At 72.3% G+C, this 115,343-nt stretch carries 105 protein-coding genes, 1 pseudogene and 1 riboswitch (2 of these 107 cut by a window edge); of the genes and pseudogenes, 14 read left to right on the top strand and 92 right to left on the bottom strand.

The features are described from left to right. Positions 1–491: the 3' end of a sodium:solute symporter gene (locus ACFY3L_RS14005; RefSeq protein ID WP_389322533.1), read on the top strand. It extends 1,195 nt beyond the left edge of the window; only the last 491 of its 1,686 coding nucleotides appear in the window; its start codon lies beyond the left edge, outside the window; it ends in the stop codon at positions 489–491. Between the two features lie 10 nt (positions 492–501). Here ACFY3L_RS14005 and ACFY3L_RS14000 read toward each other — a convergent pair whose 3' ends face one another. The 8 genes from ACFY3L_RS14000 to ACFY3L_RS13965 all read right to left on the bottom strand — a co-directional run bounded on the left by ACFY3L_RS14000 (position 502) and on the right by ACFY3L_RS13965 (position 7,476). After that, positions 502–1,113, bottom strand: coding sequence for a DNA-3-methyladenine glycosylase (locus tag ACFY3L_RS14000; protein ID WP_389322657.1), 612 nt, complete (start codon positions 1,111–1,113; stop codon positions 502–504). Beyond that, positions 1,095–1,742 (bottom strand): TetR/AcrR family transcriptional regulator, encoded by a 648-nt coding sequence (locus tag ACFY3L_RS13995; RefSeq protein ID WP_389322532.1) that lies wholly within the window; start codon positions 1,740–1,742, stop codon positions 1,095–1,097. The genes ACFY3L_RS14000 and ACFY3L_RS13995 overlap by 19 nt, the downstream gene beginning before the upstream one ends. Positions 1,743–1,749: 7 nt before the next feature. Next, positions 1,750–3,252 carry an MFS transporter gene (locus tag ACFY3L_RS13990; protein ID WP_389322530.1) on the bottom strand — a complete coding sequence of 501 codons (1,503 nt, stop codon included), beginning with the start codon at positions 3,250–3,252 and terminating at the stop codon, positions 1,750–1,752. A gap of 98 nt (positions 3,253–3,350) precedes the next feature. Next, the gene (locus tag ACFY3L_RS13985; protein ID WP_389322528.1) at positions 3,351–4,262 is read right to left on the bottom strand and encodes a GNAT family N-acetyltransferase; all 912 of its coding nucleotides are present in this window, start codon (positions 4,260–4,262) and stop codon (positions 3,351–3,353) included. After that, positions 4,259–5,374: a M20 family metallopeptidase gene (locus tag ACFY3L_RS13980; protein ID WP_389322526.1), complete on the bottom strand. Its 1,116-nt coding sequence runs from the start codon at positions 5,372–5,374 to the stop codon at positions 4,259–4,261. The genes ACFY3L_RS13985 and ACFY3L_RS13980 overlap by 4 nt, the downstream gene beginning before the upstream one ends. 178 nt (positions 5,375–5,552) lie before the next feature. Further along, on the bottom strand, positions 5,553–6,248 hold the full coding sequence (locus ACFY3L_RS13975) for a hypothetical protein (RefSeq protein WP_389322524.1): 696 nt from the start codon (positions 6,246–6,248) through the stop codon (positions 5,553–5,555). Further along, positions 6,245–7,120 carry an ABC transporter ATP-binding protein gene (locus tag ACFY3L_RS13970; protein WP_389322522.1) on the bottom strand — a complete coding sequence of 292 codons (876 nt, stop codon included), beginning with the start codon at positions 7,118–7,120 and terminating at the stop codon, positions 6,245–6,247. Before ACFY3L_RS13970 ends, ACFY3L_RS13975 begins: the two co-directional genes overlap by 4 nt. Next, positions 7,117–7,476 (bottom strand): GntR family transcriptional regulator, encoded by a 360-nt coding sequence (locus tag ACFY3L_RS13965; RefSeq protein WP_389322520.1) that lies wholly within the window; start codon positions 7,474–7,476, stop codon positions 7,117–7,119. Before ACFY3L_RS13965 ends, ACFY3L_RS13970 begins: the two co-directional genes overlap by 4 nt. A 103-nt stretch (positions 7,477–7,579) precedes the next feature. On the opposite strand from ACFY3L_RS13965, the gene ACFY3L_RS13960 reads away from it, so the two are divergent. Beyond that, entirely contained in the window at positions 7,580–8,044 is a 465-nt protein-coding gene (locus tag ACFY3L_RS13960; RefSeq protein ID WP_389322655.1) for a hypothetical protein, read from the top strand. Between the two features lie 28 nt (positions 8,045–8,072). On the opposite strand, the gene ACFY3L_RS13955 is transcribed toward ACFY3L_RS13960, so the two are convergent. After that, positions 8,073–8,258: a DUF4236 domain-containing protein gene (locus tag ACFY3L_RS13955; RefSeq protein WP_389322518.1), complete on the bottom strand. Its 186-nt coding sequence runs from the start codon at positions 8,256–8,258 to the stop codon at positions 8,073–8,075. 83 nt (positions 8,259–8,341) lie between these two features. On the opposite strand from ACFY3L_RS13955, the gene ACFY3L_RS13950 reads away from it, so the two are divergent. Next, a complete protein-coding gene (locus ACFY3L_RS13950) occupies positions 8,342–8,713 on the top strand; it encodes a PH domain-containing protein (RefSeq protein WP_344503609.1) in 372 nt (123 codons plus the stop codon). A 41-nt stretch (positions 8,714–8,754) separates the two neighbouring features. Here ACFY3L_RS13950 and ACFY3L_RS13945 read toward each other — a convergent pair whose 3' ends face one another. The 24 genes and pseudogenes from ACFY3L_RS13945 to ACFY3L_RS13830 all read right to left on the bottom strand — a co-directional run bounded on the left by ACFY3L_RS13945 (position 8,755) and on the right by ACFY3L_RS13830 (position 35,185). Then, positions 8,755–9,660 (bottom strand): NADP-dependent oxidoreductase, encoded by a 906-nt coding sequence (locus ACFY3L_RS13945; protein ID WP_389322515.1) that lies wholly within the window; start codon positions 9,658–9,660, stop codon positions 8,755–8,757. A 25-nt stretch (positions 9,661–9,685) separates the two neighbouring features. Beyond that, positions 9,686–11,125, bottom strand: a complete 1,440-nt coding sequence (gene argH, locus ACFY3L_RS13940) for an argininosuccinate lyase (RefSeq protein WP_389322513.1) — start codon at positions 11,123–11,125, stop codon at positions 9,686–9,688. A 29-nt stretch (positions 11,126–11,154) separates the two neighbouring features. Continuing rightward, on the bottom strand, positions 11,155–11,661 hold the full coding sequence (gene argR, locus ACFY3L_RS13935; RefSeq protein WP_389322511.1) for an arginine repressor: 507 nt from the start codon (positions 11,659–11,661) through the stop codon (positions 11,155–11,157). Next, positions 11,658–12,566, bottom strand: coding sequence for an ornithine carbamoyltransferase (gene argF, locus ACFY3L_RS13930; protein WP_389322509.1), 909 nt, complete (start codon positions 12,564–12,566; stop codon positions 11,658–11,660). The genes argR and argF overlap by 4 nt, the downstream gene beginning before the upstream one ends. After that, positions 12,566–13,732 carry an acetylornithine transaminase gene (locus ACFY3L_RS13925; RefSeq protein WP_389322507.1) on the bottom strand — a complete coding sequence of 389 codons (1,167 nt, stop codon included), beginning with the start codon at positions 13,730–13,732 and terminating at the stop codon, positions 12,566–12,568. The genes argF and ACFY3L_RS13925 overlap by 1 nt, the downstream gene beginning before the upstream one ends. After that, a complete protein-coding gene (gene argB, locus ACFY3L_RS13920) occupies positions 13,729–14,613 on the bottom strand; it encodes an acetylglutamate kinase (RefSeq protein ID WP_389322505.1) in 885 nt (294 codons plus the stop codon). The genes ACFY3L_RS13925 and argB overlap by 4 nt, the downstream gene beginning before the upstream one ends. Before the next feature lie 64 nt (positions 14,614–14,677). Next, a complete protein-coding gene (gene argJ / locus ACFY3L_RS13915; RefSeq protein ID WP_389322503.1) occupies positions 14,678–15,853 on the bottom strand; it encodes a bifunctional glutamate N-acetyltransferase/amino-acid acetyltransferase ArgJ in 1,176 nt (391 codons plus the stop codon). After that, positions 15,850–16,860, bottom strand: a complete 1,011-nt coding sequence (gene argC, locus ACFY3L_RS13910; protein WP_389322501.1) for an N-acetyl-gamma-glutamyl-phosphate reductase — start codon at positions 16,858–16,860, stop codon at positions 15,850–15,852. Before argC ends, argJ begins: the two co-directional genes overlap by 4 nt. A gap of 1,147 nt (positions 16,861–18,007) precedes the next feature. After that, complete coding sequence (locus ACFY3L_RS13905) at positions 18,008–20,725, bottom strand: AAA family ATPase (protein WP_389322499.1); 2,718 nt, start codon at positions 20,723–20,725, stop codon at positions 18,008–18,010. A gap of 102 nt (positions 20,726–20,827) precedes the next feature. After that, positions 20,828–22,036: a hypothetical protein gene (locus ACFY3L_RS13900; protein WP_389322497.1), complete on the bottom strand. Its 1,209-nt coding sequence runs from the start codon at positions 22,034–22,036 to the stop codon at positions 20,828–20,830. Positions 22,037–22,111: 75 nt separating this feature from the next. After that, complete coding sequence (locus ACFY3L_RS13895) at positions 22,112–23,137, bottom strand: NAD-dependent epimerase/dehydratase family protein (protein WP_389322495.1); 1,026 nt, start codon at positions 23,135–23,137, stop codon at positions 22,112–22,114. 9 nt (positions 23,138–23,146) lie between these two features. Then, the gene (locus tag ACFY3L_RS13890) at positions 23,147–23,998 is read right to left on the bottom strand and encodes a glycosyltransferase family 2 protein (protein WP_389322493.1); all 852 of its coding nucleotides are present in this window, start codon (positions 23,996–23,998) and stop codon (positions 23,147–23,149) included. Between the two features lie 52 nt (positions 23,999–24,050). Further along, positions 24,051–25,220, bottom strand: a complete 1,170-nt coding sequence (locus tag ACFY3L_RS13885; RefSeq protein ID WP_389322491.1) for a nucleotide sugar dehydrogenase — start codon at positions 25,218–25,220, stop codon at positions 24,051–24,053. Between the two features lie 469 nt (positions 25,221–25,689). After that, a complete protein-coding gene (gene pheT / locus ACFY3L_RS13880) occupies positions 25,690–28,188 on the bottom strand; it encodes a phenylalanine--tRNA ligase subunit beta (protein ID WP_389322489.1) in 2,499 nt (832 codons plus the stop codon). A 1-nt stretch (position 28,189) separates the two neighbouring features. Then, positions 28,190–29,299, bottom strand: coding sequence for a phenylalanine--tRNA ligase subunit alpha (gene pheS, locus ACFY3L_RS13875; protein ID WP_389322487.1), 1,110 nt, complete (start codon positions 29,297–29,299; stop codon positions 28,190–28,192). 143 nt (positions 29,300–29,442) lie between these two features. Next, the gene (locus tag ACFY3L_RS13870) at positions 29,443–30,252 is read right to left on the bottom strand and encodes a TrmH family RNA methyltransferase (RefSeq protein WP_389322485.1); all 810 of its coding nucleotides are present in this window, start codon (positions 30,250–30,252) and stop codon (positions 29,443–29,445) included. Between the two features lie 4 nt (positions 30,253–30,256). Then, entirely contained in the window at positions 30,257–30,619 is a 363-nt protein-coding gene (rplT, locus tag ACFY3L_RS13865) for a 50S ribosomal protein L20 (protein WP_363399298.1), read from the bottom strand. Positions 30,620–30,702: 83 nt separating this feature from the next. Further along, complete coding sequence (gene rpmI, locus ACFY3L_RS13860; RefSeq protein WP_360569506.1) at positions 30,703–30,897, bottom strand: 50S ribosomal protein L35; 195 nt, start codon at positions 30,895–30,897, stop codon at positions 30,703–30,705. Between the two features lie 144 nt (positions 30,898–31,041). Beyond that, positions 31,042–31,681, bottom strand: a pseudogene (gene infC / locus ACFY3L_RS13855) (translation initiation factor IF-3); the annotation flags it as partial. Positions 31,682–31,900: 219 nt separating this feature from the next. Continuing rightward, positions 31,901–32,362, bottom strand: coding sequence for a PH domain-containing protein (locus ACFY3L_RS13850; RefSeq protein WP_389322653.1), 462 nt, complete (start codon positions 32,360–32,362; stop codon positions 31,901–31,903). Between the two features lie 4 nt (positions 32,363–32,366). After that, positions 32,367–33,221 (bottom strand): ATP phosphoribosyltransferase, encoded by an 855-nt coding sequence (gene hisG / locus ACFY3L_RS13845; RefSeq protein ID WP_389322482.1) that lies wholly within the window; start codon positions 33,219–33,221, stop codon positions 32,367–32,369. 45 nt (positions 33,222–33,266) lie between these two features. Beyond that, a complete protein-coding gene (locus ACFY3L_RS13840; protein ID WP_203850014.1) occupies positions 33,267–33,530 on the bottom strand; it encodes a phosphoribosyl-ATP diphosphatase in 264 nt (87 codons plus the stop codon). Positions 33,531–33,617: 87 nt separating this feature from the next. Then, positions 33,618–34,649 carry a GerMN domain-containing protein gene (locus ACFY3L_RS13835; protein ID WP_389322480.1) on the bottom strand — a complete coding sequence of 344 codons (1,032 nt, stop codon included), beginning with the start codon at positions 34,647–34,649 and terminating at the stop codon, positions 33,618–33,620. Further along, entirely contained in the window at positions 34,646–35,185 is a 540-nt protein-coding gene (locus tag ACFY3L_RS13830; RefSeq protein ID WP_389322478.1) for a SigE family RNA polymerase sigma factor, read from the bottom strand. Before ACFY3L_RS13830 ends, ACFY3L_RS13835 begins: the two co-directional genes overlap by 4 nt. Positions 35,186–35,312: 127 nt before the next feature. Between ACFY3L_RS13830 and ACFY3L_RS13825 the strand changes: the two genes are divergently transcribed. Further along, complete coding sequence (locus ACFY3L_RS13825; protein ID WP_389322476.1) at positions 35,313–35,825, top strand: hypothetical protein; 513 nt, start codon at positions 35,313–35,315, stop codon at positions 35,823–35,825. Between the two features lie 146 nt (positions 35,826–35,971). Here ACFY3L_RS13825 and ribH read toward each other — a convergent pair whose 3' ends face one another. The 6 genes from ribH to rpe form a co-directional block, all read right to left on the bottom strand. Continuing rightward, positions 35,972–36,448 carry a 6,7-dimethyl-8-ribityllumazine synthase gene (ribH, locus tag ACFY3L_RS13820; RefSeq protein WP_389322474.1) on the bottom strand — a complete coding sequence of 159 codons (477 nt, stop codon included), beginning with the start codon at positions 36,446–36,448 and terminating at the stop codon, positions 35,972–35,974. Next, complete coding sequence (locus ACFY3L_RS13815; RefSeq protein ID WP_389322472.1) at positions 36,448–37,788, bottom strand: bifunctional 3,4-dihydroxy-2-butanone-4-phosphate synthase/GTP cyclohydrolase II; 1,341 nt, start codon at positions 37,786–37,788, stop codon at positions 36,448–36,450. The genes ribH and ACFY3L_RS13815 overlap by 1 nt, the downstream gene beginning before the upstream one ends. Beyond that, entirely contained in the window at positions 37,785–38,384 is a 600-nt protein-coding gene (locus ACFY3L_RS13810; RefSeq protein ID WP_389322651.1) for a riboflavin synthase, read from the bottom strand. The genes ACFY3L_RS13815 and ACFY3L_RS13810 overlap by 4 nt, the downstream gene beginning before the upstream one ends. 4 nt (positions 38,385–38,388) lie before the next feature. Then, a complete protein-coding gene (gene ribD, locus ACFY3L_RS13805; protein ID WP_389322470.1) occupies positions 38,389–39,423 on the bottom strand; it encodes a bifunctional diaminohydroxyphosphoribosylaminopyrimidine deaminase/5-amino-6-(5-phosphoribosylamino)uracil reductase RibD in 1,035 nt (344 codons plus the stop codon). A 125-nt stretch (positions 39,424–39,548) separates the two neighbouring features. Beyond that, positions 39,549–39,693: riboswitch (FMN riboswitch) on the bottom strand. A 69-nt stretch (positions 39,694–39,762) separates the two neighbouring features. After that, entirely contained in the window at positions 39,763–40,716 is a 954-nt protein-coding gene (locus tag ACFY3L_RS13800) for a response regulator (RefSeq protein WP_389322468.1), read from the bottom strand. 123 nt (positions 40,717–40,839) lie between these two features. Continuing rightward, entirely contained in the window at positions 40,840–41,499 is a 660-nt protein-coding gene (gene rpe, locus ACFY3L_RS13795; protein ID WP_389322466.1) for a ribulose-phosphate 3-epimerase, read from the bottom strand. A gap of 55 nt (positions 41,500–41,554) precedes the next feature. On the opposite strand from rpe, the gene ACFY3L_RS13790 reads away from it, so the two are divergent. Next, positions 41,555–42,046 carry a hemerythrin domain-containing protein gene (locus ACFY3L_RS13790; RefSeq protein ID WP_389322464.1) on the top strand — a complete coding sequence of 164 codons (492 nt, stop codon included), beginning with the start codon at positions 41,555–41,557 and terminating at the stop codon, positions 42,044–42,046. Between the two features lie 584 nt (positions 42,047–42,630). Here the strand turns inward: ACFY3L_RS13790 and ACFY3L_RS13785 are convergent. Genes ACFY3L_RS13785 through def form a run of 3 tightly spaced genes read right to left on the bottom strand, consistent with a single transcriptional unit; the run spans position 42,631 to position 45,577 of the window. Then, positions 42,631–44,136 carry an RsmB/NOP family class I SAM-dependent RNA methyltransferase gene (locus tag ACFY3L_RS13785; protein WP_389322649.1) on the bottom strand — a complete coding sequence of 502 codons (1,506 nt, stop codon included), beginning with the start codon at positions 44,134–44,136 and terminating at the stop codon, positions 42,631–42,633. Further along, positions 44,067–45,035 (bottom strand): methionyl-tRNA formyltransferase, encoded by a 969-nt coding sequence (fmt, locus tag ACFY3L_RS13780; RefSeq protein WP_389322461.1) that lies wholly within the window; start codon positions 45,033–45,035, stop codon positions 44,067–44,069. The genes ACFY3L_RS13785 and fmt overlap by 70 nt, the downstream gene beginning before the upstream one ends. Further along, a complete protein-coding gene (gene def, locus ACFY3L_RS13775; RefSeq protein WP_389322459.1) occupies positions 45,032–45,577 on the bottom strand; it encodes a peptide deformylase in 546 nt (181 codons plus the stop codon). Before def ends, fmt begins: the two co-directional genes overlap by 4 nt. Positions 45,578–45,626: 49 nt before the next feature. On the opposite strand from def, the gene ACFY3L_RS13770 reads away from it, so the two are divergent. The 3 genes from ACFY3L_RS13770 to ACFY3L_RS13760 are packed head-to-tail and all read left to right on the top strand — an operon-like array spanning position 45,627 to position 48,986. Then, positions 45,627–46,682 carry an amidohydrolase family protein gene (locus ACFY3L_RS13770; RefSeq protein ID WP_389322457.1) on the top strand — a complete coding sequence of 352 codons (1,056 nt, stop codon included), beginning with the start codon at positions 45,627–45,629 and terminating at the stop codon, positions 46,680–46,682. A gap of 10 nt (positions 46,683–46,692) precedes the next feature. Continuing rightward, positions 46,693–48,414, top strand: coding sequence for an ABC transporter ATP-binding protein (locus tag ACFY3L_RS13765; RefSeq protein ID WP_389322455.1), 1,722 nt, complete (start codon positions 46,693–46,695; stop codon positions 48,412–48,414). After that, positions 48,411–48,986: an AAA family ATPase gene (locus ACFY3L_RS13760; protein WP_389322453.1), complete on the top strand. Its 576-nt coding sequence runs from the start codon at positions 48,411–48,413 to the stop codon at positions 48,984–48,986. Before ACFY3L_RS13765 ends, ACFY3L_RS13760 begins: the two co-directional genes overlap by 4 nt. Before the next feature lies 1 nt (position 48,987). Here the strand turns inward: ACFY3L_RS13760 and ACFY3L_RS13755 are convergent, their stop codons facing one another. The 13 genes from ACFY3L_RS13755 to pyrR all read right to left on the bottom strand — a co-directional run bounded on the left by ACFY3L_RS13755 (position 48,988) and on the right by pyrR (position 65,077). Then, on the bottom strand, positions 48,988–50,067 hold the full coding sequence (locus ACFY3L_RS13755) for a class I SAM-dependent methyltransferase (RefSeq protein ID WP_389322451.1): 1,080 nt from the start codon (positions 50,065–50,067) through the stop codon (positions 48,988–48,990). A gap of 81 nt (positions 50,068–50,148) precedes the next feature. Further along, entirely contained in the window at positions 50,149–52,191 is a 2,043-nt protein-coding gene (locus tag ACFY3L_RS13750) for a primosomal protein N' (protein WP_389322449.1), read from the bottom strand. Positions 52,192–52,385: 194 nt separating this feature from the next. Then, positions 52,386–53,579, bottom strand: coding sequence for a methionine adenosyltransferase (gene metK, locus ACFY3L_RS13745; RefSeq protein ID WP_389322447.1), 1,194 nt, complete (start codon positions 53,577–53,579; stop codon positions 52,386–52,388). Between the two features lie 123 nt (positions 53,580–53,702). Further along, complete coding sequence (gene coaBC, locus ACFY3L_RS13740; RefSeq protein ID WP_389322445.1) at positions 53,703–54,932, bottom strand: bifunctional phosphopantothenoylcysteine decarboxylase/phosphopantothenate--cysteine ligase CoaBC; 1,230 nt, start codon at positions 54,930–54,932, stop codon at positions 53,703–53,705. 6 nt (positions 54,933–54,938) lie between these two features. Next, positions 54,939–55,205: a DNA-directed RNA polymerase subunit omega gene (gene rpoZ / locus ACFY3L_RS13735; RefSeq protein WP_033356843.1), complete on the bottom strand. Its 267-nt coding sequence runs from the start codon at positions 55,203–55,205 to the stop codon at positions 54,939–54,941. A 199-nt stretch (positions 55,206–55,404) separates the two neighbouring features. Further along, a complete protein-coding gene (gene mihF, locus ACFY3L_RS13730; protein WP_033356842.1) occupies positions 55,405–55,725 on the bottom strand; it encodes an integration host factor, actinobacterial type in 321 nt (106 codons plus the stop codon). Positions 55,726–55,845: 120 nt separating this feature from the next. After that, positions 55,846–56,688, bottom strand: coding sequence for an orotidine-5'-phosphate decarboxylase (gene pyrF / locus ACFY3L_RS13725; RefSeq protein WP_389322443.1), 843 nt, complete (start codon positions 56,686–56,688; stop codon positions 55,846–55,848). Next, positions 56,685–57,671: a quinone-dependent dihydroorotate dehydrogenase gene (locus tag ACFY3L_RS13720; protein WP_389322441.1), complete on the bottom strand. Its 987-nt coding sequence runs from the start codon at positions 57,669–57,671 to the stop codon at positions 56,685–56,687. The genes pyrF and ACFY3L_RS13720 overlap by 4 nt, the downstream gene beginning before the upstream one ends. 304 nt (positions 57,672–57,975) lie before the next feature. Further along, on the bottom strand, positions 57,976–61,275 hold the full coding sequence (gene carB, locus ACFY3L_RS13715; RefSeq protein ID WP_389322439.1) for a carbamoyl-phosphate synthase large subunit: 3,300 nt from the start codon (positions 61,273–61,275) through the stop codon (positions 57,976–57,978). Then, positions 61,268–62,380, bottom strand: coding sequence for a glutamine-hydrolyzing carbamoyl-phosphate synthase small subunit (gene carA / locus ACFY3L_RS13710; RefSeq protein ID WP_389322437.1), 1,113 nt, complete (start codon positions 62,378–62,380; stop codon positions 61,268–61,270). Before carA ends, carB begins: the two co-directional genes overlap by 8 nt. Then, positions 62,377–63,573 carry a dihydroorotase gene (locus ACFY3L_RS13705; protein ID WP_389322647.1) on the bottom strand — a complete coding sequence of 399 codons (1,197 nt, stop codon included), beginning with the start codon at positions 63,571–63,573 and terminating at the stop codon, positions 62,377–62,379. The genes carA and ACFY3L_RS13705 overlap by 4 nt, the downstream gene beginning before the upstream one ends. A gap of 26 nt (positions 63,574–63,599) precedes the next feature. Then, on the bottom strand, positions 63,600–64,511 hold the full coding sequence (locus ACFY3L_RS13700; protein ID WP_389322435.1) for an aspartate carbamoyltransferase catalytic subunit: 912 nt from the start codon (positions 64,509–64,511) through the stop codon (positions 63,600–63,602). Continuing rightward, positions 64,508–65,077, bottom strand: a complete 570-nt coding sequence (gene pyrR, locus ACFY3L_RS13695; RefSeq protein WP_389322433.1) for a bifunctional pyr operon transcriptional regulator/uracil phosphoribosyltransferase PyrR — start codon at positions 65,075–65,077, stop codon at positions 64,508–64,510. Before pyrR ends, ACFY3L_RS13700 begins: the two co-directional genes overlap by 4 nt. Positions 65,078–65,267: 190 nt before the next feature. Here pyrR and ACFY3L_RS13690 point away from each other — a divergent pair, with 190 nt between their 5' ends. Beyond that, entirely contained in the window at positions 65,268–65,756 is a 489-nt protein-coding gene (locus ACFY3L_RS13690; RefSeq protein ID WP_033356835.1) for a transcriptional regulator, read from the top strand. Positions 65,757–66,065: 309 nt separating this feature from the next. Here ACFY3L_RS13690 and nusB read toward each other — a convergent pair whose 3' ends face one another. After that, positions 66,066–66,473: a transcription antitermination factor NusB gene (gene nusB / locus ACFY3L_RS13685; protein ID WP_389322645.1), complete on the bottom strand. Its 408-nt coding sequence runs from the start codon at positions 66,471–66,473 to the stop codon at positions 66,066–66,068. A 50-nt stretch (positions 66,474–66,523) separates the two neighbouring features. Continuing rightward, positions 66,524–67,081, bottom strand: a complete 558-nt coding sequence (gene efp / locus ACFY3L_RS13680) for an elongation factor P (protein WP_344503560.1) — start codon at positions 67,079–67,081, stop codon at positions 66,524–66,526. Positions 67,082–67,219: 138 nt separating this feature from the next. On the opposite strand from efp, the gene mptB reads away from it, so the two are divergent. After that, on the top strand, positions 67,220–68,590 hold the full coding sequence (mptB, locus tag ACFY3L_RS13675; protein WP_389322431.1) for a polyprenol phosphomannose-dependent alpha 1,6 mannosyltransferase MptB: 1,371 nt from the start codon (positions 67,220–67,222) through the stop codon (positions 68,588–68,590). A 479-nt stretch (positions 68,591–69,069) separates the two neighbouring features. Here the strand turns inward: mptB and aroB are convergent, their stop codons facing one another. The 15 genes from aroB to ACFY3L_RS13600 form a co-directional block, all read right to left on the bottom strand. Continuing rightward, a complete protein-coding gene (aroB, locus tag ACFY3L_RS13670) occupies positions 69,070–70,131 on the bottom strand; it encodes a 3-dehydroquinate synthase (RefSeq protein WP_389322429.1) in 1,062 nt (353 codons plus the stop codon). Beyond that, the gene (locus ACFY3L_RS13665) at positions 70,128–70,625 is read right to left on the bottom strand and encodes a shikimate kinase (protein WP_389322427.1); all 498 of its coding nucleotides are present in this window, start codon (positions 70,623–70,625) and stop codon (positions 70,128–70,130) included. Before ACFY3L_RS13665 ends, aroB begins: the two co-directional genes overlap by 4 nt. Next, positions 70,622–71,800 (bottom strand): chorismate synthase, encoded by a 1,179-nt coding sequence (gene aroC, locus ACFY3L_RS13660; protein ID WP_389322425.1) that lies wholly within the window; start codon positions 71,798–71,800, stop codon positions 70,622–70,624. Before aroC ends, ACFY3L_RS13665 begins: the two co-directional genes overlap by 4 nt. A gap of 228 nt (positions 71,801–72,028) precedes the next feature. Further along, a complete protein-coding gene (locus tag ACFY3L_RS13655; protein ID WP_389322423.1) occupies positions 72,029–72,823 on the bottom strand; it encodes a shikimate dehydrogenase in 795 nt (264 codons plus the stop codon). Continuing rightward, positions 72,824–74,020 carry an endolytic transglycosylase MltG gene (gene mltG, locus ACFY3L_RS13650; RefSeq protein ID WP_389322421.1) on the bottom strand — a complete coding sequence of 399 codons (1,197 nt, stop codon included), beginning with the start codon at positions 74,018–74,020 and terminating at the stop codon, positions 72,824–72,826. 21 nt (positions 74,021–74,041) lie between these two features. Beyond that, complete coding sequence (gene ruvX, locus ACFY3L_RS13645) at positions 74,042–74,509, bottom strand: Holliday junction resolvase RuvX (RefSeq protein ID WP_389322419.1); 468 nt, start codon at positions 74,507–74,509, stop codon at positions 74,042–74,044. Positions 74,510–74,595: 86 nt separating this feature from the next. After that, complete coding sequence (gene alaS / locus ACFY3L_RS13640) at positions 74,596–77,256, bottom strand: alanine--tRNA ligase (RefSeq protein WP_389322417.1); 2,661 nt, start codon at positions 77,254–77,256, stop codon at positions 74,596–74,598. Next, complete coding sequence (locus ACFY3L_RS13635; protein ID WP_389322415.1) at positions 77,253–77,519, bottom strand: hypothetical protein; 267 nt, start codon at positions 77,517–77,519, stop codon at positions 77,253–77,255. Before ACFY3L_RS13635 ends, alaS begins: the two co-directional genes overlap by 4 nt. Before the next feature lie 55 nt (positions 77,520–77,574). Then, positions 77,575–78,024: a DUF948 domain-containing protein gene (locus ACFY3L_RS13630; RefSeq protein WP_389322643.1), complete on the bottom strand. Its 450-nt coding sequence runs from the start codon at positions 78,022–78,024 to the stop codon at positions 77,575–77,577. 103 nt (positions 78,025–78,127) lie between these two features. After that, complete coding sequence (locus ACFY3L_RS13625; RefSeq protein WP_389322413.1) at positions 78,128–81,094, bottom strand: hypothetical protein; 2,967 nt, start codon at positions 81,092–81,094, stop codon at positions 78,128–78,130. Next, positions 81,091–82,491 carry a replication-associated recombination protein A gene (locus ACFY3L_RS13620; protein WP_389322641.1) on the bottom strand — a complete coding sequence of 467 codons (1,401 nt, stop codon included), beginning with the start codon at positions 82,489–82,491 and terminating at the stop codon, positions 81,091–81,093. The genes ACFY3L_RS13625 and ACFY3L_RS13620 overlap by 4 nt, the downstream gene beginning before the upstream one ends. A gap of 154 nt (positions 82,492–82,645) precedes the next feature. Next, entirely contained in the window at positions 82,646–83,422 is a 777-nt protein-coding gene (locus ACFY3L_RS13615; protein WP_389322639.1) for a sugar nucleotide-binding protein, read from the bottom strand. A gap of 2 nt (positions 83,423–83,424) precedes the next feature. Next, entirely contained in the window at positions 83,425–85,254 is a 1,830-nt protein-coding gene (gene aspS / locus ACFY3L_RS13610; RefSeq protein WP_389322411.1) for an aspartate--tRNA ligase, read from the bottom strand. Positions 85,255–85,299: 45 nt separating this feature from the next. Then, positions 85,300–86,610, bottom strand: a complete 1,311-nt coding sequence (gene hisS, locus ACFY3L_RS13605) for a histidine--tRNA ligase (protein WP_389322409.1) — start codon at positions 86,608–86,610, stop codon at positions 85,300–85,302. Positions 86,611–86,616: 6 nt separating this feature from the next. Next, a complete protein-coding gene (locus ACFY3L_RS13600; protein ID WP_389322407.1) occupies positions 86,617–87,291 on the bottom strand; it encodes an MBL fold metallo-hydrolase in 675 nt (224 codons plus the stop codon). Between the two features lie 166 nt (positions 87,292–87,457). On the opposite strand from ACFY3L_RS13600, the gene ACFY3L_RS13595 reads away from it, so the two are divergent. Further along, positions 87,458–88,357, top strand: coding sequence for a peptidylprolyl isomerase (locus ACFY3L_RS13595; protein WP_389322405.1), 900 nt, complete (start codon positions 87,458–87,460; stop codon positions 88,355–88,357). A 37-nt stretch (positions 88,358–88,394) separates the two neighbouring features. Next, positions 88,395–89,267: a peptidylprolyl isomerase gene (locus tag ACFY3L_RS13590; protein WP_389322403.1), complete on the top strand. Its 873-nt coding sequence runs from the start codon at positions 88,395–88,397 to the stop codon at positions 89,265–89,267. A gap of 1,689 nt (positions 89,268–90,956) precedes the next feature. Here ACFY3L_RS13590 and ACFY3L_RS13585 read toward each other — a convergent pair. From ACFY3L_RS13585 to ruvC, 8 genes are all read right to left on the bottom strand, one after another. Beyond that, positions 90,957–93,512 (bottom strand): RelA/SpoT family protein, encoded by a 2,556-nt coding sequence (locus ACFY3L_RS13585; RefSeq protein ID WP_389322401.1) that lies wholly within the window; start codon positions 93,510–93,512, stop codon positions 90,957–90,959. 134 nt (positions 93,513–93,646) lie between these two features. Further along, the gene (locus ACFY3L_RS13580) at positions 93,647–94,186 is read right to left on the bottom strand and encodes an adenine phosphoribosyltransferase (protein WP_389322399.1); all 540 of its coding nucleotides are present in this window, start codon (positions 94,184–94,186) and stop codon (positions 93,647–93,649) included. 65 nt (positions 94,187–94,251) lie between these two features. Further along, positions 94,252–95,385, bottom strand: a complete 1,134-nt coding sequence (secF, locus tag ACFY3L_RS13575) for a protein translocase subunit SecF (RefSeq protein ID WP_389322397.1) — start codon at positions 95,383–95,385, stop codon at positions 94,252–94,254. Positions 95,386–95,387: 2 nt separating this feature from the next. Beyond that, positions 95,388–97,223 carry a protein translocase subunit SecD gene (gene secD / locus ACFY3L_RS13570; protein WP_389322395.1) on the bottom strand — a complete coding sequence of 612 codons (1,836 nt, stop codon included), beginning with the start codon at positions 97,221–97,223 and terminating at the stop codon, positions 95,388–95,390. A 73-nt stretch (positions 97,224–97,296) separates the two neighbouring features. Beyond that, complete coding sequence (gene yajC, locus ACFY3L_RS13565) at positions 97,297–97,671, bottom strand: preprotein translocase subunit YajC (protein ID WP_389322393.1); 375 nt, start codon at positions 97,669–97,671, stop codon at positions 97,297–97,299. A gap of 154 nt (positions 97,672–97,825) precedes the next feature. Further along, positions 97,826–98,893 (bottom strand): Holliday junction branch migration DNA helicase RuvB, encoded by a 1,068-nt coding sequence (gene ruvB, locus ACFY3L_RS13560; protein ID WP_389322391.1) that lies wholly within the window; start codon positions 98,891–98,893, stop codon positions 97,826–97,828. Further along, positions 98,890–99,498, bottom strand: coding sequence for a Holliday junction branch migration protein RuvA (gene ruvA, locus ACFY3L_RS13555; RefSeq protein WP_389322389.1), 609 nt, complete (start codon positions 99,496–99,498; stop codon positions 98,890–98,892). Before ruvA ends, ruvB begins: the two co-directional genes overlap by 4 nt. Beyond that, the gene (ruvC, locus tag ACFY3L_RS13550; protein ID WP_389322387.1) at positions 99,495–100,007 is read right to left on the bottom strand and encodes a crossover junction endodeoxyribonuclease RuvC; all 513 of its coding nucleotides are present in this window, start codon (positions 100,005–100,007) and stop codon (positions 99,495–99,497) included. Before ruvC ends, ruvA begins: the two co-directional genes overlap by 4 nt. 141 nt (positions 100,008–100,148) lie before the next feature. Here ruvC and ACFY3L_RS13545 point away from each other — a divergent pair, with 141 nt between their 5' ends. Continuing rightward, positions 100,149–100,943 (top strand): 3-hydroxybutyrate dehydrogenase, encoded by a 795-nt coding sequence (locus ACFY3L_RS13545; RefSeq protein WP_389322385.1) that lies wholly within the window; start codon positions 100,149–100,151, stop codon positions 100,941–100,943. Positions 100,944–100,961: 18 nt separating this feature from the next. After that, complete coding sequence (locus ACFY3L_RS13540) at positions 100,962–102,848, top strand: helix-turn-helix domain-containing protein (protein WP_389322638.1); 1,887 nt, start codon at positions 100,962–100,964, stop codon at positions 102,846–102,848. 953 nt (positions 102,849–103,801) lie between these two features. Here the strand turns inward: ACFY3L_RS13540 and ACFY3L_RS13535 are convergent. The 12 genes from ACFY3L_RS13535 to ACFY3L_RS13480 all read right to left on the bottom strand — a co-directional run. Further along, entirely contained in the window at positions 103,802–104,419 is a 618-nt protein-coding gene (locus ACFY3L_RS13535; RefSeq protein ID WP_389322383.1) for a TetR/AcrR family transcriptional regulator, read from the bottom strand. A 58-nt stretch (positions 104,420–104,477) separates the two neighbouring features. Continuing rightward, the gene (locus ACFY3L_RS13530; protein ID WP_389322381.1) at positions 104,478–106,064 is read right to left on the bottom strand and encodes an MFS transporter; all 1,587 of its coding nucleotides are present in this window, start codon (positions 106,062–106,064) and stop codon (positions 104,478–104,480) included. Positions 106,065–106,183: 119 nt separating this feature from the next. Beyond that, the gene (locus ACFY3L_RS13525; protein ID WP_389322379.1) at positions 106,184–107,140 is read right to left on the bottom strand and encodes a branched-chain amino acid ABC transporter permease; all 957 of its coding nucleotides are present in this window, start codon (positions 107,138–107,140) and stop codon (positions 106,184–106,186) included. Between the two features lie 82 nt (positions 107,141–107,222). After that, positions 107,223–108,095, bottom strand: a complete 873-nt coding sequence (locus ACFY3L_RS13520; protein ID WP_389322377.1) for a branched-chain amino acid ABC transporter permease — start codon at positions 108,093–108,095, stop codon at positions 107,223–107,225. A gap of 4 nt (positions 108,096–108,099) precedes the next feature. Next, positions 108,100–109,341, bottom strand: a complete 1,242-nt coding sequence (locus tag ACFY3L_RS13515; protein WP_389322375.1) for an ABC transporter substrate-binding protein — start codon at positions 109,339–109,341, stop codon at positions 108,100–108,102. Between the two features lie 10 nt (positions 109,342–109,351). After that, positions 109,352–110,044: an ABC transporter ATP-binding protein gene (locus tag ACFY3L_RS13510; protein ID WP_389322373.1), complete on the bottom strand. Its 693-nt coding sequence runs from the start codon at positions 110,042–110,044 to the stop codon at positions 109,352–109,354. Next, positions 110,031–110,804, bottom strand: a complete 774-nt coding sequence (locus ACFY3L_RS13505) for an ABC transporter ATP-binding protein (protein ID WP_389322371.1) — start codon at positions 110,802–110,804, stop codon at positions 110,031–110,033. The genes ACFY3L_RS13510 and ACFY3L_RS13505 overlap by 14 nt, the downstream gene beginning before the upstream one ends. Before the next feature lie 202 nt (positions 110,805–111,006). Beyond that, positions 111,007–112,098: a branched-chain amino acid ABC transporter permease gene (locus ACFY3L_RS13500; protein WP_389322636.1), complete on the bottom strand. Its 1,092-nt coding sequence runs from the start codon at positions 112,096–112,098 to the stop codon at positions 111,007–111,009. Further along, positions 112,098–112,985, bottom strand: coding sequence for a branched-chain amino acid ABC transporter permease (locus ACFY3L_RS13495; RefSeq protein WP_389322369.1), 888 nt, complete (start codon positions 112,983–112,985; stop codon positions 112,098–112,100). The genes ACFY3L_RS13500 and ACFY3L_RS13495 overlap by 1 nt, the downstream gene beginning before the upstream one ends. After that, positions 112,982–113,704, bottom strand: coding sequence for an ABC transporter ATP-binding protein (locus ACFY3L_RS13490; protein WP_389322367.1), 723 nt, complete (start codon positions 113,702–113,704; stop codon positions 112,982–112,984). The genes ACFY3L_RS13495 and ACFY3L_RS13490 overlap by 4 nt, the downstream gene beginning before the upstream one ends. Positions 113,705–113,825: 121 nt before the next feature. Next, entirely contained in the window at positions 113,826–114,569 is a 744-nt protein-coding gene (locus tag ACFY3L_RS13485) for an ABC transporter ATP-binding protein (RefSeq protein WP_389322634.1), read from the bottom strand. Positions 114,570–114,629: 60 nt separating this feature from the next. Then, a protein-coding gene (locus ACFY3L_RS13480; RefSeq protein ID WP_389322632.1) for a substrate-binding domain-containing protein crosses the window boundary here: on the bottom strand, positions 114,630–115,343 show its 3' portion. 495 nt of this gene lie beyond the right edge of the window; 714 of the gene's 1,209 nt are visible here — the last part of the coding sequence; its start codon lies beyond the right edge, outside the window; it ends in the stop codon at positions 114,630–114,632.

The following is a 115,343-nucleotide window of genomic DNA, read 5'->3' as shown; positions in this document are numbered from 1 at the left end:
TCCAGCTCATCGGCGGCGCCGTCATCCTGCAGACGATCCCCGCGGTGATGTTCGGCCTGACGACGGCGTGGTTCCACCGCGCGGCGCTCATCGCCGGCCTGCTCACGGGCCTGGTCACGGCCGTGGCGCTGCTCTACCGGATCCCCCAGCTCGGCCCCGGCGGCGTCGTGGTGAAGGCCCACTTCGGCGGCTCCAGCTGGTCCTTCGGTGATGGCGTCATGGTGTACGTGGGGCTCCTCGCCCTCCTCGCCAACCTGGTCGTCTCGGTGGCCGGCACGGTGCTGCTCCGGCTCGCGAAGGTCCCGGCGGGGGCCGACCGGACGCGCCCGGAGGACTACACCGCCGACGTCGACGACCCCATGGTGAAGCGCCTCGACGACCTCCTCGACGGCCTGCCCCGCACCCCGGGCGGCGCACACACCCGCCCCGCCGCCCCGCCGCTGCCGCGCCGGCAGGACTTCACCGCCCCGCGCCGCCGCACCCGCTTCTGACCCCGCTGCCTCAGATGGCCCGTTTCGGCGTGTGGCGCCGGTACGCGCTGACCGTCGGGTCACCGGTGATCCAGAAGCGCCACGGGACGTCGTGCGCGCCGGTGACGCCGACGCGGGGGCCGGTCGAGACGGCGAGGGCGGGCACCGCGGCGGCCGGGGGCCGCAGCAGGGGCGGGTCGCCGACGAGGTGGGTGCCGTAGAAGGACCTGTCGATGCCGAGCGCGGAGCACAGCCTGGCGGGGCCGCGGGCCAGCTCGGCGTCGGTGCGGGCGGCCGGCCGGCGCGACCTCGCGACCGGCAGGCCGTCGACGACCTCGCCGGCCCGGAGCAGGACCGCCGACGCGGTGCCGTCGGTGCCGGTGACGACGTTGACGCAGTAGTGCATGCCGTACGTGAAGTAGACGTACGCGTAGCCGGCGGGGCCGAACATGATCTCGTTGCGCGGGGTGCGGCCGCGGTGGGCGTGGGAGGCCGGGTCCTCGCCGGTGCCCGAGTACGCCTCCACCTCCGTCAGGCGGACGGTCACCCCGCCGACGGTGAGCGTGCAGCCCAGCAGGGCCCGCGCGGCGGTGTCGACCGGGCCCGTGAGGTCGTCGGCGAGGTTCACTCCGAGATCCGGCAGATGCGCAGGACGACCGCGTCGACGGACTCCTCGAACGGCGGCCACGGGAAGCCGGGCACGAACTGCCGCATCATGACCGCGCCGTGCAGCGCCGTCCACACCATGGCCGCGTCGGCGAACGGGTCGGTGCTGGTGGACCGGCCGGCGGCGACGCAGGCGGCGAGCGCGTGGACGAGCACCTCGAACGACTGCAGGCGGGCCCGCCACTTCGGCGGCACGTCCTCGAGCTTCAGCGGCATCTTCAGGTCGGGCCGCCCCTCCCGGAGCCGGCCGAACAGCACCCGGTAGCGCGCCGGCTCCCGCATCGCGAAGTCGACATAGGCGTGGCACCCGGCCAGCAGGGACGCGACGCAGTCGTCGTCGGCGAGCGCCGTGGTGGTGTCGATGACGATCTGCCGCAGCCGGTCGAACGCGATGTCGAGCACGGCCTCGATGACGGCGTCCCGGTCGGCGAAGTGCGCGTAGATGGACGGCGCCGCGATCCCGGCCTCCCGGGCCACGGACCGCAGCGTGATCGCGGCCTCGTCGCCCTCGCGCTCCAGGATGCGCTCGGCGGCGGCGACGATCTCGTCACGCAGGAGGCCGCCCTCGCCCCTGCGGTTGCGAGTGCGGCCTCCCGATGTCGTCATCGGTCCATCATGCCGGTTGGGGGACGAGCTGCGCCTCGGCGGGCGCGGTGCGGGCGGCCGCCGGGCGGATCAGGGCCACGGCGAGTGCCATCAGGGCCGCGATGCCGGCCGCGACCAGGGCGCCGCGGTCCATGGCGGCGGTGAAGGCGGCGTCGGCGGCGGACAGGACCTGCTGCGCGGTGGCGGGTGGCATGGTGGCCGCGGCGGCGTGGGCGGCCGGCAGGTCGGCGCCGGGCAGGACCAGGGCGGGGTCGCTCCTGTAGGCCGAGGAGACGACCGTGCCGAGGACCGCGATGCCGAGGACGCCGCCGAGCTCCCGGATGACGCTGTTGAGGGCGCCGGCCATGGAGCTGTACTCGGGCGGGACCGAGCCGCTGATCTGCAGGCTGGCGGGGGCCATCATCATGCCCATGCCGAGCCCGATCACGCCGGTGCCGAAGGCGACCTTCCAGAACTCGGTGCCGACCCCGGTGGTGGACAGCGAGAGCAGCCCGGCGACGGTGAGGGACAGGCCCAGCACGAGGGTCCAGCGCACGCCGAGCCGCTTCGACAGCAGCGCCGAGGTCGCGGAGGTGGTCGCCATCGCGACGGCGAAGGGCATCGCGCCCAGGCCGGCGACGAGGGGGCTGTACCCGTGGACGAGCTGCAGGTACTGCGACAGCTCGAACAGCGTGCCGAAGAGGACGAAGAACACGACGGCGAGGGACAGCGCGGCGAGCAGGAAGGTGCGGTTGGCGAACAGGTCGAGCCGCACCAGCGGCGACGCCGCCCGCAGCTGCCACGCCACGAACAGCGCGGCCAGGACGACGGCGGCGCCGAGCTCGGCGAAGCCGAGCGGAGCGGTCCAGCCGCGGGATGGTGCCTGGATGACGAAGTCCACCAGCAGCGCGACCGCGGCCGTGGACAGCAGGGCGCCGAGCACGTCGAGGCGGCCGGTCCGCACCACCGGGACGGCCGGCACCAGCCGGACCACCGCGACCAGCGCCGCCGCGACCAGCGGGACGTTGATCCAGAAGGCGCTGCTCCACGAGTAGTGCTCCAGCAGCGCGCCGCCCGTGACCGGGCCGATGAGCACGCCGATGCCCGCCGCCGCCGACCAGGCCGCGAACGCCTTCGGCCGCTCCGCCGGGGAGAAGATGCGCGTGATGATGGCGAGGGTCGCCGGCATGACGAACGCGGCGCCGAGGCCCATGACGGCCCGCCACGCGATCAGCTGGCCGGGCGTGTCGGACAGGGCCGCCACGGCGGAGCCGCCGCCGAAGACCGCGAGGCCGCCGAGCAGGGCGCGCCGCGAGCCGAGCCGGGCGCCGAGGCTGCCGGCGAGGATCAGCGCCGAGGCGAAGACGAGGGTGTACGCGTCGGTGATCCACTGCAGGTCCGACGTGGTGGCGTGCAGCCCGTGCGCCAGGGACGGCAGGGCGGTGTTCAGCACGGAGTTGTCGAGGGTGACGGCGACCAGGGTGAGGCTGAGCACCGCGAGCGCGGCCCACCGGCGCGGATGTTCGGACATCGAAGACCCCTTACGGACGTTTGTTTACGCCCGTAAGGTTAGATGCGTCAGCTAACACTTGTAAAGTTATCGGATGTCGATCCGCGGCGTGGCGGCCGTCACCGCTCCTCGGTGAGCAGGTAGTAGCCGTCGCGGGAGATGCCGGCGATCCGCCAGCCGTCGGCGAGCCGCCCGGCCATGACCTCCCGCACCGCGAGCCGCCACGCCGTCGCGCCCGCCGGGTCGCGGGCCCGCAGGCCCTCCACGTCCGGCGGCACGGCCACGAGCAGCGCGGGCGCCGGCACGGCCGGCAGCCGCAGCGGCGTGCCGTCGCCGGCACGGTCGAGGAGCTTCGCCGTACCGCCGACGTCGACGCCGGCGGGAGTGCCATGGGCGGCGGCGACGGCCTCGGGTGCGGCGAGGCGCCACACGAGCAGCAGGCGGTCGCTGAGGTCGCCGCTGTTGATGCCGTCGGCCATCGCGCCGTAGAACTCGGGCAGGTAGCGGACGGCGTGGCCGCCGAGCTTGCGCAGGTTGAAGGAGGCGTTGCGCAGCACGAGCGGGTCATAGGTCCAGCGGACCTCGGGCACGTCGCGGGCGAGCGTCCAGGCCCGCTGGTGCTGCTTGATCGCGAACCCGACCCCCGTGCCGACGCCACCGGGCTCGACTCCCGCGACGAACGAGTGCAGGTGCGGCGTGCCCCGCTCGTCCCGGCCGAAGAAGCCGACGGCGGCGCCGATCAGCCGGCCGTCACGGTACGCCCCGGCGACGTAGTTGCCGGAGTGCGCGTAGGTCCGCAGCAGGCCCGGCGCGGCGATCTCGGCCCGGTGCTCGGCCCGCCAGACCCGCCGCAGCAACTCCGACACGTCGTCGAACGCGGCCGGGCCGGGCACGTCGGCGGTCTCGACGATCGCCACCCCCGCCCGTTCCGCGGCCACCGCGGCACAGTCCCAGGCGTCCGCCACCAGGGCGGCGGCCGCCGCGGGTAATCCCTCGACACCGTCGGAGGACGGGGAGGCGGCCAGGTTCACCGCGCCCGGCCGATCGCGTCGACCAGGCCGGCGACGAGGGCGGCCCGCTCCGGCATCGTCGCCAGGTCGGACCACTCCCCCTCGGCGTGCGCGTTGCCGCCGATGACGCCGAGCCCGTCCAGGGTCGGCACGCCGATGCCGGCGGTGAGGTTGCCGTCGGAGCCGCCGCCGACCGCCTCGCCTTCCAGCGGCGGCAGGCCCAGCTCGGCGCCGACCCGGCGGGCCAGGGCGAACAGCGACGCCGACGCCGACTCGGGCATCGCCGGCCGGGACGGGCCGAGCTCGACGGTCAGTTCGGCGCCCGGCAGGACCGGCCGCAGGCCGCGCAGCGCCTCGTCGACCCGGGTCAGCTCGGCCGGGTCGAACGCGCGGACGTCGACGCTGACCCGGGCGGCGGCCGGCACCGTGTTGCTCGTGGTGCCGACGACGGCGTCGGTGGGGGTGACGGTCGTGCCGGGTGGGGCGCCCAGCGCCGCGATCCGCAGCACCTGGTGCGCCAGCTCGATCCCGGCGTTGATCCCGAGGTGCGGGGCGACGCCGGCGTGCGACGCGCGGCCGGCGACCCGCAGCGAGTAGTGCGCGATGCCCTTCCGGGCGACCTTCAGCCGGCCTTCGGCGCTGCCCTCGAGGATCAGCGCGCCCGCGGCGCCGGCGGCCGTGTCCTCGATGAGCGCCAGCGAGGTCGGCGAGCCGATCTCCTCGTCGGAGTTGCACACGACGGCGACGCCGTCGAGGTCCGCGACCGCCGCCAGGGCGTGGAAGAGCACGACCAGGCCGCCCTTCATGTCCACGACGCCGGGTCCGGTGCAGCGGTCACCGTCGACGGTGAACGGCCAGCGGGCCAGGGTGCCGACCGGCCACACCGTGTCGAAGTGGCCGACGAGCACCACGCGGACCGGTCCGTCGCCGAAGCGCCACCGCAGGTGCGGCCGGTCGGCGACGACGACCCGCTCCGGCGCCAGCCCGGTGCACCGCCGGCCGACCTCGGCGACGACGTCGGCGCATCGGGCCAGGGCTTCGAGGTCGGCGGACGGCGACTCGACGGCGACGAGCCCGGCAAGATCTTCACGCATGGCGGGCGCGGCTGCCCGCAGCTTCTCCAACGTGCTCATCGATCCAACCTAGCCGGATCACCGCCCCGGCACTCGGCGAAGAAGGCGGCGGAGCCCGCCGGAACGCCGGGCCGCTCGTGTCGTCGGCGGCCGGCCACCCGGCGGTCAGCGACCCACCGCCGCCCCGGTCCGTCGATCCTCAGCACCTGGATCCCGAGGCCTGGCGCCGGCGCACGGGTCAGGCGGTCGCCTTGCGCAGGGCGGTCCAGGAGAGCGCGGCCAGCAGGACGACCGCGATCGAGGGCCAGCCGGCGAACAGGGACAGCGCGCTCTGGCCGAGGAGCCAGTCGCCGACCGCCGGCCACTTGCCCGCTCTGGTGACGAGCGCGGCGGCGAGCCCGAGGACGAGCATGACGGCGGCGATCGCGCCGAAGACGCCGTTGGTCCGCCAGCGCACGTACACGGCGCCGAGCGCGATCCCGATGCAGCTCATCAGCAGCATCGGCACGCCGTACACGAGCAGCTGGGTCGGCACGCCGTAGGTGCCGAGGTCCCCGGGGGCGAAGAACCGCAGCCGCAGGCCCCACCCGCCGGTGGCGTCCTCGACCGCCTGGAAGACGACCAGGAGCACGGCGTAGATGACGGTCTGCGCGAGCGTGAACAGGCCGATCGCGGCGCCGAACTCGCGCCGGGTGACGCTCATCCCGAGCGCGAACGGGAACTGCTGCGCCATCGCCATCGCCCCGAACGCGAGCGCGGTGATGTAGATGCTGGCCAGGCCGCCGGTCACGGGACGGTCGCCCATCTCCTCGCCCATCGAGCCGTACAGCACCAGGTTGACGGCGAACGCGATGCTGAGGATGACCAGCGGCCAGACGAGGCCGTCGCGGCGGCCCGCGGCCTGCATGCGGACGATGGCGAACACGCGGTTCATGAGACGGCCTCCCGTGCGGTGATGCGGACGACGAGCTGCTGCAGCGAGACCGGCTCCAGCTGGACGCCGGCCTCCCGGGCCGGCCCGGCCGGGACGGCGCCCCGGACGGTGGCCCGGGTGAGCGATCCGAGCTGCTCGCGGTGCAGCTCGTCGGTGTTCACGGTGAGCCGGTCGACGGCCGGCGCCGGACCGGTGACGGTGACGACCTGCCCGCGCAGCGCGTCGGCGGCCTCGTCCAGGACGATCCGGCCGCGCTCGATGAGCAGCACGTGCTCGAGCAGGTCGCCGACCTCGTCGATGAGGTGGGTGGAGAGCACCACGGTCCGCGGGTGCTCGGCGTAGTCGGCGAGCAGCCGGTCGTAGAACAGCTGGCGGGACACGGCGTCCAGGCCCAGGTACGGCTCGTCGAAGAACGTCAGCGGCGCCCGGGACGCGAGCCCGACGGTGACGCCGAGCGCGGACAGCATGCCGCGGGACAGCTTCTTCACCAGCCGGCCGACGGGCAGCTGGAAGTCGGCGACGAGGGAGCGGGCGAACGCCTCGTCCCACCCGGGGAACAGCAGCCGGCCGGCGAGCAGCACGTGCCGCACCTTGAACGTGTCCGGGTAGCGCTGGCTCTCCTTGACGAAGCTGATCTGCCGCAGCACCTGGCTGTTCTCGACCGGGTCGGCGCCGAAGACACGGACCGTGCCGCCGGTGGCGAACTGCTGGCCGGTGAGCAGCTGCATGAGGGTGGTCTTGCCGGCGCCGTTGCGGCCGAGCAGGCCGTAGATGCCGTTGCGGCGCAGGTCGAAGCTGACGTCGTCGAGGGCGGTGACGGCGCCGAACCGCTTCGAGACACCCTGCACCGACACGACGGGGGTGGTGGTCATCGCTGCTCCTCGTGGCGGTCGATCATCGTCTTGAGCTCGTCGGGGTGGATGCCGAGCTTCGCCGCCTCGGCCAGCAGCGGCTGCAGGTACAACTCGCTGAACTGCTCCTTGCGGCGCTGCCGGAGCCTGGCCCGCGCGCCCGGGGCGACGAACATGCCGATGCCTCGCTTCTTGTAGAGCACACCGTCGTCCACGAGCTGGTTGACGCCCTTGGCGGCGGTGGCGGGGTTGATCCGGTGGAAGGCCGCGAGCTCGTTCGTCGACGGGACCTGCGTCTCCTCGGGCAGCGAACCGTCGACGATCGACGTCTCGATCTGCTCTGCGATCTGCAGGAAGATCGGCCGTCCCTCATCCATCGGCTTGGTTCGTCGGTTCATTACTCATGTAACTAACCATGCAACCTCGGCGGCGTCGCGTCAAGCGCCGGCCGTCGCGGGGTAGCGTCGAGACGTGCAGAAGATGGCGTGGCTGGCCGTGCGCGACCGGGACCCCGCGGCGGCGCTCGGGCTCACCGAGCTCGGCGAGACCGGCTGGCGGGACGGCGTCGACCTGGCGTACTTCACCGACGACCGCCTGATCGTGACGCCCCCGGTCGACGGGTGGATCCTGGTCCTGGGCATGGCGCTCATGAAGGACCGGCCGGACGTGACGGGGCTCAGCGCGGCCCTGGAGACCGAAGTGCAGTTCTTCTCGTCACATCGTGGGCTGCAGGTGTACCGATGGCAGCGGGCCCGCTCGGGGGATCTGCTCCGGTCGTTCGCCGCCACCGACGGCGAGATCGACGAGATCGGCGAGGCGTCGGACCTGGAGCGGTCCTTCGGTCAGCTCGTCGACGACGGCGACGTGCACCGGGTCGCGGCGCAGTGGAGCGTCGACCCGGGCACGGTGAACGTCCCGGTGCGCGTCTTCAGCAACGGGCCTTGAGAACGGGGCTGAGCGGGAAGTTCGTCGCTCAGCCGCGGCTGCGGCGGCCGCGGCTGCGCCACGAGAACGGGCCGGGCAGGTCGTAGCGGTGTGCCCTGGTCTTCGAGTTCCACGACCACCGGCCGATCTTCAACCCCCACGAGGACAGGCCCTTCGGGGTGAAGTTCAGCACCAGCGGGCCGAAGCGCATCGCCTTGCGGAACAGGATCGGCACGGGTCCTCCTCGACGTGGTGTGCCGTCAAGGATGACCCATGCGCGCCACCGGCGGGGTTGAGGGGTCGTTCTACGTTGGACACATGGCCCAACAGGTGAAGTACGACCGCCGCGAACAGTTCGAGCAGATCCAGTCCGGTCTGCTGCCCGGCGAGACCATCATCGCCGTCTACGACGCCGTCGGCATCGGCACCGGGTTCATCGGCCTGACCGACCGCCGCGTGATCCTGCAGGACCGCTCGTTCGTCGGCAAGCGGCTCGCACTCACGTCGATCCCCTACCAGAAGGTGACCGCCGTCTCGATCGTCAGCAACAAGTCGTGGGCGGGCAACTTCTTCAGCAGCGGCAACATCGCCGTGCACGTCGGCGCCCACACGTACGAGATCGAGGTCCGCGGGGTCGAGAAGACCCAGCACATCCACAACGTGATCCTGCACTACGCCGTGTCCCACTGACCTACGGCGTGCCCCACTGACCTACGCCGTGCCCCACTGGCCTACGGCGTCAGCACCACTTTGCCGGTCGTGTGGCCGAGCTCGCCGTACTCGTGCGCGCGGGCGACCTGGTCGAGGGGGAAGACCCGGTCGACGTGGACGGTGAGCCGGCCGTCGAGCACGAGCGCCGTAAGGTGCTCGAGGCCGGCACGGTCGGGCTCGGCGAGCAGGAACACGCCGCCCGCCTCGATCGCGGCGGCCTCGTCGGCACCGTTGAGAGCGACCAGCGCCCCTTCCGGCCCGAGCGTCGCCACCAGCTCCGGGATCTGCCCCGCGATCGTGGCGACGGCCACGTCGATGTCTTTCACGCCGGCCAGGTCGCCGGGCCGGTGATCCAGGACCTCGTCGGCGCCGAGGGACCGCACGAAGTCGTGCTTGGGCGCCGACGCGGTGCCGATCACGTACGCGCCGCGGGCCTTCGCGATCTGCACGGCGAGGTGGCCGACGCCGCCGGCCGCGGCCGGGATCAGCACCCGCTGGCCGGCGAGGACGCCGGCGGTCTCGACGAGCACCTGCCAGGCGGTGAGGCCGGCGAGCGCGAGCCCGCCGGCCTGCTCGTGGCTGAGGTTGAGCGGCTTCAGCGCGAACTGCCGGGCGGGCCCGGCGACGTACTCGGCGTAGGCGGCCGCCTCCCCAGGGAAGCGCGGCATCCCGAACACCTCGTCGCCGACGGCGAACCTGGTGACGCCGGTGCCGGTCGCGGCCACGACCCCGGACAGCTCCCAGCCGACGGTGAACGGCGGGGTGCCGAGGAAGCCGCCGCCGGCGCGGACCTTCCAGTCGACCGGGTTGACGCCGGCGGCGTGCATCTCGACCAGGATCTCGGTCGGGCCGGGGTGGGGAACGTCGGCCTCGACGACCCGCAGCACCGACGCGTCGCCGAGCACGTTCTGCGTCACCCGGCGCACCGCGCCACCTTCGTCCCCCGTCGCATCACTCGGACGGTAGCACCGTCTCCGCTGCCCAGGACCGCCAACGGTCGAGCTTGCCACCGGCGACGGCGAGCTGGTCGGCGACCGGCCCCGGCCCCGTCGACCCGGGCGTGGTGCGCGCCGCCAGGGCGCCGGGGACGGAGAACACCTCGCGGACCGCGGGCGTCAGGTGCGGGCTGACGGCCTGCAGATCCTCGTCGGAGACCTCGTCGAGGCCGATGTCGCGGGACGCGGCGAGCACGACGAGCTTGCCCGTGATCTCGTGCGCGTCCCGGAACGCCACGCCCTGCCGGACGAGCCACTCGGCGACCTCGGTGGCGAGGGTGTAGCCGACGGGCGCCTGCTCGGCGAGCCGGTCGACCCGGACCGTCATCGTCGAGATCATCCCGGCCATGGCCGGCAGGACCAGCTCCAGCGTGTCGACCGCGTCGAACACCGGCTCCTTGTCCTCCTGCAGGTCCCGGTCGTACGCGAGCGGCAGGCCCTTGAGCATCGCCAGGACGCCGGTGAGGCCGCCGATGAGCCGGCCGGACTTGCCGCGGGCGAGCTCGGCGATGTCGGGGTTCTTCTTCTGCGGCATGATCGACGACCCGGTCGCGAACGCGTCGTCGAGCTGCACCCAGCCGAACGCGGGGGTCGTCCACAGCACGACCTCCTCGCCGAGCCGCGACAGGTGCACGCCGGTGAGGGCCGCGACGAACAGGAACTCCGCGACGAAGTCCCGGTCCGAGACGGCGTCGATCGAGTTGGCCGCGGCGCCCGCGAAGCCGAGCTCCTTCGCCACCTGCGTCGGGTCCAGCGGCAGCGACGACCCGGCGAGGGCACCGGCGCCGAGCGGGCTGACCGAGGCACGCGCGTCCCAGTCGCGGAGCCGGTCGAGGTCGCGCAGCAGCGACTGCACGTGCGCGAGCAGCTGGTGGCCGAACGCGATCGGCTGCGCCGGCTGCAGGTGCGTGAACCCGGGCGCGGGCGTGTCGACGTGCCGGGCGGCCTGCTCGACGAGCGCGTCGGCGAGCTCGACGATGCGGGCGGCGACGCCGCGGGCGTGGTCGCGCAGGTACAGCCGCAGGTCGGTGGCGACCTGGTCGTTGCGGGACCGGCCGGCGCGCAGCTTCCCGCCGAGCGCGCCGAGGCGCTCCAGCAGGCCCCGCTCGAGGGCGGTGTGCACGTCCTCGTCGTCGACCGTGGGACGGAACTCGCCGGCGGCGCACGCCGACTCCAGGTCGTCGAGCGCGGCGAGCATCCTGCCGAGCTCGTCGGCGTCGAGCAGCCCGGCCCGGGCGAGGACCCGCGCGTGCGCCCGCGAACCGGCGAGGTCGTACGGCGCCAGCCGCCAGTCGAACTGCACGCTCACCGACAGCCGGGCAAGGGCCTCGGCGGGCCCGCCCGCGAACCGGCCGCCCCAGAGACGGGTCGGGGACTCAGAAGACGAAGTTGCCACGCGACGATCCTTCCATGTGCAAGATCGCGTTATTTCGACGGGCTGTCGAGATGGGCCCATTCGGTGAGTTTCGCCGCGAGCAGCTCTCCGGCGGTCGGCTGTCCGTGCGGGTCGGGCGCCTGCCGGGCGACGACGAGAATGGTGTCGTCGCCGGCGATGGTGCCGACGATGTCGGGCAGCCCGGTGCGGTCGATGGCGCTGGCGAGGAACTGCGCGGCGCCGGGCGGGGTGCGCAGCACGACGAGGTTGCCGGAGCTGTCGGTGCCGGTGAGCAGCTCGCGCAGCAGCCGGATCAGCCGGGTCGGGGCCTCCTCCGCCGGGCGCAGCGCCCGCTCGCCGTCCTCGGGGATGAGGTACTCGCCGCGGACCTTGACGGCCCGCAGCTCCTCGAGGTCCCGCGACAGCGTCGCCTGCGTCACCTGGATCCCGTCCCCGGCAAGCAGCTCCGCCAGCTCCGTCTGCGACCGCACGGCCGACCCGCGGATCAGCGAGGCGATCCGGTCGTGCCTGGCCGCCTTGGAGACCGGTGTGCTCACGAGTGGTCCAGCAGCCAGGCGAGCAGCGCCTTCTGTGCGTGCAGCCGGTTCTCGGCCTCATCCCAGATCGCACTCTGCGGGCCGTCCATCACCTCGGAGGTGATTTCGTCGCCACGGTGCGCGGGCAGGCAGTGCAGCACGATAGCGTTGGCACGGGCGTTGGCCATGAGCTCGGCGTTCACCTGGAACGGGCGGAAGGGTGTGATCCGGTCGAGCCCGTCGCCTTCCTGACCCATCGACGTCCACGTGTCCGTGACGACGACGTCCGCGTCCTTCACGGCCTCCGCCGGGTCCGGCACCCACTCGACGTCGCCGCGCCGGCGCGCGGTGTCCACAATGGACGCGTCGGGCTCGAAGCCGGGCGGGCCGCTCAGGCGCACCCGCATGCCCGCGGTGACACCGGCGAGCGCGTAGGAGTTGGCCATGTTGTTCGCGGTGTCGCCGAGGTACGTGAGGGTCCGGCCCTCCGTCGAGCCGAGGCGCTCCCGTACCGTCAAGAGATCCGCGAGCAGCTGACACGGGTGGAAGCCGTCGGTGAGCGCGTTGATGACCGGCACCGTCGCGTGCTCGGCCAGCTCCGCCACGCGGGCGTCCACATTCGACCGGATGACGATCGCCGACACGTAGCGCGACAGGACCTTCGCCGCGTCACCGATCTCCTCGCCGCGGCCGAAGTGGGTGCTGACCGCGTCGACGATGAGCGGGGTGCCGCCGAGCTCGGCGATGCCGACCTCGAACGACACCCGCGTCCGCAGCGACTGCTTCTCGAAGATGACGGCGACGGACCGCGGACCGGCGAGGGGCTTGAACCCGTGCCGGTCGGCCTTCATCGCCGCGGCCAGGTCAAGGATCTCCCCCTGCTCGGCGGTGGTCAGGTCGTCGTCCCTGAGCAGATGGCGGGGCATCAGGCCTGCACCGCGTCCAGGGCCGGGCCGAGCGCGGCGAGGAACGCGTCGGCCTGCTCGTCGGTGAGGATCAGCGGCGGCGCGATGCGCAGCACGTCCGGCTGCGCCGCCTGGGCGAGGAACCCGGCGTCGCGCAGCACGGCGGCGAGCGCGCCGGCGGCCGGCCCGTTGAGGACGATGCCGAGCAGCAGCCCGGCGCCACGGACCTCTTTCGTCAGGGGGTGCTCAAGCGCCTCGACACCGTGGCGGATGCGCTCGCTGAGCTGCTTGACGTGCTCGAGCAGATTGTCGGACTCGATGGTGTCGAGGACGGCGAGGGCGGCGGCGCAGCAGACCGGGTTGCCGCCGAACGTGGAGGCGTGCTGGCCGGGGCCGAGCAGGGTGGCGGCACCGTCGAACGCGATCATCGCGCCGAGCGGCAGCCCGCCGCCGAGGCCCTTGGCGAGGGTGACGACGTCGGGGCGGACGCCCTCGGCCTGGTGGGCGAACCAGTGCCCGGTCCGGCCGATGCCGGTCTGCACCTCGTCGAGGGCGAGCAGCGCGCCGTGCCGGGCGGTGATCTCCCGCGCGGCGGTGAGGTAGCCGGCGGGCGGGACCACGACCCCGGACTCGCCCTGGATCGGCTCGAGCAGCACCATCGCGGTGTCGCCGTCGACGGCCGCCTCGAGGGCGGCGACGTCACCGTACGGGACGTGCACGACCTCACCGGGCAGGGGGCGGAACGGCTCCTGCTTCGCCGGCTGCCCGGTGAGCGCGAGGGCGCCCATGGTGCGGCCGTGGAACCCGGCCTGCGCGGCGACGATCTTCGTGCGGCCGGTGCGGCGGGACAGCTTGAACGCGGCCTCGTTGGCCTCGGCGCCGGAGTTGCCGAAGAACACCGCGCCCGGCCGGCCGCCGAGGTCGAGAAGCCGCTCGGCGAGCGCGACGACCGGCGGCGACGCGAACAGGTTGGACACGTGGCCGAGCGTGCCGATCTGCGAGGTCACGGCGGCGACGACGGCCGGGTGGGCGTGGCCGAGCAGGTTGACCGCGATCCCGCCGAGAAGGTCCACATAGGACCGTCCGGCCTCGTCGACGACGACGGATCCGCTGCCGCTGACGAGCCCCAGCGACGGCGGGCCGTACGTGTTCATCACCGACGCCTCGAACCGCTGCACCAGCGTCATGAGCTCACCACCATGGTCCCGAACCCTTCCGATGTGAAGACTTCCAGCAGCAGGGAGTGGGGCACTCTGCCGTCGACGACGTGCGCGGCGGGCACGCCGCCCTTGACGGCGCGCAGGCACGCCTCCATCTTCGGCACCATCCCCGACTCGAGGGTCGGCAGCAGCTCGGTGAGCTCGTCCGCGGTCAGCTGCGAGATCAGCGACTCCGGGTCCGGGTAGCGGGCGTACAGGCCCTCCACGTCGGTGAGCACCACGAGCTTGCGGGCCTTGAGCGCGATGGCGAGCGCCCCGGCGGCGGTGTCGGCGTTGAGGTTGTGCAGCACCCCGTCGGCGTCGGGCGCGACCGTCGACACGACCGGGATCCGCCCGGCGGCGATGAGGTCGGCGACGGCGGCGACGTTGACGTGCTCGACGTCGCCGACCTGACCGATGTCGACGGGTGCGCCGTCGATGATCGCCGGCCGGCGCACCGCGGTGAACAGACCCGCGTCCTCGCCGGACATGCCGACGGCGTGCGGGCCGTGCTCGTTGATGAGCCCGACGAGCTCCCGGCCGACCTGCCCGACGAGCACCATCCGGACCACGTCGGCGGTCTCGGGGGTGGTGACGCGCAGGCCGCCCTTGAACTCGCTGGCGATGCCGAGCCGTTTGAGCATCGCCGAGATCTGCGGCCCGCCGCCGTGCACGACGACCGGCTTGATGCCGACGTGGCGCAGGAACACCATGTCGGCGGCGAACGCGCGCTTCAGCTCGTTGTCGAGCATGGCGTTGCCGCCGTACTTGACGACGATGGTGCTGCCGGAGAACCGCTCCAGCCAGGGCAGCGCCTCGATGAGGGTGTTCGCCTTGCCCAGCGCGATGCCGAGGTTCCGCCCGTTCATGCTGTTTGCTTTCCGTTGCTCATGGCTTCATCGCTTGCGGTCTCGTCGCTTGAGGTTTCGTCGGTCACGATGAATAGGCCGAGTTCTCGTGCACGTAGCCCATGGACAGGTCGTTCGTCAGTACAGTGGCGGCGGCGGCACCCGCGTGCAGGTCGACCGTGACCGTGACCGCGCGGGCGCTGAGGTCCACCTTGGACCGGTCCTCCCCCGCGGCGCCGCCCTTGCAGATCCACACGCCGTTGATGGCGACGTCGACCTCGTCGGCCTCGAACTCGGCCTTCGTGGTGCCGATCGCGGCCAGGATCCGGCCCCAGTTGGGGTCGTTGCCGAAGAACGCGGTCTTCACCAGGTTGTTGCGGGCGATCGACCGGCCGACCTCGACCGCGTCGTCCTCGCTCGCCGCGCCGGTGACCTCGATCGCGATCTCCTTCGTCGCGCCCTCCGCGTCGGCGACCAGCTGCGCGGCGAGGTCCTTGCAGACGGCGGTGACCGCCTGGGCCAGCTCCTCCGGGGACGGCTGGATCCCGGCGGCGCCGCTGGCCATCAGCAGCACAGTGTCGTTGGTCGACATGCAGCCGTCGGAGTCGATCCGGTCGAACGAGACCCGGGTCGCCTCCCGCAGCGCGGCGTCGAGCACGTCCGCGTCGGCCACGGCGTCGGTGGTCAGCACCACCAGCATCGTGGCGAGCCCCGGCGCGAGCATGCCGGCGCCCTTGGCCATCCCGCCGACGGTGAACCCCTGTCCGCTGTGGACGGCGGTCTTCGGCACGGTGTCGGTCGTCATGATGGCCCTCGCGGCGTCCGCCCCACCGTCGCGCGCCAGCCCACGGGCGGCCGCGTCGACGCCGGACAGCAGCTTCCGCAACGGCAGCCGCTCACCGATCAGGCCGGTGGAGCAGACCGCGACGTCGCCCGCCCCGACCGGGAACCGCGACGCCCGCCCCGACAGCACGGCCGCGGTGTGCTCGGCGGTCGCGTGCGTGTCCTGGAACCCCGCCGGCCCGGTGCACGCGTTGGCACCGCCGGAGTTGAGAATGACGGCCCGCACGATGCCGGCCCGGAGGACCTGCTGGCTCCACAGCACCGGCGCCGCTTTGATCCTGTTGGCGGTGAACACGGCCGCCGCCGTCCAGTCTGGCCCGTCGTTGACGACGAGCGCCACGTCGAGCGCCCCGACGGTGGCCTTGATGCCGGCGGCGACCCCGGCGGCCCGGAAACCCTTCGGCGCGGTGACAGTCATGGCGCGATCCCGTCGGCAGTGAGGCCCGCGCCCTCAGGCAGCCCGAGCATCAGGTTGGCATTCTGTACCGCCTGCCCCGCCGCACCCTTGACGAGGTTGTCGATCGCGGAGACCACGACGATCCTGCCGCTGTCGACGTCCACGGTCGCCTGCAGGTGCGCGGCGTTGCTCCCGAACGTCGACGCCGTGTGCGGCCACTCCCCCTCCGGCAGCACCTGGACGAACGGCTCCCCCTCGTACGCCTTGTGAAGCACCTCACGCGGGTCCTCGTCGCTCAGCGCCTTCGCCGTCACCGTCGCCAGGATGCCGCGCGGCATCGGCGCCAGGACCGGCGTCATCGACAGCGACGTGGCTCCGGTCGCCTGCTTGATCTCCGGCACGTGCTGGTGCGCCCCCACCTTGTACGGCGACAGCGACCCCATCACCTCGGACGCCAGCAGGTGCACCTTCGCGGACCGGCCCGCCCCCGACGTCCCGGACGCCGCGACCACCACGACGTCCTCCGGGTCGGCGACGCCCGCGGCGATCAGCGGCGCGAGCGCGAGGACCACCGACACCGCATAGCAGCCGGTGTTGGCGACCCGGCTCGACGCCGCGATCCTCTCCCGCTGCCCGGGCAGCTCCGGCAGACCATAGGTCCACGTCCCGGCGTGCTCGCCGGGGTAGTACTTCGTCCAGTCGGCGGCCGCCTCCAGCCGGAAGTCCGCCCCGATGTCGACCACCTTCACCGACTCTGGCAGCTGCGCCGCGAGCGCCGCGGACTCTCCGTGCGGCAGCGCCAGGAACACCAGGTCGGCGCCGGACTCGACGAGCACCCCCGCCTCGGTCGGCGCCAGGACCACGTCACGCAGCGACCGCACGTGCGGGTGCACCGCCCCGACCTTCGACCCGGCCTGCGCAAAACCAGTTGCCACCCCCAGGTCGAGATGCGGATGCCCGGCGATCAGCCGCAGCAACTCCCCACCCGCGTACCCTGAAGCCCCCGCCACAGCGACTCGTATTCCCATGCGTCCAACTGTATCTCTATGCATGCGTAGGTTTCAAGCAGATTGCGAGTCCCGTTACTCCGGCCTCGACATTCCCCGCGGCAGATACACTGCGTGATTCTCCAACTGCGCCTCTGAAGGTCAATTAGGTGGATGGAGGTAGGATGCTGGAGACCGGAACGCAGCGGCCATCGCAGGTCCCGGTAATCGCTCGCCAACCCGGCGGCCGCTTCGGCGCCAGGCCGACGACCCACCACAACCGTCCCCGCCTTCGCGCGCGCGAACACGGGGAGCAACCTCGGTGGCTCGTCGACGCTGGAGTTCGGAGCGCCTGACTGTTCGACACCGGCCGCCTCGGCGACCGACCCACGAGCCCCGGCGATCTGGCCCGCCCCTGGACCCAGCCAGCTGGACCGGATCGGCTGGCCTGCGAGCCCCGCCCGGGATCGCCCGATCCGGACCGGCGGCCCGCCCGCGCCTGCGATGGCTCGGACCGGTTGCCCTAGCCGGCAGCCTGGGCTCGCAGCCCGGACCCGCAGCAACCGCGCCCAGCTCGCCCGCGTCCTCGCCGAACCGGCAGCCCGGACCCGCAGCCCGGACCCGCAGCCCGAACCGGCAGCCCGGACCCGCAGCCCGGACCCGCAGCCCGAACCGGCAGCCCGGACGGGCGGCCCGGACGGGCGGCCCGGACCCGCAGCCCGGACCCGCAGCCCGGACCCGCAGCCCGGACCGGAGGCCCGAATGACACGGCCGGGACGATCATGATGGCCGCCATCGACGGCTGCCTCGGGCGAGGCTCGCGGTCCAGCAGTCGCCAAGCCGGGTGTCTGAGCCGGCCGATCCGGTCTCCGACGCCCCCGTGCGGGCGGGCCGGTCGCCGTCGTAGGCCGCGCCGAGCGACGCCGCCGGTCGAGCCGTCTGAGGCCGCGATTCGCCTGATGGCCGCGGCGGGAGTCGAATCGCCGCGCGCTCCACACTCGCCGGCACAGGCCACGATGAGTGCGTGGCAGACGTCGGCCTGCCACCGGATGCGGCGCGCACGCGCAATCCCAGCCAGCGCGGCACGCGCGGCTGTGCGCCGCGGAGCGGCGCATTGGGGTGCGGGTGAGAATCCCCGCCGGGACCCGCCGCGACAGCGGTGGGGCGGAAGCACAGCGGAGTTGCAGCGCTATTCGGGGTCGAGGACGCGGGCGAGCTGGGCGCGGTTGCGGACGTTCAGGCGGCGGTACAGGCGGGTCAGGTTCGCCTCGACGGCCTTGATCGACAGGAAGAGGGCGCGGGCGATCTCGCGGTTCGTGGCGCCGGCGCGGACGAGCTCGACGATGCGGCGCTCGGTCTCGGAGAGGCCGGCCCCGCGGCCGCCGTCGAGGCGGGCCAGGTCGGCGGCGGCGACCTCGCGCCAGGGGTGCGCCTCGGCGGCCGCGTAGCGGCGGACGGCCTCCGACAGCGCGGCCCGGGCGGCGCCGCGGCGGTGGGCCCGCCGTTCGAGGCCGCCCAGCGTGTAGTACGCCCGCGCGACCTCCAGCGGGTACGGGTGGTCCTGCCACTCCTCGATCGCCTGGTGCAGCGCCTCGGCGCCCTCGCGGGCCTCGCCGGTGGCGGCGGTGAGGACGGCACGGGCGCGGGCCAGGCCGAGGAACACGACCGTGCGGTCCAGGTGCCGGGCGTGCTTGTGCACCTCGTCGAGCACCTCGGCGGCCTCGGCCCGGGCGCCGGCGCCGACGAGGGCCTCGATGAAGTCGGCGTGCCAGGGGAGGATGCCGGGGTCGAGGCGGCCGAGTCGCTGGTCGAGGGCGTACGCCTCGCGCATCGCCTCGGCGGCAGCGACCGGGTCGCCGCGCAGCATGTGGACGAGGCCGGACGCGGCGTAGGCGAGCTTGATCCAGTCCTCGCCGCCGGCGGCGAGGCAGGCCGCGAGGCCGCGTTCGGCGTAGCCGGCGGCGGCCGTGGCGGTGCCGCCGCCGCTCTCGGCGAGGGCGGCCACGAGGTAGCCGGGGCCGGGGGTGGTCTCGACGTCGACGTAGAGGCGGACGCATTCGCGGCCGGCCGCGACGGCGTCGGCGCAGCGGCCGGCGCGCCAGTAGATGCCGGCGACGGACACGAGGACGGAGGCGAGGTCGCGGACGGTGCCGGCCCGTTCGACGGCGATCCGCAGGGCCTCGATGCGGCGGACCGCCTCGCCGGTCTCGCCCTTGAAGAGGCGGCTCATCGCGGCGACCTGGCGGGCGGCGACGGTCGCCGGGGTCAGGGAGAGGCCGCGGGCGAGCTTGCCGGCGCGCTCCAGGTACTCGTCGCCCTGGGCGCCGACCAGGATGTTGCCCTTCCAGCTGAGCACCTCGACGAGCCGTTCCATGTCGCCGCACAGCTCGGCGGCCTCCTCGGCGCGCTTGAGCTCGGCGAGGGCTCCTTCGCCGTCGCCGTCGTAGTAGGCCTTGACGCCCTTGTACAGGCGGACGTGGGCGAGCAGGTCGGGGGCGTCGACGGCCTCGACGAAGGCGGCGTCCAGCAGCGGCCCGGAGTTGGAGTGGTCCTCGCCGGACATCTCGACGAGCAGGAGCCGGGCGCCGATGCGGGTGCGGCGGTCGGCGGCGTCGCGCAGCGCGGCGGTCGCGTGCCGGCGGGCGGCGGCGGGCGACCCGGCGGCGTACGCGTACTGCGCGGCGCTCAGGCGGCGGACCGCGCCGACGCCGGGGGTGTCGCGCGGCGTCCGGTCGGCCGCGAGGGCCGCGAGGTCGGCGGCGACGGCCGGGGCACCGCGCAGGCGCGCCGCGGACGCCGCGTCGGCGAGGCACTCCGCAAGGGCCTCGTCGGGCTCGGGCCGGGCGGCGGCGAGGTGCCGGGCCCGGTCGACCGGGTCGGAGACGGTGTCGGCGAGGCGTTCGTGGGCCTCGCGGCGGGCGGCGGCGGTCGCGTCGGCGTACACCATCTCGCGCAGCAACGGATGGCTGAACCGGATCGCCCCGTCGGGGTCGGCTTCCAGTACCGACGACGCCAACGCCGCATCGAGGTGGTGCTCGGCCAGTCCGCACCGCTGCAGGAGGGCGAGGCTGGGCCGGGCGGCGGCCGCGACGACCAGCAGCGCGGGCCAGTCCGAGGCGGGGAGCGCCGCAAGCCGCGCCGCCAGCAGTGCACGGAGGCGGTCGGGCACCGGCAGCGGGTCGGTGGTCGGCACCGGTGCCACGCCGAGCGCGCGGCCGAGCTCGACGGCGTACAGCGGGTTGCCCGCGCTGGCCTCGTAGATCCGGTGCAGGTGCGCGCGTCCCGCCTCGGCGCCGAACCTGGCCCGGAGCAGGTCGGCGACGTCGCTCTCGGGCAGCGGCGGCACCTGCAGCGTCGTGCCCGGCGGCGGGCACAGGTCGAGGCGGGTGGGGCGGTCGCCGTCGGGGATCCGCTCGGCGGCGAGGATGCGCACGGGTGCCTCGCCGAGCCGGCGGGCGACGAACCGGAGGACTTCGGCGCTCGGCTCGTCGATCCACTGGACGTCGTCGAGGACGAGGAGCAGGGTGCGGTCGGCGGCGAGGGCGCGCAGGAGCTCGAGCACGGCGAGGCGCACGGCGAGCTGGTCGTGCGGGGTCGCCGGCAGGGCGCTGCGCAGCAGGGCACCGTCGAGCGCGGCGCGCAGGTGCGCGGGCAGGTGCTCGGCGGCGTCGGGGGCGTTGTCGAAGAGGTCGACGAGCGCCAGGTACGGCAGGTCCGCCTCGGCCTCCGCGGCGGCGGCGCGCAGCACGAGCGCGTCGGTCTCAGCGCCCGCGATGGCGTCGAGGATGGTGGACTTGCCGATGCCGGCGGGGCCATAGAGCAGCACGCCGCCGCCGCCCGCAAGCAGCTCGCGGGCGTGAGCCAGAAGATCGGCGCGGCCGAACGGCACGGCCGGCCAGGTGCTCACCACCACTGTTCCACCACGACGCCGAGTCTCACCCAAACGCCACGCCGCCGCAACGGCTGCCCAACGCGGGTGAGCGTCCAGGCGTCGCGATGTTGAACACTGTCAGCGGAGCCGGTCACAGGGCAGGACGGCCTCCCAGCCGAGGACCGGCCACTGTGCGGTATGGACCGTCACCCTCCGCAAACGTGGCTCCGCTTGGCATTGGGCGCGGGCGTACGAGACGGTGGTGTCCCAGCGCGGGAGGCCGTCGGTGTAGCCGCCCGGTCGCAGACCGGCGACGCTCACCGCCGCCACGAGTGTCGCCAACGCGACAAACGGGACGGCGCGTAACCGGCCGTCCGGACGATCACCGGGGAGTGTCAGGGCGACGGCGGCGGCGATGTTCGGCAGCGTGATCAGCACCAGGTACCGGCCCTCGGGAGCGCCGTGCACGGCGAGCTGGAACGCGCCCGCGAACGCGGCGAACCCGGCCAGGAGCGCCGCGAGCCGCCACTGCGGCCGGGTCCGGCGCAGCACCGCGAGCCCGACACACAGTGCCGGGACCGCCAGGCCGAGCAGCACCACGGAACGGTGCGAAAGCCACGAATCGTCGAAGAGGTCGAGGAAGCCGAGGAACGAGCGGGGCACGCCCCAGCGCAGGTACGTGACGGCGACCGAGACGGGGTTCAGGTCGGGCCGCTCCCCCACGTCGCGCCGCGACCCGCCCGCCAGCAGCGGCACGAGCTGCAGCGCCGCGCCGGGCAGCAGCACCGCCACCCGGAGCAGCGCGTCCCGGTCGCGGCGGCGGGCCAGCCGCAGCAGCGCCACCGGCACCAGCAGCAGCCCGAGGATCGAGTTGAGCACCGCCAGGGCCGGCAGGGCGATCGCGACCGCCCGGGGGAAGGCCCGCGACGGCGACCACAGCAGCATCCACAGTCCCGCGTACACGAGGGGGAACTGCAGCTGCGCGAGGGTGTTGGGCACGTAGCCCACCGGCACGGCGGCGGCCCCGGCGACGACCCAGGCGCCGGCGCCGAGGCGGTCCCGGGCGGCGGCGAAGACGGCGGTGGCGAGCAGCGCGGTGAGGGCGGCGGCGAAGGTGGCGTTCAGCGCCGCGGCCCAGGAGACCGGGAAGAGGGCGATGACGGCGAAGCACCCGCGGGCCACGGTGTGGAAGTAGCCGTTGAAGGGCGTCGCGAAGGGCTCGTACCAGGGCAGGCTCAGCGCATCGGTGAGGAACTCCTGCCCGTCCTCGGCCCAGACGCTGTTGAACCCGCCCCGGAGCAGGCCTGCCGCGGCGAACAGCGGCAGGGCCCAGCGGACTCTGTTCACACCGGTCAAACGAACGGGCGCCCCGCACCGCAGTGCGAGGCGCCCGCCTCGATCAGCCGGCTCCGCCGGGGACGATCAGAGCTTGCCGTCCGCGACGGCCTGCGTCACCCACGGGATGACCTCGTCGAGCATCTCGTCGAGCGAGGTGGTCGCCTCGTAGCCGAGGACCTCCTTGGCCTTCGACACGTCCGGGACGCGCTTCTGCACGTCGTACTCGTACGGGTCGTCGGACACGACGCTGAACGGCACGCCGTCGCCCTTGATCTTCTTCCAGATCACCTCGGCGAGCTCCAGCACCGTGGTCGACTCGGCGGTGGAGATGTTGAAGTCCTGGTTGAACGCGTCCTCGTGCTCCATCGCGGCGATGATGCCCTTGGCGAGGTCGCCGCCGTAGGTGTAGTGGCGGACCTGCTCGCCGGTGCCCAGGATGTGCAGCGGGTCCTGGCCCTTGACGATCTTCTGCACCAGGTCGGGCACGACGTGCGACATGGCGAGCTTGACGTTGCCGGACAGCACCTCGACCTCGCCGAGCGCGCGGCCCTCGCCGACGCCGACGCAGTTGAACGGGCGGACGATCGTGTAGGGCAGCTTGTACTGGTCCCAGGCCGCCTTCGCGTAGTACTCGACGGCGAGCTTCTGGAAGCCGTACGACGACAGCGGCGGCGGCACGAGACGCTCGTCGCCCTCCTTCGACGGCCAGTGCGTGGTCGACTCGAAGACCATCGACGACGACAGGTAGGTCATCTTCTTGAGGTTGCCGTCGCGGTGCGCCTTGATGGCCGCGTCGCAGGAGGAGGCCATGATCCGCTCGTTGGTGGCGAGCAGGTCGTAGGCGTAGGCGTGGAAGTAGGAGATGCCACCGATCATCGCGGCGCCGGCGATGAAGTGGTCGCAACCGTCGAGCAGCTCCGTGACGAGGTCGACGTCGCGCGCGTCGCCCTCGACGAACCGGTAGTCGGGGTGGGAGTCGTAGCTACGGGTGACCGGACCGTACTTCGAGTAGTTGTCCAGGCCGACCACCTGGTAGCCGCGGGACAGCAGCTCCTCGACGACATATCCACCGATGAAGCCGGCCGAGCCGGTGACCAGGACCTTTGGCACAGACACTCCTTAGTTCTGAACTGCTTCGTGATTGCTGGAAAGGTTGTCGCGAACCTCGACGGGGGTCACCGGGGTCACCGTGGAGGCCGCGCGGGCCGCCTGCGCGTCGTCGCGGGCCGCCGACGATGCCGGCCGCTTCGCGAGCTGTTCCATGGTGAGCCTGCGCCCGAACGCGAACCGGTACCACTTCAGGTAGCTGGGCAGGAACCGGCCGACGTCGAAGCGGGACTCGCCGAGCTGGCGGTCGAGCCAGATCGTCGGGATCTCCGCGACGGGCAGCCGCAGCCGCGCCGCCTTCGCGGTCAGCTCGATGCCGATCTCGAACCCGGTCTTGCTCTCGATGCCGACCTGCCGGACGAACGCCGTCGAGTACGCCTTGAAGCTGTTGGTCGCGTCGCGGGTGCCGACGCGGGCGAACATGTACAGGGTCCGGCCGGCGCCGCGGGACAGCGCCCGCTTGAACCTGGGGCCGCCGACCTGCTGCCCGCCGGGCATGTACCGGGACGCGGCCGCGACGACCACGCCACGCTCCACGAGCCGGGCCAGGTCCTCGATCTGGCGCGGGTCGTCGGAGCCGTCGGCCATCGTGACGACGGCGACCGGGGCGCGGGCGACGTCGATGCCGAAGCGGATCGCGTTCGCCGGGCCGCGGCCGTACGTGTTGAGCACGGTGCGGACGCGGGGGTCGCGGGCGGCGACGCCGTCCGCGAAGGGCACGGTCGTGTCCTCCGGCATGTCGTGCACGACGAGGACCTCGGCCGGCATGAGCACGGCGCGGAGGATCCGTTCGAGGCAGGGCACGATCGCCTCGCCCTCGTTGTACACGGGGATGACCACGGAAACCTGCGGCACAAGTGTCATGCAGGCACCTCCGTCACGCTCCGGCGGCGGCCGCCGCCGCGCTCCGGTCCGGTCATACCCGCACGCCCTTGTTGGTGACGCCCCACATGTCCGCGACCGGGATGTCGGTCTGCAGGTCACGGTACTCCGGGTGCGGCGCGGCGATGATCAGCAGGTCGGCGCGGGTCAGCACCTCGTCGAGGGGGACGAACCGGTCGTCCTTGACGTACGGGTCGGTGCAGAGGGTCTCCTTGGCCTTCAGCATGACGACCTTGCGCAGCTTGTAGGCGAGGGACTCGCGGATGTCGTCGCTGCCGCCCTTGAACGCCATGCCGAGGATGCCGACCGTCATGTCGGCCAGGTCGAAGCGCTCCTGCAGCTTCGACACGACGTACAGCGGCAGGCCCTCGTTGATCAGCATGGCGCTGTGGCCGAGCACGAACGTGTTGTTGGTGAACGCCGCCAGCTGCATCGTGTCCTTGAGCAGGCACGGACCGGCGGCGAAGCCGGCGCCCGGCATGTCGTTGGCGCGCGGGTACTGGAAGCGGATGGCGTGCCGGATCCGCTCGAAGTCCAGGCCGAAGTCGTTGGACATCATCCAGAACTGGTTGGCGGCGGCGAACTTGATGTACCGCCACGTGTTGGTGAACAGCTTCGCGAGCTCGGCCTCCTCGGGCTCGAGCCGCACGATGTCGCTCGCCAGGTTGCGGAACAGCTTCTCGGCCCGCTCCATCGCCACGGGGTTGCGGGCGGCGACGATCTGCGGCAGCTCGAACAGCTCGGTCATCGCCTTGCCCTCGGCGATGCGCTCGGGGCAGAACGCCACGTCGACCTGCACGCCGAGGCGCTTGACGAGCTTCTCGGTGAGGGCGGTGACACCGGGGTGCACGGTGCTGCGCAGCACGATGAGCTGGCCGTCGCGCAGGTAGTCGGCGCACCGTTCGATCGCCGCGGGGACCGCGCCGATGTTGGGGTTGAGGTGCTCGTCGACGGGTGTGCCGACGATCACGACGAGGTGCTCGGCCGACGCCACGGTCGAGGGGTCGGTGCTTGCGGTGAGCCTGCCCTCCTTGACGGCGGTGGCGAGCGGCTCGGCCGCGCCCTCCTCGTCGAACGGCAGACGTCCATCGTTCACCACCGCGACCGCGGCGGCGTTGATGTCGTACAGGGTGACCTGCAGGCCGCGGGAGGCCATGGCGATGCCGAGCGGCAGGCCGACCCGGCCGCAGCCCCCGATGATCACGACGTCGGTCGTGAAACCTGCCGATGCACTATCGTCTGACACGCGCTGCCCCTCCAGGAGAGCCGAGATCGAAGCCGGCGCTTGGCGCGGGCCGAGCCCTCAGGATGACCTCACGCCACGTGACAGACGGAGGATGGCTCGGCGCCGTGACGGTACCACTTCCGCACCTCCGGCTCCCGACCCGTTCAGGGTGAAGCGTCCCTCCCCACACCTTTCCCCCGGCTTTCCCGCCAGCAGAAACATCTCTCGGTCCGAAATCCGACCGTGCCCCTGGTACGGGCCGTGTCGTTGAGGACTGTCCGTTCGGCTGGCCGCACCTCGGCCGATGCGCCGGTCCCGGCCTGACGCACCGTCGCCGTCGCACGCACCCGCAGGCCTCCGACCCCACGTGGTCGTGGGGAAGCGGGGCGCGAAGAGGGTGTGCCCGGCGGGCACACCCTCTTCGCCGTGCCTGGTCACGCGCCGGCGGTCACGCTCCTCTGAGGGTCGCGCCGAAGCGGTCGGCGGCGACGGCGACGGCGGCGTCGCGGGCGGCCAGGGCCTCCTCGCCGGTGAGCGTGCGGTCCGGGGCGCGGAACGTCAGCTTGTACGCCAGGGACTTGCGCCCCTCGCCGAGCTGGGCGCTTTCGTACACGTCGAAGAGCCGCACCGACTCGAGCAGGTCACCCGCTCCGTCGGTGAGCGCGGCCTCGACGTCGCCGGCCGGGGTCGCGGCGTCCACGACGAGCGCCACGTCGAGCAGCGCCGTCGGGAAGCCCGACAGCCGCGGCGCGGTGGCGACGTCCGGCAGCGGCAGCGCGTCGAGGTCGAGCTCCATCGCCACGGTGCGGCGGGGCAGGTCGAGGTCGGCGCAGACCGCCGGGTGCAGCTCGCCGGCGTGCCCGACGACGGTGTCGCCGACGAGCAGCGCGGCGCAGCGGCCCGGGTGCCACGGCGCGACCGCCGCGGACCCGCCTGAGACGTCCGCAGCGGCCCTGACCGTGATCGTGACCCCGGCCGCCTCGGCGGTGATCCGGGCGGCCTCGACGGCGTCGGCCCAGTCGGCCGGGCGGCCCGCGCCCCACCAGCCCGCCGGGTCGGCGTCACCGGCGATGACGGCGGCGACGTGCCACGGCTGGTGCGGCAGCAGCGCCTCCGCGGCCCGCAGCTCCTCGGCCGGCGGCGGCCCGTCGACGCCCGGGGCCGGCGCGACCTGGACGGGCCCGCCGGGCAGGAAGACGGTGCCGAGCTCGAACAGCGCGACGTCCCGCAGGCCGCGGCCGAGGTTGCGGCGCAGCGCACCCAGCAGCGGCGGCAGCAGCGTCGTGCGCATCCCCGGCTCCTCCTCGGAAAGCGGGTTGCGCAGCAGCACCATGTCGCGGCGGGGGTCACCGGCCGGGATCCGCAGCGCGTCGAGGGTTGCCTCGCCGACGAACGGGTAGCACAGCGACTCGACGAACCCGGCGTCGGCGAGGGCGCGGCCGACGGTGCGGCGGCAGCGCTGCGTGACGGACAGGCCCGCGCCGGGCGGCGCGATCGGCAGGACGCTGGGGATCCGGTCGTACCCGTCGAGGCGCAGCACCTCCTCGACCAGGTCGGCCGGGTCGACGAGGTCGAGCCGCCAGCTCGGCGGGGTCACGACCGCGCGCCCGTCCTCGACCTCGACCGCGGCGCCGATCATCGTCAGCACCTCGATGACCCGCTCGGGCGTGTAGTCGATCCCGGCGAGCTCCGACGGCCGGGTGAGGGCCATCGTGACCGGCGCCGGCGGCGCGACCGCGTAGACGTCGGTGACCCGCTGGTCGACGGTGCCGCCGCCGTACTCGGCGAGCAGCGCCGCGGCCCGCGCGCACGCGGCGGCGGTGATCTGCGGGTCGACGCCCCGCTCGTAGCGCTTGCCGGCCTCGCTGGGCAGCTTGTGCCGGCGGATCGTGCGGGCGACCGACAGCGGGTCCCAGTGCGCGGCCTCGAGGAGCACGTCGACGGTCGTCGCCGACACCTCGGTGGTGCTGCCGCCCATCACGGCGGCGAGCGACACGACACCGGTGTCGTCGGCGATGACGATGTCCTGCGGGTCGAGGGTCCGCTTGACGCCGTCGAGCGTCGTCAGCGTCTCCCCCGCGGCGGCGCGCCGCACGACGAGGGGGCCGGTGAGCCGCTCCAGGTCCCACGCGTGCATCGGCTGGCCGGTCTCGATCATCAGGTAGTTGGTGATGTCGACGGGCAGCGAGATGGACCTGATGCCGGCGACGGCGAGGCGGGACTTCATCCACTGCGGGGTCGGCGCGGCCGGGTCGACGCCGCGGACCGCGACGGCGGTGAACCGGTCGCAGGCGACGCTGTCGCGCACGTCGATGCGGTACGCGTCGGTGCCGTCACCCTCGATCGGCACGACCGCCGCGACCGGGTCGCGGTAGGCGCCGCCGAGCGAGTGCGACAGCTCCCGGGCGAGGCCCCGCACGGAGAAGCAGTAGCCCCGGTCCGGGGTGACGTTGACCTCGACGACAATGTCGTCCAGGCCGACGATCGGCCGGGCCTCGGCGCCGGGCTCGGCCGTCTCCGCGGGCAGCACGATGATGCCCTCGTGCTCGTCGGAGACGCCGAGCTCGCGGGCGGAGCAGATCATGCCGTTGGAGATGTGCCCGTAGGTCTTGCGGGCGGCGATCGCGAACCCACCGGGCAGGACCGCCCCGGGCAGCGCGACGACCACGAGGTCGCCCTCGGCGAAGTTGCGGGCGCCGCAGATGATGCCCTGCGGCTCGGGGTTGCCGACGTCGACGAGGCAGTACCGGATGGGCTTCTTCAGCCCCTGCAGCTCCTCGATCGACTCGACCCGGCCGACGACCAGGGGGCCCTCGACGGACGCGCCGGCGTCGGTCATCTCCTCGACCTCGAGGCCGACCTTGACGAGGGCCTTCTCCAGGCCGTCGGCGGTCAGGTCCTCCGGCAGGTCGACGTGCTCACGCAGCCATGACAGCGGAACGCGCATCTCAGGCCTCCCATCCGAACGCGCGCGCGTACCGCACGTCGCCCTCAACCATGTCCCGCATGTCGGCGGCCGCGTTGCGGAACATCAGCGCCCGCTCGATGCCCATGCCGAACGCGAACCCGGAATACTCGTCGGGGTCGATGCCGCAGGCGCGCAGCACCCGCGGGTTGACCATGCCGCAGCCGCCCCACTCGACCCAGCGGGCGCCGTCGCGGTGGTGCGGGAACCACATGTCGATCTCGGCGCCGGGCTCGACGAACGGGAAGTAGGACGGCCGCAGGCGGGTCTCCGTGCCGGGGCCGAAGAGTCCCTTGACGAAGTGGTCGAGGGTGCCCTTCAGGTGCGCCATCGTGATGCCCTTGTCGATCACGAGACCCTCGACCTGGTGGAACACGGGCGTGTGGGTCGCGTCGAGCTCGTCGGTGCGGTACACCCGGCCCGGGCAGACGATGTAGATCGGCGGCTTCCGGGTTGTCATCGTCCGCGCCTGCACGGGTGACGTGTGCGTGCGCAGCACGATCCGCGAGTCGACGTCCTTGGCGATGTCAGTGGTGTGGTCCGGGCCCGCGCCGCCGGCGGCGACGAAGAACGTGTCCATCATCGAGCGCGCCGGGTGGTCCGGGTGCATGTTGAGGGCGTCGAAGTTGTACCACTCCCACTCGGCCTCGGGGCCTTCGGCGATCTCGTAGCCCATGCCGACGAACAGGTCGCCGACCCGCTCCATGATCTTGGTCAGCGGGTGCTGGGCGCCACGGGGGCGGCGGCCCGTCGGGAGGGTGACGTCGACCGTCTCCTCCACCAGGACGCGCTCCTCGCGCTCCGCGGTCAGCGCGGCGAGCCGGGCGTCGAACGCCGCCTGCACCGCGACGCGGGCCTCGTTGACGCGCTTGCCCGCGTCGGCCTTCGCCGCCGGTGGCAGTGAGCCGATCTCGCGCCGGGCGAGGGAGATCGGGGCGCGGTCGCCGAGGTGCTGCGACTTCAGCGCGGCGAGGGCGTCGAGGTCGCTCGCGCCGGCGAACGCCTTGTCGGCGCTCGCCACGGCGTCGTCCAGGGCGTCCTGGGCGAGCAGCATCGCCTGCTTCGGGTCATACGGATCATTGCGGTACGTCATCGGACTCTTCCCACGGGAGATTGGCCCCATAACAGGCCCCGGACAGTGTAGAGAAGGGCGCCCGCCGGCCGTGGGAAGGTGTCAGGAGGTGCGACGTCCTGTCCGCCCACCGTCACCGGCGGGCCAGATAAACAGGCGCGTGCTCACATCGACTCCCTTGACACGTTCAGTGCTTTCGCCGAAGCGTACAGGCACACGGCGGCGGCCGCAGCCAGGTTCAGGCTCTCCGCGCCGCCGAGGATGGGCACCCTGACGCGCGCGTCGGCCGCCTGCTTCAGCTCCTCGCGGAGCCCGTGCGCCTCGGATCCGAACAGCCACGCGGTGGGCTGTCCCAAGTCTGCCAGCTCGAACAGGTCCGACTCGCCGTACCCGTCGGCGGCGAGGACCCGCAGGCCGGCGCTGCGCAGCGCGGCGACCGTGGCGGCCGAGTCGCGGGCCCGGACCACGTCGACGTGGAACAGGCTGCCCGCGGAGGAGCGCACCGCCTTGCCGTTGTACGGGTCGACGCTGTCCCCCGCGAACACGACCACGGTAGCGCCGGCCGCGTCGGCGGTGCGCAGGACGGTGCCGGCGTTGCCGGGGTCGCGGATGTCGGCGCACACGGCGACCAGCCGGGGTTTCCTGCCCAGCGCGTCGGCCAGCGGGACGTCCCGCTGGGTGCAGACTGCGACCAGGCCCTGCGGCTGGACGGTCTCGGTGAGCGCGGCGAGGGCGTCGTCGTCGACGACGCTGACCCGGGTGCCCTCCAGCAGGGCGGCGTGGCGGGTGCGGGCGTCGGCGGTGCAGTACACCTCCACGACGACGCCGCATCGAAGCGCCTCGCGGACCGCCTGGGGGCCTTCGGCGAGGAAGCGGCCGGTCTCGTCCCGGTCACGGCGGCGCTGCAGCCGCCGGGCAGCGACAACCCGGGGGGTCCGCGTGGTGAAGACCGCCCCGGGTTGCTCGGATCGCACTGCGTCAGGCCGCGGCAACGGCCGTCTTCGCCACCTCGACCAGGCCGCTGAACGCCTTCGCGTCGTTGACGGCCAGCTCGGCGAGGATCTTGCGGTCGACCTCGACGCCCGCCAGGCGCAGACCCTGGATCAGGCGGTTGTAGGTGAGGCCGTTCGCGCGGGCGGCGGCGTTGATACGGGTGATCCAGAGCTGGCGGAAGTCACCCTTGCGGTCGCGCCGGTCCCGGTAGGCGTACTGCATCGAGTGCAGCATCTGCTCCTTGGCCTTGCGGTACAGCCGCGAGCGCTGCCCGCGGTAGCCGCTGGCGGTCTCCAGGACGGTGCGGCGCTTCTTCTGGGCATTCACTGCCCGCTTCACGCGTGCCACGGTTCGTTACTCCTCATGCGAGACCGGCCCAGTCGAGCGGGCCGGTCGGAAAAGTCAGGAAAGGGGGGGTGTGACGCCGCGTGTTACAGGCCGAGCATCTTCTTGACGCGCGTGGTCTCGGTCTTGGCGAGCTCGACGGTGCCGCTGAGCCGGCGGGTCCGCTTGCTGGGCTTGACCTCGAGCAGGTGACGCTTGCCGGCGGGCTCGGCAATGAACTTGCCGCGACCGGTGATCTTGACGCGCTTCTTCATCCCGGAGTGCGGTTTGAACTTCGGCATGGCTGATGTTGCCCCTTCATGTGCGGCGCGCCAGAGCCGGCACCCTCCCCGTCGGAACGGGAGGGTGCCGTGGCGCACCGGCGCACAGGCCGGGACTACCGCTGTGCGGGTCCCGCCCGCACGACGCGGTCGTTGTGTGGTTGTGCCAGTGGTGCCGGGTGGTGCTCTATCCCTGGTCGGCGGTGACGACGTCGGGCAGGACGGCTGGCTCGCCCTCCGGCGCGGCGGCGTCCTCGGTGCGACCCTCACGGGAAGCGGTCGCCGCGGCCTTCACGTTGCGGTGAGGCGCGAGGACCATGATCATGTTGCGGCCGTCCTGCTTCGCGGACGCCTCGACGAAGCCCAGCTCCGAGATCTCCTCCGAGAGCTTGCGCAGCAGCCGGAACCCCAGCTCCGGGCGGCTCTGCTCGCGGCCTCGGAACATGATCGTTACCTTGACCTTGTCGCCCTGCTTCAGGAACCGCATGACGTGACCCTTTTTGGTCTCGTAGTCGTGCGGGTCGATCTTCGGGCGGAGCTTCATCTCCTTGATGACGGTCTGCTGCTGGTTACGCCGGGCTTCCCGGGCCTTGAGCGCGCTCTCGTACTTGAACTTGCCGAAGTCCATGAGCTTGCAGACGGGCGGGCGTGCCATGGGCGCAACTTCGACCAGGTCCAGGTCCACGTCGGCGGCCAGCTGGAGTGCGCGCTCGAGCGGGACGATGCCCACCTGCTCACCCTCCGGGCCGACCAGCCGGACCTCACGTGCCCGGATCTGCTCGTTGACGCGTGGCTCGACGCTGATGTGGCCTCCTCGATCGGTGCTGTCTGGTGTGCCGACCGAAGCGGAAAAGCCCCCGGATGCGCAGCGCGCATGCGAGGGCCCACTCGACCGCACCACCTCACGAGAGGGCCGTGCGATCAGACCGGGACCCGGCTGCCCTGAGCTGCACGGGTGGGAGTTTTACCTCCGCTTCGAACACGCCTCGCTCCTGTATGGGACGCGGCGTGCGGTCGACTCCCGCTACTCTACCACGCTGCTCGTCAGCGACGCCGAGTGCAGGGCCCGCAGCTGGCGCGCCGCCTTGACCGCGTGCTCCTTGTCGGCCATCTGCACCGCCATCACCGCGACCCGCTCGTCGTCGTGCAGGTCCAGGGTGAGCCACGGGGTGCCACGGCCGAACGAGACGGCGCGCACCACGTCCCACGGCAGGTCGTAGGAGCCGATGATGTTCTGCACCCGGACCCCGGCCTCGTCGGCCTCGACCTTGGGCCTGGCCATCAGCAGGATGGCGAGCGCGGCACAGATCCCCAGGCCGATCATGGCGGCCTGGTCGCCGCGCTGGAAATAGCCGGGACCGTCGCCGGTCTTGCCGTGCAGCCCCAGCGCGATGAGCGTGAAGACCACCACGACCACGGCGGCGAGGACGAAGGCGATGATCCTGGCGCGCCGCGGACGGGCGAGAACGGTGCTGCTCACACCGATGAGACTACAACCGGCACGCGTGGATGCCGGTCACCAGGATGGCCCGGGCGCCCACATCGTAGAGTTCGTCCATGATCCGGTGCACCTCGTCGCGCTGGACCATCGCCTGCACGGCGACCCAGCCCTCGCGGTGCAGCGGCGACACCGTCGGCGACTCGATGCCGGGGGTCAGCGCCACGGCCGCGTCGAGCGCGTCGGCCCGCACGTCGTAGGCGAGCATCACGTACCGGCGGGCCACCAGGACACCCTGGAGGCGGCGCAGCAGCTGGTTCGCCGCGGGCGCCAGGTCACCGGTCCCGCTGCGGCGCACCAGTACCGACGACGACTTGAGAATCGGCTCGCCGAAGGTCTCCAGACCGGCCTGGCGCAGGGTCGCACCGGTCTCGACCACGTCGGCGATCACGTCGGCGACGCCGAGGCGGATCGCGTTCTCCACGGCGCCGTCGAGCCGGATGACCTCGGCGGCCACCCCGTGCTCGGCGAAGTAGCGCTCCATCACGCCCGGGTAGGCGGTCGCGACCCGCAGCCCGGCCAGGTCGGCGGGCTGGTCGCCCTTGATCGAGCCGGCCACCCCGGCGAAGCGGAACGTGGCCCGCCCGAAGCCCAGGTCGAGCAGCTCCTCGGCGCCGCTGTCGGCGTCGATCAGCAGGTCCCGGCCGGTGATGCCGAGGTCCAGGTCGCCGGAGCCGACGTAGGTGGCGATGTCACGGGGGCGCAGGTAGAAGAACTCGACGTCGTTGGCCTCGTCACGGCACAGCAGGTCCTTGGGGTCGGAGCGCTGGCGGTAGCCGGCCTCCTGGAGCATCTGGGCGGCGGGTCCGGACAGGGTGCCCTTGTTGGGCACGGCGATACGCAGCATCGGTGGGCCTTTCGAAGACAGGAGGGACGGATCGCGGCTACCGGCCTACAGATGTCGGTAGACGTCCTCCAGCGACAGCCCTGTCGCCAGCATCAGGCACTGCACCTGGTACAGCAGCTGTGAGAGCTCCTCCGCCGTGCGCTCGCGCCCCTCGTGCTCCGCCGCCATCCAGCTCTCGGCGGCCTCCTCGACGACCTTCTTGCCGATGAAGTGGACGCCCTTCTCCAACGCGGCGACCGTGCCGGAGCCCGGGGTGCCCGCGGCGGCCTTGGCGGTCAGCTCGGCGAACAACTCGTCAAAGGTCTTCACGGGCACGAATTCTCGCAGGCCCGGCCGCGAAAGGGGAATCACGATCACGACAGGCGTGTCCTGCCTCACGCCGTGCGTTGCGACAGCTCACGCCACCGTGAACTCGTGGTCGTCCACTCCCTGGACGCTGCCGTCCGCCATGGAGACGTAGTACGCCTCGATCGTGTACCGGCCGGTCGCGAGCGTCAGCGGTACCCTCGCCTCACCGACCGCGGGCGCGCCCGCCGACAGCTGCACGGGCTGGTCCACGACGACCTGCTCGACCCCGCCCGCTCCCCCGCGGATCCGCAGGTGCACGGTGCCCTCCGGCACGATCCCGGCCAGGTGCACGGTGAACGTCTTGCCGACCGCCTGCCCCTGCTGCGGGTCGATCACCCACACCGGCGCGTAGATCTCCGCCGGCGGCGCCTGCTTCACCGGCCGGCTGGTGTCCACCGTGCCCCACAGCTTCGCCACGGCAGCGCCGTCCACCGTGATCCGCACCCCGTCGATCCGCTTCACCGACGTGTACGTGGCCGCCGCGGCGACGGTCGACACCAGCTGCTGCACCGCCAGGGCGGGCGCCCCGGACCGCGGCCCGGCACCGACGTCGGTCAGGTCGACGACCACGACCCTGCCGTCGAAGGCGACCCCGCGCACCGTCACGGAGACCGGCCACAGCGACACGTAGTCGGGGTCGGCTGCGGTACCGGCGCGCAACGCCTCGCCGACGGCCGCAGCCACCCGGTGCGCGTCGTCGTCGGTCGTGAGCGGCAGTTCGTGGTACTCCCGCACCAGCCGGTCGTTGCGCGCGTAGTACACCGGCAGCAGCACCGTCACGGTCTGCGCGATGGGCGACGGTGGCACCGCCGGGACCGTCATGGCCGGCACGGCCGGCAGCCGGTCCTGCGATCCGTCCGGCCCCGGCACCCGGTCGGGGACGAACACCACCACCGCGAAGGCGATGACGGCGGCGACCGCCGCGGCCGCGGCGAGGACCACCCAGCCACCCCGGCGCCGCTGCCCGATCCGGTCGCGGATGCGCGGCAGCGCGTCGGGCGCCACCTCGACGGTGTCGACCTGCGCCTGCAGCGCCGCCCGCAGCCTGTCCTCCGGCGACATCTTCGGCGACATCTTCATGGTGCCTGCTCCAGACTGAGCCGCAGGGCGGCCATGCCCCGCGCGGCGTGGCTCTTCACCGACCCCTTGCTGACCCCCATCGCGTCGGCGATCTCGGCCTCGGAGAGCTCGGCGTAGTACCGCAGCACGATCGCCTCCCGCTGGCGGGCCGGCAGCCGACGGACCGCCTCCAGGACCTCCCGGTGCCGCAGCAGCGCCAGCGCCCCGGTCTCCGCGCTCGCCACCGGCTGCTCGTCGACCTGCCGCCGCGCCGCCACGTACCGGTCGGCGACGCCCCGGTGCCGCAACGCCGACCGTGCCCCGTTGACGACGCTCGTGCGCAGGTAGCCGAGCGCCTTGTCCGCGTCCCGCAGCCGCCACCAGCGCCGGTGCAGCCCCACGTACGCGTCCTGCACCACGTCCTCGGCGGCCTGCTCGTCGTGCAGCAGCAGCACCGCCAGCCGCACGAGCCCGCGGTAGTGCGCCGAGAACAGCGCGGTGACCGCGTCGTCGGCGCTCCACTCGCGCACGGTGTCCCGGGCGGGCTCGGCTAGCACCGCCCTACCGTCCCATGGCGTGGTCCCCACGTCGGCCGTCACGCACCTACGACGCGCGAGCGGGTTTCCAGGTTTACCGCGTTCACCCGAAAGGCGAACTCTGCCCGCCCTGGATAGGCTGCTCTGCGTGGAAACCGTGCCGAAGTACACCGACGAAGAGTGGGGCCTCCTCGTGGGCCTGCCCCAGTCCGTGCTGATCGCCGCGTCCCAGGCCGAGCAGGACGGCACCCGCCGCACCCGGGAGGAGTGGACGGCCGGCATGACCGCCATCGCCGACGGCCGCGACTCCGCCAGCGACCTGGTCCGCATGGTCGCCACCGACGTCGTCGCCCGCCAGGGCGACATCGAGGAGGACGCCGTGGGCGGCTTCGCCGGCGGCGTCGAGCCCCCGATCATCGAGTTCCCCGACCGCGCCGCGGGCATCGCCGACGTCATCGAGCGCGCCAAGGCCGCCCACGCGCTGCTGGCCGCGAAGGCCTCCGACGCCGACGCCGAGTCCTACCGCTACTGGCTGATCACCCTCGCCGACCAGGTCGTCAGCGCCGCCAAGTCCGGCGACGTGCTGGGCTTCGGCGGCGAGCTCATCACCCCCGCCGAACGCAACTTCCGCGACACCCTGGCCGCCGTCCTGGAGGTCTGAAGCTTTTTCCCGCCAGTTGCTTCGCCGTGGGCTCGGCGCCCGCGGATGATCCGGAAGAGTTCTTGTCGCCAGGGCGACAAGAACTCTTCCGGATCATGAGGAACCCCCACCCCGGCCCTTGGCCGAAGGCCACAGGCGGGAAACAGTCAGGACTTGGCGACCTGGCGGAGGGCGTGGGCGGCGTCCAGGGCCGCGAGCGTGGCCGAGTAGCCCTTGTCCTCCGGGGAGCCCGGCAGGCCGGCCCGGGCGCGGGCCTGGTCCAGGTTGTCGACCGTCAGCACGCCGTGGGCGACCGGGGTCGACTCGTCCAGGGCTACCCGGGTCAGCCCGTCGGTGACGGACTGGCAGACGTAGTCGAAGTGGGCCGTGTCGCCGCGGACCACCACGCCCAGGGCGACCACCGCGTCGAAGCGGTGCGCCAGGGCCTGGGCCAGGACGGGCAGCTCGACGGCGCCGTCGACACGCGCGACGGTGATGTGGTCGACGTTCGACGCCTCACCGGCCTCGATGGCCCGGTTGAGCATGTGGTCGACCAGCTCGGCGTGCCACCGGGTGGCGACGATGCCGAGGGTCAATCCGGTGCCGTCCACCCGCTGCAGCACGGGTGCGCCAATGCCAGCCATCACGCAAGTCCTTCCGCGACCTCGTCGAGCTCGTCCAGCAGATGCCCCATGCGGTCCCGCTTCGTGCGCAGGTAGCGCACGTTCTCCGGGTGCGGCCGGGTCGGCAGGGGCGTGCGACCCAGCACGGACAGACCGTATCCTTCCAGACCCGCCCGTTTTGCCGGGTTGTTCGTCAAGAGTCGCATCGTCTTGATGCCGAGGTCGACGAGGATCTGCGCGCCGGTGCCGTAGTCGCGGGCGTCGGCGGGCAGGCCGAGGTCCAGGTTGGCGTCGACGGTGTCCCGGCCGAGGTCCTGCAGCTGGTACGCCTGCAGCTTGTGGATCAGGCCGATGCCGCGCCCCTCGTGGCCGCGCATGTAGAGGACCACGCCGCGGCCCTCGGCGGCGACCATCTTCATGGACGCGTGCAGCTGGGGGCCGCAGTCGCAGCGCACCGAGGCGAACACGTCGCCGGTGAGGCACTCGGAGTGCACGCGGACGAGCACGTCCTCGCCGTCGCCGAGGTCGCCGTAGACGAGGGCGATGTGCTCGCCGTCGTCGAACTCGGTGGTGTACCCGACGGCCCGGAACACGCCGTGCTCGGTCGGCAGCCGGGTCTCGGCGACCCGCTCGATCTGCTTCTCGGTGTGGCGGCGGTACGCGATGAGGTCGGCGATGCTGACCAGCGCCAGGTCGTGCTGCTCGGCGAAGGCGCGCAGGTCGGGCAGGCGCATCATGGTGCCGTCGTCGTTGACCATCTCGCACAGCACGCCCGCGGGCCGCAGCCCGGCCATGGCGGCCAGGTCGACGGCGGCCTCGGTGTGCCCGGCGCGGCGCAGGACCCCGCCCTCCTTGGCCCGCAGCGGCACGATGTGCCCGGGGCGCGAGAGGTCGGTCGGCTTGGTGTCCGCGGAGGCGAGGAGCCTGATCGTGCGGGCGCGGTCGGCGGCGGAGATGCCCGTCGTCCCGCCGAACCTGGCGTCGACGGTCACGGTGTACGCGGTGCCCCGGCGGTCCTGGTTCGTGCGGTACATCGGCGGCAGATCGAGCCGGTCGGCCTCGGCCTCCATGATCGGCACGCAGATGTAGCCCGACGTGTAACGGACCATGAACGCGACCAGCTCCGGGGTGGCGAACTCCGCCGCGAAGATCAGGTCACCCTCGTTCTCGCGGTCCTCGTCGTCCACGACGATGACGGCCTTGCCGGCGGCGATGTCCTTGACCGCCCGCTCGATCGGGTCCAGGCCCGTGACCGGCGCGCTCGCGGCACCGCCCTCGCCGCGCTCCGGCGGCACCTCGAGGCCGAAGGACCCCTGGGCTTCCCGATGAGCACCCTCTCCGCTTCGCTCCGGGGCGCTCATGCCTTGTCACCCTTCGCGAGCAGCTTCTCGACGTACTTGGCCATGATGTCGACCTCCAGGTTGACCTTCTCGCCGACGCCCTTGGCACCGAGCGTCGTGAGCTTGAGCGTGGTCGGGATGAGCCCGACGGAGAACGTGTCGTCGGTGACCGTCATGACGGTCAGCGAAATGCCGTCGACGGTGATGGAGCCTTTCTCCACGACGTACCGGCTGAGCTGCGGCGGAAGGGAGAACGTGACGGTCTCCCACTGGTCGCCGGCCTCCCGCGACAGGATCGCGCCGACGCCGTCGACGTGGCCCTGCACGATGTGACCGCCGAGGCGGGTGGCCATGGTCGCGGCGCGCTCCAGGTTGACCGGGGAGCCGGCGGTGAGCGCGCCCAGCGTGGAGCGGTCCAGCGACTCACCCATCACGTCGGCGGTGAAGACGCCGCCGTCGTTGTCGACCACGGTGAGACAGACGCCGTTGACGCTGATGGAGTCGCCGTGGGCCGCATCCGAGGTGACGGTCGCGCCGCGGATCGACAGCCGCGCCGAGTCGCCGAGCGGGTCGATCGCGACGACCGTGCCGAGCTCTTCGATGATGCCGGTGAACACTGGGTCACGCACCTTTCACTGTTGCCGTCAGGCGCACGTCAGGCCCGATCGCGGCAAGGTCGACAACGTCGAGCGTCAATGCCTCGGCGATGGTGGAGATTCCCGCGGCGCCCAGGGCGGCCGGGCCGGCGCCGAGCAGCTTCGGGGCGAGATAGGCGACGACCCGGTCGACCAGGCCCTCGGCGAGGAACGCGCCGGCGAGCGTCGGGCCGCCTTCCAGGAGCGCCGTGCGGACGCCCTGGTCGTACAGGTGCCGCAGCATGCCGCGCAGGTCGACCCTGCCGCCGTCAGGTGCGGTGGCCACGAATGTCGGCGCCGAGCCGTCCAGGACCTTCGCCGCGGGTGGTGTACGACTCCCGCCTTCCACCACGACCCGCAGCGGCTGGCGGGCGGCGGGCCCCTCGGGCGTGCGCACCGTGAGCTGCGGGTCGTCGGCGAGGACGGTGCCGATGCCGGCGATGATCGCGTCGACGCCGGCCCGGATGCGGTGCACGTCGGCCCGCGCCTCCGGCGAGGTGATCCACTTGCTGGTGCCGTCGGCGGCGGCGGAGCGCCCGTCGAGCGTGGCGGCGAACTTCCAGATCACGTACGGCGTGCCCCGCCCGACCGCGGTCAGCCACCCTCGCATGGCGTCGTAGGCCGGTGCTCTTTCGACGCCTTCGTCGACCTGTACTCCGGCCTGCCGCAGGGTCTGCGCGCCACCTGCGGCCACGGGGTTCGGATCCCGGACGGCGACGACGACCCGGGCGACCCCCGCCGCGATCAGGGCCTGCGTGCAGGGGCCGGTGCGGCCGGTGTGGTCGCATGGTTCGAGGGTGACGTAAGCGGTGGCCCCCCGGGCCCGCTCACCGGCCGCCGCAAGGGCGCTGACCTCGGCGTGCGGCCCTCCGGCGGGTGCGGTGCGACCCTCGCCGACGACCTCACCGCCGGGGCCGACGAGGACGCAGCCGACGTTGGGGTTGGGGCTCGTCTCGCCGAGGCTGCGCAGGGACAGCTCGACGGCACGCCGCATGTGGCTGGCATCTGCGTCTGCGTCCATGGCCCTCTCCGCGCGGTGTGGTCACGCGTGGGGAGGCTGATGGGGACGGCTGCGGGCGGGTGCTGGGAATGCGCGAATGCGCAGGCCAGCCCCCTTGGCGCCCGTCAAGACGGACACCGGATCCCGCGCGCTGAACTCCCATCCGGACTATGACCGTCGGCTCTGGACTCACACCAGATCCACCGGTCGATGGCTTCGACCGGGTCGCGGGCTCGCGGTCGACGACCGCTTACCGCCGGTTCGGAATTTCACCGAGCCCCGCCAGCGCGTGGTGGGTACGTAACCCGAGTCTTGCACACTTCAGCGTCGACCGGACCGGTCCTTACCAAGGGACATTCATCACAGGTGCAGCGCACTGCGGCGGTCGACAGCGACATAGTTGCCGTTGTGCTTCTTCGCCACGGACTTCATGTCGGTGGCGATCGCGATGACCTCGCGCGGGTCGGTGAGCTGCCCGCCGGCGGCCGCCTGCCCGATCGCCACCCCGATCGACAGGGTGACCAGGTTGGCCTGCTGGACCTCGCCGTTGCGCTGCACGACCTCGACGAAGCCACGCTCCGCGTCGGACGGGTCGTAGAGGGCGTCCGACGCCGCCTGGAACTCCAGGATCGCCTTCGTCGTCAGCGGCTTGAGCTGCTCGGGGCTGCACACGACGAGGAAGTCGTCGCCGCCGATGTGGCCGAGGAACGCCGGCGGCAGGCCGACCTCGACCACCGCGCGGTGCAGCGCCCGGGCGAGCGCGGTGATGAACTCGTCGCCGCGGGCGAACCCGTACACGTCGTTGACGGCCTTGAACCGGTCGATGTCGACGTGCGAGACGGCGAAGTCGGCGCCGGCCCGCGCCCGGTCGGTGATCTCGCGCAGGATCCGGCTGTTGCCGGGCAGCCCGGTCAGCGGCGACACCTCACGGTTCTCCTGGTTGCGGCGCAGCGTGGAGCGCACCCGCGCGACCAGCTCCAGGGTGTCGAACGGCTTCACCAGGTAGTCGTCGGCGCCCGCCTGCAGGCCGATGACCTTGTCCGCGGTCTGCCCGCGCGCGGTCAGCAGGATCACCGGGATCGGCGCCGTCATCGGGTCGGCCCGCAGCCGCCGGGTCAGCTCCAGGCCGTCCAGCTGCGGCATCATCCAGTCGACGACGGCGAGGGCCGGCATGTGCTCCTCGACGAGCTGCAGCGCCGTGGCGCCGTCGTGGGCGAGCAGCACCCGGTAGCCCTCGAGCTTCAGGTTGACCTCGATGAACCGGGCGATGTCGACGTCGTCGTCGACGACGAGGATGGTGTCGGGCTCGCCCATGCGCTTCCTCTTCGGCTTCCTCTTCGGGTTTTCAGCCGTTCGCCTGTGGTCTGGTTCAGCCTGCGGTCTGGTTCAGCCTGTGGTCTGGTTCAGCCTGTGGTCTAGTTCAGCCTGTGGTCTGGTTCAGCCGTTCGCCAGAGCGCGGAGTCTGCGCACGGCGGCAGCCGGGTCCTCGGCGCCGAAGACCGCGGTGCCCGCCACGAACGTGTCGGCACCCGCCTCCGCGCAGGCCGCGATCGTATCGTCGGCCACTCCGCCGTCAACTTCAATGCGCAACTCGAGATGGCCCGCGTCGACATGCCGGCGCGCGGTCCTGACCTTGTCCAGCAGCTCCGGGATGAACGCCTGCCCGCCGAACCCCGCCTTGATCGTCATCACGAGCAGCAGGTCGAAGTGCGGCAGCAGCTCCAGGTACCCCTCGACCGGCGTGTCCCGGTCGATCGCGAGCCCGGCCCGGCTGCCGGCCTTCCTCAGGTCCTTCGCGATCGCGACCGGATCGGTGGCCGCCTCGGCGTGGAACGTCACGTTGTACGCCCCCGCCTCCGCGTACTGCGTCGCCCACCGCGCCGGGTCCGCGATCATCAGGTGGCAGTCGAACGGCAGCGTGGTCGCCTTCCGCAGGCTCTGCACCACCGGCAGCCCGATCGTCAGGTTGGGCACGAAGTGGTAGTCCATGACGTCCACGTGCAGCCAGTCGGCGCTGCCCTCCACCACCCCGGCGGACTCGGCGAGCCGCGCGAAGTCCGCGGCGAGGATGGACGGTGCGATCACGGTGTTGCTCACATCAGCACTCTAGGCGACGGTATGGCTTCCGCCGGATATGGGGGACAATCGGCGGATGGCTGATGTCGTCGATGTGATCGTCGCCGATCACGTGCGCTTCGAGACGCTGCTCCGCTCCCTGCGCGACCGCTCCCACGGGGATCTCGCGGGCCACCGCCGGCGCACCCTGACCGAGCTCGCGGATCTGCTCGTCGCGCACGCCACCGCCGAGGAGTCCGAGGTGTACCCGAAGCTGCGCGAGCTCACCGGCGGCGACGGCCACGTCGAGCACGGCGAGGACGAACACCTCGACGGCCACCGCCGCCTCCTCGCCCTGCTGGACGTGCCGGACGTGACGTCGCTCGCCTTCGACAAGGCCGTCAGCAAGCTCGCGAACTCGCTCTACCACCACCTCGACGAGGAGGAGCGCACCCTGATCAACGACGCCCGCAGCCTGGACCCGGCGACCCGCCAGGCCCTCGGCGACGCCTGGCTCGCCGAACGCGACCGCCTCATCAGCCAGTCCTGCGGCACCCGCACCGCGGTCGCCGCCCTCCTCCCCGACTGACCCCGTCGCGACCTGCCCAAACTACAGAAGGTCCCGCGCCAACTACCGGTTTGAAGATCGATTAGGTGACCCGAGGTAGGGTGCTGATGAAAGCGGCCCGCCAGCGCCACCACGTCGCCTCACGTTCCCCATCCGCCGCCTCCGCCCCACCGCCCGCCCCGTCTGCCTGACCCCGCTCCCCCACTCCGCTCCCCCACACCGCGCGCACGAGCCGGAGCCGGCGCGGAGCAGGACCGGACGGAGCAAGACCGGACGGGGCAAGACTGGTCAGAGCGCAGCCGGCGCGTGGGGGCGGGCGGGCTAGCGCACCCCCCACACGCGGGTGTGTTACGGCTTGCCGGAGCGGCGGAGCAGGGCCAGGAACATGGCATCGGTGCCGTGGCGGTGGGGCCAGAGCTGGACTGTCGGGCCGGCGCCAGGTCGGGACCACGTCGCCGCACGTTCTCCATCCGCCGCCTCCACCCCACCGCCCGTCCCGTCTGCCTGGCCCCGCTCCCCACACCGCGCGCACGAGCCGGAGCCGGCGGGGAGCAGGGCGACGAAACCAGCGCCGCATCAGGATGAGCAGCGGAGCAGGACGGGTGTCAGGATGAGCGGCGGAGCAGGGCCAGGAACATGGCGTCCGTGCCGTGGCGGTGGGGCCAGAGCTGGACTGTCGGGCCCGTGCCCAGGTCGGGCAGTGAGGACGGCAGGAACGGGCGGGCGTCGATGAGGTCCATGTCGATCTGGGAGCGGCGGGCCGCCTCCGTGACCGAGACCTCGGTCTCGGCCTGGTGCGGGGAGCAGGTGACGTAGGCGACGACCCCGCCCGGCCGGACCGCCCGGAACGCAGACTGCAGCAGCTCGCGCTGCAGGCGGGTCAGCGGGGGCAGGTCGGACGGCTGGCGGCGCCAGCGGGCCTCGGGGCGGCGGCGCAGCGCGCCGAGGCCGGTGCACGGGGCGTCCACCAGGACCCGGTCGAAGCCGCCCTCGGGCAGGTCGGCGTCCTTGCCGACGTCGCGGCCGTCGGCGTGGATCGTGTAGACGGGCAGGCCCTCGGTGGCCTTGGCGACCAGCGCCGCCCGGTGGTGGGTGACCTCGACGGCGGTGACGTGCGCGTCGCGGGTGCTGGCGAGCGCGCCGAGCAGGCCCGCCTTGCCGCCGGGGCCGGCGCACAGGTCGAGCCAGCGCTCGTCGCGACCGGACAGCGAGGCGGCGGCCAACGCGGCGGCGACGAGCTGGCTGCCTTCGTCCTGCACGTGGGCCCGGCCGTCGCGGACGGCGGCGATGCCGGCCGGGTCGCCGCCGCCGGTCAGCACCACCGCGTAGGGCGAGTACCGCCCGACGGTGGCGCCCCGCAGCGACCCGGCGAACGCGGCCGGGTCGAGGAGGCCGGGCCGGGCGCACAGGTGCACGGGCGGGGCGAGGTTGTCGGCGTCGAGGGCGAGCTCCGCCTCGTCGAGGGAGCCGAGCGCGTCGGCGAACGCGCGCACGATCCACTGCGGGTGCGCGTGGTTGAGCGCGGCCGCCTCGAACGGGTCGGCGGGGGCCAGCCGGGTCAGCCACGCGGCGCGGTCGGACTCGGCGACGCGGCGCAGGACGGCGTTGGCGAAGCCGGCGGCGCCCGGGACCAGGGAGCGGACCAGGTCGACGGTGGTCGCGACCGCGGCGTGCGCGCCGACGCGCATGTTGAGCAGCTGATAGGCGCCGATCCGCAGCGCGTCACGGACGGGCGGGTCGATGCGGTCCACGGTCCGGTCCGCGGCGGCGGCGACGATCGCGTCCAGGGTGCCGGTCTGGCGGAGCGTGCCGTAGGTCAGCTCGGTCGCGAACGCGGCGTCGCGGCCGGTGACCCCGGTCTCGCGCAGCAGCTTCGGCAGCACGAGGTTGGCGTACGCGTCGTCGCGGTGCACGGCGGCGACGGCCTCGTAGGCGGCTTCACGGGCGGGGTCGATCGCCGGGCGGCCACCGCGCGGCGGCCGGACGAGCCGGTCGTCACGGGCGCCCGCCGGGCGCGGCCCCGGCCCCCGCCGGGGCGACCTCAAGACAGGTCTCCTGAGGCCGGCGCGCCGAGCACGACACCGGACTCGATGCGGGCGCCACGGGCCCAGGCGTCCGCGGGCATGGCCTTCTTCCCGGGTGCGGTGACCGTGCCCAGCGCGACCGGCACCGTGCCGGTGCCCACCAGGACCCGGTTGCGTTCGACGGCGATCACGCCCGGCCCGAGCGTCGCACCGCCGCCGATGACGGAGGCGGCGGTCACCGGCGTGACAGGACCGAGCTTCAACCGGTCGCCGCGCAGAGTCGTCCAGGCGCCGGGGGCCGGCGTGCAGGACCTGACCCGCCGGTCGACGGCGAACGCCGGGTCGCCCCACCGGACGAGCGCGTCGTCCACCGTGAGCTTCGGCGCGAGGGAGATGCCCTCGTGCGCCTGCGGCACGGCGGTGAGCGAGCCGGCGGCGATGCCGTCCAGGACGGAGACCAGCAACGAGGCGCCGGAGTCGGCGAGCCGCGACAGCAGGTCGCCCGAGGTGTCGCGGGCGCCGACGGGCTCGGTGAGCGTGCCGAAGACGGGGCCGGTGTCCAGGCCCTCCTCCAGGAGGAACACGCTGGCGCCGGTCATGTCGTCGCCGTGCAGGACGGCGTGCTGGACCGGGGCCGCGCCGCGCCACGCGGGCAGCAGCGAGAAGTGCAGGTTGATCCACCCGAACCGGGGGATGTCGAGCGCGACCCGCGGCACCAGCGCGCCGTACGCGACGACCGGGCAGCAGTCGGGCGCCAGGTCACGGAGCTGGTCCAGAAACGAAGGCTCACGCGGCCGCTCGGGAGTCAGAACGAGAACACCCCGCTCCTGCGCCCAGGCGCTGACCGGCGACGGCACCAGCTGCCGGCCCCGGCCGGAGGGCGCGTCGGGGCGGGTCACCACGGCGACCAGCTCGTGCGAGGAGGCGGCGATCGCGTCGAGGGCGGGCAGCGCCACGGCGGGCGTCCCCGCGAAGACGAGCCTCACCGGCCGAACAGACCGTGCGGGCTGGCCTTCACGACCGGCGGGGCGTCGGGGTTGTACCACTCCGCCGCCCGGATCTCCTTCATCGCCTGCTTGCGCCGGTCGGCGTCGAGCCGGTCGACGAACAGCACCCCGTCGAGGTGGTCGGTCTCGTGCTGGGCGCAGCGCGCCATCAGCCCGGTGCCGACGATCTGGATCGGGTCGCCGTGCTCGTTGAAGCCCTTGGCGATCACGTTCTGCCGGCGCTTGGTGTCCACGTAGACGCCGGGGATCGACAGGCAGCCCTCGGGACCGTCCTGCTCCTCCTCGTCGGGGAACTCGAGCACCGGGTTGACCAGGTGCCCGATGACGTCGTCGACATCGAAGGTGAACACGCGCAGCCCGACGCCGATCTGCGGGGCGGCGAGGCCGGTCCCGTTCTGCTGGCCCATGGTGTCGAGCAGGTCCTTGACCAGCTTGCGCAGCTCACGGTCGAAGTCCACGACGCTGTCGGCGGGTGTGCGCAGCACCGGGTCGCCGAAGAGGCGGACGGACTGGACGGTCAAACGAGGCACCCCATATCTGGTTCGAGTCAAACAAGTCTAGTGTGGCCCGATGACGAGCCTCCACCTGCGTGGCACCGTGCTACCGGAGGGTGACGTCCGCGACATCTGGGTGCTCGGCGACCGGCTCACGTTCGACCGGCCGGCGGGCGACGTCACCACCGTCCACGAGGGCGGGTTCATCCTGCCGGGTCTGGTCGACGCCCACGCGCACCTGGGCCACCACGCGGACACGATGGCGTTCGACCCTGAGCTGTTCGCGGCAGCCGCCCAGCGGTACACGGCGGACGGCACCCTCCTGTTGCGCGTGCCGGGCCATCGGGAGCCGATCCCGGCAGGGCTCCGCCAGGGCGACACCGTGCCGCGGCTCGTCACCGCCGGACCGTGGCTGGCGTGGCGAGGGCTCGAGGAGCTCGACGACCTGCAGACCGTCCCGACAGACCTGGCCGCGGAAGGCGTCGCGCAGGCCCTCGCCAACGACGGCTGGTGCAAGACCTACGGCGACTGGGAGTTCGACCGGGTGAAGACGCCGGAGTCGGTACTGCGGGAGCTCTGCGACGCCGTGCACGCGGTGAACGGACGGGTGGCCGCCCACTGCCAGACCGCCGAGGGCACGCGCGCCGCCGTCCTGGCGGGCGTCGACTCGATCGAGCACGCCTGGTTCCTGACGCCCGACCTCCTCGACGTGCTCGCCGCGCGGGGCGGTGCGGTGACCCCGACATGGACCGGCTTCATCGGCCACGTCGACAGCGTGCGCACGAAGCCCGAGGGGCCGCGGAAGGACTGGTTCCTCGGCGGGGTCGAGAGCCTGCGCACCGCGACCGTCGACGCGTGGGAGGCCGGCGTGACCGTCCTCGCCGGCACCGACTCCCTCGGCCACGGCGACGTCGTCGCGGAGATCGGGCACCTGGTCGCGGCGGGGCTGCCGCCGGCCGCCGCGGTCGGCGCCGCGTGCTGGGACGCCCGCCGGTACCTGGGGTTCCAGGGCATCGCGGAGGGCGCGCCCGCCGACCTGGTGGCGGTCGCCGGCGACCCGAGGACGCACCCGGAGGCGCTGCGGCACCCGTCACTGGTGCTCCTCAGGGGACGCTCAGCCAGACGGGGCTAGCCTCGGCCAGGTGGCCGCCAAAGTCTCGATGCGCTCGCTGCTGCCGTACCTGCGTGACCACCGCCGGACGCTCGTCGTCGTTGGCGTGCTGTCGCTGCTCGGGTCCGTCACGACCCTCGCCCAGCCGCTGCTGACCCGCGACGTCCTCGACGGGCTGCAGGCCTCGGAGGCGGTCGGGCGGACCGTCGCGCTACTGGTCGTGGTCCTCGCCGCCGTCGCGGTGCTCAACGCGCTGCGCGACTACCTGCTGCAGCGCACCGCCGAGGGGCTCGTGCTGACCGCGCGGCGGCGGCTGACCCGGCACCTGCTGCGGCTGCCGATCGCCGAGTACGACCAGCGCCGCACCGGCGACCTGCTGTCCCGCGTCGGCGCCGACACGACGCTCCTGCGGGCCGTCGTCACGTCCGGGCTGTTCGAGACCGTCACCGGTGCCGTCATGGTCGTCGGCGCGGCCGTCGCGATGCTGCTGCTCGACCCGGTCCTGTTCCTCACCGCCGGCGGCGGTCTCGCGCTGGGCCTGTCGATCGCGGTGGTCTTCTCCCGCCGGGTCCGGCCCGCCTCGGAGGAGGCGCAAGCCCGCATCGGCGACATGACCAGCGCCGTGGAGCGGGCGCTGACCGCGGCCCGCACGATCCGGGCCAGCAACGCCGAGGACCGGGAGGTCGCCACCGTCGAGGCCGGCGCCGAGGAGGCGTACCGGGCGGGCGTGCGGATCGCGAAGCTGCAGGCGCTCGTCGGGCCGGCCAGCATCGCCGCGATCCAGGGCGCGTTCCTGCTGCTGCTCGGCGTCGGCGGCGCCCGCGTCGCCAACGGCACCATCTCCGTCGGTGACCTGGTCGCGTTCGTGCTCTACCTGTTCTTCCTGGTCATGCCGCTCGGCCAGGCGCTGCACGCGTACACGCAGCTGCAGACCGGGCTGGGCGCGCTGCAGCGGATGGAGGACATCCTGGTCGTGCCCCTGGAGGAGGACGCGGGCACGGCCGCGGTCGCGGACACTCCCGTCGCCGTCGCGTTCGAGGGGGTCACCTTCGGCTACGCGGCCTCCCTGGAGCCGGTCGTGCACGATGTGTCGTTCACGGTGGCGTACGGCACGCGCACCGCCCTCGTCGGCCCCTCCGGGGCGGGCAAGTCGACGCTGCTGCAGCTCGTCGAGCGGTTCTACGACGCGACCGCCGGCACGGTCCGGGTCGCCGGCGTGGACGTGCGGGACCTGCCGCGGCAGGCGCTGCGCGCCCAGCTCGGCTACGTGGAGCAGGAGGCGCCGGTCCTCGCCGGGACGCTGCGGGAGAACCTGCGGCTCACCACGCCCGGCGCCACCGACGCGCAGATGCTGGAGGTCCTCGGCGCGGTCAACCTCGCCGACGTCGTCGACCGGACCCCGCTCGGCCTGGACGCGCAGGTCGGCGAGGGCGGGGTGCTGCTGTCCGGCGGGGAGCGGCAGCGGCTCGCGATCGCCCGGACGCTCCTCGCGGCGCCGCCGATCCTCCTGCTGGACGAGCCGACGTCCAACCTCGACGCGCGCAACGAGGTGGCGTTGCGTCAGGCGATCGACACGGTGGCGCACAATCGGACGATGATCGTCGTCGCGCACCGCCTGTCGACCGTCGTCGACGCGGACCAGATCGTGGTCATGGAGGGCGGCCGGGTCGTCGCCACCGGCCGGCACGCCGACCTGCTCGACTCCAGCGACCTGTACCGGGAGCTGGCCACCAACCAGTTGCTGGTGGCGTGACCGGGCGTGCGCCGGCCACGGTCTGGGTGGTGGCGGGGCCGCCCGGGGCGGGCAAGTCGACGGTCGCGGACCTGTTGATCGGGCTCCTCGACCCGGCGCCGGCGCTGCTGGACAAGGACACCCTCTACGGCGGGTTCGTCGCCGCCACCCTCGCCGCCGCCGGCCGGTCCCCGGGTGAGCGCGAAGGCGTCTGGTACGACGCCAACATCAAGCTGCACGAGTACGCGGGGCTCGCGGCCACCGCCCGCGAGATCCGTGCCCGCGGCTGCCCGGTCGTGCTGTCCGCGCCGTTCACCGGCCAGATCTCCGACGCGGGCCGCTGGACCGGGTTCGTGTCCTCGCTCGGCGGCGACCCCGTCCACCTGGTGTGGGTCCGCTCCGACCCGGCGACGCTGCGGGCCCGGCTCCTGGCCCGCGGCTCGCACCGCGACGGCCAGAAGCTGGACCGCTGGGACGACTTCCTCGCGGCGATCCCGCCGGACCGGCCGCCGGCGGTCCCGCACCTCGAGGTCGACAACCGCGAGGGCGCCCCACCCCTGGAGACGACCCTCGCGGCGCTGTTGGCGGGCTGAGTCAGCGGGCGGACAGGACCAGGTTGGTCTGCGTGGTGTCGACGACCCGGACGTCGGTGAACCCGGCCTCGGTGAGCAGCTCGGTCAGCCGCGCCGGGCCCGCCTGCGCGCCCAGCGCGGCACCGCCCTCGGAGATGGCGTGCGGCACGCACAGGTACGTCGACGCGCCGTAGAAGAGCCGCCCCAACGGGTGCAGGTTGTCCTCGACCCGGTCGCCGGCGCGGGGTTCGACGATCAGCCACGTGCCGTCCGCGCGCAGGGTCTCCCGGACCCGCCGGGCGGCGCCGAGGGGATCGCCGAGGTCGTGCAGCGCGTCGAAGGTCGTCACCAGGTCGTAGCCGCCGGCGGGCGCGGGGAACCCGGCGGCGGGCGCGACCTCGAACCCGGCCCGGACGCCCGCCTTCGCCGCGGCGGCCGTCGCGGCGGCGACCGACGCCGGGTGCGCGTCGAACCCGGTGACCGTCGCGGCCGGGAACGCCTCGGCGATGAGGACGGTCGCGGCGCCGTGCCCGCAGCCGATGTCGGCGACGCTGCCACCGGCGCGCAGCCGGTCGGCGACGCCGTCGAGCGCCGGCAGCCACCGGTCGACGAGGTGCTGGGCGTAGCCGGGCCGGTAGAACGCGGCGACGCCGGCGTGCAGCGCCTCGTCGTGCTCGCCCCAGCCGATGCCCTCGCCGGTGCGGAAGGCGCGTTCGAGCCGGTCGGTGTCGCGCATGATCGCGAGGCCGAGCTCGGCGGCCGCCGGCAGGTTCACCGGCCCGTCCGGGTCGAGCAGGACGCGTTGCTCCGGGTTCAGCGTGTACGAGCCGCCGTCGTGCGTCAGGTAGCCGCCTGCGGCGAGGGCGCAGGCCCACTCGCGGACGTAGCGCTCCGCGGTCCCGGACCGCCGGGCCAGCTCGGCGGGGGTCGCGGGCCCCTGCCGCAGCGCGGCGAACAGGCCCGTCCGCTCCCCCACCGCGATCAGCCCGGTCGACGCGCACGCGCCGACGTCGGTGACGGCGCGATCCAGGAGCTCGTTGAACAGTTCGGAATCCATACCCTCCAGCAACCGCCGGCCGGGGGTGACCCGGAGAGCGGTCATCGGGGCGAACCTGCGGCCCGCTCGTCCGCTGCGGGGGTCCGGAAGCCGTCGCGCGCCCCTGACGGGCAGGTCAGCGCGGGGTCACAGCAGGTCGAGGGGGTCGACCTGGACGCGGACGGGGTCGGTGGCCTTGCGGGCGGAGCGCAGGCCGGCGGCGGAGCGCAGGGCGAGGGCGAGGGCGCGGCCGCCGGACCGGCCGGTGCGGACCAGCATCCGCTCCTGGCCGTCGGCGGCGGGGACGGGGCCGAGGACCTCCGCGCCCTGCGGCAGCTTCGCCGCCGCCAGGAGGTCGGCGACGGCGGCCGGCGCGCCCGTCAGCGACGCCATCCGTACGACCGGCGGGAAGCCGAGGTCGCGCCGGTCGGCGAGTTCGCGGGCGGCGAGCCAGCCCGGGTCGAACCGCACGAGCGCCTGGACGACCGCGAGCGACGCGTCGGCGACCACGACGACCGTGCCGGTGTGCCGGCACAGGGACGCGGCGTTCAGCCAGCGGCGCAGCGCCTCCTCGGTGCCGCGCAGGTCGGCGCGGGTGAGCAGGGCCCAGGTGTCGAGGAGGAGGACGGCGCCGTACCCGCCGGGGGCCACGGGCTCGGCGCCCGGGGTCGACACGACGATCGACGCCTCGCCGGGGACCGTGGCGAGGACGCCGTCGCGGCCCGAGGTCCGCACCGGGGTGTCCGGGAACGCCCGGGCCAGCTCCTCGGCGGTCCGGCGCGCCCCGACGACGGAGGCGCGGAGGCGTCTGCTGCGGCATTCCGGGCAGGCGTACGCGGCGGCGACCCGTCCGCACCATCGGCACGACGGCGGCGCGGTCGCCGACGGCAGCGCGAGGGGTCCGGAGCAGTTGGGGCAGCGGGACGGGGTGTAGCACTCGGCGCAGGCGACCGACGGGATGTACCCGCGCCGCGGCACCTGGATGAGCACCGGCGCGTCCCGCAGCAGCGCGTCGCGGGCGGCCCGCCAGGCGGCGGTGGGCAGCCGGGCCGAGACCGCGCCCGGGTCGCGGGCCATCTGGTCGTCCTCGCCGACGGTCACCACCTGCGGCATGTGCCGCCGCACGACGTCCCGGCCGGCGGCGACCTCGATGGCCCAGCCGGCCTCGACGAGCTGCTGGGCCTCGGCGGTCCGCGCGAACCCGCCGACGATGACCCCGCACCCTGCCTGTTCGGCGCGGGCGAGGAGGACCTGCCGGGCGTGCGGGTACGGCGCCCTCGGCTCGGCGTGCAGGTCGTCGCCGTCGTCCCAGACGGCGACGAGGCCCAGGTCGGCGACGGGCGCGAAGCAGGCGGCCCTGGTGCCGATCACGACCTTCACCCGCCCGCGCGCCGCGGCGAGGAAGCGCCGGTACCGTTCGGCGGGCCCGAGCGCCGCGGACAGCGCCACGTGCGCCCCCGGGCCGCCGAGCGCACCGGTCATCGCCGCGTCGAGCCGGTCGAGGTCCCGGGCGTCCGCGACGACGATCAGCGCGCCGCGCCCGCCGGCGAGGGTGCTCGCCGCGGCCTCGGCGAGCCGGGCCGGCCAGTCCTCCCCGGGCAGCGCGGTCCACACGGCGTGCGGCCGCCGCCCGTCGCCGAGGGCCCGCAGCAGCGCCGGCCCCGCCGGGTACCGCCGCCACCCCGCCTCGGAGACCGCCGGCACCGCGACGGCCGGGATCCCGGCGGTCCGGGCGGCGGTCGAAGCCGGCCCGTCCGAAGCCGGCACACCCGAAGACGGCACGTCCGGAGACCCCGGGTCCGGAGCGCCCTGGTCCGGAGACGGCACCGGGGGTGCGGCCGCGGCGGAGGTCTTCTCGGCAGCGGCGTGGCGGGGTGGGACGGCGAGGCGCAGGACGTCGGACATGGTGCCCGCGTAGCGGTCGGCGATCTCGCGGGTCAGGGCGGCGATCTCCGGCCGCAGCACCGGCTCCGGTGACACCACCTTGTCCAGGAACTGCAGGCGTCCCCCGTGCCCGGACTCCGCGACCCGCTCCAGCAGGAACCCGTCGGCGACCTGGCCGGCGAAGCGGACCTTCACCCGTACGCCTGGGACGGCGGCCGCGTCGAGGGTGGTGGGCACCAGGTAGTCGAACGGCCGGTCGAGGTGCGGCAGCGGCACGTCGACGCAGATCCGGGCGACCGGCAGCACGGCGGCGGCCTCGCGGGGCTTCGCGGTGCGTGCCTTTCCCGCGACGCGTTCGGCCGCGGCTTTTCCGGTGGCCTTCGCGGCGGCCTTCCCGGCCGGCTCCAGTGACGGGAAGAGACCGTCCTGTGATAGGCCAGAAATAGACGTTGGCCGATCAATCTCGGTATCGGATTGATCGGCCAACGTCGAAGTATTGATCAGGCGCCGGCGGCGGACTTCAGCTCGGCCGTGCGGCTCGCCTGCTCCCACGTGAAGCCGGGCAGCTCGCGACCGAAGTGACCGTAGGCAGCGGTCTGCTGGTAGACCGGCTTGAGCAGGTCGAGGTCGCGGATGATCGCGGCCGGGCGCAGGTCGAAGACCTCGTTGATGGCCTTCTCGATCCGCTCGACCGGCACGACCTCGGTGCCGAAGGTCTCCACGAACAGCGAGACGGGGTGCGCCTTGCCGATCGCGTAGGCGACCTGGACCTCGCAGCGCTCGGCCAGGCCGGCGGCCACGACGTTCTTCGCGACCCAGCGGGTGGCGTACGCCGCGGAGCGGTCGACCTTCGACGGGTCCTTGCCGGAGAACGCGCCGCCGCCGTGGCGGGCGTAGCCGCCGTAGGTGTCGACGATGATCTTGCGACCGGTGAGGCCGGCGTCGCCCATCGGGCCGCCGATCTCGAAGCGGCCGGTCGGGTTGACCAGCAGGCGGTAGCCGTCGGTCTCCAGGCCCAGGCCCTCGAGCTCGGGGGCGATGACGTGCTCGCGCACGTCCGGGGTCAGCAGCGACTCGAGCGAGATGTCGGGCGCGTGCTGGCTGGACACGACGACCGTGTGCAGCCGGACCGGGCGCAGGCCGTCGTACTCGATCGTGACCTGCGTCTTGCCGTCGGGCCGCAGGTAGGGGATCGTGCCGTCCTTGCGGACCGCGGAGAGGCGGCGGGCGAGCCGGTGCGCGAGCGCGATCGGCAGCGGCATGAGCTCGGGCGTCTCGCTGCACGCGAAGCCGAACATCATGCCCTGGTCGCCGGCGCCCTGCAGGTCGAGGTTGTCGCTGCCGGAGCCCTCGCGGACCTCGAGCGCGGAGTCGACGCCCTGGGCGATGTCGGGAGACTGGGCACCGATCGACACGCTGACGCCGCAGGAGGCACCGTCGAAGCCCTTCTTCGACGAGTCGTAACCGATACCGAGGATCGTCTCGCGGACGATCTTCGCGATGTCGGCATAGGCGCTGGTGGTCACCTCACCGGCGACGTGGACCTGGCCGGTGGTGATGAGCGTCTCGACGGCGACCCGGCTCCGGGCGTCCTGCGTGAGGAGCGCGTCGAGGATGCCGTCGCTGATCTGATCGGCAATCTTGTCAGGGTGACCTTCAGTGACCGACTCTGACGTGAACAGGCGGCGGGCCAATGGTGCTCCTCAGGGGTTACGGCGTCGGTTGGTTGGCTTCGCAGCAGTGTACGACTTGGCGCTCGCGAACCGACAAAGGCATGGTGGACTCTGGGCCGCCACGTCGTCGTGGGACCGGGATGATCAGGGCAAACGGTCGATTACGAAGTCCAAAATCCTATCGGCAAGGTCGTCTTTGGACAGTTCGGGCAGGGCCGAGCGAGTGCCGTCCGCGCCGAGGATGACCGCCTGGTTGTACTCCGCGCCGAAGGTCTTACCCACTCCGACCTCGTTCACGACGATCAGGTCCGCCCGCTTTCGGAGCAGTTTTTCGTGACCGTTCGCGACGGCCTGCTCGATCGCGGCGGTCTCCGCGGCGAACGCGACGAGCACCTGACCCTCCGGCTTCGCCGCGCCGAGCTCCGCGGCGATGTCGGGGTTGGTCACGAGCTCCAAGGTGGGCGCGGTGCCGTCCACCTTCTTGATCTTGCCGGTGGCGAAGACCGCGGGCCGGAAGTCGGCCGGCGCGGCCGCCATGACCACGGCGTCGGCCTTCGCGGCCGCGTCCAGGGTGGCGACCCGCAGCTGCTCGGTCGTCTCGACCCGGACCAGGTCGGCGCCGGCGGGGTCGGGCAGCGCCACGTTGGCCGAGATGAGCGTGACCCGCGCGCCCCGGGCGACGGCGGCCCGCGCGATCGCGTAGCCCTGCTTGCCGGAGGAGCGGTTGCCGATGAAGCGGACCGGGTCGATGGGCTCGCGGGTGCCGCCGGCGGTGACCACCACGTGCCGCCCGACCAGGTCGGCGACGAGTCCGCCGCGCCGCAGGAGCCGCTGGGCGGTGGCGAAGATCGCGGCCGGGGCGGGCAGCCGGCCCTTGCCGGTGTCGGCGCCCGTGAGCCGCCCCACGTCGGGCTCCAGGACCACCACGCCGCGGGAGCGGAGCGTCGCGACATTGGCCTGGGTGGCGGGGTGCTCCCACATCTCGGTGTGCATCGCCGGCGCGAAGAGCACCGGGCACCGGGCGGTGAGCAGCGTGTTGGTGAGCAGGTCGTCGGCGAGCCCGTGCGCGGCCTTCGCGAGAAGGTCGGCGGTGGCGGGGGCGACGACGACGAGGTCGGCCTCGCGGCCGAGCCGGACGTGCGGAACCTCGTGGGCGCCGGTCCACACATCGGTGCTGACCGGCCGGCCGGACAGGGCGGCCCAGGTGGCCTCGCCGACGAACGTGAGCGCCGCCGCCGTCGGCACGACCCGGACGTCGTGCCCCGACTCGGTCAGCAGCCGCAGCAGCTCGCAGGCCTTGTAGGCGGCGATCCCACCCGCGACGCCGAGAACGACCCGCGGCCGGTCACCGGCTCCGTCGTCCTCGGCGCGCATGTCGGACTAGACCTCTTCGATGCGCTCGGCGGTCAGCAGGCCGCTGTTGATCTCGCGCAGCGCGATGGAGAGCGGCTTCTCCTGCGGCGTGGTCTCCACCAGGGGACCCACGTATTCGAGAAGACCCTCACCCAGCTGGCTGTAGTAGGCGTTGACCTGACGGGCCCGCTTCGCCGCGAAGATCACCAGCGCGTACTTCGAGGTGGTCTTCTCCAGCAGCTCGTCGATCGGCGGGTTGGTGATGCCCTGGGGGTCTGCCACGGTTCCGGCCACGAAACAACCTCACGACTTTCCAATTGACAGCTCGCGAACCCGTAAACCTTACCAGGTCAGAGCGCGGGCAGTGGGAGCGCAGCGAGCATTGCGGGTCCGGGGTGCAGCTGGTGACAGCGCAAACACAACGCGCCCGGACCCAAGGGTCCGGGCGCGCCGAGGTCTCGACACTGGTCCGGGGGGACCGGCCAGGCGGCAGTCACTTGCCGCCGGCGAACTCCCCGAGCAGTGCCTTGCGCTGCTGGTCGCCGAGGCCGCGAAGGCGGCGGCTGTCGGCGATCTTCAGCTTCTCCATGATCTGCGTCGCGCGGATCTTGCCGATGCCGGGCATTGCCTGCAGCACGGCCGAAACCCGAAGCTTGCCGACGACGTCGTCGGACTCCGCACGATCGAGCACGGCAGCGAGGGTGGTCTTCCCCTGCTTCAGTTGCTCCTTCAGCTCAGCGCGAGCCTTACGAATCTCAGCCGCTTTTTCCAAAGCGGCCGCGCGCTGTTCCGGGCTCAGTGACGGGAGCGGCACCAGGTCTCCTCAGGTCCCTTGAAAAGAATGTTGATGGTGTAGCGCCGGGAAAACTAGCGGTCACGAGCCATTTCGGCAACGTGGGTATCGCATGATCGACGGCCGGTGGCGGCCTGATGATCAGGCGGTGACCGCCAGAGCGGCCGCGCATTCGTCACGCGCCCGCTCCGCGGCAGCACGCAGCGTGGCGACGCCGGGGCCTGCGCCGAGGATCTCCCGGGAGTACGACGGCAGCACGTCAGAGGCTTGATCACCGAACGCCGCACGCAGTCCGTCGGCCTTGCCGCCCTGTGCACCGAGGCCCGGTGCCAGGATCGGTCCATTGAGGTTCGTCAGGTCGTGGCCGTGCTCACCGAGCGTGGCGCCGATCACGACGCCGACGTCGCCGAGGGGCGCCACACCCGCGTTGAGCTGCGCAATCTCGTCGATGACGGTCTGCGCGACGGTCGCTCCGCCGGCCCCGACGGCGCGCTGGACCGACGCGCCCTCGGGATTCGACGTCAGCGCGAGGACGAACGCGCCGAGGCCGTTCGCGGCCGCCTTGTCGAAGATCGGGCGCAGCGATCCGACCCCGAGGAAGGGGCTGACGGTGATCGCGTCGGCCCGCAGCGGGGACGCCGGGTCGAGGTACGCGTCGGCGTACGCGGCCGCCGTCGAGCCGATGTCACCCCGCTTGACGTCGAGGACGACAAGAGTCCTGGTCGAGTCAAACTGTCGGATAGTCGACTCCAGCACCGCTATGCCCCTGGAGCCGAAACGCTCATAAAAGGCCGACTGGGGCTTGATCACCGCGACCCGGTCAGCCAGCGCCTCCCCCACCGTCCGGCTGAACGCTTCCAGGCCCTTGACATCGTCGGAGAGGCCCCAGGCGGTGAGGAGGGAGGGGTGGGGGTCGATCCCGACGCACAGCGGCCCCAGCGCGTCCATGGCGGCCCTCAGCCGGGCCCCGAACCGTTCGCTCATGCGTGCTCCCTGAAGGCGTTGACGGCCTGCTTCACGAGGCGCGGGCCGTGGTAGATGAATCCGGTGTAGAGCTGCACGAGCGACGCCCCGGCGTCGAGCATTCGGGTCACGTCGTCGGCGGTGGTGATCCCGCCCACACCGATGACCGGCAGCCCGCTCTCCTTGGTGACGAAGCGCACGACCTCCAGGGCCCGCGGTGCGAGCGGGCGGCCGCTCAGCCCGCCGGCCTCGGTGGTCGTCACGCCCGGCCGGGCGATGGTCGTGTTGGTGGCGATCAGCCCGGCGACGCCCTTGCTCAGGCACACGTCGAGCAGCTCGCCGAGCGCCGCGTCGGTCAGGTCGGGGGCGACCTTCACCAGCACGGGCTTGGCCGCCCGGTTCTCCGCGTGCAGCGCGCCGAGCAGCGCCGTCAGGTGCGCCTTGTCCTGCAGCTCCCGCAGCCCGGGGGTGTTCGGCGAGCTGACGTTCACCGCGAAGTACGCGCCCTGGTCGTACAGCTGCCGGAAACTGCTGACGTAGTCCTCGACCGCGCCGGTCAGGGGTGTCACCTTCGACTTGCCGAGGCTGATCCCCAGCGGCACCGGCAGGGGCCCGAGGGCCTTCAGCCGCGCCGAGAGGGCCCGCGCGCCGGCGTTGTTGAAGCCCATCCGGTTGACGATCGCCTCCTGCGGAGGGAACCGGAACAGGCGGGGGCGGTCGTTGCCGGGCTGCGGGTGCCAGGTGACGGTGCCGACCTCGACGAAGCCGAAGCCGAGCCGGGGCCACGCCCGCAGCGCCCGGCCGTCCTTGTCCATGCCGGCGGCGAGCCCGACCGCGTTCGGGAAGTCGATCCCGAACACGGTCCGGGGCGCACCCGGCGGGCTGAACGGCGCCTTCTTCCCCGGCACCTTCGACAGCCAGCCCAGGGTCCGCTCGTGCACCGCCTCGGCGTCGCCGCCGCCGAGCCGGAACAGGACCGGGCGGACCAGCCGCTCGTAGGTCACGACGCCGCCTCCGGCGCCGCCGCGAACCGAACCCGCACTGCCAGTGAGCGCCCCGAGCCGCCGCGCCGGCCGCTCACGACGCCGCCTCCGGCGCCGCCGCGAACCGAACCCGCACCGCCGGCGAGCGCCCCGAGCCGCCGCGCCGGCCGCTCACGACGCCGCCTCCGGCGTCGCCGCGAGCCGAACCCGCACCGCCGGTGAGCGCCCCGAGCCGCTGCGCTGGGCGCTCACGACGCCGCCTCCGGCGTCGCCGCGAGCCGAACCCGCACCGCCGGTGAGCGCCCCGAGCCGCTGCGCTGGGCGCTCACTGCTGCCCGCGCAGGGCGGCGTGGAGCTCCTGCAGCGGGCGGACGGTCATCTCGCCGCGCAGCAGCGCCTCGACGCCCATGACCGCGGCCGCCGCGCCCGGCAGCGTCGTGATGCACGGGATGTCGGCGACGACCGCCGCGCTGCGGATCTCGTAGCCGTCCTGCCGGCCGCTGGAGCCCTGCGGGGTGTTGATCACCAGAGCGACCTCGCCGCCGGCGATCATCGACACGGCGTTGCGGCCGCCGCCCTCCTCGAAGTGCTTCGGCACGATCTCGCAGGCGACCCCGTACCGGCGCAGCACCTGCCCGGTGCCGGCGGTGGCGACGATCGAGAAGCCGAGGTCGGCGAGGCGCTTGACCGGGAACACGATGCCGCGCTTGTCCCGGTTGGCGACCGTGACCAGCACCGTGCCGGTGGTGGGCAGCGACCCGTACGCGGCGGCCTGCGACTTCGCGAAGGCGTGGCCGAAGGACGTGTCGATGCCCATGACCTCGCCGGTCGACTTCATCTCCGGGCCGAGCAGGTTGTCGACGCCCTTGCCCTCGATGGTGCGGAAGCGCTTGAACGGCAGCACCGCCTCCTTGACCGCGATCGGCGCGTGCTCCGGCGGGGTGCCGCCGTCGCCGGTCGCGGGCAGCAGGCCCTCCGCGCGCAGCTCGGCGATCGTGGCGCCGAGCGCGACGCGAGCCGCGGCCTTCGCCAGGGGCACCGCCGTCGCCTTCGACACGAACGGCACGGTGCGCGACGCGCGCGGGTTGGCCTCCAGGACGTACAGGACGTCGTCCTTCAGCGCGTACTGGACGTTGAGCAGCCCCTGGACGCCGATGCCGCGGGCGAGGGCGACCGTGTAGCGCCGCACCTCGTCCAGGTGCATTCCGGCGAGGGTGATCGGCGGCAGGACGCAGGAGGAGTCGCCGGAGTGGATGCCGGCCTCCTCGATGTGCTCCATGATCCCGCCGACGTAGACCTCGCCGTCCTTGTCGCACAGCGCGTCGACGTCGATCTCGATGGCGTCGTCGAGGAACCGGTCGACCAGCACCGGGTGCGCCGGGGAGATCTCGGTGGCGCGGGCGATGTAGCCGCGCAGGGTCTCCTCGTCGTAGACGATCTCCATGCCGCGGCCGCCCAGCACGTACGAGGGCCGCACCAGCACCGGGTAGCCGATCTCGTCGGCGATGAGCCTGGCCTCGGCGAAGCTGGTCGCGGTGCCGTGCGCCGGGGCGGTCAGGCCGGCCTCGGCGAGGAGCTTGCCGAACGCGCCGCGGTCCTCGGCCAGGTCGATCGCCTCGGGCGAGGTGCCGACGATCGGCACGCCCGCGTCGGCGAGCTGCTGGGCCAGGCCGAGCGGGGTCTGGCCGCCGAGCTGCACGACGACGCCGACGACGCCGGGGCCGCCGGCCGCCTTGCCGGACTCGTCCTCGGCGTGCACGACCTCCAGGACGTCCTCGAACGTGAGCGGCTCGAAGTACAGCCGGTCCGCGGTGTCGTAGTCGGTGGACACCGTCTCCGGGTTGCAGTTGACCATCACGGTCTCGAAGCCCTTGGCGCGCAGCGCCATGACCGCGTGCACGCACGAGTAGTCGAACTCGATGCCCTGCCCGATCCGGTTCGGCCCGGAGCCCAGGATGATGACCTTGGGCCGGTCCGACGGGGCGACCTCGGTCTCCTCCTCGTAGGTGCTGTAGTGGTACGGCGTGCCGGCCGCGAACTCGGCGGCGCAGGTGTCGACGGTCTTGTAGACGGGCCGCAGGCCGAGCCGCTGGCGGAGGCTGCGCACGCCGTCCTCGCCGGCGAACTCGGGCCGCAGCGCGGCGATCTGCCGGTCGGACAGGCCGGCCCGCTTCGCCGTGCGCAGCAGCGGCTCGTCGAGCACGGCGGCGCTGAGGATCTCGGCGCGCAGGTCGACGAGCGCGGCGATCTGGTCCACGAACCACGGGTCGAAGCCGGACGCCTCGCAGACCGCCTGCACGCTGTGGCCCTCGCGCAGCGCCCGTTCGGCCGTGTACAGGCGGCCGTCGTGCGGCACCCTCAGCGCTTCGAGCGCGTCCCCGCCCTTGTCCGGGGCGGTCCAGAACCCGGCGGCCTTCGTCTCCATCGACCGCATCGCCTTGCCCAGGGCCTCCTGGAACGTGCGGCCCATGGACATCGCCTCGCCGACCGACTTCATGGTCGTGGTCAGCTCGGCGTCGGCCCCGGGGAACTTCTCGAACGCGAACCGCGGGATCTTCACCACGACGTAGTCGAGCGAGGGCTCGAACGCCGCCGGCGTCTTGAGGGTGATGTCGTTGGGGATCTCGTCCAGGGTGTAGCCGATGGCGAGCTTCGCGGCGATCTTCGCGATCGGGAAGCCGGTCGCCTTGCTGGCCAGGGCGCTGGAGCGGGACACGCGCGGGTTCATCTCGATGACGACCAGCCGGCCGGTCTGCGGGTGCACCGCGAACTGGATGTTGCAGCCGCCGGTGTCCACGCCGACCTCGCGCAGCACGGCGATGCCGAGGTCGCGCAGCCGCTGGTACTCGACGTCGGTGAGCGTCATGGCCGGCGCGACCGTCACGGAGTCGCCGGTGTGCACGCCCATCGCGTCGACGTTCTCGATGGAGCAGACGACGACCACGTTGTCGTGCTTGTCGCGCATCAGCTCCAGCTCGTACTCCTTCCAGCCGAGCACGCTCTCCTCGATGAGGACCTCGTGCACCGGGGAGGCGACGAGCCCGCCGCCGGCGAGCCGCTCCAGGTCGGCGTCGGTGTGCGCCATGCCGGAGCCGAGCCCGCCCATGGTGAACGACGGCCGGATGACGACCGGCAGGCCGAGCTCGGCGACGGTCGCGCGGACCTCGTCCATCGAGTGGCACACCCGGCTGCGCGGGGTCTCGCCGCCGGCCTTGGCGACGATGTCCTTGAACAGCTGCCGGTCCTCGCCGCGCCGGATGGCGTCGATGTTGGCGCCGATGAGCTCGACGCCGTACTTGTCCAGCACGCCCGCCTCGTGCAGCGCGACGGCGGTGTTCAGCGCGGTCTGCCCGCCGAGCGTGGCGAGCAGCGCGTCGGGGCGCTCCTTGGCGATGACCTGCTCGACGAACTCGGGGGTGATCGGCTCGACGTACGTGGCGTCGGCGAACTCCGGGTCGGTCATGATCGTGGCCGGGTTGGAGTTGACGAGGCTGACCCGCAGCCCCTCGGCGCGCAGCACGCGGCACGCCTGGGTGCCGGAGTAGTCGAACTCGCACGCCTGACCGATGACGATCGGGCCGGAGCCGATGACGAGGACGTGCCGGAGATCGGTCCGCTTAGGCATTGGTGTTCATCAACTCCGCGAATCTGTCGAACAGGTAGTCCGCGTCGTGCGGCCCCGCTGCCGCCTCCGGGTGGTACTGGACGGTGAAGGCCGGCACGTCGAGGCAGCGCAGGCCCTCGACGACCCCGTCGTTGAGGCAGACGTGGCTGACCTCGACCTCGCCGAACTCGGTGCTGGTGCGCCCTTCGCGGGGCGCGTCGACGGCGAAGCCGTGGTTGTGGCTGGTCACCTCGACCTTGCCGGTGGTCCGGTCCAGGACCGGCTGGTTGATGCCGCGGTGGCCGTACCCCAGCTTGTAGGTCCCGAACCCGAGCGCGCGGCCCAGGATCTGGCTGCCGAAGCAGATCCCGAACAGCGGGATCTTCGCGGACATGACCTCCTTGGCCAGGCGGACGGGCGCGTCCGCGGTGGCCGGGTCGCCCGGGCCGGGCGAGAAGAACACCGCGTCGGCGTTCAGCGCGCGGATGTCCTCCAGGGTGCTGCTCGCGGGCAGCACGTGGGTGGTCACGCCGCGGGCGGCCAGCCGGCGCGGGACGTTGCGCTTGATGCCCAGGTCGATGGCGGCGACCGTGAAGCGGTGCTCGCCCTCGGCCGTCACGGTGTACCGCTCGGGCGTGCTCACCTCGGCGGACAGGTCCGCGCCGAGCATCTCGGGCTGCTGGCGGACGCGCTCGAGGAGCCCTTCGCGGTCGTCGTCGACGCTGGAGACGCCGACGCGCATCGCGCCGCGCTCGCGCAGGTGACGGGTGAGGGCCCGGGTGTCGACGCCGCTGATCCCGACGATCCCCTCGACCGCGAGCCGGTCCTGGAGGCTGCCGGAGGCGCGCCAGTTGGAGTAGGACCGGGCGGGGTCGCGCACCACGTAACCGGCGACCCAGACGCGGCTCGACTCGTCGTCCTCGTCGTTGATGCCGGTGTTGCCGATCTGCGGCGCGGTCTGCACGACGACCTGCCGGTGGTAGGACGGGTCGGTCAGCGTCTCCTGGTAACCGGTCATGCCGGTGTTGAACACCGCCTCGCCGAAGGTCTCCCCGATGCTGCCGAAGGCCTCGCCGCGAAAGGTGCGGCCGTCCTCCAGTACCAACAATGCTGCTCTGCGCTTCACCGAGTCGCCTTTCCGTTCAACACCGTCGGCTCGCCGCGCAGGTAGGTCGCCTCGACGCGACCGCGCAGCCCCATCCCGGCGTAAGGGGTGTTGCGTGACCGGCTGGCCAGGGCGGTCGGGTCGACCGTCCACCGGACCTCCGGATCGAAGACCGCGATGTTCGCGACCTGACCGACCTGCAGGGCGTGGCCGTGCCCGGCGAGACCGGCGATCTTCGCCGGCGCGACGGACATCCAGTCCGCGATCCTGTCCCACTGCGGCCCCATCGTCTGTACGACGATCGCCAGGGCGGTCTCCAGACCGAGCATGCCCGGCCTGGCGTACGCCCACTCGCACTCCTTGTCCTCGACGCTGTGCGGGGCGTGGTCGGTCGCGACGCAGTCGATCGTGCCGTCCTGCAGGCCCTTGCGCAGGGCGAGCACGTCGGCCTGCGTCCGCAGCGGCGGGTTCACCTTGTACACCGGGTCGTAGTCGACGGCGAGGTCCTCGGTGAGCAGCAGGTGGTGCGGCGTCACCTCGGCGGTCACCCGCCAGCCCTTGGACTTCGCCCAGCGGATCAGCTCGACGCTGCCGGCGGTCGACACGTGGCAGATGTGCAGGCGCGCGCCGACGTGCCCGGCGAGGAGCACGTCCCGGGCGATGATCGCCTCCTCGGCGACCGCCGGCCAGCCGGTCATGCCCAGGCGGGCCGCGACCTCGCCCTCGTTCATCTGCGCGCCGGTGGTCAGCCGCGGCTCCTCGGCGTGCTGGGCGACGACCCCGTCGAACGCCTTGACGTATTCGAGGGCACGGCGCATGAGGCGCGGGTCGTGCACGCAGTGGCCGTCGTCGGAGAACACGCGGACCCGGGCGGCCGAGTCGGCCATCGCGCCCAGCTCGGCCAGCTGCTCGCCGGCGAGCCCGACCGTGACGGCGCCGATCGGCTGCACGTCGACGAGGCCGGCCTCGCGGCCGAGGCGCCACACCTGCTCGACGACGCCGGCCGTGTCGGCGACCGGTGACGTGTTGGCCATCGCGCACACGGCCGTGTACCCGCCGAGCGCGGCGGCCCTGGACCCGGACTCGACCGTCTCGGCGTCCTCCCGCCCGGGCTCCCGCAGATGGGTGTGCAGGTCCACGAGCCCGGGAAGCGCGATCTTGCCGCCCTTTTTGTCCGGATTTATGCTGACAATTACCCCGTCCTCGACGGTGATCTCACCGAGCTGAGTGTCCGAGATGATCACGCTTTGCCTCCGAGCAGCAGGTAGAGGACGGCCATCCGCACGGAGACCCCGTTGGCGACCTGTTCGACGATCGTGGAGCGCGGCGAGTCGGCGACCTCCGGCGCGATCTCCATGCCGCGGTTCATCGGGCCCGGGTGCATGACGATCGCGTGCTCGGGCAGCCGGCCCATGCGCGGCACGTCGAAGCCGTAGCGCCGCGCGTACTCCCGCTCCGAGGGGAAGTACGCCTGGTTCATCCGCTCCCGCTGGACCCGCAGCATCATGACGACGTCGGAGTCCGGCACCACCGAGTCGAGGTCGTAGGACGTGCTGGCCGGCCACGCACCGACACCGACCGGCAGCAGCGTGGGCGGTGCGACGAGCGTCACCTTGGCGCCGAGGGTGTGCAGCAGCTGCACGTTGGACCTGGCCACCCGGGAGTGCAGCACGTCGCCGACGATGGCCACGTTGAGCCCGGCGAGCCTGCCGAGGCGGTTGCGCATCGTGTACGCGTCGAGCAGGGCCTGCGTCGGGTGCTCGTGCGTGCCGTCGCCGGCGTTCACGACGCTGCCCTCGACCCAGTTGGCGAGCCGGTGCGGCGCGCCGCTGGCCGGGTGGCGGATCACGACCGCGTCGGCGCCCATCGCCTGCAGCGTGAGGGCGGTGTCCTTGAGACTCTCGCCCTTCGAGACGCTGGAGCCCTTCGCCGAGAAGTTGATGACGTCGGCCGACAGCCGCTTCGCCGCCGCCTCGAACGAGATCCGTGTCCTGGTCGAGTCCTCGTAGAACAGGTTCACCACGGTGCGCCCCCGCAACGCGGGCAGCTTCTTCACCTCGCGCCCCGCGATGCTCGCCATCTCCGCCGCGGTGTCCAGCACCAGCGTGGCGGTGGCGGCGTCCAGGTCGGCGGCGCTCAGCAGGTGCTTCATGCCTGCCTCCCCTTGCTCACGATCACCACTGCGTCCTCGCCGTCCTGCTCGGCGACGGACACCCGGACGCTCTCGTCGATCGAGGTCGGAATGTTCTTTCCGACGTAGTCGGCGCGGATCGGCAGCTCGCGATGGCCCCGATCGACGAGGACCGCCAGCTGGACCGTCCGCGGCCGGCCGAGATCCTTCAGCGCGTCGAGGGCCGCGCGGACCGTGCGGCCGGAGAAGAGGACGTCGTCCACGAGGATCACCCGGCGCCCGTCGAGGCCACCGGGCGGGATCTCCGTGTGACCCAGCGCACGGGTCGCCTGCAGGCGAAGATCGTCCCGATAGAGCGTGATGTCCAACACACCCACCGGGATCTCAGCACCCTCGAAAGTGGCGATCCTGGCGGCCAGCCGGCGAGCCAGCGGTACGCCTCGGGTAGGTATGCCGAGCAGCACCGTTTCGGTGGCTCCGGACGTCTTTTCCAGGATCTGATGGGCAATCCGGTCCACCACTCGGGCGACATCTGCCGCCGTTAGGATGGTTTTGCCCAGCTCAGCGCCTGTTGTCGGGGTCGACAAACCAGACCTCCTTCCCCGCCTCACCGGACGGGTCGTTAAAGGACGTCGAACGGCAACCACCCTAACAACCGCCCTGACCTGGGCAACGGATGGGTCTCGACCACTTGACCCCGCGACTTCTGCCAGTTACGGTCACGCTCCGTAGCGATCGCTGGGGAAACCCCTCAGGCCAGTGACTGGGAGTGTCCGTATGCCGTCTGAGTACGCCAAGTCTCTTGGTGCTCGCCTGCGCTCGATCCGGCAGCAGCAGGGGCTGTCTCTGCAGGGTGTCGAGGAGAAGTCGGCAGGGCGCTGGAAGGCCGTCGTCGTCGGTTCGTATGAGCGGGGTGACCGGGCCGTCACCGTGTCCCGCCTCGCCGAGCTCGCCGAGTTCTACCGCGTCCCCGTCGCCGAGCTGCTGCCCGAGGGCAGCGGTGTCAGGCACGAGCCCACCAACAAGATCGTCCTGGACCTGGAGCGGCTGTACGACGCCGGCGCCGAGGACCTTGCCTACGTGGCCCGCTACGCGCGCGCCATCCAGCAGCAGCGCGGCGACTACAACGGTCGCGTGCTGTCCATCCGCGCCGACGACCTGCGCGCCCTGGCGATCGTCTACGACGCCTCGCCGTCGGGCCTGGTCGAGCGGCTCAACGAGCACGGTGTGCTGGTCACCGACCCGCGCAGCCTGTTCCAGTCCTGACCTTCCGTAGCAAGGAGGGGGTCGCTCCGGCGGCCCCCTCCTTGCGTTCGTACCCGCTCTCGGTGGGGCGGACATCACCCTCCACTGAGGGCGTGATCATGATCTCGTCGCCGCTGCACGCACCGGCGTCCGCGCATCCAGCGCCTAGGCATCCAGCGCCTGCGCATCCAGCCCCTGCGCATCCGGCGTCCGCGCATCCGGCGTCCGCGCGTCCAGCGCCTGCGCATCGGCGTCGGGCAGACAGCGCAAAGCCGGGCTGATCCGCTCGGCGGCGGATCACACCCGGCTCAACTGGCTTCCAGTGGCGTCTTACGTGGCGTAGTCGGCGATCCGGCCCAGGATGCCGTTGAGGAAGCGGGGCGAGTCGTCCGTGGACAGCGCCTCCGCGAGCTCGACCGCCTCCGTGATCGCCACGGGGTTGTCGATCTCGTCGTTGTAGAGCAGCTCGTACACCGCGATGCGCGCCAGATTCCGGTCGACCACCGGCATCCGCTCCAGGGTCCACCCCTCGGCGTAGCTGGACAGCAGCTCGTCGATCCGGACGGCGTGGCTCTCCACACCCTCCACCAGCTGGACGGTGTAGGGCAGGTAGCCCGGCTTCGGCTCCTCGAGATTGGCCACGTAGGACGTCAGGACCGACCCGCGCGGCTCACCGCGCAGGTCGGCCTGGTAGAGCACGTCGAGGGCACGCTTGCGGGCCTTGCGTCGCGCGGTCATCTGCGCGGTGACGTCGCCCCCGAGGAAGGAGCCCCCAGTGAAGGACACGGTCAGGACCGGCCGAGGTAACGGCTGTCGCGCGTGTCGACCTTGATCTTCTCGCCGATGTTGATGAACAGCGGCACGTTGACCGTGGCGCCCGTCTCGACCGTCGCCGGCTTGGTGCCACCGGTGGAGCGGTCGCCCTGCAGGCCCGGCTCCGTGTAGGTGACCTCGAGGATCACCGACGTGGGCAGCTCGACGTACAGCGGCACGCCCTCGTGGGTCGCGACCGTCACCTCGGCCTCGGGGAGCAGGAACTTGGTCCCCTCGCCGACCGTGCCGGCGGGGACGGAGATCTGCTCGTACGACTGCAGATCCATGAACACGTAGTCTTCACCGTCGATGTACAGGTACTGCATCGTCCGCTTGTCGACGGTGGCGGTCTCGACCTTCGTCCCTGCGTTGAACGTGCGGTCGACCACCTTGCCGGAGAGCACGTTCTTCAGGGTGGTCCGCACGAACGCGCCGCCCTTGCCCGGCTTCACATGCTGGAACTCAACAACGGCCCACAGATCGCCGTCGAGGTTGAGCACCAGGCCGTTCTTCAGGTCGTTCGTGGTTGCCATGTGGATAGACGTCACTTTCGTCAGTTGGTCCGTGCGGCATCGTGCCGGCGGAAAGGCCCGAAGCAGTGTACCGGTCGAGGTGGCCGGAGTTCATGTCGCATTGGCCACCAGGACATGAGACTCAGCCAGTGTGCCGGAGTGGGCAGACCGGACATCGTCAACCGTACCCTGGGTTTCGCGGGTTCCGTCGCGATCGCGCTGGGTGGCGTCGCGGCCGGCGCCCTTCCTCGCCGTGACCCGTTCGAGGACTGGCCGCTGATCCGCGAGCTGCGCGCCTTCCCTCTCGCGGGCGTCGCCGTCACGTACTTCGGGCTGGTGCTGCTGTGCGGCGCGTGGCTGCGGATGCGGTCCACGCTCGACGACCAGCGCCCCGCCGACCTGATCAAGACCCTGCTGTGGTGGGCCGCACCGCTCGCCGCCACGGCCCCGATGTTCAGCCGCGACGTCTACAGCTACCTCGCCCAGGGCGCGATGGTGCGGCAGGGGCTCGACGCGTACCGCTGGGGCCCGTCCCTGCTCGGCGGCCCCCTCGCCCTGGACGTCCCGCCCATCTGGCAGGACACGCCCGCGCCCTACGGCCCCGTCTTCCTGCGCTGCGCGTCGATGATCGTGGCCGTCACCGGCGAGCACACCGTCGCGGGCGTCTGGGCGATGCGGCTCCTCGCCCTGGCCGGGGTCGCCCTGGCCGTCGCGTGCCTGCCGGGCCTCGCCGCCCGCTTCGGCGTCGCGCCGCAGCGCGCCCTGTGGTTCGGCGCGCTCAACCCGCTGCTCCTGCTCCACCTCGTCGCCGGCATCCACAACGACGCCCTCATGGTCGGCCTGGTCGCCGCCGGCCTGCTCGCCGCCGTCCGCGACCGCCCCCTGCTCGGCGCCGCCCTCGTCGTCGCCGCCGCCCTGGTCAAGGCGCCGGCCATCCTCGCCCTCATCACGATCGTCGCCTTGACCCGCGACCGCAGGGGCGCCCTCATCCGCACGGCGGCCGGGGCGGGCCTCGCCTTCATCGTGCTCCAGGCCGCGTCAGGCCTGGGCCTGGGCTGGATCGCCGCCCTGCACACCCCCACCACCGTCCGCAACGGCCTGTCCCTCAGCACCGACGTCGGCATGCTCCTCGCCTCCGCCGGCCACCCTTCCGCGATGGCGGTCATCCGTCTGGTCGCGGCGGCCGCGGGCTGCGCGCTCGCCGGCTGGGCCCTGCTGCGCGCCCCGAACCCTGTCGCGGGCCTCGGCCTGGCCCTCGCCGCGATCGTCCTGTGCGGCCCGGTCGTGCACCCGTGGTACCTGCTGTGGCCGATCGTCCCGCTCGCGGCCGGCCTGCACCACCCGCCGCCCGCCGCGATCCGCCTCTCGGTCGGCATCGCGATGTTCCTGCTCCCCTTCGGCGCCCCCACCTACCCGCAGGCCGTCGTGGCCGCCATGTTCGGCACCGTCGGCGGCATCCTGTACCTGCGCCTCCGCCCACCCCTGCCCGCCCTGCTCCCCACCGCCACCCCGGCCCCCGCCACCCCATGATCCGGAAGACTTGTTGCCGCCGTAGCAACAAAAACCCTTCCGGATCACGGAAACCACCCTGGTACCACCCAGTCCAGCAATCGACACAGCCCTCTCCCCATGATCCCGTGCGATTCCGGCAGCCAGGACCACCAGAACCATTCGGGATCATGAGGGCCAGCTCGTGGCACACCCGGTCCAGCAACGGCCAGCAACCCGTGATCCGGAAGACTTGTTGCCGTCAAAGCAGCACAAAGTCTTCCGGATCATGGAAGCCCACCCTGGTACCGCCCGGTCCAGCAATCGACGCGGCCCTCTCCCCCATGATCCCGTGCGAATCCGGCAGCCAGAGCCACCAGAACCATTCGGGATCATGAGGGGTCAGCCCTGACACCAGCCAGTCCAGCAACGGCCAGCTACCCCCGTGATCCTGTGCGGTTCCGGTAGCCAGGGCTACCGGAACCATTCGGGATCATGAGAGCCGGCGGCGGAGCAGAGGGTCAGGCGGCCACTGCGGCGTAGGCGGCGAAGAGCAGGTCGTCGGGCGGGCCGGCGAGGGTGCCCGGGGTGGCGAGGCCGTCCAGCACCACGAAGCGCAGCGTCGCGCCGCGGGCCTTCTTGTCGACGCGCATCGCGGCGTGGAGGTCGGGCCAGGCGGCGGCGTCGTACGTGACGGGGAGGTCCAGCAGCTTCAGCACCGCGGCGTGGCGGGCGGCGACGTCGGCGGGGAGGCGGCCGGAGAGCCTGCCCAGCTCGGCCGCGTAGACGAGGCCGACGGAGACCGCGTGGCCGTGCTTCCAGCGGTACTGCTCGCGGCGCTCGATCGCGTGGCCGAGGGTGTGGCCGTAGTTGAGGATCTCGCGCAGGCCGGACTCGCGCAGGTCGGCGGAGACCACCCTGGCCTTGACGGCGACGGCCTTCTCGACCAGGGAGGGCAGCACCGCGCCGTGCGGGTCGAGGGCGAGCGCCGGGTCGGCCTCGACGAGGTCGAGGATGGTGGGGTCGGCGATGAACCCGCACTTGATCACCTCGGCCATGCCGGCGCGCAGGTCGTCGGCGGGCAGTGTGTCCAGGGTCGACAGGTCGCACACGACGCCGGCCGGCGGGTAGAAGGCGCCGACGAGGTTCTTGCCGGCGGCGGTGTTGATGCCGGTCTTCCCGCCCACCGCGGCGTCGACCATGCCGAGCAGGCTGGTCGGGACCTGGACGAGCCGGACGCCCCGCAGCCAGCTCGCGGCGACGAACCCGGCGAGGTCGGTGACCGCCCCGCCGCCCACGCCCACGACGGCGTCGCTGCGGGTGAACGCGGCCTCCCCCAGCGCGTCCCAGCAGCCGGCGGCGACGGCGATGTCCTTGCCCGCCTCCGCGTCCGGGACCTCCAGCGGCAGCACGACGTGGCCCGCGGCCCGCAGCGCGGCCATGACCTGCTCGGCGTGCCCGCGGACGGGGGCGGCGAACAGCACCGCGACCTGCGCCGCGCCGCTGACCAGTGCGGGGACCCGGTCGAAGAGCCCGCGCCCGATCAGGACGGAGTAGCCCGAGACGTCGACGACAGCGGTCACAGCTTCCCTGCCAGTTCGGAGGCGATGTCCTCGGGCGTGCGCCCGCCGGTGGTGACGGTGACGGTGGCGACCTGCTCATACAGCGGGCGGCGCTGGTCCAGCAGGTACTTCAGCGTCGCCCGCGGGTTGATGGCGAGCAGCGGCCGCCCGCTGCCGAGACCGACCCGGGACACCGCGTCGGACAGCTCGACCGTCAGGTAGACCACGGTGTGCCCGGCGAGCAGCTCGCGGGTCTCCGGAGCCAGGATCGCGCCGCCGCCGAGGGCCAGCACCCCGTCGAACGACGACAGCGCCGACGCCACCGCGGCCCGCTCCAGCGCCCGGAAGTGGTCCTCACCCTCGTCGATGAAGATCTCCGGGATGGGCTTGCCGGCGGTGGCCTCGATGTCGGCGTCGACGTCGCGGAAGCCGACACCCAGCAGCGCGGCGAGCAGCGTGCCCACGGTCGTCTTCCCGGCGCCCGGCGGGCCCACCAGGACGGCGCGAGGGCTCACCGGATGACCAGGTTCGACAGGTAGCCGGCGACGTTGCGCTGGATCTCGGGGACCGAGTCGCCGCCGAACTTCTCGAGGGCCGCCTCGGCGAGGACGAGCGCGACCATCGCCTCGGCGACGACGGCCGCGGCGGGGACCGCGCAGACGTCGGAGCGCTGGTTGATGGCGGTGGCGGGCTCGCCGGTGGTGACGTCGATGGTCTGCAGTGCCCGGTTGAGCGACGAGATGGGCTTCATCGCGGCGCGGACCCGCAGCGGCTCGCCGGTGGTGATGCCGCCCTCGAGACCGCCGGCGCGGTCGGTGACCCGGCGGACGCCGTCGGCGGTGGGGATGATCTCGTCGTGCGCCTGCGAGCCGCGGGAGCGGGCCTGCGTGAACGCGTCACCGATCTCGACGCCCTTGATCGCCTGGATGGACATGAGGGCGGTGGCGAGGCGGGCGTCGAGCTTGCGGTCCCACTGCACGTGGCTGCCGAGGCCCGGCGGGACGCCGTAGGCGAGGACCTCGACGATGCCGCCGAGGGTGTCGGCGTCCTTCTTCGCGGCGTCGACCTCCTCGACCATGCGGGCGCTCGCGTCGGGGTCGAGGCAGCGCAGCGGGTCGGCGTCGATGCGGTCGAAGTCCTCGGGGCGGGGCAGCAGGCCGGGCTTGGCGGCGACGGACCCGAGCTCGATGACGTGGGAGACGATCTCGACGCCGAGCGCCTGGCGCAGCAGGGCCTTGGCGACGGTGCCGACGGCGACCCGGGCGGCGGTCTCCCGCGCGCTGGCCCGCTCAAGGATCGGCCTGGCGTCGGTGTGGCCATACTTCTGCATGCCGGCGAGGTCGGCGTGGCCGGGGCGGGGCCGGGTCAGCGGCGCGTTGCGCGCCTGGGCGGCGAGCACGTCGGGGTCGACGGGGTCGGCCGCCATGACGGTCTCCCACTTCGGCCACTCACTGTTGCCGACGCGGATCGCGACGGGGCTGCCGAGGGTGCGCCCGTGCCGGAGACCGCCGACGAACTCGACCACGTCCTGCTCGAACGCCATCCGCGCGCCACGGCCGTAGCCGAGACGTCGACGGGACAACTCTGCCGCCACGGACGCGCTCGTCAGCTCGATGCCTGCGGGAACACCCTCCAGGATCGCGACGAGTGCCGGGCCATGCGACTCACCTGCGGTCAACCAGCGCAACACCCGGCAAGCATGTCACGCGGGTACGACACTTCCCGCAATGAGGTCACCGAAGCCCGTCAGGCGGGACACAGGGCCGCCTCGCCAGCGGCCAGCAGCCCGTCAGACAGAACACAGCACCGCCTCGCCAGCGGCCAGCAGCCCGTCAGACAGAACACAGCACCGCCTCGCCAGCGGCCAGCAGCCCGTCAGACAGAACGCAGCACCGCCTCGCCAGCGGCCAGCAGCCCGTCAGACAGAACACAGTGCCGCACGCATCGCCGCGACCGGCGCCGCCGTCCCGGTGAACAGCTCGAACTGGTCGACCGCCTGCCACAGCAGCAGATCGAGCCCGGACACGATCGCGCACCCGGCGGCGGACGCCGCGGCGGCCAATGGCGTCGGCCACGGCTCGTAGATCGCGTCGAACACGACGGGACGCCCGGACCAGTCCGCGACCGCGAGCGAGTCCGCCGCCCCCTTCGGCACCGTGGAGATCACGACCGGAAACGAGGTGCAGGAGGACAGCGAGTCCCAAGGGGCGTGCGACAGCTCGACGTCGAGCGCCGCGGCCACCGGTTGCAGCTCCTCAAAGGCGGAGAGGCGCCGCGTGTACAGCGTGACGTCCGCCGACAGCGAAGCGGCCGCGGCCAGGGCGGCCCGGGCGGTGCCGCCGCCACCGAGCACGGCGAGCCGCGGCGTGCGCGAGACGCCCGCCTCCAGCAGCGCCCGGACCATGCCAGGGGCGTCGGTGTTGTACGCGTGCCACCCGTACGCCCGCCGGACCAGCGTGTTCGCCGCGCCGATCGCCGCCGCGAAGGGGTCGACCATCGCGGCCACCGACAGCGCGACCTCCTTGAGCGGCATGGTGAGCGACAGCCCGGCCCACTCGGACGAGAGCCCGGCGACGAACCCGGGCAGGTCCGCGGTGCCGCACTCGATCGCCGTGTAGGTCCAGTCGCGCAGCCCGGCGGCCGCGTAGCCGGCGTTGTGGATCGCCGGTGAGCGCGAGTGGCTCACCGGCTGGCCGAGGACCGCTGCCCGCACCTACTTGACGCCGTTCTTCTGCGCCTGCTCCCACAGCTTCTGGAACTCCGAGTACGTCTTGGCGTACGCCGTGTTGCCGGCCGTGTCGATGGCGAGGAAGAAGTAGTAGTCATGCTTCGGCGGGTTGATCGCCGCCTTCAGCGCGCTGGTGCCGGGGTTGCTGATCGGCCCGATCGGCATGCCCGGGACGTCGTGGGCGTTGTACGGGTTCTTCTTGTTGTGCAGCTCGGAGTTGAGCAGCTCGGTCGACGGCTTGGCGCCCTTGCCGGTGATGCGCAGGTAGTAGTTGACGGTGCTGTCGACCTGCAGGCAGTTGCACGGGAACTTGCCGGAGTAGACCCGGTTGTAGAGCACCCGCACGATGCCCTCCTGGTCCTTGTCGAGGCCCTCGACCTGGGCGATCGACGCGCCGATCAGCGCCTCGTAGGGCGAGATGTGCAGCGAGTTCTGCACGCCGTCGATGAACCCGAGGGAGTCGATCTCCTGGTTGAACCGGTTGATGATGATCTTCAGAACGGCGGCCGCGTCGGTGACGTTGGGTGGGAACTCGTAGGTCGCCGGGAAGAGGAAGCCCTCGATGCTCTTGGCGACGCCCTTGCCGTCCTGGCGCTGGAACCACACGTCGGACAGGCCGAGCGCCTTGGTGTCCTGCGAGGCCTTCTCGAACTCCTCGTAGGGGATCTTCGTGACCTCGGCCAGCTTCTTGAACGTGTCCTGGTACGTGAGGCCCTCGGGCAGCGTCACCTTGTTGACCAGGCGGCTCTTCGGGTCGAGCATCATCGACAGGGCCTGGGCGGCGGCCATCTGCTTGCGCAGCTTGTAGAAGCCCGGCTGCAGCTTCTTGCTGCGCTCGTCCTTCTTCGCCGCCTCGACGAACGCCTTCGCGCTCTTCACGACGCCCTTCTCCGCCAACGTGTTGGCGATGTCGGCGGCATACTGCTTGGGCAGGACCTCGACCGTCACCTCGCCGGTGCCGCCGCCGTTGTAGTCGGCAGCGGTGAACATGTCCTTGACCCGGTCGACGCCGACATAGACGCCCAACGCGAGACCGCCGAAGACCAGCAGACTGATCAAGAGCGCGAGGAAGGTCTTCCCTCCACGGCCCTTCCGTCTGCCGCGGGCCGGAGCGGACGCGGCGCGGCGCCGATGTCTGCTGGGCCGCTCCTCGTCGTCCCAGCCCAGGTCAAGCTCGCCCATCTGTCCTTCGCCTCCTGGCATTCAGCCGCGAACGGCCCGTCGCGCGTCGAGCCATCGTTGCAGGATCTCCACGGCGGCCACCTGATCGATGACCGCGCGTTGCCGCCTGCCCCGGACGCCACGCTCCGACAGCCTACGTGTTGCCGCCGCGGTGGACATCCTCTCGTCCGTCAGCAAGACCGGGACAGGGTCCGCCAGCACCGCCAAGCGGTCGGCATACTGCCTGATCAGGACCGCTGCGGGCCCTTCCTTGCCGGCCAGGTTGATCGGCAGCCCGACAACGATCTCCACCACTTCATGCTCGGCGACCAGTCGCAGGATTTCCGACATGTCGGAAGAGACCTTGTCACTCTCGGTGACCTGATCGCGCGGCAGGGTGGCGACGGGGCTCGCGAGGATCCCGTCCGGATCGCAGATCGCGACGCCGACGCGGACACTGCCGACGTCGATGCCGATCCTCCGGCCACGGGTCCACGGCTGCGTCGTCACGGGTAGCACCCTATGCGCACCGCGCACCCCGCGGACGCCCGCGGGTAGGTGAATCGACGAATTCACCTACCCGCATGCAACATCATCTACAGCGCTCGCTCGACCGCCGCGAGCAACGCGGGGGCCTCCGCCGCCGGCACGCCGCCGCCCTGCGCGAGGTCGGCGTTGCCGCCGCCACGGCCGGACAGGGCGCCCTTGACCAGGTCACCGGCGGACAGGCCGCGGCTCTTCGCGGCCGCGTTGAGGCCGACGACGAGCGACGCCTTGCCGCCCGCCCGGGCGGCGACGGCGACGACCGCGGGCCGATCCGCCGGGATCCGGCCGCGGATCTCCTGCACCAGCGTCCGGACCTCGTTCGCGGAGGCGCCCTCCGGCGCCTCGGTGCCGACGTACGCGACACCGTGCACGTCCTTCGCCGCGTCGGCGAGCCCGCCGGCGTTGGCGAGCACCAGCTGGGTGCGCAGCTTCTCCAGCTCCCGCTCGGCGTCGCGCAGCTGCGCGACGGTCTGCTCGACCCGGTCGGCGACCTGGTCGCCCGGGACCCGGAAGAGCTCGGCCAGGCGTGACACCAGGACGTGCTCCCGCGCCAGGTGCCCGAACGCGTCCAGACCGACGAGCGCCTCGACCCTTCGTACCCCCGAACCGATCGACGACTCGGAGAGGATCTTCACCAGGCCCAGCTGGCTGGAGCGCTCGACGTGCGTGCCGCCGCAGAGCTCGCGGGCGTAGTCGCCGACCTCGACGACGCGGACCTCGTCGCCGTACTTCTCGCCGAACAGCGCCATGGCGCCGAGCTTGCGCGCCTCTTCCTGCGAGGTGATGAACGCGTGCACCAGCAGGTCACGCAGCAGCACCTCGTTCACCTGCTGCTCGACGTCGTGCAGCACGCTCTGCGACACGGCGCCGGGGGTGTTGAAGTCGAAGCGGAGCCGGCCCGGCGCGTTGAGCGAGCCCGCCTGGGTCGCCGACTCGCCGAGGAAGTTGCGCATCGTCTGGTGGATCAGGTGGGTCGCGGTGTGCGCCCGCGACACGGCCCGCCGGCGCGCGGTGTCGATCTCGGCGAACGCCGACTCGCCGGGCCGGATCTCGCCCTCGAGGATCTTGACCCGGTGCACGATCAGGCCGGGCAGCGGGCTCTGCACGTCGAGGACCTCGGCCTTGCCGCTGCCGGTGGTGATGACGCCCAGGTCGGGCATCTGGCCGCCGCCCTCCGCGTAGAACGGGGTGGCGTCCAGGACCAGCGAGATCTCCTCGCCCTGGGTGCCCGCGGCGGCACCGAGCAGCGACCGCACGACGGACTCCCGGGCCACCTCGCGGTAGCCGGTGAACTCGACCGGCCCACCCTCCTCCAGGGCGGCGCGGAACTGCGACAGGTCGGCGTGGCCGGTCTTGCGGGCCTTCGCGTCGGCCTTGGCGCGGGTGCGCTGCTCGGCCATGAGGCGGCGGAAGCCCTCCTCGTCGACCGTCAGGCCCTGCTCGGCCGCGATCTCCAGCGTCAGGTCGATCGGGAAGCCGTACGTGTCGTGCAGCTGGAACGCCTTGTCGCCGGGCAGCACGGTCCGCTGCGACTTCTTGGCGTCCGTCACCGCCGTGTCGAGGATCGTCGTGCCCGCCCGCAGCGTCTGCAGGAAGGCCTCCTCCTCGCCGTACGCGTACGTGGAGATCCGGTCGAAGTCGGCGGCGACCTCCGGGTAGGACGGCGACATGCAGTCCCGCGCGATCGGCAGCAGGATCGGCAGCGCCGGACCCTCGTGCCAGCCGAGCAGGCGGATCGAGCGGATCGCCCGGCGCAGGATGCGGCGCAGCACGTAGCCGCGGCCCTCGTTGGAGGGCGTGACCCCGTCGGAGATCACCATGAGCGCGGTGCGGACGTGGTCGGCGATGACGCGCAGCCGCACGTCGTCGGGGTGCGACTCGCCGGCGACCTTCGACACGGCCTGCCCGTAGCGCTTGCCGGTCATCTCCGCGGCCTTGCTCAGGATCGGGTTGACCTCGTCGATCTCGTACAGGTTGTCGACGCCCTGCAGCATCGAGGCGATGCGCTCCAGGCCCATGCCCGTGTCGATGTTCTTCGCCGGCAGCTCACCGACGATGTCGAAGTCCTCCTTCGACCGCACGTTGGTGATCTCGTACTGCATGAAGACCAGGTTCCAGAACTCCAGGTACCGGTCCTCGTCGACCTCCGGGCCGCCCTCCTTGCCGTAGGCGGGGCCGCGGTCGTAGTACAGCTCGGAGCACGGTCCGGCCGGGCCGGGGATGCCCATCGACCAGAAGTTGTCCTTCTTGCCGCGCCGCACGATCCGCTCGGCGGGCAGGCCGATCTTCTTCCAGATCTCGATCGCCTCGTCGTCGTCGAGGTAGACCGTCGCCCAGATCCGCTCCGGGTCCAGCCCGAAGCCGCCCTTGTCGACCGGGTTGGTCGACAGGTCCCAGGCGAGCTTGATCGCGCCGTCCTTGAAGTAGTCGCCGAAGCTGAAGTTGCCGTTCATCTGGAAGAACGTGCCGTGCCGGCTGGTCTTGCCGACCTCGTCGATGTCCGGCGTCCGGATGCACTTCTGCACGCTCGCCGCCCGCGGGTAGGGCGGCGTGCGCTGGCCGAGGAAGAACGGCACGAACTGCACCATGCCCGCGTTGATGAACAGCAGGTTCGGGTCGGCGATCGCCGGCAACGGCGCGCTCGGCACGACCGTGTGCCCCGCCCCCTCGAAGTGGGCGAGGAAACGACGCTTGATCTCCGCGGTCTTCATCGGTGCTGCCGGCCTTCCGGGTAAAGGTCTTCGTCGAGGGTCGCGCCTTCCGCGAACGCGGCGTGGATCTCGGCCTCACGCTCCGCCATGCCGTCGCGTACGTCGTCGACGAACCCGCGGACGGTGCCGGCGAAGCCGACGGCCGAGTCGCGCGCCGAGGCGGCGATGCCCTGCGGGGTGAAGGCCTGCGCTTTCTTGGTGACCGCGCGGACGACCAAAGCGCCGATGGCGAGTCCGATCCCGAGCCACAGCATGCGCCGCATGGCTCAACCTTTCTTGTCGCGTTTGTCAGGTGTTGTACAGGCAGGGCCCGCGCGACTAGCCGCGCTTGCGCCGTGACTGCTTGATCTGTTCGCGCACCTCGGCCTCGTCGGCGGCGGCGCGGCGGTTGGCGGCGGCCTTGCGCACGCCGTAGCCGAACGCGGCGACCTTCACGAGCGGGTTCGCCGCGGCCGCACTGACCACTGTGGACAGGTTCGCCACGTTGGCGCTCACGTGCGACACGTTCTCGGTGATCGTGTCGATGCGCGCCAGCTGCATGTTGACCCCGTCAAGCGTGGTGTGCACCTGGTTGAGTGCCACGTTGACATTGTCGATCGTGCTGTTGATCCGCTCCAGCATGGGGGTCGTCTGGTCCGCGGCGTCGCGCAGCGCACCCGTCGCCGCGTCGATCGTGTGCCGGACCCGCAGGATCGGCACGGCGAGCACCAGCACGAGCACGAAAAACCCACCCGACGCCACCAGCGCCGCGATACCGCCCAGGGACACGGTCACGCCCGACTCCTCCTTCACCCGCGTGGATGCGCTCATCCAACGGAGGAACCCTACCCTCCGTGATGAGACGGCGCTTCTCGACCGGCCGGTGTCGCCGTCAACCGCCGCCCTGTCCGCCACCTGGGCCGTAGCTGATCCGGTTGAAGACTTTGACGGTCGCCACCGCGAGGGGGCAGATCGCGGTCGGCGCGGGGCCCGGCTCGCCCTCCCCCGACGGCTGCGGCGCCGGCTCCTGCGACGCGGGCTGGCTGGCCGGTGCCTTCGACGTCGGCTTGCCCGACGGCGACGGGTTCACCTGCGACGGGTTCACCGTCGGGCGGGCGCCCTTCACCTCGCAGACGGCCGCGCGGACCCACAGGTCGAGGACGTACTCGTCGCGCTGCCAGCACGTCTCGATCCCGTCGACGCCTTCGGCCTGGCAGTCCGGGATGTCCCACTCGACCCAGCCGGCGTCCTTGAGCTTGCCGACGAACGCCCGGTTGGTCTCCTCCGGGCCGCGCGCCGACTCCCAGGTCCGCTGCCGGGACCGGCACTCCCGGATGCACCAGCGGCTGCCGAGCGCCCCGTCGGTCGGGTTGCGGGCCGCCCACTCCGGCAGGTTGAGGTTGTCGAGCTCCACGAACACCGGGTCCCTGGTGAACTCCCGGATCACGAAGAACGCCGCCGGCGCGCTCACCACCGCGAGCACCACGAAGATGATCGTCGCGAGGCGCAGCTGCCGCACCCGCTTGGCCTGCGCGAGCTGCAGCAGCCCGAACGGCGCGATCTGCGTCGTGGACTCCCAGTCGAACGCTCCCGGTGTGGTGGCGATGCCGCGGTACGTGGTCGCGGGGTTGGGGTCGAACCGCGCCAGGTCCACGAACGGCTTCGGCGGCGCCTCCCCCGGCTGCCGGGGCACGCCGTACGGCGACGGCCGCCCGCCGGGTGCGCCCTGCGGCCCGCGCTGCTGCGGACCGCCGGGGTGCGCCCGTCCCTGCGCGCCGCCCGGCCCGCCCTGAGGGCCGTGCTGGTTGCCGGCCGTGGTGCCCGTCGAGGGTCCGCCGCGCCCGTACGACTCGCCGCCGCCCTGGGCGCGGCCGTGCGGATCGCCGTGGGGGCCGCCACCGGCCCGCGGGCCGCTCTGGCCGCGAGCGCCGAACGCTGCGGGCTCCTGCGGTCCCGCGCCCGGTCCGTTCGGGCCGGCGTGCTGCGGTCCGGTGTGTTGCGAACCGGTCCGCTCCGGTCCAGGTTGCTGCGCGCCGGCGCCTCTGGAGCCGGCGGAGCCGGTGACGCGGCGGCCCTGGGCCGCCGCGGGACCGGCCTCGGCGCCGAACCGGCCGACCGGCTCGGCGCCGCCGCGACGCTGTGCCGGTGACGCGGCCGCCTCGAACGCCCGGCGGCTACCGCTGGACTCCAGGTCGGGTTCGTCACGGCGCTGGGCCGGTGGGACGGGGCCGGTGGCCGCCTCGAACGCCCGACGGCCGCCGCTGGACTCCAGGTCCGGTTCGCCACGCCGCTGGGCCGGTGGGACGGGGCCGGTGGCCGCCTCGAACGCCCGACGGCCGCCGCTGGACTCCAGGTCCGGTTCGCCACGGCGCTGAGCGGGTGGGGTGGCCTCGAACGACCGGCGGCCACCACTGGACTCCAGGTCCGGTTCGCCACGGCGCTGGGCCGGTGGTGGCGCCGCCTCGAACGACCGGCGGCCACCACTGGACTCCAGGTCGGGTTCGCCACGGCGTTGGGCCGGTGGGACGGGGCCGGTGGCCGCCTCGAACGCCCGACGGCCGCCGCTGCTCTCCAGGTCGGGTTCGCCCCGGCGGGGTTCTGGCACGGCCCGCCGCCCGCGCGACGGCGACTCCTCGTCGGCGCGGCGGTCGTCGGCGGCCCGGTGCCCGCCCGGCACCGCCGGGCGAGCGGGGGCGTCCCATGCGGAGGGCACGCTGCCGCGGCCGGTCGCCGGCCCAGCCTCGGGCACGGGCGTGCGGCCCGTGGCGGGCGGGGGCTCGGGGACTGATATGCGGCCCGTGACCGGCCCCGGAACGGCGGTGCGACCAGTGACCGGCCCCGGAACGGCGGTGCGACCGGTGGCCTGCCCCGGGACGGTGGTACGGCCGGTGGCCGGTGGTGCCTCGGGAACGCCGGGCCTGCCGGTGACGGGTCCGGGCACGGAGGTACGGCCGGTGGCCGGCGGGGCCTCGGGAACGCCGGGCCTGCCGGTGACGGGTCCGGGCACGGAGGTGCGACCGGTCGCGGACGCACGACCGGCGGCGGGCGGTGGGCCTGCCGGCGGAGTGGCTGCCGGTGGAGTGGCTGCCGCACCCGGCACGGATCCGGTCGCCGGCTCGCGGCGCACGACCGGGTCGGCCTGGGCCTGCCAAGGGCCGGCCTCGGCGGCGGCGCGGCGACCCGCCGGCTGGGACGGGTCAGGCACGGCCCGGCGGCCGATCGGCTGGGACGGTTCGGGCGCGGTCCGGCGGCCGGACTGGGAGGTCTCGGGCTGCCACGCGGCCGGCGGCTCAGGAACGGCACGACGACCCGCCGCAGGCACACCACCCGACGCCGACTCACGCTCAGCCTCACCACGACCAGCAACCCGCCGACCAGACTGAGACGCCTCCGGCTGCCACGCGGCCGGCGGCTCAGGAACGGCACGACGACCCGCCGCAGGCACACCACCCGACGGCGACTCACGCTCGACCTCACCGCGGCCGGCGGCGCGGCCCACCTGCCACGCGGCCGGCGGCTCGGGGACGGCGCGGCGGCCCGCCGCCGGTACACCACCCGACGGCGACTCACGCTCGACCTCACCGCGGCCGGCGGCGCGGCGGCCCTGGGCGGGGATGCCGCCGGACGGGGACTCGCGGGGGGCCGGCCAGGTCTGGGTGGGCTCGGCGCGGCGGGGGGCGGGCTGGTCCAGCACGTCGTGACCGCCGTCGCGAGGCGCGGCGGGGGGCTGCTGCAGGACGTCCTCGTCGCCCCGGGCGCTGCGGAGTTCGGCGAGCCAGCCGAGGTCCTCGTCGCTCGGGCCTTCTTCGGCCTTGCCGCGGCCGCGCCGCTTCTTGGCCTCATCTCGACCCGATGTCACCGGTGCCGCTCCTCCACCATGCTGGTCGCGCCGTCGGTTGTGGGTTCTGCTGCCGACACTGCGGTCCCCCGCACGATACGCCGCAGCTTCGGCAATCGTTCCGCCACAGCGCGCTCTGCGCCATGGCCCGTAGGGCGGTAGTACTCCCGGTCGTCGAGCCCTTCCGGGGCGTACCGTTGCTGCACAACGCCTCGGGAGTCGTCGTGAGGGTATTTGTACCCTTTGCCGTGGCCGAGCTTGGATGCACCGCTGTAATGCGAATCGCGTAAATGCGCGGGAACTGCACCGCCGTGCCCGGCGCGGACGTCGGACATGGCGGCGCCGATCGCGACCACGACCGCGTTGGACTTCGGGGCGACCGCCAGGTGGATCACCGCCTGCGCCAGGACGATCTGCGCCTCGGGCAGGCCGACGAACTGCACGGCGTGCGCGGCGGCGGTCGCGGTCTGCAGGGCGGTCGGGTCGGCCATGCCGACGTCCTCGCTGGCGTGCACGATCAGGCGCCGGGCGATGTACCGGGCGTCCTCCCCCGCCTCCAGCATCCTCGCGAGGTAGTGCAGGGCCGCGTCGACGTCGGAGCCGCGGATGCTCTTGATGAACGCGCTCACCACGTCGTAGTGCTCGTCGCCGTCCCGGTCGTACCGCAGCGCCGCCACGTCGATGGCCTGCTCGGCGGTGGCCAGGTCGATGGCCTCGGCGCCCTGTGCCGTCGTCGCGGCCGCGGCCGCCTCGAGGGCGGTGAGGGCCTTCCGCACGTCGCCGCCCGCGAGTCGTACGAGATGCGCCTCCGCGTCGGGAGCGAGCGTCACCTTGCCGTCGAGCCCCCGCGGGTCGGTCACGGCACGGCGCAGCAGCTCGCGCACGTCGTCGTCGGTCAGGGGGTGCAGCTTCAGCGGCACGCAGCGCGACATCAGCGGCGTGATGACGGAGAAGAACGGGTTCTCGGTGGTGGCGGCGAGCAGCGTGACGGTGCGGTCCTCGACGGCCGCGAGGAGCGAGTCCTGCTGCGTCTTGCTGAAGCGGTGCACCTCGTCGATGAAGAGCACGGTCGGCGGCCCGCCCCGGCGCCGCTCGCGGCGTGCGACATCGATGACCGACCGCACGTCCTTGACGCCCGCGTTGAGCGCGGACAACGCCACGAACTTGCGGTCGCCGGCCCTGGCGACCAGGTGCGCGACCGTGGTCTTGCCGCAGCCGGGCGGCCCGAACAGGATCACCGACATCGGCGCGTCGCCGGTGACGAGCTGCCGCAGCGGCGCGCCCGGCGCGAGCAGGTGCTGCTGCCCGACGAGCTCGTCGAGGGTCCGCGGACGCATCCGCACGGCGAGGGGCGCGTCGGCGGCGACGTCGTCGAACCCGCCGGGGGGCGCGGGGTCGCCGCCGCCCGGTGGTTGCATCTCGAACAAGCCGTCCACGGCCCCAGACCCTACAGCTTCCAGCTCCCCGACCCTTGCGGGCCGCGGTTTTGTGGGGGACCGCGCCTCCCCACACCCCACATGCGAACGCTCCGCGTCCGCACTCAAACGTTGTGTGCGCCGCGAAAGACCTTGGTCAGACAGTCCGTGGAGTGAGACCGAGCAGCTTCCGCGCCGCCGAGGAGTCCAGCACGACTCTGCCCGGACGGGTCATTCCGCTCGCCGCGAGCGTCGCCGCCGGCACCTTCGCAGGGTCCACGCCGTGCCGCTGCGCGACCCGGACGCCGAGGTCGTGCCGGGACAACGCCTCCGGACCGGCGACGTTGAGCACGCCGGCGTGGTCGGTCGCGGCGAGCGCCACCAGGGCCGCGGCCAGGTCGTCGACGGCGATCGGGCAGCGGATCTCGTCGGTGAACAGCGCGCCGGTCGCGGCCCCGGTCGCCAGGTCCAGGCAGTTCTGCTCGTGCCGGGACAGCTTCCCGCGGCCGCCGGAGACGATCAGCGACGTGCGGACGATCGCCGCGCCCGGGTCGACGGCGGCGACGGCCTCCTCGGCGGCGGCCTTCGCGGCGCCGTAGTCGAAGACGGGCGACGGCGCGTCGGCCTCCGTGTACGCCGCGTCGCGCCCCGCGAACACCGCGTCCGAGGAGACGTGCACCAGCCGGGCGCCGATCGAGCGGGCGGCGACCGCGACGTTGGCGGCGCCCGCCGAGACGACCGGCCAGAGGTCGTCGGCCGAGCCGCCCTTGTTGCCGAGGACGGTGGCGGTGTGGATGACCGTCGCTGGTCGTACCACAGCGAACAACGCCGACAGGGCGCCGAGGTCCCTGATGTCGATCCGCGGCGCGGGGATGGCCCCGGCCAGGGCGGCGACGGCGCCTCCGAGATACCCGGAGGCGCCGGTCACGAGCACCGTCAAGCCTTGACCTCGGTCTTCGTCTCCGACTTCGCCTCGGTGGCCCCGGCCGCCTTGGGCTTGGCGTCCACGCCGGCCTCGGCGCGCTGCTGCGCGGTGATCGGGGTCGGCGCGCCGGTCAGCGGGTCGAAGCCGCCGCCGGTCTTCGGGAACGCGATCACCTCACGGATCGAGTCGGCGCCGGACAGCAGCATGCAGATGCGGTCCCAGCCGAAGGCGATGCCGGCATGCGGCGGCGGGCCGTACTTGAACGCCTCGAGCAGGAAGCCGAACTTGTCCGCGGCGTCCTCGGCGGTGATGCCCAGGATGTCGAAGACCCGGCGCTGCACGTCACCGCGGTGGATACGGACCGATCCGCCGCCGATCTCGTTGCCGTTGCAGACGATGTCGTACGCGTAGGCGAGGGCCTCGCCCGGCGACTCCTCGAAGCGGTCGATCCACTCGCGGTTGGGCGAGGTGAACGGGTGGTGCACGGCCGTCCAGCCCTTCGCGCCGCCGCCGGTGCCGCCGGCCTCGGGGTCGGTCGGCTCGAACATGGGCGCGTCGACGACCCAGCAGAACGACCACGCGGACTCGTCGACGAGCTTCGCCCGCTTCGCGATCTCGATGCGGGCCGCGCCGAGCAGCTCCTGCGCCTCGCGCCGCTCGGCGGAGGCGGCGAAGAACACCGCGTCGCCGGGCTTGGCGCCGACGGCGTCGGCGAGGCCGGCCAGGTGCTCCGCGGACAGGTTCTTCGCGACGGGGCCCTTCGGCTCGCCGGTCTCGGCGTCGAGGACGACGTAGGCGAGGCCGCGGGCGCCGCGCGCCTTCGCCCAGTCCTGCCAGCCGTCGAGCTCCTTGCGGGTCTGCGCGGCGCCGCCGGGCATGACGACCGCGCCGACGTAGCCGCCGCCGTCGATGGCGCCGGCGAACACGCGGAACTCGGTGCCGCGCAGGTAGTCCGTCAGCTCGGTCAGCTCGACGGAGTAGCGCAGGTCGGGCTTGTCGGAGCCGTACCGCGCGAGGGCGTCGTGCCAGGTCAGCTTCGGGATCTCGCCGGTGATCTCGTGGTCGGCCAGGTCGGACCACAGCGCCCGGACGATCGCCTCGCCGAGCTCGATGATGTCGTCCTGGGTCACGAACGACATCTCGATGTCCAGCTGGGTGAACTCCGGCTGCCGGTCGGCGCGGAAGCCCTCGTCGCGGTAGCAGCGGGCGATCTGGTAGTACCGCTCCAGGCCGCCGACCATGAGCAGCTGCTTGAACAGCTGCGGCGACTGGGGCAGCGCATACCAGGTGCCGGGCTGCAGGCGGACCGGGACCAGGAAGTCGCGGGCGCCCTCGGGCGTGGAGCGGGTCAGCGTCGGCGTCTCGACCTCGACGAAGTCCCGGTCGGCGAGCAGGTTGCGGGCGATCTGGTTGGCGCGCGAGCGCAGCTTCATCGCCTTGTGCGGGCCGGAGCGGCGCAGGTCGAGGTAGCGGTACCGGTAGCGCACGTCGTCGCTGGCGGCGTCGCCGTCGTCGACGGGCAGCGGCAGCGGCGCGGCCTCCGACAGCACCTCGAGGGCCGTCGCGACGACCTCGACGTCGCCCGTGGGCAGGTCGGGGTTCTCGTTGCCGGCGGGCCGGGCGCGCACCTCGCCGGTGACGAGCACGCAGTACTCGTTGCGCAGCGCGTGCGCGACCTCCATGTCCTCGCGGAACACGACCTGCACGACGCCGGAGGCGTCCCGGAGATCCACGAAGATCACGCCGCCGTGGTCGCGCCGGCGGGCCACCCAGCCGGCGAGCGTCACGGTCGTGCCGGCGTCGCCGGCCCGCAGGGCGCCGGACTGATGGGATCGGATCACGGGATGTCTCTCTCCTTCGCGCATGGGCAGGTGGTAGTCATTCTGTCACCGCAGCGTCGGTGCGATGTCCGCGGCCGGGGGTGCCCACCCCTCGGCGTCGACCTGTTCGCCGCTGCGGATGTCCTTCACCTGGTCGTCGTTGTCGCCGTTGGCGGGGAACCAGACGAACGGGATGCCGCGCCGCTCGGCGTAGCGGATCTGTTTGCCGAGCTTCGCCGGTGCCGGCGCGACCTCCGTCGCGATGCCGCGGGACCGCAGCGAGGCGGCGATGCGGTTGCTCACCGCCCGCTCCTCCTCGCTCCACAGCGCGACGAGGACGGCGGTCGGCACGGGCCGCGTGACGCCGAGCGCGTCGGCCTTGAACAGCAGGCCGAGCAGGCGCGAGACGCCGATGGAGATGCCGACGCCGGGGAAGACGTCCCGGCCGGCGCTGGCGAGGTTGTCGTACCGGCCGCCGGAGCAGATCGAGCCGAACTGCTCGAACCCGGCGAGCTCGGTCTCGTACACGGTGCCGGTGTAGTAGTCGAGGCCGCGGGCGATCTTCAAAGTCGCCTCGACCAGGCCGGGGCTGTGCTCGCGGGCGGTCTCCACGACCGCGGCGAGCTCGGCGATGCCCTCGTCCAGCAGCGGGTGCTCGACGCCGAGCTTGCGGACCTCGTCGGCGAAGGACGCGTCCTGGGCGGTGATCCCGGCGAGCGCGAGGCACGCGTCGGCACGCGTCTCATCGTACTTTTCGGTTATTTCCGCTTTTACCGCGTTTGGACCGACTTTGTCCAATTTGTCGACTATTCTGAGAATTTCTTCCGGGTCGTCGATGTCGAGGCCCCGGTAGAACCCCTCACACAGCTTGCGGTTGTTGACCATGATCTTGACTGGCGGAATCGGCAGCGACCGCAGTGCGTCGCCGATGACCAGCGGGATCTCGGCCTCGTAGTGGGAGGGCAGGGTGTCACGGTCGACGATGTCGATGTCCGCCTGCAGGAACTCGCGATAGCGGCCCGCCGCCGGCCGCTCCCCCCGCCACACCTTCTGGATCTGGTACCGGCGGAACGGGAACTGCAGCTTTCCGGCATTCTCAAGAACGAACCGCGCGAACGGGACGGTCAGGTCGAAGTGCAGCCCGAGGCTCTGCTCGTCCTCGCCCTCCGCCGCTTGCAGCCGGCGCAGCGTGTAGATCTCCTTGGAGGTCTCCCCCTTGCGCAGCAGCTGGTCGAGGGGCTCGACGGCGCGCGTCTCCAGGGGCGAGAAGCCGTACAGCTCGAACGTGCGCCGCAGCCGGTCGAGGACCTGCTGCTCGACGAGGCGCTGCTCGGGGAGCCACTCCGGAAAACCGGACAGCGGCGTGGGACGGGTCATCTGTCTCTACCAGCCTCGGTTGGGGTTCTGTGTCGTCGCTTCGCGGAGGTACGGGTTGCCCTTGCGCTCCCGGCCGATCGTGGTGCCGGGCCCGTGCCCGGGCAGGACCACGAGATCGTCGGGGAGCGTGAGCACCTTGTCGCGCAGGCTCGCCATCATCTGCGTCATGCTGCCGCCGGGCAGGTCGGTGCGGCCGATCGAGCCCTTGAACAGCACGTCGCCGGTGAAGACCTCCTCGGCGCTGCGGAACATCACCGACCCGCGCGTGTGGCCCGGCGCGTGGTCGACGATCAGCTCCAGCCCGGCTATCTTGAGGACCAGACCGTCCTCCAGGGGTGCCACGTCCTCAGGCTCGGTCCAGGTCAGCCGGCCGCCGAACAGCGCCGTCAGGTCGGTGCTGAGCCCCTTCGTCGGGTCGGCGAGCATCTCGCCGTCGTCCGGGTGGATGTAGGCCGTGATCCCGCGTGCGCCGCAGACCGGCGTGACGGAGAACGTGTGGTCCAGGTGGCCGTGGGTCAGCAGGACCGCGGCGGGCTGCAGCCGGTGCTCGGCGAGCACGGCGTCCAGCCGGTCGACCACCCCGATCCCGGGGTCGATGACCACGCACTGCTCACCGGGCGCCGGGGCGACCACGTAGCAGTTGGTCCCGAACGCTTCGGCGGGAAAGCCTGCGACGAGCACGGCGCTCCTCCCTGTCGATTTCCGCGCGACGACCCCTCAGACCCTATCCGGAGGTCAGGCACAGCGAACCGTGACCGGGCGGCGACCACCATTCCGGTTTCTACCCGTACACTCTGGCGGGCGTGTGACGTGGGACCCAAACGTATTTTCCTGGAGGGGAGCACAGGTGGCTTCCAGTAAGAGCCGGCAACGCGCCTTGGCGCGGGCGAAGACCGAGCGGCAGATCGCCCGTCGGGCGGCAGCGGCGCGGCGTCGTCGGCAATGGCAGGCCGGCATCGGCGGGGCTGTGGCACTTACCCTGCTGGTCCTGGCCGTGATCTGGAAGACCGGCGGCTTCGACCCCGAACCGATCCGCGCTTCCGAGTGCGCCTGGACCCCGATCGACGCCGGCAACGGCGTGACCGACGTGGGCAAGCCGCGGACCAACGACATCGTCAAGAACGGCGTCAAGACGATGACGATCGCGCTCGGCCAGGGCAACGTGACCGCCAAGCTCGATCCGAGCAAGGCGCCCTGCACCGTGGAGAGTTTCACGTACCTCGCGGGCAAGAAGTTCTTCGACAACACCACCTGCCACCGGATGCTCAACGACTCGCTGCTGCAGTGCGGCGACCCGTCGGGGACCGGCAGCGGCGGCCCCGCGTACCGCTTCCCGGACGAGAACAACCCGCCGCCGGCCGCCGCGCCGTCTGCTTCCGCGGACCCGTCGGCTCCCGCGGACACCAACGTCCTGTACCCGGCCGGCACGGTCGCCATGGCCAACTCGGGCGTCGACACCAACGGCAGCCAGTTCTTCCTGGTGTTCAAGGACATCAAGCTGCCGCCGAACTACACCGTCTTCGGCACGATCGTCGGCGGCATGGACGTCCTCACCCAGATCGGCACCGGCGGCTCCGAGCCGGCGAACGACGGCAAGCCGAAGACCGAGGCCAAGATCAGCTCGCTGACGATCACCGACGTCGCGCCGCAGGAGGACCCGACGCCCGCCACGTCGGCCCCGGCCTCGACGCCCGCGCCGTCGTCCGCACCCGCTTCGCCGTCGGCCAGCGCTTCCAGCAAGTCGTAACACCACCCCAATCCCTGCTGAGCAAGGAGTACCAACCGTGACCTCCAACCGGGACCGCCAGCGCGCCGCAGCGCGTGCGCGGCTGGAGCGGGAGATGGCCGACCGCGCAGAGCGCTCAGCCAGCCGACGGCGCAGGAACACGACGATCGCCGCAACGGCCGGTGGGTTGGTGGTCCTGCTCGGCGTGGCGTGGCTGGTGATCGTGCTGACCAAGGGCGACGACAAGGCAAGCCCCGAGGCGGCCGCCTCGGGGTCCGCCTCGGCGACCCCGACCAGCTGCACCTGGCTGCCCCTGGTCGACCCGTCGGCGTCGCCCGCGCCTGAGATCCCCAAGGAGGTCAAGGACGTGGGCACGCCGCCCGCGTCCGGCGAGCCGCGCACCGGTTCGCAGACCATGACCATGGACACCAGCGTCGGCACGATCAAGATCAAGGTCGACACCGCCAACGCTCCGTGCGCGGCCGCCAGCTTCACGTACCTGGCCAGCAAGAAGTTCTTCGACGACACCAAGTGCCACCGCCTGGTGACGCAGAGCATCTACGTCCTGCAGTGCGGCGACCCGTCCGGCACCAGCCTCGGCGGCCCGACGTACCGCTACGCCGAGGAGAACCTGCCGACCGGCCGCCGCCCCGCGTACACCGAGGGCATGGTCGCCATCGCGAAGACCCAGAACCCGGCGTCGAGCGGCAGCCAGTTCTTCATCGTCTACAAGGACATCGAGCAGCTCTCCGCCGACTACACGGTGCTGGGCCGCGTCACCGAGGGCCTCGACCTGGTCAAGAAGGTCGCCGAGGCCGGCACCGCACCCGACCCCGCCGCCTCCGGCGACCCCGCCGCAGCCTCCTCCGGCGACGGCGCCCCGAAGACCGAGGTGAAGATCAAGACCCTGACGATGAGCCCGGCTTCCTGACGCTCCTCGTTCCATCTCGCCAACCGGCCGCGGGCTCTTCTGCCCGCGGCCGGTTGCCGTTTCCGCCCCTCCCCCGCGTTGCTGTGCGCGTGCGCCAGGTGCCGTGGTCACCGTTCCGCACCGTGGTCGCGGTGATGTTCCCCCGGCCGCCGTCCTCACATGGTCCAGCGCCGTCGAGGGCGTCATTCGGTGTTTCCACGCCGCCGTTGCTTTCGCAACCAACGCGCAACGCACCCTTGTCTCAGGCACCGTCTCTCGCCTCGCAGTCCCCCACGGAGCGATCGTGGTCGTCGCCTTCGGTGATCGAAGTCGTCCGGTGGTCGTCCGGACGACCAGGGCTGTCCTTCGATCACGGTGGCACGGAGGGCAGGGCGCATCTTCCGCACGAACCTGGGACAGTGCTAGGTGGCGCGGTTGACGTCCGTGTCGCGGGCGCGGTGAGGGTGCCCGGCCGCCGAGCTCGTTCAGCGCCGTCGGGGACGTCGTTCGGTGCTTCCACACCGTCGCTGGCTTTCACAGTCAGTACACATCCTGCTGACCGCCGACGCCCCACCGCCGTTGCCTGCACGACCAACGCAACGCACCCTCGTCGCAGTCCCCCCACGGAGCGACCGTGGTCGTGGCCTTCGGCGATCGAAGTCGTCCGGTGGTCGTCCGGACGACCAGGGCTGTCCTTCGATCACGGTGGCGCGGAGGGCAGGGTGCGTCTTCTGCACGGAGCTGGGACGGTGTCAGTGGCGCGGCCGCCGTCCGTGTCGCGGGCGCGGTGACGGTGCCCGGCCGCCGAGCTCGTTCAGCGCCGTCGAGGGCATCATTCGGCGCCTCCACACCGTCGCTGGTACGTCACAACCAGTACACATCCTGCTGACCGCCGACGCCGCACCGCCGTTGCCTGCACGACCAACGCGACGCACCCTCGTCGCAGTCCCCCACGGAGCGATCGTGGTCGTGGCCTTCGGTGATCGAAGCCATCCAGTGGTCATCCGGGCAGCCAGGGCTGTCCTTCGATCATGGTGGTGCGGAGGTACATCTTCCGCACGGAGCTGGGACGGTGCCAGGTGGCGCGGCGCCGTCCGTGCCGCGGGCGCGGTGAGGGTGCCCGGCCGCCGAGCTCGTTCAGCGCCGTCGGGGGCGTCGTTCGGTGATTCCGCACCGCCGTTTGCCTCTCACGACCAGTGCATCCTGCTGGCCGCCGACGCCCCACCGCCGTTTCCTGCACGACCAACGCGACGCACCCTCGTCGCAGTCCTCCACGGAGCGATCGTGGTCGTCGCCTTCGGTGATCGAAGTCGTCCGGTGGTCGTCCAAGCAGCCGGGGCTGTCCTTCGATCACGGTGGCACGGACGGCAGGATGCGTCTTCCGCACGGAGCGGGGACGGTGTCAGGTGGGCCGTTGCCGTTCGTGCCGTGGGCGCGGTGATGGTGCCCGGCCGCCGGGCTCGTTCAGCGCCGTCGGGGGCGTCGTACGGTGATTCCGCGCCGGCACCAGTGCGAGGGCCTCCAGATGGGCTCGACTGGCCAGCGCTGGTGGCTGTGCGTCTGAGGCAGCACGGAATGGGTTCGCGGGGACGGCGTCGCGCGGCCGGGGGATGGAGCGCTGCCGGTCGGGGTGGCGTGGCCGTGCGTGGCAGGGCAGGCGGGACCCGCGCGGGCGGCGGTGACCGCGCGGGGACGGAGGGTCCGGACGAGCTAGGCGCCCGACGTGACCCGGTAGGCGTCGTAGACACCGTCGATGCGGCGGACGGCGGCCAGCAGGTGGTTGAGGTGCTTCGGGTCGGCCATCTCGAAGCTGAACCTGCTGATCGCCACCCGGTCGCGGGTGGTGGTGACGGTGGCGGAGAGGATGTTGACGCGCTCCTCGGAGAGGACGCGGGTGACGTCGGCGAGGAGCTTGTGGCGGTCCAGGGCCTCGACCTGGATGGCGACCAGGAAGGTGGAGGCGCTGGTCGGCTTCCAGTTGACCTCGAGGACGCGCTCGGGCTGCTCCTTGAGGTCGGCCGCGTTGGCACAGTCGTCGCGGTGGACGCTGACGCCGCCGGAGCGGGTGACGAAGCCGAAGACGGCGTCGCCGGGGACCGGGGTGCAGCAGCGGGCGAGCTTGATCCAGACGTCGTCGACGCCCAGGACCTCGACGCCGGGGTCGGAGGCGGCGGTGCGGGTGCGGGCGGGGCGCGTCGGGGTGGCGGTCTCCGCGATGTCCTCGACGGCGCCCTCCTCGCCACCGTAGCCGGCGACGAGGCGCTGGACGATCGACTGGGCCGAGGCCTGGCCGTCGCCGACGGCGGCGTAGAGGGCGGCGACGTCGGCGAGGTGCAGCTCGCGGGCGATCGTCATCAGCGACTCGGAGGTCAGGAGGCGCTGCAGGGGCAGCCCCTGCTTGCGCATGGCCTTGACGATCGCCTCCTTGCCGGCCTCGATCGCCTCCTCGCGGCGCTCCTTGTTGAAGTACTGCCGGATCTTGGTGCGGGCCCGGGGGCTCTTGACGAAGCCGAGCCAGTCCTGGGTCGGGCCGGCGGTCTCGGACTTCGACGTGAAGATCTCGATGACGTCGCCGTTGGAGAGGGTGCTCTCCAGGGGGACGAGCTTGCCGTTGACCCGGGCGCCGATGCACTTGTGGCCGACCTCGGTGTGCACGGCGTAGGCGAAGTCGACCGGGGTGGAGCCGGTGGTCAGCGCGATCACGTCGCCCTTGGGCGTGAAGACGTAGACCTCCTGGCTGGAGAGGTCGAAGCGCAGCGCGTCGAGGAACTCCGACGGGTCGCTCGCCTCGCGCTGCCAGTCGAGCAGCTGCCGCAGCCACGTCATCTCGTCGATGTGGGCGGGCGGGCCGGCGATCGTCGCGCTCTTGGACTCCTTGTAGCGCCAGTGCGCGGCGATGCCGTACTCGGCGGTGCGGTGCATCGCGTAGCTGCGGATCTGCAGCTCGACCGGCTTGCCGGTGGGGCCGATCACGGTCGTGTGCAGCGACTGGTACATGTTGAACTTCGGCATCGCGATGTAGTCCTTGAACCGGCCCGGGACGGGCTGCCAGTTCGCGTGGATGACACCGAGAGCGGCGTAGCAGTCGCGGACCGTGTCGACGAGGATGCGCACGCCGACGAGGTCGTAGATGTCGCCGAAGTCGCGGCCGCGGACGATCATCTTCTGGTAGACGGAGTAGAGGTGCTTCGGCCGGCCGGTGACCTCGGACTTGATCTTCGCCTGCTTGAGGTCGGCGGCGACCTTCTGCGTGACGGTGCGCAGCAGCGAGTCGCGCTGCGGGGTGTGCTCGGCGATGAGCCGGCTGATCTCGTCGAACCGCTTCGGGAAGAGCGTGCGGAACGCGAGGTCCTCCAGCTCCCACTTGATCGTGTTCATGCCGAGGCGGTGCGCGAGCGGCGCCAGGATCTCGAGGGTCTCCTTGGCCTTCTGCTCCTGCTTCGGCCGGGGCAGGAAGGTCAGGGTCCGCATGTTGTGCAGGCGGTCGGCGAGCTTGATGACGAGCACCCGCGGGTCCTTGGCCATGGCGACGACCATCTTGCGGATCGTCTCGGCCTTGGCCGCGTCGCCGAGCTTGACCTTGTCGAGCTTGGTGACGCCGTCGACGAGCAGCGTGACCTCGCCGCCGAAGTCGTGCTGGATTCGCTCGATCGTGTAGTCGGTGTCCTCGATCGTGTCGTGCAGCAGGGCGGCGACCAGGGTCGTGGTGTCCATGCCCAGGTCGGCGAGGATCGTGGCGACGGCGAGCGGGTGGGTGATGTAGGGGTCGCCGGACTTGCGGTACTGCCCCTTGTGGAAGTGCTCGGCCATGTCATACGCCCGCTGCAGCAGCCGCACGTCGGCCTTCGGGTGGCTGGCCTTGTGCTGGGCGATCAGCGGCTCGAGCACCTCGCTGACCGACGGGCTCTGCCACGGCGCGTTGAAGCGGGCGAGCCGCGCACGGACCCGCCTGCCGGTCGGCGCGGCGCCGACTAGGCCCAGGGCGGCGCCGGTCATCGAGCCCGCCGCCTCGGTCAGGTCCTCGGTGTCCTCGCCCGGCGGATCGTCGGCCACCCGGCGCACCGGCGCACCGGCGGCGAGAGCCGGGGGCGGCGGGCCGGTGTAGCCCGGGTCGGTCGAGCGCCGGTTGTGCACGACGGCGCCGTCAGGGGTCGGGAACTGCAGCACCACACCGCCGGCCTCGGCCGTCTCGGGCTCGGTGCCCTTCGGTGCGTGTTGCTGATCGTCTGGCACGTGGACCGCCTCCGGTGTCGACGCAGCGCCCATCCGCTTGACCGTACCCCCCTTCGGGGATGCGATGTCGCCGGTCACCGGCCACTCCTCATCGCCGTCAACGTATGGACCGCAAGCGTACCCGCCCTCACCGACATTCCCAGGCCAGAAACCGGGTCAGGACACGGTCAGGAGACGGTCAACAGGGCATGAACCGGACGCGGGGCGATCCGGGACCGCCCGTCGAGGAACGCGAGCTCCAGCAGCACGCTGAAGCCGCTGACGGTCCCGCCGGCGCGTTCGACGAGTCCGAGGGTGGCCGCGGCTGTACCGCCGGTCGCCAGGACGTCGTCGACCACCAGGACCCGCTCACCGGCGGTGAAGGCGTCCTCGTGGACCTCGAGGGCCGCCTCGCCGTACTCGAGGGCGTAGCTGGCCGAGACGGTGGCGCGGGGCAGCTTGCCGGCCTTGCGCACGGGGACGACGCCCTTGCCCGTCGCGTACGCGATGGCGGCGGCGATCACGAAGCCCCGCGCCTCGATCCCGGCCACCACGTCGAAGCTGTCCGCGCCGTGCTCGGCGATGATCGCGTCGATGACGGCGCCGAAGGCCGGGCCGTCGGAGAAGAGCGGCATCAGGTCCTTGAACAGGATGCCGGGCTTGGGGAAGTCGGGCACGTCGACGACCTTGCTCGCGACCAGCTCCGAGATCTGCAACTTGGTGTACACCCTTCCGGCAAATGCGGCACGGGCGCCGCTGTGAAGCGACGCCCGTGCCGGTGATCGATCGAGGGTCAGCGACGCCCGGAGGCGCCGGGCCGTCCGCCGGCCCGCGGCCGCCTGGCCTGTGGCCGGCTGCCCGGGCGGGGCGCCGCGCCGGCGAGCTCGGAGCGCTCCCCGGACTTGGTCAGCGGCACGCCGTCGCTGTCGACGACGGGCGCCTGGGCGGCCTGCTTGGCGAGCGCCGCCCGGCGGTTCGCCACGCGGGACTCGTGCGCCTGCAGCCGCGGCTCGCGGGTCTTCAGCTCCGCCAGGACCGGCGTGGCGAAGAAGATCGACGAGTAGACGGCGACGCCCATACCGATGAACAGCACCAGGCCGAGGTCCTTCAGGGTGCCCGCGCCGAGGAGGCCGGCACCGATGAAGAGCAGGCCGCCGACGGGCAGCAGCGCGACCAGACCGGTGTTGATGGAGCGCATCAGCGTCTGGTTCACCGCCAGGTTGGCGGCCTCGCTGTACGTGCTGTTGTTGTTGCCCGTGATGCCACGGGTGTTCTCCTGCACCTTGTCGAACACCACGACGACGTCGTACAGCGCGAAACCGAGAATGGTGAGGAAGCCGATGACCGTCGACGGGGTCACCTCGAAGCCGACGAGCGAGTAGACGCCGCCGGTGAGGACGAGGTCGAGCAGCAGCGAGCCGAGCGCCGCGACGGCCATCCGCCACTCGAAGCGGAAGACCAGGTAGACCGTCACCAGCGCCAGGAAGATCACGAGGCTGACCAGGGCCTTGTCGGTGACCTGGTCGCCCCACGAGGTGCTGACGGCGCTGTCGCTGATCTGCGTCGGGTCGATGTTGAAGTGGTCGGCGACCTTGTCCTTGATCTCGGTCTGCCGGGCCGCGTCGTTGATCAGCTCGGTCTTGATGACGTACTGCGTGTCACCGACCGTCTGGCCCGTCTTGACCTCGACGCCGGCGTCGCCGAACGCCTTCTCGACCTCGTCGAGCGTGCCGACGCTGACCGGGACGTTGTACTGGTTGCCACCCTCGAACTCGATGCCGAGCGTGAAGCCCCGGAAGACCATGCTGCCGATCGCGATCAGCAGGGCGATGCCGGCGACGGTGAACCAGAGGCGCCGGCGACCGACGACGTTGACGTTGGCTTCACCACGGTAGAGCCGGGCTGCGATGCCACCTTTGCCGCTCATCGTCAGACCTCCTTCGGGCGGTTACGACGGGGGGCGGAGGACGCCACACCAGTGCTCGGACGCTGCTCGACGATCCGGCCGAGGCCGGAGACCCGCGGCGACAAGAAGGCTTTGCTGCGCGCGAACATCGTCATGATCGGATGGCGGAACAGGAACACGACGACGAGGTCGAGGATGGTCGCGACGCCCAGGGCGAACGCGAAGCCTCGGACCGAGCCGATCGAGAAGAAGTACAGCACCGCGGCGGCGAGCAGGGTGATCGCGTTGGCGGAGATGATCGTGCGGCGGGCCCGGACCCAGGCGCGCGGGACGGCGCTGCGCGGGCTGCGACCCTCCCGGATCTCGTCCTTCAACCGTTCGAAGTAGATGACGAACGAGTCGGCGGCGACACCCAGCGACACGATGAAGCCGGCGAACCCGGCGAGCGTCAGGGTGAAGCCCATCGTGCGGCCCAGGATGATCAGCGCCATGTAGACCATCGCGCCGGACAGCACCAGGCTGAGCGTGATGACCAGGCCGAGCAGCCGGTAGTAGAAGAACGAGTAGAGCACGACCAGCCCGAGGCCGATGCCGGCGGCGAGGACGCCCGCCTCCAGGTGCGAGCTGCCCAGGGTGGCGGAGATGCTCTGCGCGTCCTGCGGGGTGAACGACAGCGGGAGCGCGCCGTACTGCAGCTGGTTGGCGAGCAGCTCGGTGTCACGCTTGGTGAACTGGCCGGTGATCCGCGCGTCGCCGGGGATGACGCTCTCGATGACCGGCGCCGAGACGACCTGGTTGTCGAGGACGACCGCGACCTGCTTGCTGTCGGTGCCGTTGTTGTACGCCTCGCGGGTCAGCTCGGTCCACCGGTTCTGGCCGCCGCTGGTGAAGGAGATCGTGACGATCCACTTGCCGTTGGTCGAGTCGATGGAGGAGTCGGCGTTGTCCACGTCGGTGCCGAGCACCTTGGCGACGTCGAGGTTGTACTTGACGCCGGGCTGGCACGCGACCGCGGGCTGCTTGTCGTCGCGGATCGAGCCGACCGGGCGCTTGTCGAGCTGGGCGCAGGTGACGGTCGGGATGTTGTACTGCATCGCCGGCGGCAGGACCGCGACCTCTTCGGGGGTCAGCGTCTTGAACGGCGCGTAGAGCTGGGCCTTCGCGGGGTCGGCGGCCAGGTCGACCGGCCCGGTCTCGGCCATGGCCGCGGCCCAGACGCTGTCGCCGAGCTTCTTCTGCACCGCCGCGCGCTGCTGGGCGACGTCCGCCGCCACCGGGGGCGCGGACGAGGCGGGGGCCGACGCGGGGGCGGAGGACGCAGCGGACGCCGGTGCCGAGGACGGCGCGGACGCCGAGCCCGACGGCTTGGCGCTGGCCGACCCGGACGCCGACGGAGCCGCCGACGTGGAGGGGTCGGTGGAGGGCGACGCCGAGGCCGACGCCGACGGATCGGCGCCGCCGGTGTCCTGCGTCGAGCCGAGGACCTTGCGGAAGCGCAGCTCGGCGGTCTGGCCGATCTGCTTCAACCGGTCGTCGCTCTTGCCGGGCAGGGAGACGACGATGTTGGTGTCGCCCTCGACGACGACCTCGGCCTCGGAGACACCGAGGCCGTTGACCCGGCTGTCGATGATGTCCTTGGCCGTCGACATCTGCTGTTTCGTCGGCGGCTTGCCGTTGTCGGTCTTCGCCTGCAGCGTGACCGTGGTCCCGCCGATGAGGTCGAGGCCGAGGTTAGGCTCAAGCCGGTTGCGCCAGCCGCCGTCACCGCCGAACCACACCCAGATGGCGAGCAGAACGAAGATGGTGCCGAGCACACCGAGCTGACGGCCCGGGTGCATCGGTGCCTGAGGTTGTGCCACGGCTGTCGGGTCTCCCTGCACTAACGCCGGCGGGGTGCGCGGCGTGCTTGTTCGTCGTGGTGGTGGCGGTCGCTCAGTCGACCGACTTCGGCTTCGAGCCCGGTGCCGGCTCGTCGGCCTCGGGCTCGGCCTCGGTCTCGTCCTCGTCGACGGTGGCGGCCTTCTGGTTCACCTTGCCGATCGCGGCCTTGGCGTATCTGGCGGTGACGCCAGGCGCGATCTCCAGCAGGACACTCTCGTCGTCGATCTCACGAATCGTGCCATACAGGCCACCGACCGTGATGATCTCGTCGCCGACCCCCATCGAGGACTGCATGTTCTGCACTTCCCGGCGGCGGCGCTGCTGCGGGCGGATCATCATGAAGTAGAGCAGGACGAAGGCCCCGACGATCAGCAGCAAACTGGGGAAGCCGCTGCCCCCTGAACCCTGCGCCTCGGCGAACAGCACGATCATGCCTTCCGGTCGGCCCGGGCCCCAGTTGCCTGGATGCACCGAGCGAAGTATGTAGTCCGCGCGCGGCGGACCGCGGCGAGTCTAATCGGTGTGTCGGAAGACACGCAGACCGGCGTCTATCACGGTCCGATCACGACAGCTTGGGACGCTACGGCTCCAAGCTGAAAAGATCGGGCATTTGCGGCGAGGTTCCCCCTGCGTGGCTCCCGCCACCGACGGTACCAGCGGGAACCGGGAGCCCGAGATGACGCCATGCACTCGGCGTGGCCACTCGCCCACGCGGAGTACGTGCGAGCAGTCCCGTCCGCAGCAGGAAAGGTTCACAAACCTCTTCGACGGTGTCGGGCTGCTCACCGACGGCCACGGCGATCGTGGACAGCCCGACCGGCCCCCCGCCCTGCCGGATCAGCGCGTGCAGCACCGCCCGGTCCAGCCGGTCCAGGCCGAGCTCGTCGACGTCGTACACGGCCAGGGCCGCCTTGGCCGCGGCCAGGTCGACCACGCCGGTCCCCCGCACCTCCGCGTAGTCGCGGACACGGCGCAGCAGCCGGTTGGCGATGCGGGGCGTGCCGCGCGACCGCCGGCCGATCTCGACGGAGCCCTCGTCGGTGATCGGCACGTCCAGGATCCGCGCCGACCTGGCGATGATGAGCTCCAGCTCGTCCGGGTCGTAGAACTCCAGCTGGCCGACGAAGCCGAAGCGGTCCCGCATCGGACCGGTGAGCAGACCGCTGCGGGTCGTCGCGCCAACCAGCGTGAAGGGCTCGACGTCGAGCGGGATCGCGGTCGCGCCCGGGCCCTTGCCGACCACGACGTCGACCCGGAAGTCCTCCATCGCGCTGTACAGCAGCTCCTCGGCGGGCTTCGCGATGCGGTGGATCTCGTCGATGAACAGCACGTCACCCTCGGACAGGCTGGTCAGCACCGCGGCGAGGTCACCGGCGCGCTCGATCGCCGGGCCACTGGTCATCCGCAGCCCCGCGGACAGCTCCGCGGCGACGATCATGGCGAGGGTCGTCTTGCCCAGCCCGGGCGGGCCGGACAGCAGGATGTGGTCCGGCGGGCTGCCGCGCCGCAGCGCGCTCTGCAGCAGCAGATCCAGCTGCTCGCGGACCCGGTGCTGGCCGATCAGCTCCGCGAGCCGCTTCGGGCGCACGCTCTGCTCGGCGGCCCGGTCCTCCGGCGAGGAGTACGCGCTGACGAGAGGATCGGTCACCGGGTGGTGCCCAGCATGCGGATCGCCTGCTTCAGCAGCACCGGCACCGGCGGGACGGTGCCGCCGTCGAGCTGCTCGGCCACGGCGGCGACGGCCTGGTCGGCCTGGCCGGCGGTCCAGCCGAGCCCGACGAGCGCCTGGCGGACCTGCTCGGCCCACGCCGCGCCGGCGCCGACCCCGACCAGCGCCGCGCCGTCGCCGGGCAGCGCGCCGATCTTGTCGCGCAGCTCCAGCACGAGCCGCTCCGCGCCCTTCTTGCCGATGCCCGGCACCCGGGTCAGCGTCGACGTGTCGTTGCCGGCGATGGCCCGGCGCACCACCTCGGGGGTGTGCACGGCGAGGACCGCCTGCGCCAGGCGCGGCCCCACCCCGGACGCGGTCTGCAGCAGCTCGAACAGCTGCTTCGCCTCGTCGTCGGCGAAGCCGTACAGGGTCAGCGAGTCCTCCCGCACGACCAGCGAGGTCGCCAGGCGCGCCTCGGCACCGACCCGGAGGTCGGCGAGGGTGTGCGGCGAGCACTGCACGGCGAGACCCACCCCGCCGACCTCGATCACGGCCCCGTCCGGCGACACGGCGGCGACCCGCCCCCGCACACTCGCGATCATCGTGCTCTCCTCAGCGCAGCCTGGATGCGGTCCCTGGTGCCGCCCCTCCAGACATGACAGATTGCCAGAGCCAGGGCGTCGGCGGCATCGGCGGGCCGGGGCGCGACCGACAGCCGCAGCAGCCGGGTCACCATCGCGGTGACCTGTGCCTTGTCCGCCGATCCGCTGCCGCTCACCGCGGCCTTGACCTCGCTCGGCGTGTAGGTCTGCACCGGCAGGCCGGCCCGCGCGGCGACGAGGATCGCGACCGCGCCCGCCTGCGCCGTGCCCATGACGGTGCGCACGTTGTGCTGGCTGAACACCCGCTCCACGGCGACGGACTCGGGCCGGTGCTCGGCGACCAGCGCGGTCAGCCGCTGGTCGAGGTTCAGCAGCCGGTGCGCCAGGTCGCTGTCCGGGTCGCTGGTGACCACCTCGTAGTGCACCAGCGTGCACGGCCGCCCCGGCACGCCCTCGACCACGCCGACCCCGCAGCGGGTCAGCCCCGGGTCGACCCCCAGCACCCGCACCGGCACCCCCCTCAAACGTGTGTTCGACACACTAGCCCACCCGCCGCTCGTACCGGCGGCAGGACACACACACCGAGTGCGGCGAAGGTATGTGGGCAGACCCCATGGGACGCGCGCGTGAAGGCTCGTACGTTTCCCGCCATGACGACGCCACATCCCGTTTCGCCGCATCAGGTGGTCGCCCTGGACCTGCGCGGCCGCACCGCACTGGTGACCGGCGCGGGCAGCGGCATCGGCCGGGGGGTCGCCGTGCGCCTCGCCGCCGCCGGCGCGAAGGTGGTCGCCGTCGACCGCGACGCGGATGCCTTGCGGCTCCTGTCGGCCGATGCGGATGTGGTACCGGTGACCGCCGACCTCTCCGATCCCGCTGACGCCGAGGAGCGCCTGGCCGGGTACTGGGACGCCGACGTGCTGGTCAACAACGCCGGCCTGCAGCACGTGGCGCCGCTGGAGGACTTCCCGCCGGAGCGGTTCGCCTACATCCAGGCCGTCATGGTGGAGGCGCCGTTCCGCCTCACCCGGCGGGTCCTGCCCCACATGTACCACGCCGGCTGGGGGCGGGTCGTCAACATCTCCTCCGTCCACGGCCTGCGCTCCTCGCCGTTCAAGGCGGCGTACGTGACGGCGAAGCACGCCCTCGAAGGCCTCTCCAAGACCGTCGCCCTCGAAGGCGCCCCGCACGGCGTCACGAGCAACTGCATCAACCCGGCCTACGTGCGCACCCCGCTCGTCGAGGGCCAGATCGCCGCCCAGGCGGCCACGCACGGCATCGACGAGACCGAGGTCGTCGAGAAGATCATGCTCACCAGCGCGGCGATCAAGCGGCTCATCGAGCCCTCGGAGGTCGCCGAGCTCGTCGCCTACCTCTGCTCCGACGCCGCGGGGTTCATCACCGGCACGTCCGTCGCAATCGACGGCGGCTGGACCGCCCACTAGCACAATAGGGGTGTGACGATGCTGGAGTACCTGGAGCTGCTCGCGCGGGAGGCCGCCGCGGTCGAGTTCGAGGGCCCGCTCGTCGCCGCCCGCAACGCCGGCCTCCCCCCCGACCGCCTGGCCGAGCTGGAGCAGGCCAAGGTCGTCGCCCTGCGCGTCCGGGCCCTCCTGGAGCGCCGGCGGCGGCGCGAGGAGGAGCTCTCCGGCCTCTTCGACACCGCCAGCGACCTCGCCGGGCTCCGTGACGTCGACGCCGTCCTCGCCGCCATCGTGCACCGCGCCCGGACACTGCTCGGCGCCGACGTGGCGTACATGACGCTCAACGACGAACAGCACGGCGACACCTACATGCGGGTCACCGACGGCTCCATCTCCGCCAAGTTCCAGGCCCTGCGCCTGCCGATGGGTGCCGGGCTCGGCGGCCTCGTGGCGCAGACCGGCAGCCCGTACGTGACGGCCAACTACCCCGAGGACGCCCGCTTCCGGCACACCGGCGACATCGACGCCGGCGTCGGCGAGGAAGGGCTGGTCGCGATCCTGGGCGTGCCGCTGCGGCTCGGCTCCCGCATCATCGGCGTCCTGTACGCCGCGAACCGCTCCGCCCGGCCGTTCGCCCGCGAAGAGGTGTCGCTGCTCGTCTCCCTCGCCGCGAACGCCGCCGTCGCCATCGACACCGCCCGCCTCCTCGGCGAGACCCAGGCCGCGCTCGAGGAGCTGTCCGCCGCCAACGGCACGATCCGCGCCCACAGCGACTCCGTCGAGCGGGCCGCCGCCGCCCACGACCGCATGACGGCCCTGGTGCTGCGGGGCGCCGGCGTCGAGGACATCGCCGAGGTCGTCACCGAGGTGCTGGGCGGTGCGCTGCTCGTCCTGGACGCCGACGGCCGCCACCAGGCCAGCGTCGGTGCGCTCGACGCCCCTGACGCCAGCGCCATCGCCGAGGCTCTCGCCGCGTCCCGTACCGAGGGGCGCAGCGTCCGGCGGGGGCCGCTGTGGCTCGCGGCCGTGGTGGCCGGCGCCGAGAACCTCGGCGCGCTCGTCCTGCGCCCCGACCGCCCCCTCGTCGACGCCGACCAGCGCATCCTGGAGCGCGCCGCCGTCGTCACCGCCCTCCTGCTGCTCTTCCGCCGCACCGTCGCCGACGCCGAGGGCCGCGTCCGCGGCGAGCTCCTGGACGACGTCATCACCCGGCCCGTCCGCGACGCCGACTCGCTGCGCGCCCGCGCCAAGCGCCTCGGCGTCGACCTGGACGCCCCCAACGTCGTCGTCGCCGTCGGCGAGGACGCGCTCGCCGCCGGCTCGGCACGCCAGCGCGCCGTGTCCTGGGCCCAGACCTACGCGCAGACCCGCGGCGGCCTCGCCGCCGCCCGCGACGGCCACGTGGTCCTCCTCCTGCCCGGCGACGCGGCCGGCCCCCTCGCCCGCACCGTCGCCCGCGACCTCGGCAAGCTCCTCGGCCGCCCCGTCACCGCCGGCGCCGGCGGCCCCGCGACCGGTCCCGCGGGCATCGCCGCCGCCTACCGCGACGCCGACCGGTGCGTCATCGCCCTCGCCGCCCTGGGCCGCGCGGGGGCCGGCGCCAGCACCGCCGAGCTGGGCTTCGTCGGCCTCCTGCTGGGCTCCGCCCCCGACGGCCGCGACCGGGACGTCGACGCCTTCCTGGGCTCCACCATCGGCCCCGTCGTCGACTACGACGTCCGCCGGGGCACCGCCCTGGTCAAGACCCTGGAGGCGTACTTCGGCGTCGGCGGCAGCCTGGCCCGCGCCGCCGAACTGCTCCACGTCCACGTCAACACCGTGACCCAGCGCCTCGAACGCATCGGCCAGCTCCTGGGCGCCGACTGGCAGAAACCGGAACGCGCCCTGGAGGTCCAGCTGGCCCTCCGCCTCCACCGCCTGCGCTGAGCGCTGTAATTCCCCCCACCGCTGGCGCGGCGGGGCCCGGCGGGGATTCTCACCCGCACCCCAATGCGCCGCTGCGCGGCGCACTGCCCGCGCTGAGGCGCGAGGCAGGGCGAGCGGCTGCGCCGCATCCGGTGGCCGGCCGCCGCGGTGGCCGGGGTTGGGTCCGCCATGATCCTGAATGCTTCCGGTAGCCAGGGCTACCGCAACCGCACGGGATCACGGAGCGCCCACCGAAAGCCTGCCCGCAGGGCCTGCCGGCCTGCCCCGGCAATGATCGAAGTCGCAACCCGGCCGTCCCGACAGCCAGATCCGTCCTTGGATCACCGGAGCCGGCGAACCGCTCCGCGATCCGGAAGACTCTTGTGCCGCCCGACCCGCAACAATGGCTTCTCAATCACCGCCTACGACAGACTCCGACCCACCGAAAACCGGCAAACGCGAGACGACGATCTCCCATCCCCCACCCGCATGATCCAAGTCGCAACCCGGCCACCCAGACAGCCAGACCCATCCTTGGATCACCGGAGCCGGCGAACCGCTCCGCGATCCGGAAGGCGACCGGGGTCGTCGGCCGCAACGTCGCCGTTGTGCCGTCCGACCCGCAACAACCCTCCGAGATCACCGCCTGCGACAGACTCCCGCCCACCGAAAACCTCCCGCCCACCGAAAACCGGCAAGCGCGAGACGACGATCTCCCATCCCCACCCGCTTGATCCAAGTCGCAACCCGGCCACCCGGACAGCCAGATCCATCCTTGGATCACCGGAGCCAGTGAACCGCTCCGCGATCCGGAAGGCGTTGTGTCGGCTCAGCGGCACCAACCCTTCCGGATCACGGACAGAGCACCCAGGACCCGCCAAATGCTGATAAGTCGGATATGTTCGCGCAGCGGACATATCCGGGGCAGCGCTGGTTCGGCTCGGACGAGCGGCGCTGCCGCCGGGGCCAGACGGTCAGGGGCGGGCGCCGCGGAGGATGGCGTCGACCAGGTTCTCGGCGAAGCCCTCGTCGGGCACGGCGGGGTTCCAGCGCAGCATGTTCTGCGCGATCGCCGGGCCCGACAGCATGAGCAGCGTCAGCTCCACGTCCAGGTCGGCGCGCAGCTCCCCGCTCTCGATGCCGCGGCGCAGGACGCCCCGCATCACGTCGCGGCGGGGCTCGACGACGCCGGCCTGGTAGACCCTCTGCATCTCCTCGCCCTTGACGAGCTCGGGCAGCAGGCAGGCGGTGACCTTGCCGTAGTGGTGCATGCGCTTGGTGCGCATGCCCGCGATCAGGGCGACCAGGTCGTCGCGGACCGACACGCCGGCGGGCTCCGGGACGGGGCCCTTCATCGTGGTGACGGCGTCGATGAGGAGGGCTTCCTTGTTGGGCCAGCGGCGGTAGATCGTCGCCTTGCCGACGCCCGCCTTCGCCGCGACCGCCTCGATGGACAGCGCGTCGGCGCTCTGGCCCGCGCTGAGCAGATCCAGGACCGCCTCGATGATGGCCTCGTCCGCGCGGGCGGAGCGGGGCCGGCCGGGACCCTTGCGGTCCTGGTCGGCCACCGCATCCACGCTCGCCGTCGTCATGACTTCCATTGTTACCGAGTTCTCACACAGAAGCCATCAACGGCCGGGTCAAAGGACATCACACGTCCACCAGCTCGACACCCTGCTCCTCGGCGAGGCCTTCCGCGGTCGTGGGCGCGGGAGCCGAGGCCGGGCGCTTGCCGGGCAGCCAGATGAAGGCGACGGCCGCGCCGAGGACCGCGAAGATCGCGGAGCCGATCGCCGAGTAGTGCATCGCGGTGATGAAGGCGTCGTTGGCGTGCTGGATCAGCGCCGGCCCGGCGGGCCCGGCGTGCGCCGCGACACCGTACGCACCGGAGATCGACTCGTCGGCGAGGTGCTTCGCGGCGGCCGGCAGGCCGGTCGTGGAGGACTCGACGCCGCTGCGGTAGTAGGAGCTGATGACCGCGCCGAGGGCGGCCACGCCGAGGGCACCGCCGACCTGGCGGATGGTGTTGCTGACGGCCGATCCGACGCCGGCCTTCTCACGGGGCAGCGCGGCCATGATGGCCTCGGTCGCGGGCGGCATCACGTTGGCCATGCCGGTGCCCATGACGAAGAACAGCGCGCCGACGACCCAGATCGGCGTCGAGGCGCCGATGAAGATCCAGCCGGTGAGGCCGAGCGCGACGAGGAGCAGGCCGGTGGTGCTGACCGCCTTGGGGCCGAAGCGCTTGACCATGGCGGCGCTGCGCGGGGCGAAGACGAGCTGGCCGAGCGCGAAGGGCACGAAGAGCGCGCCGGAGGCGAGCGGGCCGTAGCCGCGCACCAGCTGCAGGTAGAAGGCGCTGGTGAACATGGCGCCCATCGCGGCGAAGAAGACCAGGCCGATCATCGCGGTGGAGGCGGAGAACTGGCGGTTGGCGAAGAGCTTCACGTCCAGCGAGGGGAACTCGATGCGCCGCTCGTAGACCACGAACGCGGCGAGGACGACGGCCGAGGCGGCCAGGGTGCCCCAGGACTTGAGCTCGCCGAAGCCGGCCTCGCCGCCTTCGATCACACCGTACGTGAGCAGCGTCAGGCCGATGATGGACAGGATCACGCCGACGAGGTCGATGCGCCCGGGGCGCGGGTCCCGGGACTCGGGGATGAGGGCGCTGACGAGGATCACGCCGGCGACGACGATCGGGACGTTGATCAGGAAGACCGAGCCCCACCAGAAGTGCTCGAGCAGCAGGCCGCCGACGATCGGGCCGATCGCGACGCCGAGGCCGACGGCGCCGGCCCAGACGCCGATCGCCTTGGCCCGCTCCCGCGGGTCGAAGACGTTGGCGATGATCGACAGGGTCGAGGGCATGACCGCCGCGGCGCCGAGGCCCATGAGGGCGCGGGCCCAGATCAGCTGGGTGGGCGAGTCGGCGTAGGCGGAGACGAGCGACGCGATGCCGAAGAGCACGAGCCCGACGTTGAGCGTGATCCGCCGGCCGAGCCGGTCGGCGAGGATGCCGGCGGTGAAGAGCAGGCCGGCGAAGACCAGGGTGTAGGAGTTGATCGACCACTCCAGCTCGCTCTGGGTCGCGCCCAGGCCGTGCACGGGGTCGGCGATCGTGCGCATGGCGACGTTGAGGACGGTGTTGTCCAGCACGACGACGAGCAGGCTGATGACGAGCACGCCGAGGATGGCCCAGCGGCGGGGATGTCCGGTGTTGGGTGTTGCTGCGTCCATGTGGTTCATGCCCCCAGTGAGCGAACGCGCGATACGATACGGAACAGTTCCGTATCCTCCATCAAGCTAGGGCCTGACGAAGCGATACGGAACCGTCTCGTATCAAAATGTGCGCGCCGTCACAGACGGCGTCTGAGCAGCGCCACCGCGGAGCCCCACAGGCCGCGGCGGAAGAGCAGGACGACCAGCACGAAGATGCCGCCGGTCACCAGGCCGATGAGCGTGAAGCCCGCCTGCGACAGCTGGTCCTCCAGGTTCACCACCAGGGCCGCGCCGACGACCCCGCCCCACAGCGTCCCGATGCCGCCGAGCACGACGAGCACCACGCCTTTGCCCGAGGTCGTCCAGTGCACGACGTCGAGGGAGACGAAGCCGTGCGCGACCGCGAAGAGCCCGCCGCCGAGCCCGGCGACGAACGCCGACAGGACGAAGACGAGCAGCTTGAACCGGTGGGCCGGGTAGCCGAGCGCGCGGGCCCGGGCCGGGTTGTCCCGGATCGCGACGAGCACCCGGCCGAACGGCGAGTGCACGATCCGCCACGCGAGCAGCATCCCGAGCGCGGTGAGGGGCAGCGCCGCGTAGTAGAAGTAGTACGGGTCCGACAGGTCGAGCCCGAACAGCTCCCGCGGCACGCTCTGCAGCCCGTTCTCGCCGCCGGTCACCGACGACCACTCGTTGGCCACGAAGTACACCATCTGCGCGAAGGCCAGGGTCACCATCGCGAAGTAGATCCCGGAGCGCTTCACGGCGAGGTAGCCGATCGGCACCGCGAGGGCGGCCGCGGCGAGGGCGCCGCCGAGCACCGCGACGGGGAAGGGCACGCCCACCCGGCCCGCGATGATCCCGGCGGTGTACGCCGAGGTCCCCCAGAAGGCCGCGTGACCGAAGGACAGCAGCCCGCCGTACCCCAGCAGCAGATCGATGGCGACGGCGAAGAGCGCCCAGCAGAGCATGTCCACCGCGACCGCCGGATAGAGCCCGTTGGGCAGCCAGAGCGCCACCAGCGCTCCGGCAAGCGCGAGCGCCCAACCGACCCAGCGGGGCGTCCGGACCCGCTCCAACAACAACGACGTCATGCCGTCACCTCCGCTGCGCTCCGGCGCCGGCCTGCCCCGAACCTGCCACATGATGACCGGGCCGAGCCGCTCCGCTGTCCGGTCATGTCGGCAGCTCCTCCCGCCCGAAGAGCCCGGCCGGCCGGAAGAGCAGGACCAGGGCCATGACCAGGAAGATGAGGGTCTGCGCGAGCAGCGCCGGCCCGTAGGCCTCGCTCCACGCCTGCAGCAGGCCGATCGCGAAGCCCGCGGCGACGCTGCCGAAGACCGAGCCGAGGCCGCCGATGACGACGACCGCGAAGACGCCGATGATCAGGTCGGCGCCCATGAGCGGGTTCACCGCCCGCATCGGCGCGGCGAGCACCCCGGCGAGGGCCGCGAGGGCGACGCCGAAGCCGAAGACGGGCGCGATCCACCGCCCGACGTCGATGCCGAGCGCGCGGGTCAGCTCGGGGCGTTCGGTGGCGGCCCGCACGACGGTGCCGACCCGGGTGCGGGTCAGCAGCCACCACACGGCGACGCACAGCAGCACGGCCACGCCGAACACGAACACCCGGTACGCCGGGAAGTCGAACAGTCCGAGGTCGACGGTCCCCCGCAGCCCGGGCGGCGCGCTGTAGGGGTTGGACTGCGAGCCGTACCGCGACTTCACCACGTCCTGCAGCATGAGCGTGAGCCCGAACGTGAGCAGGAAGTTGTACAGCGGGTCCAGTGTGGACAGCCGGCGGATCAGCCCGCGCTCCAGCAGGATCCCGAGCAGGCCGAGCACCAGCGGCACCGCGAGCAGCGCCCACCAGAAGGCGATCCCGGCCTCGGCGAGCAGCACGTAGGCGCCGAACGCGCCGAGCATGTAGAACGCGCCGTGGGCGAAGTTCACCACCCGCAGCATGCCGAAGATGACCGACAGGCCGAGGGCGAGCAACGCGTAGAAGCTGCCCCCGACCAGTCCGTTGAACGTGTGGGTGAGGAAACCCATCGGACTAGAGCTTGCAGTCGGCCGACGGGGCGCGGAACGCCTCCTGGGCGGGGATCGTCTTGACGATCTGCTCGTAGTCCCAGGGCTCCTTGACCTCGCTCGCCGGCTTCACCTTGGCGAGGTAGGCGTCGTGCACGACCCGGTGGTCGGCGGCGCGGAACTCCCCGTTGCGGAGGAAGAAGTCGTTGGCCTTCCTGCCTTCCAGCTGCTTCACCACCGCGTCGGCGTCGTCGGTGCCCGCGGCCTGCACCGCCTCCAGGTACTGCATCGCCGCGGAGTAGTTGGCGGCGTGGGCGAACGTCGGGCGCTGACCGCCGGCACGGGCCGAGAACTTGTCGGCCCAGGCGCGGTTCTCCGCGTCGAAGTTCCAGTACCAGGCGTCGGTGAACGTCGTGCCTGCCAGGGCGTCGGGGGTGAGGGAGTGGATGTCGGTGAGGAACATGAGGCCGACGGCGAGCCCGACGCCCTTGTCCCGCAGCTTGAACTCGTTGTACTGCTTGACCAGGTTCACCAGGTCGGCGCCGGCCTGCATGGTGCCGAGCACGTCGGGCTTCGGGTTGAGCGTCGGCGCCTTGAGCAGGAACGTGGAGAAGTTGTCGTTGGGGAACGGCGTCGGGTCGCTCGCCACCACGGTGCCGCCGCCCTTGGCGATCGCGGCCTTGAAGGACTTCTCCATGTCCTGGCCGAAGGCGTAGTCGGGGTAGACGATGTACCAGTTCTTCGCGCCCGCCTGGGTGGTCGCGGTGCCGGTGCCGTTGGCGAGCATCGCGGTGTCGTAGGCGTAGTGGAAGGTGTACTTGTTGCAGGACTTCCCGGTCAGGTCGGTGGTAGCGCCGGAGATGTTGAAGTAGAGCTTCTTGCTCGCCTTGGCGACGTCGGCGACCTTCAGCGCGGCCGAGGACGTCGGCACGTCGAGGATCGCGTCGACGCCGAGCCGGTCGTACATCTCCGCGGCGCGGGTGTTCGCCACGTCGGGCTTGTTCTGGTGGTCGGCGGTCTCCACGGTGATGTTCTTCGTGATCGCCTTGTCGCCGTACTTGGCCTTGAAGTCGTCGATCGCCATGTTCACGGCCACGACCGAGTTCTTGCCCGACAGCTGCGCGTAGACGCCGGACTGGTCGTTGAGGACGCCGAGCACGAGCTTGTCGCCGGTGAGCTTCGAGTCGCCGCCGGAGCGGGGTCCGCCGCCGCCGCAACCCGACAGGGCGACGCAGAGTGCGGCACCGGCCGCGAGCGCTTTTCTCATGATATTTCTCCTAGATCCCGAGGTGTGCGAGGAGTTCGGCCTCGCGGGACTGGATGTCGGTGTTGTCGAAGGCGCCGACGACCCGCCCCTCGGCGAGGAGGTAGTGGCGGTCGGCGACCGTGGTGGCGAAGTGGAGGTTCTGCTCGACGAGCAGGACGGTGACGCCGTGCTCCTTGGCCCGCCGCAGGATCTCGCCGACCTGCTGGACCAGCAGCGGGGACAGCCCTTCGGTGGGTTCGTCGCAGAGCAGCACCGTCGCCCCCATCCGCAGCACCCGGGCGAGGGCGAGCATCTGCTGCTCGCCGCCGGAGAGCTTCGTGGCGGGGCTGGCGCGCCGGGTGTACAGCGCCGGGAACGCCTCGTGGACCTGCTCCAGGCTCCACGGGGACGGCCCGACGACGGGCGGCAGGGTCAGGTGCTCCGCGACGGTCAGGGTGGCGTACGCGCCGCGGTCGTCGGGCACCCAGCCGAGGCCGCGGCGGGCCCGCTGGTGGGCCTTCCGCGAGGTGATGTCCTCGCCGTCGAGCCGGACCGTGCCGGACTGCGCGGTGTGCAGCCCCATGACGCAGCGCAGCAGGGTGGTCTTGCCGGCGCCGTTGCGGCCGCACAGGGTGACCACCTCGCCCCGCTGGACGAACAGGTCGACGTCGCGCAGGACCTGCGCCTCGCCGTACCACGCCGAGAGCCCGTCAATGTGCAGCATCGGCACTCCCCTCGGCGGCGTTTCCCAGGTACGCCTCGATGACCCGCGGTTCGGTGCGGACCCGCTCATAGGGGCCCTCGACCAGCACGCGACCGGCCTGCAGGACGGTGACGGTGTCGGCGAGCCGGCCGACCACGCGCATGTTGTGCTCGACCAGCACCACCGTGCGGCCGTCCCGGACGGCGGCGATGAGCTCGACGGTGCGGTCGACGTCCTCCAGGCCCATCCCGGCGGTCGGCTCGTCCAGCAGCAGCACCTTCGGGTCCAGCGCGAGCGCGATCGCCAGCTCGAGGGCCCGTTTGCGCCCGTACGCCAGGCTGCCGGCCAGGGTCTCCCCCGCGTCGCCGAGGCCGACCAGGTCGAGCAGCTCGCCGGCGCGGGCCGAGAAGCGGTCCAGGAGCCGGTGGCTGCGCCAGAACGACCAGCCGAGCCCCGTCGCGCTCTGCAGGGCCAGCTCGACGTGGGTCCGCGCGGTCTGCTGCGGGAAGAGGCTGGTGATCTGGAAGGAGCGGGCGACGCCGAGGCGGGCGACCCGCTCCGGCGGGAGCCCGGTGATGTCGTGGCCGCCGAGCTCGATCCGTCCGGCGGTCGGTGCGAGAAACCCGGTGAGCAGGTTGAACAGCGTCGTCTTGCCGGCGCCGTTGGGTCCGACGAGCGCGTGCACGCTGCCTGCGGCGACGGTGAGGTCGACCGCGTCGACGGCCCGGAAGCCGCGGAAGTCACGGGTGAGACCGCGCGCTGTCAGGGCGGGACCGTCCATCGGGGGACACACCTCCTCATGGCGGTGGGCGGGTGGCGGTCACATGTGGCCCGCCGTTGCGGCGAACGCTATGACCGGCGCCACACCCAAGCCATGGAGGCGATCCATACATTTACCGGTGTGAGCGTGTGCCGACGCGCCACACAAAAAAGACGCCGGTCGATTCGATTGTGTCGAATCGACCGGCGTCCTCCAGGACCGCTCAACGGCGGTCCGGTATCCACCTCGCGAGTGGTCCGAGGCGGGTCCGCAGGCCGGCGAGGCCGCCGGGGAAGAAGTACACGGCGAGGATGAAGACCGTGCCGAGCACGAACAGCGGCTGCGACAGCGGCCCGCTCAGCACGCCCGGCAGGCTGTCGACGGCGTCGGAGCGGCCGAACGCGACGAGCCGGTAGTCGAGGTACGTGAAGAGCATCCCGCCGATCAGCGGCCCCCACCGGGTGCCGGGGCCGCCGAGCACGACCATGACGAGCAGCGTCAGCGTCTGGTCGGACGCCGCGACGTGCGGGGTGGCGCCGCCGATCAGCAGCGCGTACATGGCGCCGGCGAGACCGGCGAGGCCGCCCGCGACGGTGAACGCGAACAGCTTGTACCGGTACGGGTCGAGGCCGAGCACGCCGACGCGGCGTTCGTCGTCGCGGATCGCGGCGAGCACCCGCCCGGCGGGCGCGTCGGCGATGGCGTGCACGATCAGGACGGTGACGACGGCGACGCCGACCGCGAGCCAGTACAGGTTCACGGTGTTGGTGACGCCGACGAGCGCGTCGGGCACGCCGGAGGTGTCCATCGGCAGGCCCTCCTCGCCGCCGGTCTGGCCGCCCGGGTCGCGCCCGATGGTGATCGCACCGACCTGCGCGAAGGCGAGGGTGACCATGGCGAAGGCGATGCCGTTGGTGCGCAGCGCGATCGCCCCGAGCGCCGCGGCGATCACGGCGGTGCCGACGACGGCGAGGAGCACGGCCTGCCACAGCGGGAAGCCCGCCTTGGTGACGAGGACGTCGGTGCCGTAGACGCCGGCGGCGAAGTAGAGCGCGTGGCCGAAGGACAGCAGCCCGGTGCGCCCGAAGAGCAGGTCGTAGCCGGTGGCGAGGGCGCCGAACACCAGGCACAGCGCGAGCAGCTGCAGGGTGCCGGGCTTGTTGATCGCCGTGTCGAACACGCCCGGGATGGAGATCGACCAGTACGGCAGCGCGATGAGCACGGCCAGGAAGACGAGCGGCCCGAACCGGGCGGGATGCCACTTCCGGCGTGTCCTCGGCGCGGTGCCGCCGGGGGTCACCGCGGTGTCCGTCATCATGAGGTGGCGACCTTTCCGGTGATGCCCTGCGGGCGGACGAGCAGCACGATCGCCAGGAGCGCGACGACGCAGATGTCGCCGAGCCCCGATGAGGTGTAGTTGACGAACTGCTGCAGCAGCCCGACGGCGACGGCGGCGTAGGCGGCCCCGACGACCGAGCCCATCCCGCCGATGACGACGACGATGAAGCCGAAGATGAGCAGCGAGCTGCCCCCGGTCGGGGAGATCGAGCCGGCGTAGACCCCGCCGAGCGCACCGGCGAGCGCGGCGGCGGCGCCACCGATCGCGAAGACGAGCGTGAACGCGCGCCGCACGTCGATGCCGAGCGCGGTGACCATGGACCGGTCCTCGACACCGGCTCGGATGACCAAGCCGATGCGGGTGTACTTGAGGAACGCGAGCAGCCCGGCGAGGACCACCGCGGCGGCGCCGATGAGCAGGAAGCGGTCGTTGGGGACGCGGGCGCCGGCGACCTCGGTCAGCTCCTGCGTCCACTGCGGCCGCGGGTAGGTCCGCGGGTCCGCGCCCCAGGACGCCTGCAGCAGCGCCACGCCCGCGAGCGACAGGCCGACGGTGACGAGGACCTGCTCGATGGTGCGCGAGTACAGCGGCCGGATCAGCACCAGCTCGACGAGCGCGGCGACCGCGGTGCCGCAGACGACGCCGAACACGACGGCGAGGACGAAGCCCCACCCGGACGACCCGGCGCCGGGGAGGTTGCCGGAGGCCCACCAGGTGCCGTACGCGCCGACGGACAGGAACAGCCCGTGCGCGAAGTTGAGCACGTCGGCGAGCCCGAACACGAGCGCGAGACCCGAGGCCACCAGGAAGTACAGGGCGGCGAGCCCCAGTCCGGTCAAGGTCAACAGCACAAACGTGCTCATGCGTGCTCTCCCTTGCCGACGCCGAGCAGCGCCTTGGTCTTCTCGGTGTAGTCGAGCAGGTCACTGGCCCCGCCGGTGTACGCGACGCGGCCGTTGGCGATGACGACGGCGTGGCGGGCCATCCGGCGCACCACCGCCAGGTTCTGCTCGACGAGCAGCATCGGCACGACGGCGGCGACGGCCTCCAGGGCGGCGGCGACCTCGGTGACGACCTTCGGGGCGAGACCCTTCGTCGGCTCGTCGATCAGCAGCAGCCGGTTGGGGTTGAGCAGGACCCGGCCGATCGCCAGCATCTGCTGCTGGCCGCCGGACAGGGTGCCGGCCCGCTGCCGGGCCCGCTTGCGCAGCTCCGGGAAGAGGCCGTGGACCGTGTCGTAGTCGGGGGTCGCGCCGGCGCGCTCGGCGAGCCGCAGGTTCTCCGCGACGGTGAGCCCGGCGAAGACGCCGCGGTCCTCGGGCACGTAGCCGAGGCCCTGGCGGACGAGCCGGAACGTGGGCTGCCGCAGGATGCTCGCACCGTCGTAGCCGACCCGGCCGGTGATCTCCGCGGCGCGCGGCATGAGGCCCAGCACGGCCTTGAGCGTGGTGGTCTTGCCGACGCCGTTGCGGCCGAGCAGCGCCGTGACGCCCTGCGGCTGCACTGAGAACGTGACGCCCTGCAGGATGTGCGACCCGCCCACCTTCACGGACAGATCAGCGATGTCGAGAATGGCGGTCACAGGGCTCCCTCCCCGGACATGTCCGCTGCGCGAACATATCCGAAATTTCGGTTATGTCGGGGAGCGCAGCGAGTCGACATAACCGAGCTCAAGCGCCGGCCTGAGGTTGACCGAGGATGGCTCACAGCTTCTCCCCCAGGTACGCCTCCTGGACGGTGCGGTCGGCCATGACGACCTCCGGCGTGTCGCAGATGAGCAGGGCGCCGTGGTGCATGACGGCCACCCGGTCCGCCAGGTCGAGGACGACGTCCATGTGGTGCTCCACCATGAGGACGCTGCGCCGCTCGTCGCGGGTCAGCGTCTTGATCAGTGCGACCAGCCCCGGGACGTCCTCGGCGCTGACCCCGGCCATCGGCTCGTCCAGCAGCAGCACCTTCGGCTCGCCGGCGAGCAGCAGCGCGATCTCCAGCTTGCGCTTCTCGCCGTGGGCGAGGGTGCCGGCCAGGGTGCCGGCGCGGTGGTCGAGCCCGACCCGCCACAGCACCCGGTCGGCGCGCTCGGCGATGTCACGGTCGGCGCGCCCGAGCGGGAAGGGCCGGATCGAGCCGCCGCGGCGGGCCTGCACGGCGAGCCGCACGTTCTGCGCCACGGTCAGCGACCCGAACACCGACGACGACTGGAAGGTGCGGCCGAGGCCGCGGCGGGCCCGGCGGTGCGGCGAGAGCCGCGTGACGTCGTGCCCGGCGAGCATGATCGAGCCGTCCGTCGGGCGGCGCAGGCCGGAGATCAGGTTGAACAGCGAGGTCTTGCCCGCGCCGTTGGGGCCGATCACGGCAAGGAACTCGCCCTCGGCCAGGTCGATCGAGACGTGGTCGACGATCGCGACCTCGCCGATCTTCCAGGTCAGCCGCCTGGTCGACAGCAGGCCGGTGGCCGGGGCGTCAACCACCCCGGCCGCTGGCGCGGATGCTTTGGGGAACAACCCTCAGCCCTTCATCTGCACGACCGGCGGGGCCGCGTCGGCCGGGTCGATCGCCTTGACGAGCTCCGGCTTCAGGTCGGCGCCGGAGCCGGAGAACTTGCCCTGGAACATCGGCTGCAGCAGGGCGTGGTCCTCCTTGCGGACCGTCAGCTTGCCCTTGACGCCGTCGAAGCTCCAGCCCTCGAGCGCGGTGACCATCTTGTCGGCGTCGTCGCCGCCCTCGCCGGCCGCCCGCACGACCATCTGCGCGGCGGTGAAGCCGTCCGGGTGGAACAGGTCGACCTTGCCGCCCTCCACGCCCTTGCGCAGCGCGGTGGTGGCCTCGTTGTCGCTGGCGCCCTCGAAGTAGTGCGCGAGCAGCGACAGCTTGCTGCCGGCCGCGCCGAACGTGGCCCACGAGGCGCGCTGGTCGATGCCGGTGACGACCATGGTCGAGCCGAGCACGCCCTGCTGGTCGAGGGCCTGCCACATGGCGGGGGCGGTGGTGCCGGCCCACGCCACGAAGATCATGTCGGCCTTGGCGCCCTTCGCCTGGGCGGCGAAGCCGGTGAACTCGGTCGCGCTGGCCGGGACGAACAGGTTCTCGACCGTGGCGCCGGCGCCGCCGATGACGGCCTTGACCGCGTCGGCGTTCGACTTGCCGAAGGTGCCCTCCTGCGCGAACACGAGGACCTTTTTGCCGGTCGGCGCCGGCAGGTAGGACTTCGCCGCGAGGAC

The organism is Dactylosporangium sp. NPDC000521, assembly GCF_042898305.1.
In the GTDB taxonomy this organism is placed as follows: Bacteria; Actinomycetota; Actinomycetes; order Mycobacteriales; family Micromonosporaceae; genus Dactylosporangium.
The sequence above is the reverse complement of the archived record's forward strand: the minus strand, read 5'-3'. Positions and strand labels throughout refer to the sequence as shown.

What these genes read in the sequence shown, in the direction of transcription:
- ACFY3L_RS13995 (WP_389322532.1), bottom strand. Translation starts at nt 1,742, where the DNA reads ATGACGACATCGGGAGGCCGCACTCGCAACCGCAGGGGCGAGGGCGGC.
- ACFY3L_RS13990 (WP_389322530.1), bottom strand. Translation starts at nt 3,252, where the DNA reads ATGTCCGAACATCCGCGCCGGTGGGCCGCGCTCGCGGTGCTCAGCCTC.
- ACFY3L_RS13980 (WP_389322526.1), bottom strand. Translation starts at nt 5,374, where the DNA reads ATGAGCACGTTGGAGAAGCTGCGGGCAGCCGCGCCCGCCATGCGTGAA.
- ACFY3L_RS13975 (WP_389322524.1), bottom strand. Translation starts at nt 6,248, where the DNA reads ATGAACCGCGTGTTCGCCATCGTCCGCATGCAGGCCGCGGGCCGCCGC.
- ACFY3L_RS13970 (WP_389322522.1), bottom strand. Translation starts at nt 7,120, where the DNA reads ATGACCACCACCCCCGTCGTGTCGGTGCAGGGTGTCTCGAAGCGGTTC.
- ACFY3L_RS13965 (WP_389322520.1), bottom strand. Translation starts at nt 7,476, where the DNA reads ATGGATGAGGGACGGCCGATCTTCCTGCAGATCGCAGAGCAGATCGAG.
- ACFY3L_RS13960 (WP_389322655.1), top strand. Translation starts at nt 7,580, where the DNA reads ATGGCGTGGCTGGCCGTGCGCGACCGGGACCCCGCGGCGGCGCTCGGG.
- ACFY3L_RS13950 (WP_344503609.1), top strand. Translation starts at nt 8,342, where the DNA reads ATGGCCCAACAGGTGAAGTACGACCGCCGCGAACAGTTCGAGCAGATC.
- argF (WP_389322509.1), bottom strand. Translation starts at nt 12,566, where the DNA reads ATGCCCCGCCATCTGCTCAGGGACGACGACCTGACCACCGCCGAGCAG.
- ACFY3L_RS13925 (WP_389322507.1), bottom strand. Translation starts at nt 13,732, where the DNA reads ATGACGCTGGTGCAGCGGTTCGAGGCGTCGGTGATGAACACGTACGGC.
- argB (WP_389322505.1), bottom strand. Translation starts at nt 14,613, where the DNA reads ATGAACGGGCGGAACCTCGGCATCGCGCTGGGCAAGGCGAACACCCTC.
- argJ (WP_389322503.1), bottom strand. Translation starts at nt 15,853, where the DNA reads ATGACTGTCACCGCGCCGAAGGGTTTCCGGGCCGCCGGGGTCGCCGCC.
- argC (WP_389322501.1), bottom strand. Translation starts at nt 16,860, where the DNA reads ATGGGAATACGAGTCGCTGTGGCGGGGGCTTCAGGGTACGCGGGTGGG.
- ACFY3L_RS13890 (WP_389322493.1), bottom strand. Translation starts at nt 23,998, where the DNA reads ATGACACTTGTGCCGCAGGTTTCCGTGGTCATCCCCGTGTACAACGAG.
- pheT (WP_389322489.1), bottom strand. Translation starts at nt 28,188, where the DNA reads ATGCGCGTTCCGCTGTCATGGCTGCGTGAGCACGTCGACCTGCCGGAG.
- pheS (WP_389322487.1), bottom strand. Translation starts at nt 29,299, where the DNA reads ATGACGTACCGCAATGATCCGTATGACCCGAAGCAGGCGATGCTGCTC.
- rpmI (WP_360569506.1), bottom strand. Translation starts at nt 30,897, where the DNA reads ATGCCGAAGTTCAAACCGCACTCCGGGATGAAGAAGCGCGTCAAGATC.
- hisG (WP_389322482.1), bottom strand. Translation starts at nt 33,221, where the DNA reads ATGCTGCGTATCGCCGTGCCCAACAAGGGCACCCTGTCCGGACCCGCC.
- ACFY3L_RS13835 (WP_389322480.1), bottom strand. Translation starts at nt 34,649, where the DNA reads ATGAAGATGTCGCCGAAGATGTCGCCGGAGGACAGGCTGCGGGCGGCG.
- ribH (WP_389322474.1), bottom strand. Translation starts at nt 36,448, where the DNA reads ATGGCTGGCATTGGCGCACCCGTGCTGCAGCGGGTGGACGGCACCGGA.
- ACFY3L_RS13815 (WP_389322472.1), bottom strand. Translation starts at nt 37,788, where the DNA reads ATGAGCGCCCCGGAGCGAAGCGGAGAGGGTGCTCATCGGGAAGCCCAG.
- ribD (WP_389322470.1), bottom strand. Translation starts at nt 39,423, where the DNA reads ATGGACGCAGACGCAGATGCCAGCCACATGCGGCGTGCCGTCGAGCTG.
- ACFY3L_RS13800 (WP_389322468.1), bottom strand. Translation starts at nt 40,716, where the DNA reads ATGGGCGAGCCCGACACCATCCTCGTCGTCGACGACGACGTCGACATC.
- ACFY3L_RS13790 (WP_389322464.1), top strand. Translation starts at nt 41,555, where the DNA reads ATGGCTGATGTCGTCGATGTGATCGTCGCCGATCACGTGCGCTTCGAG.
- ACFY3L_RS13770 (WP_389322457.1), top strand. Translation starts at nt 45,627, where the DNA reads ATGACGAGCCTCCACCTGCGTGGCACCGTGCTACCGGAGGGTGACGTC.
- ACFY3L_RS13755 (WP_389322451.1), bottom strand. Translation starts at nt 50,067, where the DNA reads ATGACCGCTCTCCGGGTCACCCCCGGCCGGCGGTTGCTGGAGGGTATG.
- coaBC (WP_389322445.1), bottom strand. Translation starts at nt 54,932, where the DNA reads ATGCGCGCCGAGGACGACGGAGCCGGTGACCGGCCGCGGGTCGTTCTC.
- pyrF (WP_389322443.1), bottom strand. Translation starts at nt 56,688, where the DNA reads ATGAGCGAACGGTTCGGGGCCCGGCTGAGGGCCGCCATGGACGCGCTG.
- carB (WP_389322439.1), bottom strand. Translation starts at nt 61,275, where the DNA reads ATGCCTAAGCGGACCGATCTCCGGCACGTCCTCGTCATCGGCTCCGGC.
- ACFY3L_RS13700 (WP_389322435.1), bottom strand. Translation starts at nt 64,511, where the DNA reads ATGAAGCACCTGCTGAGCGCCGCCGACCTGGACGCCGCCACCGCCACG.
- ACFY3L_RS13690 (WP_033356835.1), top strand. Translation starts at nt 65,268, where the DNA reads ATGCCGTCTGAGTACGCCAAGTCTCTTGGTGCTCGCCTGCGCTCGATC.
- nusB (WP_389322645.1), bottom strand. Translation starts at nt 66,473, where the DNA reads ATGACCGCGCGACGCAAGGCCCGCAAGCGTGCCCTCGACGTGCTCTAC.
- efp (WP_344503560.1), bottom strand. Translation starts at nt 67,081, where the DNA reads ATGGCAACCACGAACGACCTGAAGAACGGCCTGGTGCTCAACCTCGAC.
- mltG (WP_389322421.1), bottom strand. Translation starts at nt 74,020, where the DNA reads ATGGGCGAGCTTGACCTGGGCTGGGACGACGAGGAGCGGCCCAGCAGA.
- alaS (WP_389322417.1), bottom strand. Translation starts at nt 77,256, where the DNA reads ATGAAGACCGCGGAGATCAAGCGTCGTTTCCTCGCCCACTTCGAGGGG.
- ACFY3L_RS13635 (WP_389322415.1), bottom strand. Translation starts at nt 77,519, where the DNA reads ATGCGGCGCATGCTGTGGCTCGGGATCGGACTCGCCATCGGCGCTTTG.
- ACFY3L_RS13620 (WP_389322641.1), bottom strand. Translation starts at nt 82,491, where the DNA reads ATGCAACCACCGGGCGGCGGCGACCCCGCGCCCCCCGGCGGGTTCGAC.
- hisS (WP_389322409.1), bottom strand. Translation starts at nt 86,610, where the DNA reads ATGACCCGTCCCACGCCGCTGTCCGGTTTTCCGGAGTGGCTCCCCGAG.
- ACFY3L_RS13585 (WP_389322401.1), bottom strand. Translation starts at nt 93,512, where the DNA reads ATGGGCGCTGCGTCGACACCGGAGGCGGTCCACGTGCCAGACGATCAG.
- secF (WP_389322397.1), bottom strand. Translation starts at nt 95,385, where the DNA reads ATGAGCGGCAAAGGTGGCATCGCAGCCCGGCTCTACCGTGGTGAAGCC.
- ruvA (WP_389322389.1), bottom strand. Translation starts at nt 99,498, where the DNA reads ATGATCGCGAGTGTGCGGGGGCGGGTCGCCGCCGTGTCGCCGGACGGG.
- ACFY3L_RS13545 (WP_389322385.1), top strand. Translation starts at nt 100,149, where the DNA reads ATGACGACGCCACATCCCGTTTCGCCGCATCAGGTGGTCGCCCTGGAC.
- ACFY3L_RS13540 (WP_389322638.1), top strand. Translation starts at nt 100,962, where the DNA reads ATGCTGGAGTACCTGGAGCTGCTCGCGCGGGAGGCCGCCGCGGTCGAG.
- ACFY3L_RS13535 (WP_389322383.1), bottom strand. Translation starts at nt 104,419, where the DNA reads ATGACGACGGCGAGCGTGGATGCGGTGGCCGACCAGGACCGCAAGGGT.
- ACFY3L_RS13530 (WP_389322381.1), bottom strand. Translation starts at nt 106,064, where the DNA reads ATGGACGCAGCAACACCCAACACCGGACATCCCCGCCGCTGGGCCATC.
- ACFY3L_RS13525 (WP_389322379.1), bottom strand. Translation starts at nt 107,140, where the DNA reads ATGACGTCGTTGTTGTTGGAGCGGGTCCGGACGCCCCGCTGGGTCGGT.
- ACFY3L_RS13520 (WP_389322377.1), bottom strand. Translation starts at nt 108,095, where the DNA reads ATGGGTTTCCTCACCCACACGTTCAACGGACTGGTCGGGGGCAGCTTC.
- ACFY3L_RS13515 (WP_389322375.1), bottom strand. Translation starts at nt 109,341, where the DNA reads ATGAGAAAAGCGCTCGCGGCCGGTGCCGCACTCTGCGTCGCCCTGTCG.
- ACFY3L_RS13510 (WP_389322373.1), bottom strand. Translation starts at nt 110,044, where the DNA reads ATGCTGCACATTGACGGGCTCTCGGCGTGGTACGGCGAGGCGCAGGTC.
- ACFY3L_RS13505 (WP_389322371.1), bottom strand. Translation starts at nt 110,804, where the DNA reads ATGGACGGTCCCGCCCTGACAGCGCGCGGTCTCACCCGTGACTTCCGC.
- ACFY3L_RS13500 (WP_389322636.1), bottom strand. Translation starts at nt 112,098, where the DNA reads ATGACGGACACCGCGGTGACCCCCGGCGGCACCGCGCCGAGGACACGC.
- ACFY3L_RS13495 (WP_389322369.1), bottom strand. Translation starts at nt 112,985, where the DNA reads ATGAGCACGTTTGTGCTGTTGACCTTGACCGGACTGGGGCTCGCCGCC.